Source organism: Flavobacterium sp. DSP2-3-1 (genome assembly GCF_049896865.1).
Lineage (GTDB): Bacteria > Bacteroidota > Bacteroidia > Flavobacteriales > Flavobacteriaceae > Flavobacterium.
This window is the reverse complement of sequence record NZ_JAFCVD010000007.1, coordinates 1-115,343: the sequence shown is the minus strand read 5'-3', so window position 1 is coordinate 115,343 and position 115,343 is coordinate 1. Positions and strand designations below refer to the sequence as shown.

Annotated in this window: 91 protein-coding genes, 4 tRNA genes and 2 pseudogenes; 65 read left to right on the top strand and 32 right to left on the bottom strand. The window is 35.0% G+C overall.

Annotated features, from left to right (window positions below):
- The first annotated feature begins 79 nt into the window (after positions 1 to 79).
- Positions 80 to 1,036, top strand: a complete 957-nt coding sequence (locus tag ACP7AT_RS09645) for a GSCFA domain-containing protein (RefSeq protein WP_426064119.1) — start codon at positions 80 to 82, stop codon at positions 1,034 to 1,036.
- A gap of 2 nt (positions 1,037 to 1,038) precedes the next feature.
- On the top strand, positions 1,039 to 1,659 hold the full coding sequence (locus ACP7AT_RS09640; RefSeq protein ID WP_426064118.1) for a DUF4230 domain-containing protein: 621 nt from the start codon (positions 1,039 to 1,041) through the stop codon (positions 1,657 to 1,659).
- 104 nt (positions 1,660 to 1,763) lie between these two features.
- On the opposite strand, the gene ACP7AT_RS09635 is transcribed toward ACP7AT_RS09640, so the two are convergent.
- The 10 genes from ACP7AT_RS09635 to ACP7AT_RS09590 all read right to left on the bottom strand — a co-directional run bounded on the left by ACP7AT_RS09635 (position 1,764) and on the right by ACP7AT_RS09590 (position 22,809).
- A complete protein-coding gene (locus ACP7AT_RS09635) occupies positions 1,764 to 3,521 on the bottom strand; it encodes an aromatic amino acid hydroxylase (protein WP_426064117.1) in 1,758 nt (585 codons plus the stop codon).
- Between the two features lie 807 nt (positions 3,522 to 4,328).
- Positions 4,329 to 5,279, bottom strand: coding sequence for a hypothetical protein (locus tag ACP7AT_RS09630; RefSeq protein ID WP_426064116.1), 951 nt, complete (start codon positions 5,277 to 5,279; stop codon positions 4,329 to 4,331).
- Positions 5,280 to 5,467: 188 nt separating this feature from the next.
- Positions 5,468 to 6,601 carry an esterase-like activity of phytase family protein gene (locus ACP7AT_RS09625; protein WP_426064115.1) on the bottom strand — a complete coding sequence of 378 codons (1,134 nt, stop codon included), beginning with the start codon at positions 6,599 to 6,601 and terminating at the stop codon, positions 5,468 to 5,470.
- Positions 6,602 to 6,662: 61 nt separating this feature from the next.
- Complete coding sequence (locus ACP7AT_RS09620) at positions 6,663 to 7,064, bottom strand: group III truncated hemoglobin (protein WP_426064114.1); 402 nt, start codon at positions 7,062 to 7,064, stop codon at positions 6,663 to 6,665.
- 60 nt (positions 7,065 to 7,124) lie between these two features.
- Entirely contained in the window at positions 7,125 to 7,661 is a 537-nt protein-coding gene (locus tag ACP7AT_RS09615) for a DUF4136 domain-containing protein (protein WP_426064113.1), read from the bottom strand.
- Between the two features lie 49 nt (positions 7,662 to 7,710).
- The gene (locus ACP7AT_RS09610) at positions 7,711 to 9,693 is read right to left on the bottom strand and encodes a urocanate hydratase (protein WP_426064112.1); all 1,983 of its coding nucleotides are present in this window, start codon (positions 9,691 to 9,693) and stop codon (positions 7,711 to 7,713) included.
- Positions 9,694 to 9,769: 76 nt separating this feature from the next.
- The gene (locus ACP7AT_RS09605) at positions 9,770 to 9,946 is read right to left on the bottom strand and encodes a DUF5522 domain-containing protein (RefSeq protein ID WP_426064111.1); all 177 of its coding nucleotides are present in this window, start codon (positions 9,944 to 9,946) and stop codon (positions 9,770 to 9,772) included.
- Positions 9,947 to 10,198: 252 nt separating this feature from the next.
- Entirely contained in the window at positions 10,199 to 16,768 is a 6,570-nt protein-coding gene (locus ACP7AT_RS09600) for a choice-of-anchor D domain-containing protein (protein WP_426064110.1), read from the bottom strand.
- A gap of 454 nt (positions 16,769 to 17,222) precedes the next feature.
- Complete coding sequence (locus ACP7AT_RS09595; protein ID WP_426064109.1) at positions 17,223 to 17,441, bottom strand: hypothetical protein; 219 nt, start codon at positions 17,439 to 17,441, stop codon at positions 17,223 to 17,225.
- Positions 17,442 to 17,493: 52 nt separating this feature from the next.
- Complete coding sequence (locus ACP7AT_RS09590; RefSeq protein ID WP_426064108.1) at positions 17,494 to 22,809, bottom strand: reprolysin-like metallopeptidase; 5,316 nt, start codon at positions 22,807 to 22,809, stop codon at positions 17,494 to 17,496.
- A gap of 330 nt (positions 22,810 to 23,139) precedes the next feature.
- Between ACP7AT_RS09590 and ACP7AT_RS09585 the strand changes: the two genes are divergently transcribed.
- The 5 genes from ACP7AT_RS09585 to hemL all read left to right on the top strand — a co-directional run bounded on the left by ACP7AT_RS09585 (position 23,140) and on the right by hemL (position 29,032).
- Positions 23,140 to 23,478: a hypothetical protein gene (locus tag ACP7AT_RS09585; protein ID WP_426064107.1), complete on the top strand. Its 339-nt coding sequence runs from the start codon at positions 23,140 to 23,142 to the stop codon at positions 23,476 to 23,478.
- Positions 23,479 to 23,951: 473 nt separating this feature from the next.
- Entirely contained in the window at positions 23,952 to 25,784 is a 1,833-nt protein-coding gene (locus ACP7AT_RS09580) for a T9SS type A sorting domain-containing protein (RefSeq protein WP_426064106.1), read from the top strand.
- A 90-nt stretch (positions 25,785 to 25,874) separates the two neighbouring features.
- Positions 25,875 to 26,771 carry a 1-aminocyclopropane-1-carboxylate deaminase/D-cysteine desulfhydrase gene (locus ACP7AT_RS09575; RefSeq protein ID WP_426064105.1) on the top strand — a complete coding sequence of 299 codons (897 nt, stop codon included), beginning with the start codon at positions 25,875 to 25,877 and terminating at the stop codon, positions 26,769 to 26,771.
- Complete coding sequence (locus ACP7AT_RS09570; protein ID WP_426064104.1) at positions 26,764 to 27,702, top strand: glucosaminidase domain-containing protein; 939 nt, start codon at positions 26,764 to 26,766, stop codon at positions 27,700 to 27,702. Before ACP7AT_RS09575 ends, ACP7AT_RS09570 begins: the two co-directional genes overlap by 8 nt.
- Before the next feature lie 43 nt (positions 27,703 to 27,745).
- Positions 27,746 to 29,032 (top strand): glutamate-1-semialdehyde 2,1-aminomutase, encoded by a 1,287-nt coding sequence (gene hemL / locus ACP7AT_RS09565; protein WP_426064103.1) that lies wholly within the window; start codon positions 27,746 to 27,748, stop codon positions 29,030 to 29,032.
- Positions 29,033 to 29,097: 65 nt separating this feature from the next.
- On the opposite strand, the gene ACP7AT_RS09560 is transcribed toward hemL, so the two are convergent.
- Positions 29,098 to 29,562, bottom strand: coding sequence for a hypothetical protein (locus ACP7AT_RS09560; RefSeq protein ID WP_426064102.1), 465 nt, complete (start codon positions 29,560 to 29,562; stop codon positions 29,098 to 29,100).
- Positions 29,563 to 29,757: 195 nt separating this feature from the next.
- On the opposite strand from ACP7AT_RS09560, the gene ACP7AT_RS09555 reads away from it, so the two are divergent.
- From ACP7AT_RS09555 to ACP7AT_RS09520, 8 genes are all read left to right on the top strand, one after another.
- Positions 29,758 to 30,246, top strand: a complete 489-nt coding sequence (locus tag ACP7AT_RS09555) for a c-type cytochrome (RefSeq protein WP_426064101.1) — start codon at positions 29,758 to 29,760, stop codon at positions 30,244 to 30,246.
- A gap of 16 nt (positions 30,247 to 30,262) precedes the next feature.
- Positions 30,263 to 32,236 carry a Sec-dependent nitrous-oxide reductase gene (nosZ, locus tag ACP7AT_RS09550; protein WP_426064100.1) on the top strand — a complete coding sequence of 658 codons (1,974 nt, stop codon included), beginning with the start codon at positions 30,263 to 30,265 and terminating at the stop codon, positions 32,234 to 32,236.
- 64 nt (positions 32,237 to 32,300) lie between these two features.
- Positions 32,301 to 33,317 carry a nitrous oxide reductase accessory protein NosL gene (locus tag ACP7AT_RS09545; protein WP_426064099.1) on the top strand — a complete coding sequence of 339 codons (1,017 nt, stop codon included), beginning with the start codon at positions 32,301 to 32,303 and terminating at the stop codon, positions 33,315 to 33,317.
- Between the two features lie 81 nt (positions 33,318 to 33,398).
- Positions 33,399 to 34,628 (top strand): nitrous oxide reductase family maturation protein NosD, encoded by a 1,230-nt coding sequence (locus ACP7AT_RS09540; RefSeq protein WP_426064098.1) that lies wholly within the window; start codon positions 33,399 to 33,401, stop codon positions 34,626 to 34,628.
- On the top strand, positions 34,625 to 35,347 hold the full coding sequence (locus tag ACP7AT_RS09535) for an ABC transporter ATP-binding protein (protein WP_426064097.1): 723 nt from the start codon (positions 34,625 to 34,627) through the stop codon (positions 35,345 to 35,347). Before ACP7AT_RS09540 ends, ACP7AT_RS09535 begins: the two co-directional genes overlap by 4 nt.
- Positions 35,331 to 36,098, top strand: a complete 768-nt coding sequence (locus ACP7AT_RS09530) for an ABC transporter permease subunit (RefSeq protein WP_426064096.1) — start codon at positions 35,331 to 35,333, stop codon at positions 36,096 to 36,098. Before ACP7AT_RS09535 ends, ACP7AT_RS09530 begins: the two co-directional genes overlap by 17 nt.
- Entirely contained in the window at positions 36,098 to 36,391 is a 294-nt protein-coding gene (locus ACP7AT_RS09525) for a hypothetical protein (RefSeq protein WP_426064095.1), read from the top strand. The genes ACP7AT_RS09530 and ACP7AT_RS09525 overlap by 1 nt, the downstream gene beginning before the upstream one ends.
- 11 nt (positions 36,392 to 36,402) lie before the next feature.
- The gene (locus ACP7AT_RS09520; protein WP_426064094.1) at positions 36,403 to 36,774 is read left to right on the top strand and encodes a group III truncated hemoglobin; all 372 of its coding nucleotides are present in this window, start codon (positions 36,403 to 36,405) and stop codon (positions 36,772 to 36,774) included.
- 69 nt (positions 36,775 to 36,843) lie between these two features.
- On the opposite strand, the gene ACP7AT_RS09515 is transcribed toward ACP7AT_RS09520, so the two are convergent.
- From ACP7AT_RS09515 to ACP7AT_RS09505, 3 genes are all read right to left on the bottom strand, one after another.
- A complete protein-coding gene (locus tag ACP7AT_RS09515) occupies positions 36,844 to 37,398 on the bottom strand; it encodes a fasciclin domain-containing protein (RefSeq protein WP_426064093.1) in 555 nt (184 codons plus the stop codon).
- A gap of 67 nt (positions 37,399 to 37,465) precedes the next feature.
- Positions 37,466 to 38,698, bottom strand: coding sequence for a hypothetical protein (locus ACP7AT_RS09510; RefSeq protein ID WP_426064092.1), 1,233 nt, complete (start codon positions 38,696 to 38,698; stop codon positions 37,466 to 37,468).
- A gap of 6 nt (positions 38,699 to 38,704) precedes the next feature.
- Entirely contained in the window at positions 38,705 to 39,298 is a 594-nt protein-coding gene (locus ACP7AT_RS09505; RefSeq protein ID WP_426064091.1) for a Crp/Fnr family transcriptional regulator, read from the bottom strand.
- A gap of 255 nt (positions 39,299 to 39,553) precedes the next feature.
- Between ACP7AT_RS09505 and ACP7AT_RS09500 the strand changes: the two genes are divergently transcribed.
- Entirely contained in the window at positions 39,554 to 41,368 is a 1,815-nt protein-coding gene (locus tag ACP7AT_RS09500; RefSeq protein ID WP_426064090.1) for a hypothetical protein, read from the top strand.
- Between the two features lie 140 nt (positions 41,369 to 41,508).
- On the opposite strand, the gene nadB is transcribed toward ACP7AT_RS09500, so the two are convergent.
- The 10 genes from nadB to ric all read right to left on the bottom strand — a co-directional run bounded on the left by nadB (position 41,509) and on the right by ric (position 51,542).
- Complete coding sequence (gene nadB / locus ACP7AT_RS09495) at positions 41,509 to 43,038, bottom strand: L-aspartate oxidase (protein ID WP_426064089.1); 1,530 nt, start codon at positions 43,036 to 43,038, stop codon at positions 41,509 to 41,511.
- Positions 43,038 to 43,967, bottom strand: a complete 930-nt coding sequence (nadA, locus tag ACP7AT_RS09490) for a quinolinate synthase NadA (RefSeq protein ID WP_426064088.1) — start codon at positions 43,965 to 43,967, stop codon at positions 43,038 to 43,040. Before nadA ends, nadB begins: the two co-directional genes overlap by 1 nt.
- A gap of 76 nt (positions 43,968 to 44,043) precedes the next feature.
- The gene (locus tag ACP7AT_RS09485) at positions 44,044 to 45,303 is read right to left on the bottom strand and encodes a pyridoxal phosphate-dependent decarboxylase family protein (protein WP_426064087.1); all 1,260 of its coding nucleotides are present in this window, start codon (positions 45,301 to 45,303) and stop codon (positions 44,044 to 44,046) included.
- Between the two features lie 738 nt (positions 45,304 to 46,041).
- Positions 46,042 to 46,476, bottom strand: coding sequence for an RrF2 family transcriptional regulator (locus ACP7AT_RS09480; protein WP_426064086.1), 435 nt, complete (start codon positions 46,474 to 46,476; stop codon positions 46,042 to 46,044).
- 77 nt (positions 46,477 to 46,553) lie between these two features.
- Positions 46,554 to 47,018, bottom strand: coding sequence for a hemerythrin domain-containing protein (locus tag ACP7AT_RS09475; protein WP_426064085.1), 465 nt, complete (start codon positions 47,016 to 47,018; stop codon positions 46,554 to 46,556).
- A gap of 11 nt (positions 47,019 to 47,029) precedes the next feature.
- Positions 47,030 to 47,479 (bottom strand): CopD family protein, encoded by a 450-nt coding sequence (locus ACP7AT_RS09470; protein ID WP_426064084.1) that lies wholly within the window; start codon positions 47,477 to 47,479, stop codon positions 47,030 to 47,032.
- A 55-nt stretch (positions 47,480 to 47,534) separates the two neighbouring features.
- On the bottom strand, positions 47,535 to 48,224 hold the full coding sequence (locus ACP7AT_RS09465; protein WP_426064083.1) for an anaerobic ribonucleoside-triphosphate reductase activating protein: 690 nt from the start codon (positions 48,222 to 48,224) through the stop codon (positions 47,535 to 47,537).
- Entirely contained in the window at positions 48,208 to 48,372 is a 165-nt protein-coding gene (gene nrdD, locus ACP7AT_RS09460; RefSeq protein WP_131477748.1) for an anaerobic ribonucleoside-triphosphate reductase, read from the bottom strand. Before nrdD ends, ACP7AT_RS09465 begins: the two co-directional genes overlap by 17 nt.
- A 278-nt stretch (positions 48,373 to 48,650) precedes the next feature.
- A complete protein-coding gene (locus ACP7AT_RS09455; RefSeq protein WP_426064082.1) occupies positions 48,651 to 50,771 on the bottom strand; it encodes a ribonucleoside triphosphate reductase in 2,121 nt (706 codons plus the stop codon).
- Positions 50,772 to 50,810: 39 nt separating this feature from the next.
- Entirely contained in the window at positions 50,811 to 51,542 is a 732-nt protein-coding gene (gene ric, locus ACP7AT_RS09450) for an iron-sulfur cluster repair di-iron protein (protein WP_426064081.1), read from the bottom strand.
- Positions 51,543 to 51,848: 306 nt separating this feature from the next.
- Here ric and ACP7AT_RS09445 point away from each other — a divergent pair, with 306 nt between their 5' ends.
- From ACP7AT_RS09445 to ACP7AT_RS09375, 15 genes and pseudogenes are all read left to right on the top strand, one after another.
- Complete coding sequence (locus tag ACP7AT_RS09445) at positions 51,849 to 52,283, top strand: c-type cytochrome (RefSeq protein WP_426064080.1); 435 nt, start codon at positions 51,849 to 51,851, stop codon at positions 52,281 to 52,283.
- 11 nt (positions 52,284 to 52,294) lie between these two features.
- Positions 52,295 to 53,722, top strand: a complete 1,428-nt coding sequence (locus ACP7AT_RS09440) for a cbb3-type cytochrome c oxidase subunit I (RefSeq protein ID WP_426064079.1) — start codon at positions 52,295 to 52,297, stop codon at positions 53,720 to 53,722.
- A gap of 132 nt (positions 53,723 to 53,854) precedes the next feature.
- Positions 53,855 to 54,634, top strand: coding sequence for a CbbQ/NirQ/NorQ/GpvN family protein (locus ACP7AT_RS09435; protein ID WP_426064078.1), 780 nt, complete (start codon positions 53,855 to 53,857; stop codon positions 54,632 to 54,634).
- Between the two features lie 204 nt (positions 54,635 to 54,838).
- Complete coding sequence (locus tag ACP7AT_RS09430; protein WP_426064077.1) at positions 54,839 to 56,614, top strand: nitric oxide reductase activation protein NorD; 1,776 nt, start codon at positions 54,839 to 54,841, stop codon at positions 56,612 to 56,614.
- Positions 56,615 to 56,622: 8 nt separating this feature from the next.
- Complete coding sequence (locus ACP7AT_RS09425; protein WP_426064076.1) at positions 56,623 to 57,588, top strand: DUF438 domain-containing protein; 966 nt, start codon at positions 56,623 to 56,625, stop codon at positions 57,586 to 57,588.
- A gap of 23 nt (positions 57,589 to 57,611) precedes the next feature.
- Positions 57,612 to 58,193, top strand: coding sequence for a cytochrome c oxidase subunit 3 (locus tag ACP7AT_RS09420; protein WP_426064075.1), 582 nt, complete (start codon positions 57,612 to 57,614; stop codon positions 58,191 to 58,193).
- A gap of 3 nt (positions 58,194 to 58,196) precedes the next feature.
- Complete coding sequence (locus tag ACP7AT_RS09415; RefSeq protein WP_426064074.1) at positions 58,197 to 58,433, top strand: cytochrome C oxidase subunit IV family protein; 237 nt, start codon at positions 58,197 to 58,199, stop codon at positions 58,431 to 58,433.
- 110 nt (positions 58,434 to 58,543) lie between these two features.
- Positions 58,544 to 60,034 carry a copper-containing nitrite reductase gene (gene nirK / locus ACP7AT_RS09410; RefSeq protein WP_426064073.1) on the top strand — a complete coding sequence of 497 codons (1,491 nt, stop codon included), beginning with the start codon at positions 58,544 to 58,546 and terminating at the stop codon, positions 60,032 to 60,034.
- A gap of 124 nt (positions 60,035 to 60,158) precedes the next feature.
- Positions 60,159 to 60,464, top strand: a pseudogene (locus ACP7AT_RS09405) (c-type cytochrome); the annotation flags it as partial.
- Positions 60,465 to 60,565: 101 nt separating this feature from the next.
- Positions 60,566 to 61,264, top strand: coding sequence for a formylglycine-generating enzyme family protein (locus tag ACP7AT_RS09400; RefSeq protein ID WP_426064229.1), 699 nt, complete (start codon positions 60,566 to 60,568; stop codon positions 61,262 to 61,264).
- 84 nt (positions 61,265 to 61,348) lie between these two features.
- Positions 61,349 to 61,963, top strand: coding sequence for an SCO family protein (locus tag ACP7AT_RS09395; protein ID WP_426064072.1), 615 nt, complete (start codon positions 61,349 to 61,351; stop codon positions 61,961 to 61,963).
- A 2-nt stretch (positions 61,964 to 61,965) separates the two neighbouring features.
- Positions 61,966 to 63,228: an alginate export family protein gene (locus ACP7AT_RS09390; RefSeq protein WP_426064071.1), complete on the top strand. Its 1,263-nt coding sequence runs from the start codon at positions 61,966 to 61,968 to the stop codon at positions 63,226 to 63,228.
- Positions 63,229 to 63,482: 254 nt separating this feature from the next.
- Entirely contained in the window at positions 63,483 to 63,827 is a 345-nt protein-coding gene (locus ACP7AT_RS09385) for a hypothetical protein (protein ID WP_426064070.1), read from the top strand.
- A 136-nt stretch (positions 63,828 to 63,963) separates the two neighbouring features.
- Positions 63,964 to 64,812 carry a hypothetical protein gene (locus ACP7AT_RS09380; RefSeq protein ID WP_426064069.1) on the top strand — a complete coding sequence of 283 codons (849 nt, stop codon included), beginning with the start codon at positions 63,964 to 63,966 and terminating at the stop codon, positions 64,810 to 64,812.
- 84 nt (positions 64,813 to 64,896) lie between these two features.
- Positions 64,897 to 66,894: a TonB-dependent receptor gene (locus ACP7AT_RS09375; RefSeq protein ID WP_426064068.1), complete on the top strand. Its 1,998-nt coding sequence runs from the start codon at positions 64,897 to 64,899 to the stop codon at positions 66,892 to 66,894.
- Between the two features lie 160 nt (positions 66,895 to 67,054).
- Here ACP7AT_RS09375 and ACP7AT_RS09370 read toward each other — a convergent pair whose 3' ends face one another.
- From ACP7AT_RS09370 to lysS, 3 genes are all read right to left on the bottom strand, one after another.
- Positions 67,055 to 67,417: a DUF5615 family PIN-like protein gene (locus ACP7AT_RS09370; RefSeq protein ID WP_426064067.1), complete on the bottom strand. Its 363-nt coding sequence runs from the start codon at positions 67,415 to 67,417 to the stop codon at positions 67,055 to 67,057.
- A complete protein-coding gene (locus ACP7AT_RS09365) occupies positions 67,417 to 67,647 on the bottom strand; it encodes a DUF433 domain-containing protein (RefSeq protein WP_091202359.1) in 231 nt (76 codons plus the stop codon). Before ACP7AT_RS09365 ends, ACP7AT_RS09370 begins: the two co-directional genes overlap by 1 nt.
- 95 nt (positions 67,648 to 67,742) lie before the next feature.
- A complete protein-coding gene (gene lysS, locus ACP7AT_RS09360; protein ID WP_426064066.1) occupies positions 67,743 to 69,452 on the bottom strand; it encodes a lysine--tRNA ligase in 1,710 nt (569 codons plus the stop codon).
- Positions 69,453 to 69,718: 266 nt separating this feature from the next.
- Here lysS and ACP7AT_RS09355 point away from each other — a divergent pair, with 266 nt between their 5' ends.
- The 3 genes from ACP7AT_RS09355 (at position 69,719) to lipB (ending at position 72,783) form a co-directional block, all read left to right on the top strand.
- Positions 69,719 to 70,444, top strand: coding sequence for a hypothetical protein (locus ACP7AT_RS09355; protein ID WP_426064065.1), 726 nt, complete (start codon positions 69,719 to 69,721; stop codon positions 70,442 to 70,444).
- Between the two features lie 225 nt (positions 70,445 to 70,669).
- Positions 70,670 to 71,827, top strand: coding sequence for a glutathione-independent formaldehyde dehydrogenase (locus tag ACP7AT_RS09350; protein WP_426064064.1), 1,158 nt, complete (start codon positions 70,670 to 70,672; stop codon positions 71,825 to 71,827).
- Between the two features lie 224 nt (positions 71,828 to 72,051).
- A complete protein-coding gene (lipB, locus tag ACP7AT_RS09345; RefSeq protein ID WP_426064063.1) occupies positions 72,052 to 72,783 on the top strand; it encodes a lipoyl(octanoyl) transferase LipB in 732 nt (243 codons plus the stop codon).
- On the opposite strand, the gene ACP7AT_RS09340 is transcribed toward lipB, so the two are convergent.
- Positions 72,780 to 73,439 (bottom strand): ribonuclease HII, encoded by a 660-nt coding sequence (locus tag ACP7AT_RS09340; RefSeq protein WP_426064062.1) that lies wholly within the window; start codon positions 73,437 to 73,439, stop codon positions 72,780 to 72,782. The two genes, lipB and ACP7AT_RS09340, sit on opposite strands and share 4 nt — an antisense overlap.
- Positions 73,440 to 73,637: 198 nt before the next feature.
- On the opposite strand from ACP7AT_RS09340, the gene ACP7AT_RS09335 reads away from it, so the two are divergent.
- From ACP7AT_RS09335 to ACP7AT_RS09325, 3 genes and pseudogenes are all read left to right on the top strand, one after another.
- Entirely contained in the window at positions 73,638 to 76,724 is a 3,087-nt protein-coding gene (locus tag ACP7AT_RS09335; RefSeq protein WP_426064061.1) for a SusC/RagA family TonB-linked outer membrane protein, read from the top strand.
- Between the two features lie 16 nt (positions 76,725 to 76,740).
- Positions 76,741 to 78,369, top strand: coding sequence for a RagB/SusD family nutrient uptake outer membrane protein (locus ACP7AT_RS09330; protein ID WP_426064060.1), 1,629 nt, complete (start codon positions 76,741 to 76,743; stop codon positions 78,367 to 78,369).
- A gap of 260 nt (positions 78,370 to 78,629) precedes the next feature.
- Positions 78,630 to 78,905, top strand: a pseudogene (locus ACP7AT_RS09325) (lipoyl protein ligase domain-containing protein); the annotation flags it as partial.
- Positions 78,906 to 78,937: 32 nt separating this feature from the next.
- Here ACP7AT_RS09325 and ACP7AT_RS09320 read toward each other — a convergent pair.
- Positions 78,938 to 79,597: a ribonuclease HII gene (locus ACP7AT_RS09320; protein ID WP_426064059.1), complete on the bottom strand. Its 660-nt coding sequence runs from the start codon at positions 79,595 to 79,597 to the stop codon at positions 78,938 to 78,940.
- A 198-nt stretch (positions 79,598 to 79,795) separates the two neighbouring features.
- Here ACP7AT_RS09320 and ACP7AT_RS09315 point away from each other — a divergent pair, with 198 nt between their 5' ends.
- The 8 genes from ACP7AT_RS09315 (at position 79,796) to ACP7AT_RS09280 (ending at position 92,362) form a co-directional block, all read left to right on the top strand.
- The gene (locus ACP7AT_RS09315) at positions 79,796 to 82,825 is read left to right on the top strand and encodes a SusC/RagA family TonB-linked outer membrane protein (protein WP_426064058.1); all 3,030 of its coding nucleotides are present in this window, start codon (positions 79,796 to 79,798) and stop codon (positions 82,823 to 82,825) included.
- A gap of 11 nt (positions 82,826 to 82,836) precedes the next feature.
- On the top strand, positions 82,837 to 84,270 hold the full coding sequence (locus ACP7AT_RS09310; RefSeq protein ID WP_426064057.1) for a RagB/SusD family nutrient uptake outer membrane protein: 1,434 nt from the start codon (positions 82,837 to 82,839) through the stop codon (positions 84,268 to 84,270).
- Between the two features lie 114 nt (positions 84,271 to 84,384).
- Positions 84,385 to 86,250 carry a S8 family serine peptidase gene (locus ACP7AT_RS09305; RefSeq protein WP_426064056.1) on the top strand — a complete coding sequence of 622 codons (1,866 nt, stop codon included), beginning with the start codon at positions 84,385 to 84,387 and terminating at the stop codon, positions 86,248 to 86,250.
- 120 nt (positions 86,251 to 86,370) lie between these two features.
- Complete coding sequence (locus ACP7AT_RS09300; protein WP_426064055.1) at positions 86,371 to 88,329, top strand: putative porin; 1,959 nt, start codon at positions 86,371 to 86,373, stop codon at positions 88,327 to 88,329.
- A 206-nt stretch (positions 88,330 to 88,535) separates the two neighbouring features.
- Positions 88,536 to 89,897: a pyridoxal-phosphate dependent enzyme gene (locus ACP7AT_RS09295; RefSeq protein WP_426064054.1), complete on the top strand. Its 1,362-nt coding sequence runs from the start codon at positions 88,536 to 88,538 to the stop codon at positions 89,895 to 89,897.
- A 289-nt stretch (positions 89,898 to 90,186) separates the two neighbouring features.
- Positions 90,187 to 90,669, top strand: a complete 483-nt coding sequence (locus ACP7AT_RS09290; protein ID WP_426064053.1) for a 3'-5' exonuclease — start codon at positions 90,187 to 90,189, stop codon at positions 90,667 to 90,669.
- A gap of 129 nt (positions 90,670 to 90,798) precedes the next feature.
- Positions 90,799 to 92,079, top strand: coding sequence for a DUF2851 family protein (locus ACP7AT_RS09285; protein ID WP_426064052.1), 1,281 nt, complete (start codon positions 90,799 to 90,801; stop codon positions 92,077 to 92,079).
- Between the two features lie 55 nt (positions 92,080 to 92,134).
- The gene (locus ACP7AT_RS09280; protein WP_091202338.1) at positions 92,135 to 92,362 is read left to right on the top strand and encodes a PspC family transcriptional regulator; all 228 of its coding nucleotides are present in this window, start codon (positions 92,135 to 92,137) and stop codon (positions 92,360 to 92,362) included.
- Positions 92,363 to 92,437: 75 nt separating this feature from the next.
- Here ACP7AT_RS09280 and ACP7AT_RS09275 read toward each other — a convergent pair whose 3' ends face one another.
- Positions 92,438 to 93,889 carry an amino acid permease gene (locus tag ACP7AT_RS09275; RefSeq protein ID WP_426064051.1) on the bottom strand — a complete coding sequence of 484 codons (1,452 nt, stop codon included), beginning with the start codon at positions 93,887 to 93,889 and terminating at the stop codon, positions 92,438 to 92,440.
- Between the two features lie 255 nt (positions 93,890 to 94,144).
- Here ACP7AT_RS09275 and ACP7AT_RS09270 point away from each other — a divergent pair, with 255 nt between their 5' ends.
- The 20 genes from ACP7AT_RS09270 (at position 94,145) to ACP7AT_RS09175 (ending at position 112,832) form a co-directional block, all read left to right on the top strand.
- Entirely contained in the window at positions 94,145 to 95,041 is an 897-nt protein-coding gene (locus ACP7AT_RS09270; protein ID WP_426064050.1) for a helix-hairpin-helix domain-containing protein, read from the top strand.
- 167 nt (positions 95,042 to 95,208) lie between these two features.
- Entirely contained in the window at positions 95,209 to 96,378 is a 1,170-nt protein-coding gene (locus ACP7AT_RS09265) for an acyl-CoA dehydrogenase family protein (protein ID WP_426064049.1), read from the top strand.
- A gap of 324 nt (positions 96,379 to 96,702) precedes the next feature.
- The gene (rpsU, locus tag ACP7AT_RS09260) at positions 96,703 to 96,897 is read left to right on the top strand and encodes a 30S ribosomal protein S21 (protein WP_035670421.1); all 195 of its coding nucleotides are present in this window, start codon (positions 96,703 to 96,705) and stop codon (positions 96,895 to 96,897) included.
- Positions 96,898 to 96,964: 67 nt separating this feature from the next.
- The gene (locus tag ACP7AT_RS09255) at positions 96,965 to 97,861 is read left to right on the top strand and encodes a tyrosine-type recombinase/integrase (RefSeq protein ID WP_426064048.1); all 897 of its coding nucleotides are present in this window, start codon (positions 96,965 to 96,967) and stop codon (positions 97,859 to 97,861) included.
- A gap of 30 nt (positions 97,862 to 97,891) precedes the next feature.
- A complete protein-coding gene (gene hpf, locus ACP7AT_RS09250) occupies positions 97,892 to 98,194 on the top strand; it encodes a ribosome hibernation-promoting factor, HPF/YfiA family (protein WP_426064047.1) in 303 nt (100 codons plus the stop codon).
- Positions 98,195 to 98,284: 90 nt separating this feature from the next.
- Positions 98,285 to 98,358: transfer RNA gene (locus ACP7AT_RS09245), tRNA-Thr, on the top strand.
- A 33-nt stretch (positions 98,359 to 98,391) separates the two neighbouring features.
- A tRNA-Tyr gene (locus tag ACP7AT_RS09240) sits at positions 98,392 to 98,472 on the top strand.
- Positions 98,473 to 98,550: 78 nt separating this feature from the next.
- Positions 98,551 to 98,622, top strand: a tRNA-Thr gene (locus ACP7AT_RS09235).
- 54 nt (positions 98,623 to 98,676) lie between these two features.
- Positions 98,677 to 99,864, top strand: a complete 1,188-nt coding sequence (gene tuf / locus ACP7AT_RS09230) for an elongation factor Tu (protein ID WP_091202331.1) — start codon at positions 98,677 to 98,679, stop codon at positions 99,862 to 99,864.
- A 63-nt stretch (positions 99,865 to 99,927) separates the two neighbouring features.
- Positions 99,928 to 99,998 (top strand) — tRNA-Trp (locus tag ACP7AT_RS09225).
- Positions 99,999 to 100,015: 17 nt separating this feature from the next.
- Complete coding sequence (gene secE / locus ACP7AT_RS09220) at positions 100,016 to 100,213, top strand: preprotein translocase subunit SecE (RefSeq protein WP_091202330.1); 198 nt, start codon at positions 100,016 to 100,018, stop codon at positions 100,211 to 100,213.
- A 10-nt stretch (positions 100,214 to 100,223) separates the two neighbouring features.
- The gene (nusG, locus tag ACP7AT_RS09215) at positions 100,224 to 100,775 is read left to right on the top strand and encodes a transcription termination/antitermination protein NusG (protein WP_426064046.1); all 552 of its coding nucleotides are present in this window, start codon (positions 100,224 to 100,226) and stop codon (positions 100,773 to 100,775) included.
- Positions 100,776 to 100,843: 68 nt separating this feature from the next.
- Complete coding sequence (rplK, locus tag ACP7AT_RS09210; RefSeq protein ID WP_035639405.1) at positions 100,844 to 101,281, top strand: 50S ribosomal protein L11; 438 nt, start codon at positions 100,844 to 100,846, stop codon at positions 101,279 to 101,281.
- A 13-nt stretch (positions 101,282 to 101,294) separates the two neighbouring features.
- Positions 101,295 to 101,984 (top strand): 50S ribosomal protein L1, encoded by a 690-nt coding sequence (rplA, locus tag ACP7AT_RS09205; protein WP_091202328.1) that lies wholly within the window; start codon positions 101,295 to 101,297, stop codon positions 101,982 to 101,984.
- A 22-nt stretch (positions 101,985 to 102,006) separates the two neighbouring features.
- Positions 102,007 to 102,519, top strand: coding sequence for a 50S ribosomal protein L10 (gene rplJ / locus ACP7AT_RS09200; RefSeq protein ID WP_426064045.1), 513 nt, complete (start codon positions 102,007 to 102,009; stop codon positions 102,517 to 102,519).
- 90 nt (positions 102,520 to 102,609) lie between these two features.
- Positions 102,610 to 102,978 (top strand): 50S ribosomal protein L7/L12, encoded by a 369-nt coding sequence (gene rplL, locus ACP7AT_RS09195; protein WP_091202326.1) that lies wholly within the window; start codon positions 102,610 to 102,612, stop codon positions 102,976 to 102,978.
- Positions 102,979 to 103,254: 276 nt separating this feature from the next.
- Positions 103,255 to 107,067 carry a DNA-directed RNA polymerase subunit beta gene (gene rpoB / locus ACP7AT_RS09190; RefSeq protein WP_091202325.1) on the top strand — a complete coding sequence of 1,271 codons (3,813 nt, stop codon included), beginning with the start codon at positions 103,255 to 103,257 and terminating at the stop codon, positions 107,065 to 107,067.
- A gap of 325 nt (positions 107,068 to 107,392) precedes the next feature.
- Positions 107,393 to 111,706, top strand: coding sequence for a DNA-directed RNA polymerase subunit beta' (gene rpoC / locus ACP7AT_RS09185; RefSeq protein ID WP_426064044.1), 4,314 nt, complete (start codon positions 107,393 to 107,395; stop codon positions 111,704 to 111,706).
- A 1-nt stretch (position 111,707) separates the two neighbouring features.
- The gene (locus ACP7AT_RS09180; protein WP_073354716.1) at positions 111,708 to 112,019 is read left to right on the top strand and encodes a DUF3467 domain-containing protein; all 312 of its coding nucleotides are present in this window, start codon (positions 111,708 to 111,710) and stop codon (positions 112,017 to 112,019) included.
- Positions 112,020 to 112,469: 450 nt separating this feature from the next.
- Positions 112,470 to 112,832: a hypothetical protein gene (locus ACP7AT_RS09175; RefSeq protein ID WP_426064043.1), complete on the top strand. Its 363-nt coding sequence runs from the start codon at positions 112,470 to 112,472 to the stop codon at positions 112,830 to 112,832.
- Positions 112,833 to 112,960: 128 nt separating this feature from the next.
- Here the strand turns inward: ACP7AT_RS09175 and ACP7AT_RS09170 are convergent, their stop codons facing one another.
- A complete protein-coding gene (locus tag ACP7AT_RS09170; RefSeq protein ID WP_426064228.1) occupies positions 112,961 to 114,550 on the bottom strand; it encodes a peptide chain release factor 3 in 1,590 nt (529 codons plus the stop codon).
- 327 nt (positions 114,551 to 114,877) lie between these two features.
- Positions 114,878 to 115,036, bottom strand: a complete 159-nt coding sequence (locus tag ACP7AT_RS09165) for a hypothetical protein (protein WP_426064042.1) — start codon at positions 115,034 to 115,036, stop codon at positions 114,878 to 114,880.
- Between the last annotated feature and the right edge of the window lie 307 nt (positions 115,037 to 115,343).

The following is a 115,343-nucleotide window of genomic DNA, read 5'->3' as shown; positions in this document are numbered from 1 at the left end:
GTTTTTTATGCCAATGAAAAAAGAACTAAATATCATTTAATTCGCTAAAATTACTGAAATTTGTAGCAAATAGAAAGTAATGCAATTCAGAACTCCAATTCCCATTCCTAAAAGTAATTGTCCTATAGATTATAATTCTAAAATTATGTCTTTGGGATCTTGTTTCGCGGTAAATATGGCAGCGAAACTGGACTACTTTAAGTTTCAAAATAGCTCTAATCCATTTGGTATTTTATTTCATCCATTGGCAATTGAAAAACTGATCGATTTTGCTGTTTCTGGAAAACAATTTACAGAAAACGATGTTTTTTTTTACAATGATCGTTGGCATTGTTTTGACGTGCACTCGGATTTAAGTAATTCAAGTAAAGAGGATTTATTATCATCCTTAAATGCACTAATCAAATCAACAAATCAACACATAACCGAATCGACACATATTATCATCACGTATGGAACATCGTGGATTTATCGAAATATAGAAAGTGATTTTATTGTTGCGAATTGTCATAAAGTGCCGCAAAAACAGTTCAAGAAAGAATTACTTTCTGTTGAAGAAATAGAGGAAAGTATTGCAAATACAGTAAAGTTAATTCATGTTGTAAATCCAGATTGCACCCTTATTTTCACGGTTTCGCCGGTACGTCACATCAAAGATGGATTTGTAGAAAATCAGTGGAGCAAAGCTAACTTGGTTTCCGCTATTCACAGTGTTTTAATTACTGAACACTACAAAATTAATACTGATTACTTTCCTTCTTACGAAATCATGATGGATGAACTTCGGGACTACCGTTTTTATGCCGAAGATATGTTGCATCCCAATCAAGTGGCGATCGATTATATTTGGAAACGCTTTAAGGAAACTACGATTTCTGAAACTGCTTATAATGTGATGGATGAAGTGGAAGGTATTCAAAAAAGTCTTTCGCACAGGCCTTTTAATCCGAATTCTGAAAGTCATTTGAAATTTGAGTCTAAAGTCAGAGAAAAAATCACTAAATTGGAGTCAGAATATTTATTTATGAAATTTTAATTATGTTAAGAAGAATACTTATTGCAATAGCAGTTATCGGTGGAATATTTTTATTATTCAAATACTGCGATTTTAAGAAAAAAGATGATGAAGACATCAGTTACAATACTAATCTCATTCAACAACAAATTCTAAACGTTGGTAAATTGGTAGTTACCGAGGGTCATTTCTCGGAAGTGATTACCTATAAGAATCAACAGAAATATTTGTTGGATATGCTTTCTTTCGAGAAAAAAGCATTAGTGATTGTTAATGCTGATGTAACCGTTGCGTATGATTTACACAAAATGAAATACGATATTGATGAAAAAAATAAAACAATCACTATTATTAGCATTCCAAAAGAAGAAATAAAAATCAGCCCTGATATTCAGTTTTACAACGTCGAACAAAGTAAATTAAATCCATTTACGGGCGATGATTACAATAAAATCAATAAATCGGTTAAAGCGAATCTGGCTAAGAAAATCGAAAAATCGACCTTGAAGTCAAATGCTCAAAATCGATTGATAAGTGAATTGTCGAAAATATTAATTCTGACCAATACAATGGGCTGGAAATTACAATACGAAGGAAAAGTTATCGAAAGCGAGAAAGATTTTGGACAAAAAATAAAATTGTAATAGTTTTTTTGTCAGGTTGAGCGCAGTCGAAACCATTTTTATAGCTGTTTAAGCCTATTAAAAAATCTCGACTGCGCTCGATTTGACAAACCTAAATTGGAAAACTAAGCTTTCTCTTTATCAAAAATCAAATCCAGACCACCAGCAATCAAGTGGGCTACTTCGGACCTCTTTACTTTCAATTGATCGAGATAAACTAATCCTTCCTGTCGTAATTGCGGTTCATTTCTATCTTTTAATAGTTCCATGATTTCAATAGTTAATAACCAATCGTTTGGATGATTATCTCGTAATTTTTCAAAAACTGGTGCCAAAGAGGTTTCCTTATCCTTGGTTTCTCTAATATTTCGAATTGTTTGGTATAAAACCTCCAAATCATCACGCTCTGCGGTATGTTTTGCTTTAATGGTTTTACTGCTTGGAACATGCGAAATCATATCAAAACTTATTACATCAGCAGGACCTGAAAAAGCAGAAATCACTTTTTTACCAACAGCCATATCGTAAATTCCCCATTCCGGCTGAAACAAAGTAGTTTCTCCGTGGGTCACGGTACAATTTTTTAAACTGATTAAAATTATTTCTCCATGCAGGTTTCTTGATCCGGTGATAATTTCTCCTTTTACGGTAATATCTCCCTCAAATTCAAGTGTTACGGTTTCACTTTCAGTGATAGAATAAGCGCTTAAATCTCTTGGACTCATGTCTTCAATCGCAAGATTTATTCCTTTGAGTTTTCCAATTGGACTTCCAAAACCCTTGGCGTGTTTAGCTGTTCCATGACCCACTAACTCTTTTTCACGGTATGACAACGCTGTTTTTCCTGTAGTTTGTATATAAACAGGTTTTCCTTCTTCTTCAATAACATTGGTAAAAACGCCCGAAATCTGAATTCCAGTACTCAGTTCAATCGTTCCTAAAGCATTGGAATGGATTAGCTTATTGATTCCCGATAATCCTCCGGTACGCAATGCCATTTTATTGGCAAACTCTTCCAAAACCAAGCTTAAATAAGCAAAATCTGGAGTGACGTAAAGTTGTGGTTGCAGTTTTGTTATGTCAAAACTCTGGTTCGCTGCAGACAGGTCGTAAGGGATTTTCTTCACATTATCCGTCATGCACCAAGCACTTTCTCCAATGGAAGAAAGTAGTCCAGCCCCATAAATTTTTGGATTGTTGATAGTTCCAATCAAACCATATTCCACGGTCCACCAATGCAGATTTCTTATTTGCGCCATTTCCGATAATTCACCCATGTTATTCTGCAAATCTTCCACCGCTTTTTCGGCAGAATCAATATCGGCTTGCGGGGTGTCTTCGGCTTCTTTCAAGATAGAAAGCAGTCGGATGGCTTCATACATTTGGTAATCTTTGTGAGAAGAAATCGCTTTGCAGCCTATTTCTCCAAAACGACGCAGGTATTCAGCATATTCCGGATTGGCAATAATGGGCGCATGACCAGCGCCTTCGTGAATAATATCCGGAGCAGGCGTGTATTCTATATGTTCTAGTTGACGAATGTCAGAAGCAATTACAAGCACATTATACGCCTGAAATTCCATAAAAGCATTTGGTGGAATAAATCCGTCCACCGCAACCGCTGCCCAACCTATTTCAGTCAAAATACGGTTCATGCCATACATACTCGGAATGTTGTCAATCTCGATTCCCGTTTTTTTCAATCCTTCCAGGTAGGAGCTATGCGCCACTTTTGATAAATAAGCTACATTTTTGCGCATCACATAACGCCAAACCGCTTGATTTATAGGCGTATAATCGCTGTAATCCTGAGGTTTAATGAATTGTTTTAAGTGCTTTGGCAATCTGTCTAATAACGGATTGCTTTCTATGGTTGAGTTCATATCGAAAACATTGTAGTTCTACTGCAAAAGTACAAATTTCAGGAGCTATTTCCCGCTTTTCATTGCAAGTTTTTGCAAACCCGTTTGTTTTTCTAGTGTTCCCGCAGGAGCTTCCTTTGGTCGCTCTGCAGCAACAAGAAAAACCAAAACGGCTTTCGCAAAAAGCTTTCCATTTCACTCGGGGCTAGGAGAGTTGGGGATTGATTTGAGATTTAGTTTTATTCAAGATGACTAAACTGTGATCAGTCATTGCGAGGAACGAAGCAATCTCACTAAAAAATGCAAATAAATATAAAATCTTTATTGCAAACGTTACGATTGCACTAAAATAAAAATTGTGATTTTTAAACAAGATTCGAAAATATTACAACTATCAGGGAATTAATGTAATTTTAAATTTTAGTGTTTTTTTTGTAATGAAAAATGACTTTCGTTATTATAATCAAAATGTAAATAAATAAAATTGTAGTAATAATACAAATGCAGTAAAACATAATTATTTTAAAATCAAAATTTGGTAAAATTCTATTAGTAATAAAACTAATTATATAAAGTGATATAGATGAGGTTGTTATTATTATCAAGTGTGTATTTATTTTTTTATATCTCTTTATTTGTGAAATTGTAAAATATCTTTTTTGATCTATTAAAGGAGAAGTAATTCCATTATTAATGCTTTCTAGTACTTTGTTTAATTCATCTTTTTTATTAATTATAAACGAATAAATCACAGTAAATAGAGTAATAGCGATACCAAATATCACTAGGAATAGATTTAAAAAATCATTTAAAATATTTATAAAAGACTCATTCATCTCCGTTCTTTAAGTAGTGTTCTAGAACTGTTTTTAATTTTAAAGTTACAAAATCATTTTCATATAATTTTTCTAATTCGTCTTCATAGATTATTGTAGACATGTTAAATATTTGTTCAACGAGGTCATTGAAACCATGTTGTGCATCTGCTTTATGTTCTTGAGTTATTTTATATTCCTTTTTAGATACGATTAGTTTTATTATTCGTTGCTTGAATTCATTAAAAGGACTTCGGATTAATTCTTCAATTTCTTTAAAAGGCATGTTTAAAAAATCATATTCTTCTTTTCTTGTCAATTTAGAATTGGTCCTATATTTTTCGAATTTTGGATTAACAGTACTTTCGTCAAAACTTATTGCATTTAATTGCATTTTGATTTGAGGAAGAATTTTGTTTTCTTTAATTTCCTTCAATACTGCTGGCAATTTTACAGATTTTATTGGTTGATTTAGAATTTTAGTAAGGACTAACTTTGCGGTACTAATAATGTCGTAACTATCTTTCTTCGGGTCATCATAAACTAGTATTACCCAAAATATTGACTGTTTTTCAGTCCCAATTATTTTTGGATACAGCATAACAAAATTATTTTCACTACCAATTTTGTCATTATTTTCAAGTTGATGGATTTCACTGGGAGTAATTAAACAGCCTTCTAAATTCGTGTTATATGCAGAAATTTTGAGTAATAGGTAAGGGGTAGTGTCAAATGAATTTTCGATAATTTGAATATTACCAATTTCTCTTTTAATAATTTTATTCCTTTTATCAGAAGTTACAGAACTTTCATTTTTGTTATGTTTTTCAATCTTTGATTTAGCATTGTTTATGAATTCTTGGTAAGTAATACCGCTAAAGATATGATCTGTTCGTTCAATTCTATCAGAAGTAAACACTGGAATTTTTATAACATACTCCTTTTGCTGTAATTTTTTTGACATATAAAAATTGATTGATTTTTTTTAATTCTTGCTAAGTTATCCATTTTAAGAAAAAGATTACGAGTAAGTTATTAACAAAGTCGAAATTAGGAGTGTAGAGAGAATTAATGTCAAATACATAATGTTTACAAACAAAAAAATCCGCAACAAAACTGGTACGGATTTAGTTTTGTTAAAAATATATTGTTTTACTCCACCAACTCAAACACCAAAAACTGCGTTTTTTGTTTATCTGAAAAATTATTATCCGAAACGAAAATAATGGATGGAGTACCATTTGACAATTTTGGACCAAAAGTAAGTCCTTCGATATTATCAATAAAGATCCCCAAATCATCCATGTTTAGAACTAACTTTTTAGAAGCCAATTCAATTTTTTGATTTTGCAAAGAGCTGTAGTTTTTTACATCAGTTGCTTTTTTTAAATCGCACAAAAATACTTTCACCGTGCAGGCTTGTGTACCGGTAGAATAAGAACGTTCCACAACCAATAACTGATTTTTGCCGTAATACTGAATTGCCGAAACGCCATTCACGGCAAAAGCTCCTTTCGGATTAGGTTCACGAGCAATAGGTTCTAGTTGGTAACCATATTGCGCGGTATTCTTTTTTGTTTTGGTATTAAATTGATACAATCGAATCAAACCGCCCTTGCTGGTGCTGGCTTGGTTGCCGTCTTCAAATAAAGGTTCTTCAATGTTGGTATAGATATTTTTATACTTTTTGTCAAAAGTTATCCCTTCTAAAGTGCCATTATTTCTCGGGCCTTTTTCTAATTTTTGCATTTTTAAATTTTCTGGTAAGGTTATATTTCCAATATAATCACCTTTTAAATCCATAAAATTTAGGGACGGATTTTGTAAAACTTCTTTATCTGCAGTTATAACTCGTGCGCCTTCGCTACTCCAAACCAAAGTGTTCGTTTTTGGATTGAATCGGATGTCTTCCGGATCTGCTGAAGTATTTGGCGTGGTGTTCCAATTGCCAAAAACTTTAGCGGTCTCATTTTTTAAAGTGCTGACACTTTGGAAATCGATACCTTCTACCTTATTTTCGAGCAAACGAATTTTTGCAGTATAAAATCTTGAATCGCTGAACACCGATCGATCATCACTGATCAGATAATACAAATCATTTTTCGCATCATAATCGATTCCGGATAAACCGCCCACTTTTGTATTCTGAAACGTTTCATGAAAAGGAATTTCAACGGAGCTTATTAATTTTAAACGCGGAGTTGGTTTGTTTTCAGCCGTTTGCTTTAAATTGGAACAAGAAAAAAGAAGAATAGGTAAAACGACAAGTAATAATAAATTGCGCATAAAAGAATGTGTTGCTGTTTGCAAAAAGAAAGATATTTTGGCTTAAAAAGCCACGGTATAACTATGAATTATTCGTTTGATTTTTCTCAAGATTGCGGAAGTAGTCAATTTTGTAATTAAACATTTCAGCCATATTTTTTGCGCGAAGTTTAGCTTCTTCAGCTAATGGACCCGAAAATAAGCTGTCAGTGGTTTCCATGAAAATTTCCATCCAACGGTCAAAATGTTCTTTAGCAACTGGTAATTGTTTGTGTGGCGGAAATGGGCTTCCGGAATAAGAATGAACTTCGAGTAAAATAGTTTGCCAAAAACGATACATTTTTTCTAAATGTTCTGGCCAGCGGTTACCTATTTTTTCGTTGAATATAGGTCCAATAAATTCGTCTTTTTGAACTTTGGAATAAAAAGTGTCAACCAGTAATTTAATATCTTCGAGCGAAGTAATGTCGGTTTGTAATGTCATGATCGGGTATAAAAAAAGCCTACGCAAAGGTAAGCTTTTATGTTTGAATCTGATGGGAAACTATTTCGCTTTCGGCGGGAATTGCTCTAAAATTTTAGCAACAAATTCGTTGATTTGTTTTTCTTTTTCGTTGCGGTTTTCAGTCAAATAGCCAATCCCTTCGCCTTGCCAAACCAATTCTTTTTTCTTTGCATCAATTAAATCAATGTACAATGTTCCTTCCGTTGATGAGGTAACATAAGTGCTGCGACCTCCCCATAAATAAGGATTCCATCCCCAACCCCAACCATAGCCCCAACCGGCGTTGTATTGGTTTACGTCAATTCTTTCTCTCTCTTTTGTAAGTATATTAATCAGCAAATCTGGATTTTCACTTTTGGTCATTCCTTTTCTGCTTAATTCGGTGTCTATGGCATTGAGTATTCTTTTCTTGTCCAGTTCTGAAATTTCAACTCGATCGATGCCTTTTTTATGAAAAGCATACGTTTTGTATTGAGTAAAATCCACATTATTATCATAATCGGAGTATACTTTTACGGAAGTGCATGATACAATTACGAAAAGTAGAAGTACGGGAAGGAGTTTAATTGCTTTCATGGTTTAAATATTTGATTACTAAATGTTTATTAAAGATACGTTCAAATTCTTAAAAATCCAACAAATTGTCGGCTACTCTATTAGGGATGGTCACTTTCAACAAAGGTTGTGTCTCCATCGCTCTTTTAATTGCAAATAATGCACCTTCATTTCGCGCCCAGCTTCTTCGGGAAATTCCGTTGTTAACATCCCAGAAAAGCATTGATGCTAAACGTCTTGACGCTTCTTTTGAGCCATCAAGAACCATACCAAATCCGCCGTTAATTACCTCTCCCCAGCCCACGCCTCCGCCATTGTGAATGGAGACCCAAGTGGCGCCACGGAAGCTGTCGCCAATGACATTCTGTATCGCCATATCGGCGGTAAAACGAGAGCCGTCATAGATATTTGAAGTTTCTCTGTATGGAGAATCGGTGCCAGAAACATCATGGTGATCGCGACCTAAAATTATGGTTCCTATTTCGCCTTTAGCAATAGCCTGATTAAATGCTTCCGCAATATTTACACGTCCTTCAGCATCAGCATAAAGGATTCGGGCTTGTGAACCTACAACTAATTTGTTTTCCTGTGCGCCTTTTATCCAATGAATATTATCCTGCATTTGTTGCTGAATTTCTTCGGGAGCTGTTGTGGCCATTTCTTCCAAAACCCGGCAAGCAATGACATCTGTTTTGGCTAAATCTTCTGGTTTTCCCGAAGCGCAAACCCATCGGAAAGGACCAAAACCGTAATCAAAACACATGGGTCCCATAATATCCTGTACATAACTTGGATATCTGAAATCGATATGATTCTCCGCCATGACATCAGCACCGGCACGGGAAGCTTCCAGTAAGAAAGCATTTCCATAATCAAAGAAATACGTTCCTTTGGCAGTGTGTTTATTGATAGCAGCACTGTGTCTTCGTAATGTTTCCTGTACTTTTATTTTGAATAAATCAGGATCGGTAGCCATCATTTCATTAGCTTCATCAAAGGAAATGTTAGCTGGATAATAGCCGCCGGCCCAAGGATTATGAAGCGAAGTTTGATCTGATCCTAAATCGATATGAATATTTTCCTGGTCAAATCTTTCCCAAGCGTCTACTACATTTCCAAGATATCCGATGGAGACAATTTCTTTATTGGCTTTCGCTACAGTGACTCTTTTTACCAATGCATCAATATTTTCAATGACTTCATTAATCCATCCTTGACTATGGCGAATGTGCGTTATTTTGGGATTTACTTCGGCACAAACGGTGATGCAACCGGCAATATTTCCAGCTTTAGGTTGTGCGCCAGACATTCCGCCCAAACCGGAAGTGACAAATAAGCCGCCCTTTGGACTGCGTTTTATTTTACGAAAACCATTCAAAACCGTAATAGTTGTTCCGTGTACAATTCCTTGCGGGCCAATATACATGTAACTTCCGGCAGTCATTTGCCCATATTGAGAAACGCCTAAAGCATTCATTTTTTCCCAGTCGTCCGATTTAGAATAATTAGGGATTACCATTCCGTTTGTCACAACAACTCGCGGAGCTTCTTTATGCGAAGGAAATAATCCCATTGGATGCCCGGAATACATCGTCAATGTTTGCTCATCGCTCATTTCTGATAAGTATTGCATCGTCAATAAATACTGTGCCCAGTTTTGAAAAACCGCTCCATTGCCGCCATAGGTTATCAATTCATGCGGATGTTGTGCAACTGCGTAATCTAAATTATTTTGAATCATCAACATAATCGCTTTGGCCTGTTCGCTTTTTCCAGGATATTCATCAATTGGGCGCGCACGCATTTCATAATCAGGACGAAAGCGATACATGTATATACGGCCGTATGTTTCCAGTTCTTGTCGAAATTCTTTTATTAGTTCAGGATGATGTTCAGGTTCGAAATAGCGCAAAGCATTTCGCAAGGCCAGTTTTTTTTCTTCTGTCGAAAGGATTTCTTTACGCTTTGGTGCGTGATTGATTTCTGTTTCGTATGTCCTTGGTTTAGGTAAATCCGATGGAATTCCTTGTTGTATTTGTTCTTGAAAAGTCATTTTATGGATGTATTTTGTGTTGCTGTAAATGTGTTTTATTCACTCAATGAAACTCACCACTTCGACTGAACACCGCTTACTTTTTATTGGTTCCTGTATTTTTATCAAAACCATACGGACAATGGCGACAGCTGCTTTTACAGCAATACCCTCTTTTTAAATGGTGTTTTTCTGTAAAGCATTTGTAGCCTTCGGGTGTAAAATAGAAATCTTCACCTTCAATTAATTTATTTGCATTCTTCTCGTCAATCATGTTATGGGATATTCTTTTGTGAAAATTATTTTCAATATTTCATTTTATACGATTCACTCAAACTATTGAGCTGTTCCTTAAAACAGAATTATCTTAGCGAAACAAATTTAGAAATTTTATAAGGGAAGTTAGAATGAATCCCTTTCTATTTTTTTGAACGAATAAAATCAATGAATTGCCAGGAATTTTTTTAACTTTTTTTTCAAAAAAAAACCACTCGGTTAGGAGTGGTTTTTACAGAATTCTTGTTAATTAGTATATTATTTTTTTGGAAACTACAGTGTCATTATCTAAAGTGATTTTCACAATTAAGCCGGCTGTTGTTTTGTTTAAATGGCTTAATGTATATTTTTTAGCATTTACTTTTTTATAACCATCTATTTTTCTTCCCAACAAATCGTATACGACAATATTTTTTATCAGCTGGTTTGAAGACTGAACGGTAACGTTTTGATTTACTACCACAATTACGCCATCAGACTTAGATAAATTAAAGCTATCCGATCCCAACGTTTTATCAGTGAAACGAAGGTAGAAACGATCGTTGAAAGTTCCTTTTGGAAGTTCCACTTCGTACAAGGTATCTTTTATGTTATGATAGGTTTCATCTGATTTATCATAAATGAAAACCTTTTGATTGTCATCAAAATTTTCTAAGTCATCTAAAACAAAAGAAATTTTTCCTATCGAGTCCGATCGTACACCAATAGGGTATGAACTAGTTTCATCAAAATACCCTTCGCCTTCTATCATCAACTTTTTTTCTGAATTAATCAGATACATGTCGTTATCAACATCGTCTATATTCTCGGCGTCATATCCTTCATTTATCTCTCCATTTGCTTTGTCATCCATAAAGGCAACAACTACCTGTCTGTGAAAAATTTCATTGTAATTGTTAAATCCTAAACGAACTCTTTTATACGTATCTTTCGCTACTGGGTCGTCACTATTATCTGTCCAATGGTCTAATTTTTTAGGTTGGGTTGGAATACGGTATATTATTTGGGATGCTGCATTATCTTCTTTTACAAACGCTCGTTGGCTGTTTTTGAAAGTGACCGTTCCTCCCGTTGCATTTCCAATAACAAAGAAACCTTGCCCAACAGGGATGTATCGATTTGGTAATGCTCGATTTGAGACACCAGAAGTATTAATAAAATCGACTCCTACAGAACTTGGTGCAACGCCAGCGGCTGCATTTCTAACACCATAGCCACCTTGATATCCACCTAGATTATGTGTGTTATTTCCGGGGTAATGTTCCCAAAAATACAAAGCACCGTCAGTAGCAGTTGGTATTGTGATGTCTATTGAACCACTATTATCTGTTATGAAAGCAGTAGCATCTAGTGCTGAAGGGTATGGGTTGCCTACAAGTAACAGTTGATTTGCGGACACGGTATTGGCAATTGTACCATTATTTGGTTTGCCTACAAAGTTAAGGTTTTGTAATCCTGAAGTTCCAGCTCCTTTAAGTGTGAATCCTTTACCGGCTTCTAATAGGCCTGTTTCTCCTATCTGAGTCCAGTTGGCATAGGCATTTGCTTTGTTATCAAATTTGTAAATCCAATAACGTGCTAAACTAAAAGGAGATAGTGATCCATCATATCCTGAAACCCAAGTTATACTTTGTGGAGTTGCAGTTGTTCCGTCTCTTAAAACGCCAGCTACAGTAAAGTTATTATTATTTGTAGTGGTATTAATGGTACCCACAGGAGAACTCCAATAGTTGTAATTGTATTTATTAGCTTGTCCTTGTTGATCTCTTTCAATAGAACCAGCACTAGTTGGATCTAAAAAGCTACCTTCGGATTGTACCAATTGTGATTTTCCGATTAAATCTATTGTTCCGTCTAATTTTAAGTAATGGGAAACTTCAATTTTTGAATCGTTTGATGCCTTTAGTGTGCTTGTAGTTCCGACATCTACATATAAACCCAATACTTTTTTGTCTCCATCGGAGATAATATTATGGGTTGTTTTTACGATGTTCCAGTCAATAGTTTGCGAATCATCGACGATAGATAAACTATATGGCAGGTCTTGTACCACACTATTATTCCAAGTTGAAGTAGTTTGCCATGCTCCATCAGCTTTTGAGGTGTAAGGTAAAGGGGCGGTTTGTAAATTTACTGTTGTTAGGTTACGTAATGCTGCTGTAAAATTGTTGTTAGAAATATCTTTTGCATTTGTAAAGGTATAAGTAGACATTGGGTAATAGGCTTTTAAATTTGCCCATGGAATGCTGCTGATGTCATTGTTCGGAATAGTGTTTAGAACAACACTTCCATTTGTGTTTAGGCCATTGCTAATAATTTCCTGGTTCATTATGTAACGCAACTGTTTTTCCGAAAGAGCAACGTCCCAAACACGTACTTCGTCTATAGAACCATCAAAAAACGATGTTGGAGTCACACCATCAGCAGCTGCGATCAAGAAGGATTGTGATGGATTTAGTGGAATATTAATCAGTATTTTACTTGCATCTTCAATGCCATCAATATATAATTTAGCGGTCAACGTCGCATTGTCATAAACCACACATACATTATGCCATCTTTCGCTCGGCATTACTATGGAAGATATAATGGATTGTTTGATTCCATTGTACCAACTCATCTCCACCTTTCCGGAAGCATTGATGCTTAAATCATATCCTGCTGTAAAAGGATTGTTTCTTTTAGAAAGGATTGTTTGGTTGACAGCACTGCTTTTTATCCATGCTGAAACCGTAAATGAACTATTTATGTCTAGTACTTTTCCGGAATCTAAATAGTCGTTTACACCATCAAAATCTATAGCTCTTTCAAAAGTGCGTTCTGGAGCATACCCAAAAGTGATGTATTTTGTTCCGTCAAAGTCATAGTCTGTTTCTAATTTTGAACCGTTAACGCGCATGATTCTGTACTCTGAGGTTGGATTAAATTGAGGAGTACTAGATATAAACATCAAGAAATTTCCTGGAGGAGTTATTGTTGAGGTTAACAACGTAGAAGGCAGTGAAACTTTGCAGGAAGGAACATTGCCACCTGTTTCTATTACTCTCCAAGTTCTTCCTACTGAAATAAATTCTACATTGGAGGTCAAACCAGCGATTCCAGAACTAATATTTACTACAACAGCCGGTTTTTTTAGTAATGTACCATTGTTATTTCCCCAAACTAAATAATTTTTATCTCCAACAAAAGTATTTGGATTATCTGAGTTTTTATCGTAGATACTTCCTAATCCTATTGTGATATCATCCGCTGTGTTTTCTGTTTTGGATTGTTTTTGATACAATTGCGATACATCATCGCGGCCAATTCCTGCGATGTTAAAATTGTAAAACGCTCCTGTAATTCCTGCGGGATAGATTGCTGTTGCAGTATTTGTTGAGCCAGAATTATAATAGTCAACACTTGTTCCGTTTATGCCTAATGTGATGCCGTATTTAATAGCTAGGTAAGATTCTATTCTTCCTTTGTCTGTTGCTGTATTTGCAGCACTGTAATTGATTACTTCAAGAAAATCACCATTATAACTGGGACCAAAAGCCTCACTGGCGCCCAACCAATATCTTGAATTTAAAATATTTTTATAGGTACTTGTGTTGACTTCAGTTGTTGTCAATAGATTTGCATTATTAAGGATACTCATTCTTGTGCCATTAAACCTCGGATTAAATATATTTACTCCTTTATAAGATTTTGTGTTACTAATTTCTCCCGTACCGTAACTTGTATTGGCGGCTTGGTTGTAGGCTAGCACTTCTTGACCGACACCATATCGAGAGGATGTATTTCCCATTTCGAAACCAGTTACATCTTGACTTCCTTTATTAACGGTGATATCATCTCCACAATATGTATCCATAGGACTTGAGAGATAGTTTACAGTATTTTTTGGCTTAATGACCATAAACATATCGAGATTATTAAATCCTTGCCCACCGGCCATAGCATTCGCTCCATTGAAATAAATAACGGGATTAAAATTGACATTGTTAGTGGTGTTGTGCAAAAATTTAGGTTCTTTTCCCAGCTTAGCGATTGCATTTTTAGTACTTCCAGTAGTGTTTTCTTGCCAAGTTGACATGGCGACATTATCAGCAACACTCCCAATATTACTATCCGCTTTTATCCAATATTTAAGATTAGTTGTAACTCCTCCTGGAGCAACTGTCAAAGCAACTGAGTTCTTAATTTCTGCCGACACGGCAAAATCATAAGAGGTTTCGCTAGGGACCCCTGCGTTATCTGTGTTTGTTACGGTGATTATTGCTGTTTTTATTCCTACTGCAGCAGTGGGATTAAATGTAATAACGAAACTAGTTACTCCGGTAATACCAGCAGGCAAGGAACTTACAGGTATGGCACTTGCGGCAAAGAAAGTTGCATTTGAACCCGTTATACTTACAGCAGTTGTTAAGCCTAATGCTGCATCACCATAATTATAGATTTGGAATGGAATTGCTATTTTTGTAGTTGGATCCGTGATTCCAAAATTAGTTTGGTCTAAAGAACTTGGGGTCGTATCTCCATCAACAATGGTTACATCATTCCCTTGAATATCTATTTCTCTACCTGCAACAGTAGCGCCTGCTGTTATAACAAAATCATAAATACTTTCATCATTGTCATTGTTTGCTATACTGACTATTGCCAGAAAATTTCCTGTGATTGCAGAGTTAAATTTAACTTGAAATGTTAGACTAGAACCCGCGGCAATAGTACCTGAAGTTGGTTGAGCCGTAACGGTAAATACAGCATCTCCACTTAACATAACGATCGGAGTTCCGCTAAGTGTTAATACTCCAGTTCCTGTATTTTGAATAGTAAATGTTTTTAAAACATCAGTGTTTATTAATGGAGCACCAAAATCAGTTCCATAAATAACAGTGCCGTCTACTGATTTTCCTGATGATGCTCCGTCCGGTATATCATTAGTTGCTCTTAAATTAATTTCGGGGGTTAAACCCGGGGTAGCGGTACCTGATATACTAAAATTAAAAGGGTTTTCATCTGCGTCATCAGTATCAAAAGTTAGTGTTGCATTTCGTGCTCCTGTAATTGTGGGTTTGAAGGTAATGGTAAAAGTGGCGCTAGATTGAGCTGCAATAGAGGTAGGTGGGTTAGTTACCACAAATTCTGAGGCATTTGTTCCGCCAATAATGATGCTCGTTAAATTTAATGGAGCAGCGCCTAAATTATTTATGGTGTAAGTTCTTGTTAATTCAACTAGAAGATTTGTAGTTCCTACATTAGTAAAATCAGCTGTGCTTGGAGTTATATCATCATCAGAAATAGAAGTACCGTTCCCGGAAACTGCAATTTCAGGGTTGTTTATAATTGCATCAACTTCAAATCTAGGGCTTGAATTACAGGAACTTTTTGACACCTCAACGTAATAAGTTGTTGTCGTTGTGAGGGTTGGCGTGTTGTAACTAGCCGCTGTAGACAAAGCTGTTCCTCCTGTCATTGTGGCATACCAAGAAAAATTTGCACCACCAGTAGCCGATGCTGCAACGAGAGTAACACTTCCATTCCCCGTTCTTGAAACATCGGGTGCCGAACTTATTGAAGGCGTTGCTGCAATAATCGTATTCGCTGTATTGTTGAGGATTATGGCATTGTTACAAGTAAGCTTTGCAAGGTTTGTAATGGTTATGGTAGTTGATCCTACATTTGTTAAAGAATTAGTAGAAAAAGAGCCAGTTCCGGCGGTGCTTACAACTATAGTTGCTTTGCTTCCAGTCCCTGTGTTAGCTCCGCTTAGGTTATAAGTTACAGTATAGCTCCCAACAGGTAATCCTACTGCAGTACCATTAACATTGACGGTAGCTGGAAAAGTGGAACATGAAGGACTCGCTATAGTCGTAGAAGTTAAGCTAAAAATAGGGCATGGCCATGATATGATTACCCGGCCATTTGCTCCGCTGCCTCCGGTTTGGTCTGTTGTTGTAAGTGCATTTGCTCCTGCTCCCCCGCCTCCTGGGATTAGTCCATTTGCGCCATTTCCACTTACATCTGATCCATCGGCTCCTTTGCCTCCGCCGATAACGGCAGCTCCTCCAGTTTGGTTAATTCCTCCGTTTCCATTAGAATCTTTGCCCGCACTCGAGCCACCACCACCACCACCAGCAAAACCATTAAGTGTTACTCCATCTCCACCTTTTCCTCCGTAATAACTAAAAGCAGCGGAAAATCCGGTGTTTCCGCTAGTACCTGCAGTTGCACCAATCGTGTAAGTGTTATTGTTAGCAGCGTGGGCAGCACCGTTACCTCCAACAGCTAATAAGTGAGTCGTAGCTCCACTAGATAATAATGATGCTGCGCCAGGCACAATAGAATATCTGGTGCCTACACCTCCTGCTCCCACGGTTACATTATACGTTGCACCTGGAACTACAATAAAAGAAGTTTTTTTTGCATAACCACCACCAGCACCACCACCTCCGGAAGAATTAGTTCCTGCAGCGCCACCACCGGCACCACCGGCACCCCAAGCTTCGATATCGATGCTTGTCACTCCGGCTGGAACTGTAAACACGTTAGCGGCAAGACCATTATTTGCAGGATTGTTAAAAGTTTGTGTTGATTGTGCAAAGCCTAAAAAGCTGACAAAAAGAAAAGCAAGCGTAAGTAACCTGGTTTTTGTATAAAAAATAGATTTTACCTTACTACCTTTTGAAAAAAGAATTCCGGATAATTCCAAAAATAAACTTATTGGGCAGCTATTAGATTGCTGATTTCTTGAAATAATGGAGTCATTATTGACATTATGATTCGTTGAAAATTTGAGGCAAGTTGTAATTTTGGTAAAGTAATGTTTATCCATTTTTTTTGTGGTATTTGTGCGGCAAAATTAATTAATTTTTCTTACGAAATCACATGTTTAGCTATAAATGTTTACATTATTTTATGCAGTTTATCTGATTTTTTATGCATTTTATCGATGATATTGAAATTATTAGGTAATTTCATTAAAATAGTGATAAAAATTTGTCTTTTAGGGACGTTGTTTTAGCTAAAATAATTAATGCTTAGGAACTTGCTAATTAGCTCATGAAAAAGAGTTTCAGATACTGTTTTTGTTCTCTGTTAATGTAAGATTTTATGTATCATTTAAACGATGATTTTAAAAATGGAACTCAAAAAATATAAATCTTGCGAAAACTTGAATTATTTTTACCCTTATGTTAAAAGGCTCTAATCAAAACGGTAAATGTGATTTTGATTAAAGCCTTTATTTTTAATTTTTAAAATACACCTGGTAAAATTTGACTTGTTAATTAGACTGTTTGATGTTTTCTGTATTTTCTAAAAGTGTAAAAGGCATAAACAGTCCCGGCAATTGCCAGAAGGATTAATTTTCCATTTATTGGTGCAGCCGGCGCGTCATTACCTTCTAAATTTCCACTATCTGAATCATCACCGGGCGCAGCAAACATAATGAAGTTAGTTAGTAAACAAAAACTGGTAATGTAAAATTTTAGTAAGGTATTTTTCATTGATTATATTTTATTGACTAATGATGTGGTTTGTTGAAACAAGTTAAACTACCTAATAAACTATTTTTTTTGTTACTATTTTGTTTTGATTCGATGTTATCTGTACTAGCACTGTTTGGTGCGCTCCTCCAAAATCTTTAATAGAAGTTGATTTGGCATTCACTTCATTTTGTTCAACAAGTAATCTTCCACGAAGATCAAATAGTCTTATTGTTTTCATTTCAGTTGTTCCGGAATTAATATGTAAAACTCCTTTTTGATTATAAATTAGTATTGAGTTAGCATCAAATACCGGAATTTCAATACCTAATGATTCACTGGTTTTGTAAGTCAACCTAAAACGATCGTTAAATGTGCCTTCGTTTGATGAAAAAGAGTAACTGCTTTTTTTCAAATCGGTAACGATACCTGTTAATTGATCATTTAAAAAGATATTTTGATTGTTTGCAAATAATCCATCAACTTGGTCTAAAGCGATGGAGTAACTTCCGCTTGTGTTAGTTTTAAAGGAAAGCGGAACGATATCGGTATCTGAAAAAGGTAAGCCTTTTCCCTGGATAACAAATTCCTCGTTTTCAATTAAGGAATTTAAAGCAATTGGATTGTCGTTAATGTATCTGCCATCGATTGCGGCATCAATCCCTGAGGTGGCATCAGTCATGTATGCAAGCATCATCTGGTTTACAGGAATAGTTTCTTTGGAAAGGTTTAACCAAATTCTATTTCTTTCTGCCGATTTGGTTTTAAAAAACTGATTGTTGGTATTGGCCAACCGCATTGCATTAGTAAACGAAATAGAGGAAGAGGTAGCTTTTGCAATAAAACCTTGGCCTATCTGAATGATTCCATTGGGAACAATACTACTTGATCCTCCCGCATTAGCCGTTCCTCCCGCGGTTGTGTAGGTGGCGTAAGAAGAAGTCAAGGTGTTGTTTGTTTTTCTCCAAAAATATAAGGCTTCCGTAATTCCATTTGCTGTTATAAAGGTATTAGCATTTAGAGTTGAAGGATATGGGTTTCCTATTGCATTGTACTTGTTAATAGATACAGGGAGATTATAATTCCCATTATTTGGAACTCCTTGAAATTGCCCTTCCCATATAGTTGCAGTGGTAGGATGCGTATTTGGTAGACGAATTAAATAACCCTTTCCTAATTCAAAGTTAGTTGTAGCAGGATTAGCTACACTTACATAGAGGTCAGTTAATGGATTATAGGTATAAAAACGAGTTGACAAAGTCAATGGAGAGAAAGATTGTAATTGCTGTGTAGCTACTGGAGAAGCCCACATTATGTAATCCTGTCTCATTAAAGGAGAACTCTGCCTATTGATTTTGATACTTCCTGAGTTAGTATTTGTGTTTTTAATTTGAATTAAGTTGGTGTTATTTTCAAAGGTTAGAGAAGCACCTGGACTTACCGTTACATCTCCATAAATATCTAAATTAAAGCCACTTTTTACAAGTACTACAGCGTTATTATTTACAGTCAAACTACAAGCAGAAAAATTAGTAATGGCGGTATAATCAGCTGATATGATTACGCCTGAAGAGGCGGTCGGTAAACCATCACTCCATAAAGTGCCGTTCCAAGTAGTAGAACTAATAATGACATTTTGATTGGCAGTCACAGATTGCCCGTTTCCATCGCTAAACTTCCAAGTTATTACCGTTGTTCCAGATGTAGTGATAGGAAAAGTTGTTATGGTGGTTCCTGTAATTGTCCCTCTACACGCATCAGTTGTTGTAGGGCTTACTGGAGTTACCGCACATTGACCAGTTATATTTGCTAGGACGGGAACTGTGGGTGCGTTAGTATCATCTAGAACTACCGTTTGTTCTTGAGTTGTTATATTTCCGTTTCCATCATTATATGTCCAAGTAATGATAGTTGTGCCTTGCGCAGTAATAGGGAAAACGGTAGGTGTAGTTCCAGAAATTGATCCGTAACAATTGCTTGTGGCTGTGGGCACAGACGCAGTAGCCGAGCATTGTGCTATTACATTTGTTAGGGTAGTGATGTTAGGTATGGGAGCGCCACAAACATTAATGTTGTAAGTTTGTCCACCCAAAAGAGCTAGATTTACCCCGTTGACACTAAATTTAAAACTATCTGGATTTGAATTTATTCCATTGTTAGTGTAGCTCAACAAGTTATTGTTGATGTCTGCTTGGGTAAAAATACCTCCAACAGCCATAGCTATGTTATTTAATTTTAAAGTACCATTTACTGGCAATTGGGTAATAGTATATATTAATTGTGCCGTTGTAGCAGTAGGCTGTGTTGCTGCTAATTTTGCAAGAGAAAGTGTAGCAGTTGCCCCTTGTGAAAGGGTTAGGGCATTATTGGCAACGGTAATGTTATTTATTATTTGCAGTTTTCCGCAAATGATAACATTAAATAAACTAAAAGTTCCTCCAGATGTTGCTGCAACCCTATCGGTTGCTAATAAAGTCCAAGTTCCAAGTGAACTTGAACCATTAAATTTTGATAAAGATTGGCTGGCTTGTTTTACACCTGAAAGGGTAACAGAACATGGTACAGGAAGCGCAATTCCACTGTCATCAAATGTTACGTCAAAGTTTGCAGCGTTACAATCTCTATTATAAATTTCGGCAAAAATTCCAGTTGGTCCACTAAATTGCATTTTAAGATCACTTAGTGCGGCGTGTGTGCCCTTCATATAAAAACTCACTTTGCTAATAATTATATTATCTGGAACAGTGATTTTTGCGTTAACCGCATTAGTAGTACCAATTTCCCAAACTGCATTTGGTTCAAAAGTTACATTAGTGTAGGTTTTACATAAATCATTTGCGATTTGAAATACATATACCTCAGAAAAGGAACCACTTGTACAAGAATTTGTTGGTTTTACTCGCCAGTAATTTATCGTTCCTTGTGCTAATAATGTCGTTTGATATGATGTTCCTGTAACGGTTGCCGATTCTGTAATGGTTGAAAAAGTTGGACTGGTAGAAATTTGAACTAAATAGGAGGAAGCACTTGTTAAAGAATTCCATTGTAATAAAGAAGATGTTTGTTGATTTGTTGCCCCATTTGAAGGACTTGCAAGCGTTACGTTTCCAATTGTATTGTCAAAAACATTTAATAAAACAGGGAAGTCAACATTTGCAGTTGTCGAAATTCCTTTTATGGTTATTGGATAATTTCCTGCCGCTACTCCACTTGTATTTGAAACAGTCATCGTAAAAGTACCTGAAATACTTCTGGTTGTCGGTGAGAAGGTTATTGTAGATCCTGCTGGAGCACCACCAGCACTAAATGTTGTAGTTTCTGAAAATGCAGGAGCAGGAGTGTAATTAATTGTGTAAACGGCATTTGCAGGTTTACATACAGATTGGGTGCTTGCCGCTGAAACCATTTCAAACTTGCCGGATTTAATTTCAAAATTAGCATTGGATATATCGAAGAAAATATTGGCAGCAGCCTCCACTTTAATTCTATTTAATTTTCCAATATTGTTTGGAACTATTATATTCGCGGTTCCATTATTTGCCACTGCTGAAGCTAAAGTGATAGGATATGTGTAACCGCCATCAGTAGACAGTTTAATATTCACAGTTGTTGAATAAGTTGCTGTATTTGTACTTGCTACATTCCAGGTTACTGCCTTTGTTTCACCAACATACCAAATTTCGCTTCCAGTGTTTGGAGTTGCTACTAAAAATGGACCTGCAGTTCCAACGGTTATTGCTACGGCTTTGAAATCAGTTCTTCCGCCCAGCGGACTATTATCTCTGACAGTTAATCTAAAATTTAAAGTTCTGGCAACATTCGGTAATACTTCCCAAGTTGGAGTTGTGTTGCTTATAACTGCTGCCAAATTTGGAAAAGTTCGTGAAGGGTCACTAGTAGGCATTAGCGATCTAAAAACTGGTCCTAAAGTATTTGTTGATGTAGGAGGCTGTATCCCACCATCGTCCTTGTCGTATTGTTCCCAAGTATAAGTCAAGGCATCAACTGTATTTGTATCATTTGCACTTCCTGTTAAAATAAATGGAGTTGATTTTGGAATGGTGTGAGCTGTTGGTACAGCCACTATAGGAGCAGCATTTCCTGAAGAAGTTCCAGTTACGCATGTGTGTCCGGCAATTGCCGTTGTCATTTGTTCAATACTTCTGGCATGAAAGTAAGCATCGCTATTCCCTTGTACATTTGGAGCGCAAATTCCAGCATAACCCATTATAGTAGAGGCACTTCCCGGTTCATAATCTTCATCAGTTGCAGGAACCTTCGTGGCAGCAAAACAAGCATTGTAATATGTATGTCCAGCGCCAAACTGGTGTCCTATTTCATGGCATACATAATCAATATCGAAAGGGTCGAATTGAGGGGTTACAATACCTGTTACACCACGTCCTTTTGATGCTGCTGTACATGGACCAGTTCCCGCAATTCCGCCACCACCTGTACTAAAAACGTGCCCAATATCGTATGTCCCAACGGTGATTAATCCAGTAATATTTGTTGTGTTTGAGCCAAGCATTTGAGAGCCATCGTAGTTATCATAAGGATCGGGATCTGGAGATGCGTCTTTATTGAAACCATTGATATAGATCAATCTGTCATTACTGGCCACAATTTGAAAAACAACCGATAAATCTCTTCTAAAAATACTATTTACACGAGTAATTGTGGTGTTCATTGCGGCCAAAACCTGTGCGATAGTATTGCCGTAATATAAAGAGTATGCTGATGTACAGGCTAATGCAAGTCTGTAGGTTCTTAGATTTCCATCTGTAGCGGAAGATATTTTAGCATTAGAAGATAATTTTGTATTATTTATTGTTTCATCTATTATAGCATTACAAACAAAGGAATCATCTGGACCTCTTTCATAATCGGTTCTGTCATAAACAATGTAATCGTTTACATCGTTTTTTGAATAAGGATCGATGTAAATAGTTTTTTCACCAGTAATAACTCCTGTAAAACCCTCAGGAGATATGCTGATATGAATTTTATTTAATGGATTTTTTTTGCTTACACCATAAAAGGATTGAATTTCTGGGTATTTAGCTTCTAGGTCTGGATGTAAAACACTAGTTTTTTCTATTAGGAAACTTTCAGTTGTTCCATTTTCAAGCGGAAAATCTAAAAGTAAAGTTGTCGCTAATTTATTATTTTGGCCTCTTTTGGATGCAGATTTAAAGTTTGTTTTCAAAGATTTAAAATCTAAGGAAAATACTTTGTATTTGTTTGGAATAATTTTTCGGTCAGGTTTGGAAACTGTTTTTGATAATTCAGAACTATTTTTAACCTTCCAATTATTGATAGATTGTGCGGCAGAGAATTGGTAACATAACGAGATAAAAAAAAAAGTTATAAGAGTAATTTTTTTCATAGAATTTTAATTTTGGAAGCAAAAATATATTAAAATTTTAACATTTCAAATAAAATTATCGCCAAAAAGGACTATTTATCCGGTAAAAGTGTTTTTTTTAGTTAATTTTTTTATGAAATTCATTTTTGTTAAGAATAAAATTTAAAATAAATTTTATTAAATTTTGTATTTTTTAGAAATTTCATTGGTCTTATTATCCTTAAATAATTGTTCTATATATGAATATTAATTTTTTTAGGATAATTAAATTGCCTGATAATATTTCAACTTTTCAATTTAATTTTAGTAATTTGCTAAATAATACGTTTACATTTATAATCTGAGCACACAATGTTTCTAATTGTTACTAAACATTTAATTCCCAAGGGCTATCATGGATTGGCCGTATTTCCTTTTGTATTTATAAAAAATAGTGCGGATAAAGAAAATATGGTTTTTTTAAATCATGAAAAAATCCATCTTCGACAACAAATGGAACTTATAATAATTCCTTTTTTTGTTTTCTATTTGACAGAATATCTTGTTCGTTTAGCTCAATATAAAAATGCTGACTTAGCGTACAGAAACATTAGTTTTGAAAGGGAAGCTTATGTAAATGAATCTAATTTAGAATATTTAAAAAAGAGACCTTTTTTTAGTTTTTGTAACTATTTGTTTTTGGAAAAATAGTGTTTATTTAAAAACAAATTATACTGCATTAAGATTTTTACAGTTTGCTTTTAGTTGTCATTCTGATTTCTTTTCGCTAGGACTTTTTACGCCTTAAAAAGTATCAATCTCCATCAATTAACTCTTTTTTTGTTGAAATTTTTTTTACTGTGCTTTGTCATTATTTCACCTTTCTTGTAAATTTAATTATGTAAGAAATTATACAATATATATTTAAAAAGATGTATTTAAACGATTTTTTATACTTTTTGTCGGTAATATTGCTCTTTCCTATTGTCTTTTTTTTGTAATTTTATATGAAAATATTAATCATTACATCCTTTTATAAATATAAATAAATAAAAAGACTACAAATAATTAATTTTTAAGCTTAATAGTTTCATTTTAAGTCGTGAAACTCTTTGATTTAATTTAATGCCATACCGTGTTAAAATAATAAATAATATTTATAAATTAACTTAATTCATATGTTTATGCACTCAAAAATACTTAAAAAATCACTGCTTATTGTGACTGGAATTTTAATTCAGAACAATGTCAGTGCCCAGATGTATATAAGCCCTAATAGTTATATTTTTGCCAGTAACGAAGTTGTTTTTATCAACCAACAGTTAGAACTAAATGCAGCTACCAGCAATTTTTATTTGAGGGAAAATGGACAGCTTTTGCAAGGATTAACTTCCATCGGTACAAATAAAGGATTGGGTAGTTTATCTGTTTTTCAGGAAGGAACAACTAATAATTTTCAATATAATTACTGGTGTTCTCCAGTGGGAGCAACGAATATTACTCAGGGAAATTCTCCTTTTGGAGTGACCCAACTTAAAGATGTTGCCAGTTTGATTACCTTTAATGAGCCATCAATATTACCAATGAATAATTACAATGGTGCAGCGAGTCCTTTGTCGATAGCCCCATATTGGATAAATAAATTAACCATTTCATCAAATTACTCCAGTTGGATTCAGGTAGGATCTAGTTCCAGTTTGAATGCTGGAGAAGGATTTACAATGAAAGGAACTTCGGGAACTAATGCTACAACAGTAAATGGGGTTCACAACAATCCGGGAAGTAAACAGCGCTACGATTTTAGAGGAAAACCGAATGATGGCGTTATTGCAATATCCGTTGCAATTGAGCAATTTACTTTGACAGGAAATCCATATCCATCAGCAATTGACTTATCCGCCTTTTTAATTGGCGAAACAAATTGTACCGGGATTGCTTATTTTTGGGAGCAAGATCCCACAGTTAATTCTCACTTTATAGCGGATTATAAAGGTGGTTATGGTGCTTTTGCTCCAGGTACTTTGGGAAGCGCAGGAGTTTATGTTCCTGCAACTTTTTATTCGTATGATGGTTCTGGAAATGAGGGAGCAGCAGGAGCGTCAGGAAAAAATTATGAAAGACGTTTTTCGCCAATAGGTCAAGGTTTCTTAATCGATGGTGTCGCAAACGGTTTTGTTCAAATGAAAAACAGTTATCGAGTATTTGTCAAAGAAGAATTAAACAGTTCATTAGCCAAGTTGGCGGGGAATATTACTACACCAAAAAACAATACTGGTTACATGGCTAAAACACAATCTGTATCAGGATTTGACTATACAACAGTAAGTTTAGCACCCACTCCACAAATAAAATTCAATACGTTGATGAACAATCAAGGAGTGCGGCAATTGGCTTTGACCTTAATTCCTGAAGCGACTGATGGAATTGATCGTGGTATGGATGCCATGTCTTCGAGTGATAGCACGCCAGCAGATGTTTACTTTGTTTTAGAAGGCGCAGATTTTGTTATTAATGCCATGAATTTTGACATTGATAAAAAAATATCCATTGGTTTTAGAAACGATAGAGCCGCTAATTATAAAATTACAGTAAAAGAAATAGTTAACTTTAAGGAAGTAAATACGGTTTATTTGCACGACAAAGTAAAAGATTTATTTTATGATATTAAAAATGACTTTCATGAATTAGATTTGCCGGCGGGAGAGAACAATACTCAGTTCGAAATTACCTTCAAAAATAACAGTACTCTGGGCGTTGAAGATGCAGCCACCGAGAATTTTATGATTTTTCAAAATAATTTAACGAAAAATTTAACAATAGATAATCCTTTATTGATGGATCTTGAGACCTGCGGTTTATACGATGTAGCGGGTAAATTAATTTTTGTTAAAAAAGATTTAGGGGTGGATACTTCATACAAATTTTCAACTTCAGGTTTAGGGGATGGAATTTACATTGTAAAATTGACCACGAAAGACAAATTAGCGGTTGGTAAAAAAGTGATTATTAAAAACTAAAATTCAGAAATGAGAAACACAGAAATGCAATCCATGGAGGTTGCACTTTTTATAATAGATTAATTTTATCTTTGTAAAAAATAAAACAGTTTGAATCAAAAGTTAATTACGGTGTTTCCGAACTTTATTTCAGTGCAAATCAAAAGGGAAGATTTGATCCATCCATTTGTTTCGGGTAATAAGTTTAGAAAATTGAAGTATAATTTGCTTCAGGCGAAAGTAGAAAATCAAGAAACGCTGTTGACTTTTGGAGGAGCTTTTTCGAATCACATTGCCGCGGTAGCTTTTGCCGGAAATGAAAAAGGATTTAAAACTATCGGGATTATTCGCGGAGATGAATTATCGGGTAAAGTTTCTGAAAATCCCACTTTATTATTTGCGCAAAATTGTGGCATGCAATTGGAATTTATTTCAAGAGAAGATTACCGCTTAAAAAGTGAAGGTTCTTTTTTGGAAAACTTAAAACAAAAATTTGGACGTTTTTATTGCATTCCAGAAGGCGGAACTAATGATTTAGCCATCAAAGGATGTGAGGAAATTCTAACTCCGGAAGATGCTGATTTTGATTACATCTGTTGTTCAATAGGGACTGGCGGAACTATTTCGGGAATTATTAACAGTGTTTTACCGCACCAAAAAGTTTTAGGATTTCCTGCTTTAAAAGGTGATTTTTTAAAAGGGGAAATTCGTAATTTTGTCCAAAATGACAATTGGGAGTTAGTAACGGACTATCATTTTGGTGGATACGCGAAAGTTAATGAAGAATTAATTGTGTTTATCAATCACTTTTATCTAGAAAATCAAATTCCTTTAGATCCAATTTATACTGGAAAGATGGTTTTTGGCGTTATAGATTTGATAAAAAAGAATTATTTTCCTGCAAAATCAAAAATTTTACTTATTCACACTGGTGGAATTCAGGGAATTCAAGGAATGAATATGAAATTAAAAAACAAACAATTACCAACACTAGATATCTATGTTTAAAAAAATCCTACTAATTTTTACAACGATAACGATGGTAGGCTGTAATGCCACAAAACCAGTTATTACAACAACAAAAAAAGCGCCGTTAAAACCAAAAACGGAAATAGTTCGTAAAGTTAAAAAGACAATCGGTACAAAAGCATCAGTTTTAAAGGTGCCTGTAAAACAGCCGATTACAACAAATCCACCCAAACAAGTATACACAAATCAGGTAACGGAAGTAATTGTATCCACTTCACAAACAGTGGTTAGCAGCGATGTTGTGGCTAATTATATTACTAAATTTAAAGATATTGCAATGGATAACATGAAAGTTTATGGTATTCCTGCAAGTATTGTTTTAGCTCAGGGAATATTGGAATCTGGTGCGGGAAGGGGAGATTTAGCAGTAACCGCTAATAATCACTTTGGTATAAAATGCCATGAAGGCTGGACCGGCGAAAGTGTAAAACACGATGACGATGCTGCTCAGGAATGCTTTAGGAAGTACGATAATGTATCCGAGTCTTACAAAGATCACGCACTGTTTTTAACTGGCAGAAGTCGGTATTCTAAATTATTTGATTGCTCAAAAGGCGACTATAAAGCTTGGGCGAGAGGACTTAAAGCAGCCGGTTATGCAACGGACCCAAAATACCCGGATAAGCTAATATCATATATCCAACGATACAAATTGCATCAATATGATGATCAGGTTTTAGAGGTGGATTATGTTTTGAAATCCAATCAAATGATTGAAGACTTGAAAATTGAACCAAAAAATTCAAAAATAAATAGAGATAAGAATCTGATTTCATACGTGGTGCAAAAAGGAGACACGCTATATTCTATTTCAAAAAGATTTAATTTAGAGATAAAAGAGTTAAAAGAAAAAAACAATCTGGTAGAGAATGCGCTTTCAATTGGACAACAGTTGGAAATTTACCAATAGTTTTATTCTTTGAAATGTATCAAATATAAAATCCAAATTTTAAATGTTATATCACAGAAGTAGTCAGCTTTTTGCTGAGGCAGAAAAAGTAATTCCAGGAGGCGTGAACTCGCCGGTAAGAGCATTTAAAGCAGTAGGCGGAACGCCAATTTTTGTAAAAAGTGCCAAAGGCGCATATTTGTACGATGAAGACGGAAACCGTTTGATTGACTATATCAATTCATGGGGACCAATGATTTTAGGACATGCTTACGAACCAGTTGTACAAGCTGTGATTGAGAAAGCGAAGTTAGGAACCTCGTTTGGAATGCCTACAGAATTGGAAACACAAATTGCAGCTTTGGCTGTGTCGATGGTCCCAAATATCGATAAAATCAGATTTGTAAACTCTGGTACCGAAGCCTGTATGAGTGCTGTAAGATTGGCTCGCGGTTTTACCAAAAGAGATAAAATAATAAAATTTGCAGGCTGTTATCACGGTCATTCGGATTCGTTCTTAATACAGGCGGGAAGCGGAGCAATTACTTTTGGTTCACCAAATAGTCCGGGAGTAACTGCAGGAACGGCCAAGGATACTTTGCTGGCACAATACAATGATTTAGAAAACGTAGCTACTTTAATCGAAGCAAATAAAAATGAAATTGCTGCCATAATCGTAGAACCTGTTGCGGGCAATATGGGTTGTATACCGCCTAACAAAGGCTTTTTGGAAGGCCTACGCCAATTGTGTACCGATAACGGAATTCTATTGATTTTTGATGAGGTAATGACCGGTTTCAGACTCGCCGCTGGTGGGGTTCAGGAATTGTTTAATATAGCGGCTGATATCGTTTGCTTCGGCAAAGTAATCGGTGGAGGATTGCCTGTTGGTGCTTTTGCCGCTCGTGCGGAAATCATGAATTATTTGTCTCCGATCGGTCCCGTTTACCAAGCAGGAACATTGTCTGGAAATCCGTTGGCAATGGCTGCAGGATTAGCGATGTTACAAGCATTAGATAGTGATCGTGCTATTTTTCAAAGATTAGAAGAGAAAACAGCGTATTTGGCTGCAGGGATTGATAAAGTGTTGAAAGCAAATAACGTTACATTTACAATCAACAGCATTGGCTCAATGATTTCGGTTCATTTTGATGCTGCTCCGGTGGTTGATTTTCATACAGCAGCAAAAGGAGATAACGAAACGTTCAAGAAATTCTTCCACGGATTGTTGCAGGAAGGAATTTATATCGCGCCTTCCGCTTATGAAACGTGGTTTATTACTGATGCGTTAACGTATGAGGATTTAGATTTTACCATCCGAGCGATAGATAAAGTTTCGAAAACATTTTAAACGCAAAAAAGCCCCAATTTTGGGGCTTTTTTATAAAATAAGATGAAATATTGCAAGTGGACAGATTATTTTTTATCAATCATTCTTGCTGGTTTTCCGTCTTTATGGTGCACCATTCTTTTTTTCATTGCGTGATGTCTTTTCCCTTTAATGTCCTCCCATTTTTTGTATTGGTCAGCTGAAAGAATTTTTTTCATTCTTTCTTTCATCACAATTTGCTCGTCTAACATTTGATTTTTCTTAACAAAAAGCTCGGCAGCAGTAAGTTGTTTTTTAGCCGAATCTTTGCTCGCTTTTCTCTCCGCCATTCTAGCATCTCTTTTGGTACTTTGTTCAGCAATAACTGTACTCATTTCTTTTTGCTGAGAAGCATTCAAATCTAATTCCAAAGTCATCTTTTTTAATTGCAATTGGTTTCTTTGCTCCAATGACATTTGCTCCTTTGGAGGTCTTTCTGTAACTACTTTTCTTTCTTGTGCAAAGCTTGTCATTCCGACAGCTAATAATGCAGCGATAAATAATTTTTTCAATTTGTGTTGTTTTAAGTTTTATGGATATAAGACAAGGATAGGTTTAAAAAGTTTAATCGTTAACAAAAGTTTATCGTTTGGTTTACCAAGTTCAGTTAAAAAAACGGAAAGAAATACCGAATTAAGTATGATTCCAGTCATAATTAATGCGCTAATCTAATCGCAAATTTGTTAAACAATTCTAAAAACAAATTTATGTACAAATTAACTTTTTTTGTAGTTGCATTCGTAATGTTGACTTCATGTGGTGATAAAACCAAAACCAACGATGATTTTTCAAAAGATACTGCTGCACCTTCTGAAGAATCTGCAACAAATCCAACCGATGCGGTTGCGTATGATCCAAACAGAGGTATCGGAAAACACACCTCAGTAGATCTAGGCGATAAATTGGATGAGGCAATGGCTGCCGAAGGCGAAAAAATACAATCCGTTAAATGTTCTTCTTGCCATAAGTTGACCGATGAGAAATTAGTTGGTCCAGGATGGAAAGGCGTTACTCAGCGACAAAAACCAGAATGGATTATGAACTTTATCACTAATCCAGATCCAATGATTGATAAAGATCCAGCACTTCAAGCGCAACTGGAACTTTGTTTGGTTCGTATGCCAAATCAAGCTTTGACGGATACCGATGCCAGAAACTTGTTGGAATATATGCGTAAAAATGACGGAGTAAAATAATTTAACTCAAAATAACATGAACAATATTTTTATAAAAACAAGTCTTTCCATAGTCTTGGTCAGTGCATTTTTTGGTTCTTGCAGACCTAAAGATACTGCAGATGCCGTAGGAGGTGACGCAGCTCAAAAAGTCTATGTCGCTCCGGGAAAATATGACGAATTCTATAATTTCGTTTCTGGAGGTTTTAGCGGACAAATGAGCGTATATGGTTTGCCAAGTGCACGATTATTGAGAGTAGTTCCAATATTTTCTCAAGATCCGCAAAGTGGGTATGGATACAGTGAAGAAACAAAACCAATGTTGAATACCTCTCACGGTTATGTGCCTTGGGACGATCAGCATCATTTGGAATTGTCTCAAACTAACGGTGAGGTCGATGGTCGTTGGATTTTTGCAAATGCCAATAATACGCCCAGAATTGCCCGTGTGGATTTGAAAACGTTCAAAACAGTTGAAATAATTGAATTACCGAACAGTGCTGGAAATCACTCTTCTCCATTTATTACCGAAAATACGGAATATGTGGTAGCTGGAACCCGATTTAGCGTACCTACTGATAATGCTAACGGTGATGTGCCTATTAATACTTACAAAAAAAATTTCAAAGCCTATTTGAGTTTTGTAAAAGTAGGGAAAGCAGGTGAGATGGATATTGCTTTCCAAATTGAAGCGCCGGGAGTAAATTTCGATTTAAGTCATGCCGGTAAAGGCAAATCTCACGGTTGGTTCTTCTTTTCTTGTTATAATACAGAGCAAGCCAATACTTTGCTGGAAGTGAATGCTTCACAAAATGACAAAGATTATATTATGGCTGTGAACTGGAAAAAAGCGGAAGAGTACATTAAAGCCGGAAAAGGAAAAAAGGTAAAAGCTAAATACGTACACAATACGTGGGATGAAAAAACGCATACGGCAAAGTCTGAAATGAGAACGGAAGTATTAGTATTGGATTCTAAAATATTAAAAGATATTTGCTACATGATTCCCTGTCCAAAATCACCACATGGATGTGATATTGATCCTACGGGAGAATACATTGTGGGTAGTGGAAAATTGGCGGCTTTGATTCCTGTTTTTAGTTTTGACAAAATGAAAAATGCGATTGCTAAAAAACAATTTGATGGCGAATATGAAGGTATTCCGGTCATCAAATATGAAGCAGCGTTGTACGGGGAAGTTAAAAAACCGGGATTAGGACCGTTGCATACTGAGTTTGATGGAAAAGGAAATGCGTATACGACTTTCTTTGTTTCTTCAGAAGTGGTGAAATGGGACATTAAATCATTAAAAATTTTAGACAGAGTGCCTGTTTATTATTCTCCTGGACATCTTTCTATTCCTGGTGGAGACAGTAAAAAACCATTCGGTAAATACATGGTAGTTTACAACAAAATCACCAAAGACAGATACTTGCCAACAGGACCGGAATTAGCACAAGCTGCCCAGTTATTTGACATTAGTGGTGATAAAATGAAGCTTTTGTTGGATTATCCAACTATTGGGGAACCACATTACGCTCAATCTGCTCCCGCTGATTTAATCAGAAACAATGGTCAGTTAAAATTTTATAAAATCGAAGAAAACAATCACCCTTATGTTGCCAAAGGAGAAAAAGAAGCCAAAGTTATCAGACAAGGAAACCAAGTTCATGTTTACATGACTTCCATACGTTCTCACTTCGCTTCTGATAATATCGAAGGAGTAAAAGTAGGGGATGAGGTGTATTTCCATGTCACTAATTTAGAACAAGATTGGGATGTACCCCATGGATTTGCTATAAAAGGCGCTGACAATGCCGAGTTGTTAATCATGCCAGGTGAAACAGCCACTTTAAAATGGATACCGAAAAAAGTAGGGATATTTCCTTTCTATTGTACTGATTTTTGTAGTGCGCTGCATCAGGAAATGTCAGGATATCTAAGAGTTTCTCCAGCGGGAAGTAGTGTTCCCCTAACGTTTAGCTTAGGAACAAATATGCCGGCTAAATAAGAATCACTTCAAATTCAAGAGGGAACAAATTATTTAGTTTGTTCCCTTTTTTAATAAAAAAATCATGAATAATCCAAAAATTTCAACGCTTTCAAAGGTGATGCTTTTGTTGGTGATGGTGCTATTAGTGTCATCTGTTTTTGTTCCAATGTGGAGAATTGAATTGTCAGCTCCTCAATATCCCGAAGGTTTAGTATTGCAGTTGCATGCTAATAAAATTGGTGGAGATGTCGAGATTATTAATGGATTGAACCATTATATTGGCATGAAAACCCTGCATAAAGAAGATTTTATAGAGTTTACTGTATTGCCTTACATCATTGGTTTTTTTGCATTTTGTGCTTTGGCAGTTGCGATAATTGCAAAGAAAAAAGGACTCTATGTCTTGTTCATTTCATTTATTCTTTTTGGAATATTAGCAGGAGTCGATTTTTACCGATGGAATTATGAATACGGGCATAATCTGGATCCGAATGCGGCAATTAGAGTACCGGGGATGTCGTATCAGCCGCCATTAATAGGATACAAACAACTCCTGAATTTTGGAGCGTATTCTATTCCGGATATTGGTGGATGGATGTTACTCGCTTCAGGATTTTTATTGTTTTTATTAGTTATCAAAGAAACTAATCTATTGAATAAATTTAAAAAATCAAATACAACGGCAGCTTTGTTTGTCTTTTTATCTTTTTCTTTTTTTTCCTGCGCCAAAACGGAAGTGGTTCCCATTAAATTGAACGTTGATTCGTGCGATTTTTGTAAAATGACTATCGCCGATGGTAAATATGCGGCCGAAGTGATTACTGAAAAAGGAAGAGTTTTCAAATTTGACGATATCATGTGTATGATGCATTATGGGAAAGAAAATGCCAACACAAAAATGACCGCTCATTATGTGAATGATTATACCCAAGATAATGTTTTAATTCCTGCCGAAACTGCTTTCTTCCTTTCCGGAGGAACGATTCAAAGCCCGATGAGAGGCGGCGTTATTGCTTTTTCTTCTGAAAATGAAGCAAAGGGATTTGGAATAAAATTAAAAGCAAAACCAGTTACTTGGGAAGCTGTAATTACAAAATAAAACAGTCGTTTTTTAAATCAGTAAGGAATTAAGAATAATGTGTTCTCTTAATTAAATTCTGATGGTTTAATTTTAAAAAAAATGAAAAAAATTCTCTACCTATTTCTGTTTTTTTCTTCATTCCTTCATGCTCATGTGATTGAAGTTGGGGCTAACAAACCGATAAGATCAATAAAAAAAGCCATTAATCTGGCTAAAATAGGTGACACCGTTTTAGTGCATAAAGGTGTGTATCGCGAAGGCAATATTGTTATTGACAAAAGAATCGTTTTTCTGGGTAAAGAGTATCCGGTTTTAGATGGACAAAAAAAGTATGAAGTACTTTCCATTAAAGCAGATAGTGTGGTTGTGCAAGGTTTCAAAGTGATAAAATCAGGGTATGCCTCACTCGAAGATCCCTGCGCAATTAAAGTGTACAATAAAAATCATGTTGTTATACAGAACAATATTTTAGATGATAATTTTTTTGGAATTTACATCCAAAATGGTAAAAACTGCCTGATAAAAAATAATACAATTGTAGCTTATGGCAAAGAAGAACAGCAAATAGGTAACGGAATTCATTGTTGGAAAAGTGAGAATCTCCAAATTATCGCTAACACCATTTCTGGTCATCGGGATGGGATTTATTTTGAATTTGTTACCAATTCCGTTATCTGGAGGAATATTTCAACTAACAATATTCGTTATGGCTTGCATTTTATGTTCTCTAATGACGACGCGTATATTACCAACATTTTCAAGAATAACGGCGCCGGCGTTGCGGTAATGTTTACCAAAAATGTCAAGATGTTCAATAACTATTTCGAAGAAAATTGGGGCGATGGCGCTTATGGCTTATTCCTTAAAGAGATCACGGACAGCCACATCATTGGAAATAAATTTTCTAAAAACACTTCTGGAATTCACATGGAAGGAACCAATCGGATTCGGGTTGAAAAAAACGTATTTGAAGCCAACGGTTGGGCGATGAAAATTCAGGCCAGTTGTGTAGACAATGAAATCGTACATAATAATTTTATTGGGAATACTTTTGATATGGGAACTAACGGAAGTTTAGTTTTAAACAAGTTTGATACCAATTATTGGGATAAGTACGAAGGATATGATTTAGACAAAAATGGTGTCGGCGATGTGCCGTATCATCCGTTGAGTTTATTTGCGGTTTTAGTCGAAAATAATCCCTCGGCGATGTTGTTGTTTCGGAGTTTCATGATCACACTTTTGGATAAATCCGAAAAAGTTTTGCCCAGCATAACTCCAGATAATTTTATAGACAATTCACCTCTAATGCATTCATTACCATTATGATTGAAATAAAAAATATATATAAAAAATTCGGAAAATTAGAGGTTTTAAACAACATTAATCTTTCCTTTACTAAAGGAGAATGCATTGCTTTAATTGGTCCGAATGGTTGTGGAAAAACGACTTTGATAAAAAGTATTTTGGGAATGGTTATTCCTTCTAAAGGCGATATTTTATTCAATGAAAAATCAATTTTAAAGGAATTTAAATATCGGGAACAAATAGGATACATGCCGCAAATAGGTCGTTATCCGGATTATATGACAGTAGGGCAAATCATCGAAATGATAAAGAAAATTCGAAATTCGGATCAGGTTTTAGATGAGGATTTAGTCCATGCATTTGAACTCGAAAAAATAGTTAACAAACAAATGCGGACGCTTTCAGGTGGAACAACGCAAAAAGTAAGTGCTACATTGGCTTTTTTGTTTAATCCTGAGGTGTTGATTTTAGATGAACCTACAGCAGGATTAGATCCATTGGCTTCCGAAATATTGAAAGAAAAAATTATAAAAGAAAAAGAAAAGGGAAAACTAATCTTGATTACTTCCCATCTTTTGAGCGAATTGGATGATTTGATTACGCAAATTATTTACATGCAAGACGGAACAGTACATTTTCATCAAACTATCGCGGAATTATTGGAATCAACAAACGAACAAAGAATATCGAAAGCAATTGCTAAAATCTTAAAAAACAAAAGCAATGAACAGAATCATTAAAATTATTTTTCTAGACATTCTGAAGAACAATATTATACTTGCGTATACCCTTATTTTAGCTATTCTTTCATGGAGTTCATTTGGGCTTGAAGATAATTCTGCTAAAGGATTGCTTACGATTTTGAATATAATTTTATTCACGGTTCCGTTGGTTTCCATTCTTTTTGCCACAATTTATTTGTACAACAGTACGGAGTTTATTGAGCTTTTATTAAGCCAGCCCATTAAACGCAAGAAAATTTGGTTGAGTCTGTTTCTCGGACTTTCGTTAGCAATGGTTTTAGCCTTTTTTATTGGTGCCGGAATTCCGCTATTAATCAATGCGCCGGATAGCGTAGGTATTATGATGCTCGTTATAGGTTGTATGATTACGTTGGTCTTCGTGGCTTTGGCATTTTTAAGTTCGATACTGACCAGAGACAAAGCAAAAGGAATAGGGATTGCCATCATGGGCTGGTTGTATTTTGCACTGCTTTTTGATGGTATAATTTTGTATTTGTTGTTTCAATTTTCGGATTATCCAATTGAAAAAGCAATGATTGTTGTTACTGCGTTCAGTCCAATAGATTTAGCGAGAATTCAAATCTTGTTGCATCTGGATGTTTCGGCGATGATGGGATATACCGGAGCAATTTTCAAAGATTTTTTCGGGACATCTTTGGGATTGCTGCTTTCTTTCTCGTTGCTGTGTTTGTGGATTATAATCCCATTTTTCATTTCATTAATTAAATTTAAAAACAAAGATTTATAATGTTTAAAGAGATACTTCAAAAACTAGAAAATGCTGCTAATCCAGTGGCGCAAGTGGTTCAAAATACTTCTTGCAGTAAAGTAATGGTAATTGCTTTCAAAAAAGGAATGATTCTTAAGGAGCATAAAACGGATGTTCCTGCTAAATTATTAGTGATAAAAGGAAATGTGATTTATAAAGAGGAGAATCAACAAAACGAACTCTTTCTTTATGACGAACAAGAAATTCAGGTAGCAGTTTTGCATTCCGTAGAAGCTTTGGAAGACAGTTTGTGTTTATTGTTTAAAGGCTAAAAAATCTAGAAATGAAAACAGATATTAAGAACAAAAACGACATTGAGAAACTGATAAACACTTTTTATGGTAAAATAAAAACAGATACTAAAATCGGTTATTTTTTTACGGACATTGCCAAGGTGAATTGGGAAGATCACTTGCCTAAAATGTATGATTTCTGGGAAAATATTATGTTTTCAAAAGGAAATTATACAGGAAATCCGATGACTAAGCACAAAGAGTTGCATCAAAAAAGCGAAATGAAAGAAGCTCATTTCCACCATTGGAATGCCTTGTTCAATGAAACTGTTGATGAGTTATTCACAGGAGAAAAAGCAGAAGAAATCAAACAAAGAGCCATGAATATTTCGGCAGTATTGATGTACAAAACCATAGGATGAAAAGCATAAAAAAAGCGTAAACTACTTAAGTTTACGCTTTTTTCAATCTGGCAAAATGAATTAATAATATTATTTCGGAAGTAAAACATCATTTATTACATGTATAATTCCGTTTGATGTTGGGATAGAAGCGATTATTTCTGAGCCGTTTACAAATACTTTATCACCTACTTTGGTGATTTTTATTTTTCCGGCATTCACTTGTTCATATTCCTGACCGTCTTGCATGTACTCTGTTTTTAGATTTCCTACGTAAGTATGATACTCTAATATGTTTTTCAAATCATCTTTTTTCTCGGGTTTCAATAATCCTTCAACGGTTCCCTTTGGGAGTTTATCAAAGGCAGCATTTGTTGGTGCAAAAACGGTAAACGGTCCGGCATTGCTCAATACATCCACTAATCCTGCTGCTTTTACGGCTGTTACAAGTGTGGAGTGATCTTTGCTTCCGGAAGCTGTCTGAACGATATTTGGATTAGAAGCTTCGTCAACCACGGCAGACTGTCCAAGACCTTGGGTTGCTGTGTTTTCTGTTGTTGTTTCAGATGGAGCTTCGCTATATTGTTTACAACCAAAAATGGTAAAGAAACAAACTACAGCTACTAATTGAATTGATTTTTTCATAATAAAGGTTACTTTGGTTTTATACAGCAAAGTACTTCATTATCAATTGTTTATTATATGCGTTCAATCATAAAGGCGGATTGTTTTTAACTTTTTTGATGGAAAAATAAGTAGTAAATCCTATTCCTAAAAGCAAAAGTAAGGCGACAACGAAAAGAACTTCATTCACATACGGAATAATAGTATAAGTGAACGATGCAAGACCTTGAATGGCGAGAACCAACTCGTTTAATAGAACACCAATGGAAAATAGAACCAAGCCAATTTTTATCTTTTTACTAATGAAAATCAAATGGCTGGCATAGATATAAAACAACAGGAACAATGTGATTACCGCCAATAAAACCAAGTGTAAATAGGCGATTACAATTGGCCTGAAACCAAAAGCAAGCTGGCTCAATGATGGTATTGTTGAACCCAATTGCAGAATGAATTTTATGCTTAATGCCAAACAGGAAAAAAGTAAAATATAGCGTAACAAAGGAGCGAAATTTTTTAAATACTCTTTTTTTGTTTGCATTAAAATGACAAGAAGTTTAAACCATGTAAAAACCTGAATTATTGCTGCAAAGACAGAGATTGCGTAAAGCCAAACGGGTAAATCCAACCAAAGTGTGGACAAAAAATAGGCAGGAATACAAGAAACAGCAAACAGCTTATAGGAAGTTTCATAAAAGGAATGTTCTGATTTTTTTAGATTTAAAAAGCCAAAAAATAAACCCATACAACCAAAGAAAAACCAACCGTTATATTGAAAATGGAGAAAATAATAGATAGATGATAAGTACAAATCCTGAATGACATTTTTACTGGCCATCATATACGCCAAGTAAAAAGTCCCGAAAGAGGAAATAATATTAAAAAATAAGGCGGCCTTAAACCAGTTTATCGCAGCAAAATCAGCATCGATTTTTCTCAAGTCTTTGATGTAATAATAGCCAAAAATATAGGAAACCAAAATCGATGCCGTTGAGAAAAATATGGAAATCATTCCATATCCCTGAAAAATAAAGAAAATTAGCATCCCGTAAGAACAAATTAGATTGGCTATGAGTATTTTTCGGTATTTGTTTACATAAAAGTCTGCGTTTTTGTTTTGAAGATAATACACCATCAATGTCATCAAAGTGTGGGTGATCCATCCTGAAAATGCAAAATGGGAATGGGAATGTAATATGTTTTTTTGATTGAAATATGGAAATTCAAAACCAATTTTATAACGCATTAAAACGCCAAGAGCGGCAACTATACAAAGATTTATCAAGGAAAATTTAAGCCAAAATTGGATGTTTAATTTCATTTTTTTTTAATAAAATATTTTGTGATTGATAATGTCAACTTTGTTGCACTCATTCATTTTTGAAAAAACCCGAATCACCGTTTCGACTCTCAAACCGGTAAAATTTGCAATTTCCTGTCGCGTGTATGGAATTAATACTCTACTTCCCTTACATTCTGATTTTCTTTTGTGTGTGTTCAAAAAGGCAAGAATTCGAAACTCCGGTTTCTGGTTGATAATCTCTTTTGAAGTATTGGATTTTGAGTGAATTTTATTGGCAAGTAAAATCAGAAATGATTTTTGAATCAAAGGATATTCATCAAGAATTTTTAAAAATTTATCTTTTGATAACTTCATGATAGTACAATCCTGAATGCAAACTGCTTTTGACGGATACGGTTGGTCAATAAATAATGGAGGTTCACCAAAACTCTCTCCTTTACAAAAAAGTCCTTGTGTAAACTCTTTTCCTTCGTCATTTGAGTTAAACATTCTCACGCTTCCATCAATAATCTGATAATAAAAATGAGCCACTTCATCTTCATTGAAAACGACTTCGTTTTTTTTGTATTTTTTAGCAACAGCACCCCAGGAAAAAAGTAAGTCTATGTCAATTTGCATAATTAAAGAGAAATTAGGAATGTTCTATTTTACAGATAATGTGTTGATTATTTTCGTTTTGTGTCAGTAAAGCTTTTATAAAATTAACAAAAAAAATAATAGGAAACTGTAAAATTTATTGAATTTAAAATAATTTTGAATAGTATCCAGAATGGCTAAGGTATTGCAAGAATGTATTGTATCGCATGATATTTATCAGTTTTTATGCGGTTTGTTTTCTCGACTTTTGTGGTTTATTTATTTAAATCATTTAGCATGACAACATTTAAACCACTCCATACATTTCATATCCCGGTGATGGGACTTGCGTATACGATTGATAGTCCGGTACGAGTTGCGAAGTATGGAATTTCGTCTGTGATTTCAATTATGGACGATGAACTTATCGAAAAAATGAATGCTTTTTACAGCAAAAAATTTGATTTGCCTTACCAGGAAATTACCCAAAAAATACATGATTATCGCGCAGAACGCATTACTTCTTATCTGAATCTGGTAGACAAAATCGTAAAGGAAAAATTCGATAATTTCAAAACGGAATTAGCGGAAAGTAAAATAGCTTTGGAAAATTACATCGCTATGCTGCCCAACAAATCAGAGATTAAAGTAGGCTTGCAAAACTTGTTGGAGGACGGTTTTGCTTTCAAAGAAAATATCAAAAATTATCTGGAGAAGAATCTTTATCCGGGCGAAATTGATGTCAATATTATGACCAAATTGGATAAGGAAAATTTTATCAAAGATGAACAGTTGCCAATTATTTTTAATGATGCACATGCTGCGCTTCGTGGGTTTGTCAACAGTACATTAGAATCTTCGGTAGTTTTATCGGCAGGGATGAATCCAAGATTATACAGTTATTTCGAAAGTTTTTCGGCTTTCTTCCCTGATTCGAATAACTCTCTGAAGAAGAAAATTACGCTGAAAGTGAGTGACTTTCGTTCGGCGATGATTCAAGGAAATTTTTTAGCTAAAAAAGGACTTTGGGTTTCTGAATATCGAATCGAATCCGGACTGAATTGTGGCGGACACGCTTTTGCAACCGATGGCTTTTTATTAGGACCGATTCTAGAAGAATTCAAACAGAAAAAAGAGCAATTGATTCAATCTGCACATGAGTTGATGGTGAAAGCGTTGGGACAAAAAGAAATGCATGTTCCAGAAAAGCCTTTGGATTTAAAAATCACGGTTCAAGGCGGCGTAGGCACTGCTGAGGAACACGATTTTCTATTGGACCATTATGATGTGGATTCTGTTGGTTGGGGTTCACCGTTTTTATTGGTACCTGAAGCCACATCGGTAGATAAACACACGAGATCATTATTGGCGGGAGCCAAAGAAAATGATTTGTATTTAAGCCATATTTCGCCTTTGGGAGTTCCTTTCAACACATTGCGTGGAACGACAAATGAAAAATTGAAATTGAAACGAATAGAGGAAAGCAAAGCAGGAAGTTCGTGTCCAAAACGATTTTTGGCGTTAAGTAAGGAATATGATGCGAAAGGAATTTGTACGTCTTCGAAGAAATACCAAGACTTGAAACTGGATGAATTGCTGCTTGAAAAAGATATTTTAACTGCTGAAGTTTTCGAAAAAAAGAAAACTAGTATTACGGAGAAAGCCTGTCTTTGTGTGGGTTTAGCCAATGCTTCGTATCTTGAAAATGACATTGAAATAAAAGGTCAGGCGCAGGGTGTAATCATTTGCCCTGGACCCAATATGGCTTATTTTGATAAAGAAGTTTCACTCTCGAAAATGGTGCAGCATATTTATGGAAACGCATCGGTGTTGACGGTTACCAATCGACCAAATCTATTTGTGAAAGAGTTAAAAATGTATTTGGATTATCTGAAAAATGAAATCTCAGCGGTTACGGAAGAAATCACTGTGGGACAAATTAAGAAATGGAATTCGTTCAAAAATAATTTGCTACTAGGAATCGGATATTATGAAGATTTATTTTCAACAACTCCTTTTTTCGAAAGCACTAAAAATGAGATTTTCAATCAATTCGATATTTATATAAACGAACTGATTGCTTTTGAGATTCCAGAATTAAAATTGGCATAATAAAAAATCGGCTTGACTAATTTTCAAGCCGATTTTTTTATTTTTATTAGCCTATTTAAAATTTAAAAAGGCTCTTAGTTTGGAATAATTTTTTAGAATGTTTCTGCTTTTTAGAGTTGAAAAAATGATTTCTATATTTCTTATAAAGCATTGATTTTCATAAAACCACCACGGTTATCCTTCCGTTCAATGGAGTGCTGCACAATTAAATCCCCAATTGTAATCATGTTTAGTAATTCGTACAGCGCGACACTAATTTGATGGGTTTTACTAATTTCTTCCATTTCATTTTTCCAATGTAAAAGCTGTTCTTTCGCTTTCGGTAAATCCAATTCATTTCGCACAATTCCTGCATTCTGACGCATCAAAAGCTGTAATTGGGCCTTCCTTTTAGCCAAATAATCCGAATTAATTTCAGGTTTTTCAGCGGATTTCCAATTTGAAATGATCCCATTAAATGGACTATTTTCAATAGAAACATGGGACAAATAAGCATAAATTTTGTCGGAATATACGAGCGCTTCCAATAAGGAATTGGAGGCTAATCTATTGGCACCATGCAAGCCGGTTCGGGAACATTCGCCACAGGCAAATAAATTTTCTATTGATGTTTTCCCGTTTTTATCGACTGTAATTCCGCCACACAAATAATGCTGTGCGGGAACAACGGGAATCCAGTCTTTTGCTATATCAATCCCAATGCTTTTGCAACGCTCATAAATCATGGGAAAGTGCTTGATAAAAGCGTCTAAGTCCAGATAGCTACAATCTAAATAAACGCAATCATCTCCTGATTTTTTTAGTTCCAAATCAATGCTTTGCGAAACGATATCTCTGGACGCTAATTCTCCTCTTTCATCATAATTCAGCATAAACCGAAGTCCTTTTTGAGTACGCAAATACGCTCCAAAACCGCGAACTGCTTCCGAAATTAAAAATTTAGACCCTGCTGAAGCATCATATAAAGCGGTAGGATGAAATTGAATAAACTCCATGTCTTTGATGGCAGCATTTGCACGAAAAGCCATGGCGATACCATCTCCGGTAGCTATAACCGGATTGGTCGTATGACCGTAAAGATGGCCTATTCCACCTGTGGCCAGCACTGTAAAATCAGATTGGAATGTGATAACTTCTTTTGTTTTTTCATGCAATGCATAAGCGCCAAAACAACAATTATTTTGGGTTATCAAATCAAGTGCAAAATAATGGTTCAGAACGGTTATGTTTTCTTTTTGATGCACTTGCTCTAAAATGGCACGCTCAATTTCATAACCCGTTTGGTCTTTATGATGTACCACTCTGTTGCGTGAATGGCCGCCTTCTTTGCCTAAATCAAAACTTCCTTTTGCCGTTTTATCAAATTTGGCACCCCACGTTATGAGTTCTTTCAATCGTTTCGGGCCTTCGGTGACGACCATTTTGACGACATCAAGATCACACAAACCGTCTCCGCAAATGAGGGTGTCGTCAATGTGTTTTTGATAGGAATCCTCGGTTTCGTCAGTAACAATGGCAATCCCGCCTTGCGCATATTTTGTATTGGATTCATCTTCGTTCGACTTGGTAATTATCGTGATTTTTCTATCAGGAAATCGTTCTGCAATTTTTATAGCAAAAGTTAATCCTGCCACGCCAGAACCAATGATTAAGTAATTTGTAGCAATCATTATTTTGATAATTCAAGCATTCGTTCAATAGGAACTAAGGCTTTTTTTCTAATATTTTCAGGGACATCAATTTCAGGGCTTTCATAAAGCAAGCAATCATATACTTTTTGTAATGTATTCATTTTCATATAACCGCATTCACTACAAGCGCAGGTATTATCTTCTTTTGAAGGAGCCGGAATCAATATTTTATGCGGGACTTCCTGTTGCATTTTGTGTAAAATTCCCGCTTCGGTAGCCACAATAAATTGATTGTTCGGATTTGTTTTTACATAGTTAATCATCCCGGCTGTTGAACCAATATAGCTTGCTGTTTGCAGAATATGTGTTTCCGATTCTGGATGTGCAATTATCGTCGCAGCAGGATATTGTTTATGGACTTCGATTAATTTATCTAGCGAAAAAGCTTCATGTACCACACAGGAACCGTCCCATAGCAGCATGTCTCTTCCTGTTTTGCTGATGATGTATTTTCCTAAATTCTTATCCGGGGCAAAAATAATGGGCGTTTCTTTGGGAATGGATTCCACTATTTTTAAAGCATTTGATGAGGTACATACAATATCACTCAACGCTTTAATTTCGGCAGAACAATTCACGTAAGTGATGACAATATGATCGGGATGTTCATCAATGAATTTTTTAAATAAATCCGGTGGACACGATTCTGCCAATGAGCAACCTGCTTTCAAATCGGGCAGAATTACTTTCTTTGTCGGGTTTAATATTTTGGCAGTTTCGGCCATAAAATGTACGCCGGCAAAAAGGATAATATCGGCATCCACTTTCATGGCTTCTTGTGATAATCCCAAGCTGTCACCCACATAATCCGCAATATCCTGAATATCGGCTTCTTGATAGTAATGGGCTAAAATAACCGCATTTTTCTCTTTTTTCAATTCCAATATGCGCTCTTTAAGATTTTTCATTAGTTAAGTTTTAAAAAAAAAACATCATTTGTCATGAATTTCCACTTCAAATTTAGGAAGTAGATTTTATAGTTCATTACACTAGAACAATTTCGTTTTGCTGTTGAAGTGCAGTTTTTAAGTCTGTTGTAAAAGCCATCAAATGGTCTATTTCGACATGATCCATAATAACAATTTTGTACCATTGATTATTTCCGTCGTGTTTTTGGGGAACCAAATCGAATTTTTTCACCAATTCTGGTGTAATATATTCGGCTTGAATGGTTGCAATATTCATAAAAGGTTCTCTGAAATAGTTCACGTGTAATGCATCCAACTGTTCACACAACCACTCTGTTCTCATTTGTAAAATCCGAATTTTTTCACACCATCCAAAAGGGCCATACGTAAATAAAATCATCCAGACCGCTACGGCATTTGCACCGGACCGGCTACCGCAGAGCGTCAAATCCATTCCTTCGACATATTCAGCTTCTTTTGTCAAAACATTTTCGATTAATCCTTTTCGGCAAATAAAAACTCCTGTTCCATAAGGAGCCTGAAGCATTTTGTGCGCATCGATGGTTATGGAACTGATTTTTGGGTTTTCAAAGTTGATTTCGGATGCTTTATTGCTAAACGGATATACAAAACCACCATAAGCGGCATCAATATGTAATTTGTATTTTAAGTCGTGTTTTTCGAGGATTTCAATATAATCATTCGGGTTGTCAATCGCACCAAACATCGTCGTTCCCATATTAGCAACTACGATAAAATATTTTTTCCCTCGTTTTTTAGCGTTGATAATGCTATTTTCTAGCGCGAATATGTCAATAGTGCGATTTTCAAAATCAACAGGAATTTTTAACCAATCCAGCATCAATACATTGGCCGCTTTCGGAATGGAATAGTGGGTATCTTCTGAAGCTATTATAGCAATTTCGGACAGACTGGAATTCAGTTTGTTCATGAAATAGTTGCGATACATCCAAATGGCCTGGATATTCGCTTCGGTGCCACCAGGAGCAATATAACCGTCAAAGGAATTGGGTTCAGCTTTAAAAACATCAACGGCAAGCACATTCAAAACCTCCCGTTCTATTTCCTGTGTTCCTCTAAAAGCTTTTTCAGAAGTGCCAAAAGTATGGCAGCCAATATGATTGGGATTGGCAACATAGGTTTGTAAAATGGGCGCATCTTTTAGAAATTGAGCTTCTTCATTGAATACTTTTCCATCTAACTTGGATGCAGGATACCCCAAAGAGGCATCATGAGAGAAATTCACATTCTCGCCTAATGCTTTTTGAATGCGAATTTGCCTTTCTGTTGGGGTGATTTTTTTCCAGAATTGCATGATTACTTTTTTTACCAAAGCTACATGCTAAAAAAATCAGAAAATATGATAAATGTTAGGTTTTGATTTTAAAAAACGGAAAGTTTATAAGCGTAATTTTGATAGTGTGGGTTCATTAAATTGCGCAAAGTCAGAGAAATTTGCAGCCTTAACGAGAAAACTATTTAGAGGGGAACTTTTACGGAGCTGGTTTTTGATTTGCCAGTAAAGAGCTTTTTTATTTTAAAAGTATAAAAATAATAACTTTAATTATTTGTTGTTGTGGCTGATGTTTGCGGACACGGATCGCAAATCCGCGCTTTCAAATCCGTGACATCGGGATTTATGATTCGTGCCTATAAAAAGTCTTTTTATTATTTATACTGTTAATTGATAAAATGAAAGTAAAAATACATTAGAACAAATGGAATTATTATGTAGAATATTTGCCAAGTAATTGCTATTTTTTTTGATGCATTTGATATAATGATTTGTAAAATTCCAATCAAGCAAAAAAGAACATAAATGTAAGTTGGCCATGCATTTCCGACAAACATTAAAACATTAAAAATCACTCCAACTATCAATATGAAAACACCAAAATAGTGAAGGAATAAATTTCTGTTTTTCATCTTTCAATTCTTTAAGTTTCGAGAACTAATGGTAGATACTATTTCTGTTTTACAAGTAATTTGAGATTTAAATTAAGCCTAAAACTTCCAAGCTTACTAAACATTTTTATAAAAAAAATACTTTTGGTTAATACCGCAAAAAAGTATCCCCTGATTTTATTCCCATTGCTAATTCTTCCAGGTTGGTGTTTTCGAGCATGAAAGCCAATTCATTTTTGATAGACTTGAATTTATCGTGAACCGGACAAGGGTGATCTTCGGAGCAGTGACTTAATCCTAAACCGCAACCGGTAAAAACGCGATCTCCATCTAATGACGTTACAATTTGGGATAGTTTTATTTGGCTCATGGTTTCTTTTGGGATTTCAAATCCGCCACCAACACCTTTTATAGAACGGATGATATTAGCCTTGGATAATATCTGTAAAATTTTGGCAGTAAAAGCCTCGGGAGAATCTATTTTTTTTGCAATATCTCTAAGCCCAACTCTATTATTTTGATAGGATTCGGATGCTATAAAAATGGTGGCCCGAATTCCGTATTCACAGGTTTTAGAAAACATAGTTGTTTTTTTACAAATTTAGAGAAATACTTGCTATTCCTTTTGAATATCCTTTATTTTTTGGGTTGGCTATTTTTTTAAATCCAAAAAGGATCATCGTTATTCTCTGTAAAAGATTCTTCAGTATGAATTTCTTTAATTTTAGCCAATTGGTCTTGGGTGGCTATTTTTTGAATTTCAACAAATAAAATGCGTTCCTCAAAACGAATGTGTGCTTCCAATTCTTCCTCAATGAGTACTAAAGACTTTTCTACATTGGTAGTTTGCTTGAATAAGCGTTTCAAACGACGATGTTCCGTCAACGATCGTTTTACAAGGTCATTTTCTGCATTTAAAATAGGAAAGACGTACTTTTCTTCCAATTCGAAATGCGGTTTTAAATGTGTTTTGTAAAACCAATGTGAATATTTTTTGATGCGATCGGGTTCAATTTGCTTTGAAAAACCCGTTCGTATTTTCCAACACAATTGCAAGCCATGGTGATGATCGTGACTTAAAGGTTGTAATTCCGGAGCTCTTTTTAATGGTTTATTTGACATCATAAGGTATAAATTTAAAACCCGCCAAAACGGATGTAAGAGCCAAAAATGAGCATCAATACACCAATTGTCGTAACGGATAGTATGTGAAAAGCCATTTCAGGCAACTTGTCTGGATTATTTTTAAGTTTGGGAATTACCCTAAACTGTGCGCTCAAGGCGAAGGCTACAGTCAAAAACAATAAAAGTAATTTTGTTGAAATTACTTTCTCAACAGGAGTGGCAAATTGGAACCAATAATCGATACTAACGCCATATTTGTACGCCATTAAAATTCCGGTAACGACCAGTAAAACCAATGCTGTCATTCCTGCAGGCTCATACTTTTTTTCGTAATTTAAAATAATGCTCGGGTCTTTCTCTTTAAGGGCTTGTGGCAAATGACCAAAGACCAGCAACAAATGGCCGCCCACCCAAACTGTAGCACTTAAAAGATGGATAATTAACAAAAAATGATGGTTCATGTAAAATTTTATTTATTTTTAAAGATACGCTTTTGTCAGCAACTTTACTTTAGAATCAACCTCTAAAATGTACTTTAATGCGTCCGGTAGAAAGATGTTCCTTTTCCAATTCCCTAACAGAATAGCCCAGTTTTTCTAACGTATTCGCTCCATTTACAAAATGCTGTATGTAATAATTTCCCTGATAGTTTTGCTGCTCTAAATACTGTATCATCGCTTGCATGTGATTCGTATCTGTCAAATCTGAATGTACCGTGGTGCGAACTTCAAACGGAAGCCCACTTTCTACTAATAAACGCAACGATTTTTCAAAAGGCAGAAAAAGATTGGACTGCGTTATTTTTTCAAAATGAGCGGGCATGGCTTTAAAATCCAGCGCCACATAATCGATCAATTGATTTTCAAGTAATTGTTGCAAAATTTCAGGTCGTGATCCATTGGTGTCAATTTTTACTAAAAAGCCCATTTTTTTAATTTCGGTTATAAGTTGAATGCTGTTTTTATGCAATAAACATTCTCCTCCGCTAAAAACCACCGCGTCCAGCAAATTTTTTCTGAAATGAAGAAAAGTGAGTGCTTTTTCGAATGAAATTGTTCCTTTTCCAAGCACAATTTCAGGATTGTAGCAATACAAACAACGCATATTACAGCCTGCAAACCAAAGAATGCAAGCTGATTTATGCGCATAATCTAATAAAGTGAAAGGCGTTATGCTGAAAATGGGGTTACTAACATTTTCCTTCACTAAAATGAGTTCGCTGTTTGTGTTCTCCTTTTTTTCCAATATTGAAACTTTCTACGGGTCTGTGATAACCCATTACTCTTGTGTACACTAAACATTTGGTTCTCAAATGTTGGTTTTGTTCTAAAATCGGGTTGGTTTCTGTTTTCATATTTTTAAAGGTTTAAAGTTAAAATTGTATAAAGTCAAAAAAGTCATATGCTATAAATTTCAAGTTGGTTTCTCAACAGGTCAAACGCATTAAATATCTGAACCACATAGAAACATAGAATTTAATTTTTGATTTAAATCGGTTCCGAACAGTCGAAATTTAGGTGACATAGAAAAAAGCAAATGCTTTTTTTCCTATAGTAAACTCTTATCACCGTCAAAATTTATTTTTACAGGAATAAACACTATGTTTCTATGTGGTTTAAACATCAATTTATTTTAAAACGCTTGCCCTGAGTTACTCAACTTTAAACTTTTTTCTTCAAGTAAAGCGTCATCGCATTTTGGGCAATATTCGTGCTCGCCATTCAAATACCCATGAACCGGACACACACTAAACACTGGCGTAACGGTGATGTAAGGCAATTTAAAATTAGATATTACTTTCTTTACAAATTGTTTGCAGGCTTCTGGCGAACTGATTTTTTCACTCATATACAAATGTAAAACCGTTCCACCGGTATATTTACATTGCAATTCATCTTGCAAAAACAACGCTTCAAAAGGGTCTTCGGTGTGATCTACCGGAATCTGGGAACTGTTGGTGTAATAAATATTGTCGCCCTGTCCTGCTTGTATAATGTTTGGAAAACGTTTTTTGTCTTCCTTGGCAAATCGGTAGGTGGTACCTTCAGCCGGAGTGGCTTCCAAATTGTATAAATTCCCGGTTTCTTCTTGGAATTCTTTCATTCGATTCCGAATATGTTCCAAGATTTCTGATGCAAATTCGATTCCTGACGATGAAGTAATAGCATCTTGATTTCCGGTAAAATTTGCAATCATTTCGTTCATTCCGTTTACACCAATAGTCGAAAAATGATTTCTGAAATGTTGTAAATACCGTTTGGTGTACGGATACAAACCACGATCGTACATTTCTTGGATAAACACTCTTTTTTTCTCCAAAGTAGATTTAGAAATATATAATAACCGATCTAATTGTTTGAATAATTCTTGTTTGTTTCCTTTGAATAAATAACCCAAACGCGCCATATTAATGGTCACGACACCAATGCTTCCAGTCATTTCCGCACTTCCAAAAAGTCCGTTTCCACGTTTTAACAGTTCTCTTAAATCGAGTTGTAAACGACAGCACATGCTGCGAACGGCATTGGGTTTATACGCGTTTTCGTTTTCTGTTTTATTGCCATTTTCATCCAAAATATATTGACTTCCAATGAAGTTCTGGAAATAGGATGAACCGATTTTGGCTGTGTTTTCAAAAAGCAAATCTGTATTTTCGCCATCCCAATCAAATTCTTCGGTAATGTTTACTGTTGGAATAGGGAAGGTGAACGGCTGTCCGTTAGCGTCGCCTTCGGTCATTACGGTGTAATACGCTTTGTTGATGAGGTTCATTTCCTTTTGAAAATGCTCGTAACGCAATTCGGTTACTTTTGTAACACCTCTTTCCCTGGCTCGCAATAAGAGATCATAATCAAAATTATTTTCGAAAAAATGAAAATCATTTTTCGTTGGAATTTGGGTTTTCAAATCATCGGGAACAACCCAGTCCAAAGTAATATTTGTGAAAGGCGATTGTCCCCAACGCGCCGGAACATTCAAATTGTAAACAAAACTGCGAACGGCTTTCAAGACATCCTCAAAAGACAAATCATCTTTGAAAACATAAGGCGCCAAATAGGTATCAAACGAACTGAAGGCTTGCGCTCCGGCCCATTCGCTTTGTAAAATCCCAAGGAAATTTGCCATTTGTCCCAAAGCTTCTCTGAAATGCGAAGGCGCTTTGCTTTCCACGCGTCCGCGAACGCCATTAAAACCATCGTTGAGCAGCACCCGCAGGCTCCAACCGGCGCAATATCCGGTCAAACAATCTAAATCGTGAATATGAATATCGCCATTGCGATGCGCATAACCCTCTTCTTTTGTGTATACCTTGTCGAGCCAATAATTGGCAATTATTTTTCCGGCAACATTGTTGACCAATCCCGCATTAGAGTACGAGGTATTGGCATTAGCATTAATGCGCCAATCCGTTTGTTCAATGTATTCTTCGATGGTTTGCTTGCTGTCAACATAAGTGGTGTCCTCGTTTAACCCATTCACATGTTCGCGTTGCAATTTGCGAGTATGTCTAAACAACAGAAAGGAACGCATGACTTCGAAATATTGTTTTTCAAAAAGGTTTTTTTCGATTAAATCCTGAATTTCCTCAACGGCCCAGGTTTCTTTGGATTGTAAATCCTGAATAATTTTTTCGAAAAGAATTTCATCAAATGCTATGGAAACACTCTGAAAGCTTTTTTCAATTGCGTCTTTTATTTTGAAAGGCTCAAAAGGTTTGTATTCGCCGTTTCTTTTGATAACATATTTTTCCATAGCACGTGATGATTTTAAATTATAGAATTGGAGTGTATTTTATTCTTGTTCGGAGAATTTTTTTTCTAAAAGCATCGCGCTTGGAAACAAAATGTTGTTTTCCAAATGAATGTGTTTGTGTAAATCCTGCTCAAAATCAGCTAGCATGGCATAAGTCACACGAAACGTACTGCAACCATCGGCCGGTGGCGTATAATTATTGGTTAATGCTGCTATTTTAACAAAACGATCGCCTTCGGTTTCATGCTCTTGCATCATCATGGCAATTGGGTTTTTAACAGTTCCAAATTGTGGTTTCACAATTTGTTCCTCGTTAAGCGCTGCTTTTGCCATTTTTTTGATAAAAGGAAACAGCATCAGTTCTTCTTTTTTCATGTGTTGCGCTAATTCGCCCGCACAACCAATAAAGAGTTCATTGATTTCGAATAATTCAGGATGATTTGCACCATGTACTTTGCACAGTTTGTCTAAAAAAGGAAGTAAAATTTGCGTTTTTTCTTCTACATAACGGTGATGCGTTTTCTCAATGTAATCGGCCAACAAGTCCAAAGGCCATGTTTTAAAATCAATGGCACTGTCATTTTTGGTTGCCAAAACCGTATTTATCTGGTCCATTAATTGATCCGTATCAACGCCTTTTTTTTCGCAAGCTTCCTCGATCGTTCTATTGCCTTTGCAACAGAAATCTATTCCGTATTTTGAAAATATTGCTGCTGTTCTAAAATCTTTTGCAACGTATTCTCCAATTGTTATTTTCTCTAAAGTTTCCATAAGATCTGTTTTCGATTAAAATTTATTTATACAAAAATAATCATTATTTTTAATAAAAGACAAATTTATCCTTAATTAATTTTTTAAATTAATTTTGTTTATAAAGCACTAATTATAAGGAGTATGTATTTTTTTTAAATCATTTTTAATGAATATTAATGTTATAATTTAAAAAATAATAAAAAGATGATTTATATCATGTTTTAGCTTTTTTTAAAGTCATTAATTTGCAACAAACAAATAAAAGACACTTTTGTCTTTTATTAGAATTAGAGTAAATTTATTAACAAACAAAAACAAATACTTATGCTTTCAAAATCACAGGCAAGAGCATTTTTTTTAGGAGGAACATTAGTCACCTTTTTAATCTTTATAGGACTGACTATTTATTCGTTCATGCCAAGGAATGATCAAACAAACTACAGTAAGATTACAAAAGAAGTAGTGAGAGGAAAAGAAATTTGGGAGACCAACAATTGTATGGGCTGTCATACTATTATGGGCGAAGGAGGCTATTATGCTCCCGAGTTAACAAAAGTAATGGAGCGACGCGGCGAAGGGTACATCAAAGCGGTTTTGATGTCGCCAATTCCTTGGGCACCAAACGGGCGAAAAATGGTGGCTTATAAAATGAATGAAGCGGATGCCAATGCCATGGTTGCCTATTTCGAATGGATTGGAAAATTAGATTTAAATGGTTTCGACCGCATCGTTTCCCCTTTAGCTAAAGAAAATAATTAAAATTTTTAAAAATGAAATATAAATCACAGAAAGTAGCCTACTGGTTTTTTGCATTGTGCATGCTTTTATTCTCGCTGCAAATTGTCTATGGCTTTATCATGGGCTTTGACCGAATAGGAATTCAAGGATTGCATGAAATTATTCCTTTTAACGTGGCACGAGCGGTGCATACTAATTTGTTGGTGGTATGGTTGTTAACCGGTTTTATGGGTGCGGCATATTACATTATTCCCGAAGAAGCGCAACGTGAATTAATAAGCGTGAAATGGGCTTATGTACAACTGATTTCCTTAGCTATTGTTGGCGTTGTTACTATAATTGGTTTTCATTTCAACCATTGGGAAGGAAGAAAATTTCTTGAAATTCCAAGAGAATTAGACTATTTGGTAGTCATAAATGTACTGTTGTTCTTATTCATAATTTTGGGTACACTTTATAAAGGAAAACGACAAACTACCACGGCTTTGGTACTAACAATGGGATTGTTTTTTGCAGCCCTGCTTTACATACCCGGAATGATTTGGTTTGACAGCCAGGTAATGGACTCTTTTTTCCGTTGGTGGGTGGTTCACTTGTGGGTTGAAGGTGTTTGGGAATTAATTATGGGAGGTATTTTATCTTTCTTATTGATTAAGTTGACTGGAGTGGACAGAGAAGTTATCGAAAAATGGTTGTATGTAATTGTTGGTCTTACGTTTCTTTCTGGAGTTTTGGGAACTGGGCATCACTACTACTACATTGGAGTAAATAAAATTTGGTTGATCGTTGGTGGTATTTTCTCTGCCTTAGAACCTTTAGCTTTCTTAGCGATGGCATTATTTGCTGTGAATATGTACAGAAAAGGGGAAAAAAGCCATCCAAATAAAATCGCGTTATTCTGGACAATCGGTTCAGCTATCGTTTCTTTTGTAGGTGCTGGATTACTTGGTTTTGCACATACATTGCCACAAACAAACTTGTATACGCATGGAACTTTAGTAACTGCAATGCACGCTCATTATGCATTCTGGGGTGCTTACGCTATGATTGTTCTAGCGATGATTAGTTATGCTTTACCCAATTTAACGGGGCGTAAACGTTACGAAAGCGCACAAGGTATGATGGCTTTTTGGTTATCGAATATTGGAATCTTGGGGATGACGGTAGCCTTTGGTGTTGCAGGAGTTGCTCAAGTGTATATGGAACGAAAAATGAAAATGGATTTCATGGTTGTTCAAAGCGAAATCAGTATTCATTTTGTAGTGCTTCTTATTTGTGCTACCATGTTTACAATAGGAATTGGTCTATTTATTTTTGATTTTATTAAATACGGAAGACCTACAGATGAAGCTCTTGAAGCAGACAATCAAGGGCATAAAGTAGATGGATATAAAATCGATGGTCATATAATTGAAAATCTAACAGGAACAAGTGAGAAAAAAGGAAAAACAGTGATTTAGAACTGAAACCTTTTTTGTGTAACGGAATACTTAAAATAAAATTTCCAGAATGCTTTAACCACCGTTTTTTAGAATTGCATTTCCGAAAAAACAATAGTTATCGTGTTCTGGTTTTTTTCTAAAACAATAAAAATGTTAGTAAATATCCCATATTATCACGCGGTAGGCAAAGAAAAAGAGGTCTTTGAACACGCCTATAAAAACAAAATTCCTTTCCTGTTGAAAGGACCAACTGGAACAGGAAAATCCCGTTTTGTGGAATACATGGCACATCATTTGGATAAAAAAATCATCACGATTAGTTGTCACGAAGAAACGTCATCAACGGATTTAATTGGACGATTTATCATTAAAGGTGCCGAAACAGTTTGGCTGGATGGACCATTGACCACTGCCGTAAAAGAAGGAGCGATTATTTATTTGGATGAAATCGCCGAAGCGCGACCAGATGTTATTGTAGCCATTCACTCCCTGACGGATCACAGAAGGGAATTATTCATAGACAAATTAGGCGAAACCGTAAAAGCACATGACGATTTTATGTTGGTTGCTTCTTTTAATCCCGGTTATCAAAGAGGTTTTAAAGAACTAAAACCATCAACTCGTCAGCGATTTATTGCCGTTTCTTTTGAATATCCGGAAACGAAAATTGAAACTGAAATTTTGGTAAAAGAAACGAATGTTGATCCTGATGTTGCCAAAAAACTGGTAGCCATTGGAAACAAAATCAGAAACCTAACTGAATTGGGTCTGACAGAAACCGTTTCGACCCGACTCTTAGTGGATGCCGCCAAAATTATTCATTCGGGTCTTCCAAAACGATTGTCGGTTCATGTGGCGATTGTAGAACCGTTAACCGATGATTTACAAACGGTGGAAGCATTGAAGGATTTGTGTGATTTGATGATATAGAAAAAAGTGGTCAGTGTTCAGTTTTTTAATGTTCAGTCGCATGGATGATTAAATAAGTGTTTCATTGATGAGAAAGCTGCTTTTACTTTAATCAAAATATAAATAAAGACTAAAAATGAATACTATTACTGAGCACTGACGATTAAATTATGGTTCACTAATATAACTGATCACTAAAAACTGATCACTGAACACTAAGAAAAGATGGGTTTCGAAATAGACGAATATATAGTTGGGAAGTTATTCAAACACTTAAAAAAAAGTAAAAAGATACATCCCGAAATTATTGCAAGAACTGTAAAACTTAATGACATAAAACCTCGATTGACTATTTTGGCTCGTGCTTTGACTGGTAAACCAATCGAAATTTTCCCTGCCGAAAGAGAAGGAGGATATAAAAATAATAATTTTTTTCTTCCTATTTCTTTTTCCAAATTGTCAACAAAAAAAGATAACCTTACTTTTTATCTTTTTAGAATTTTATACTTGAGCGTACAACAGCGATTGAATTTGAATTGGACTTTGGAAGAAAAAGACCAGCCATTAGCACTTTCACAACAAAAAGCATTTGAAACATCAGAAGCTATTTTAGCCATTTTGTTTGAAGAATATTCTATCGATAAAAAATTTCATACCGAAACAAAACTGCATTTTATTCAAAAGGAAAATGGAAAAAATGCTCCTGATTTTTCTTGGCTGTATGGCAAATGGATGCAAAATGAAATAGAAAAAAACAGCAATTCCACTCTCGAAAATTTCTCTGATAAAACTAAAAAAGCAAATGAAAATCAGGCTTTAACTACTTTAAAAACAAAAGCGGTAGAAGAAGTGATTACTGTTGAGATCGATAAAAAACAACAGGAAGATTATGTCCTGCTTCACAATTTCGAAAAAGTGGAAACTGCCGAAGAATTCAATGGAACGTGGCGCGATTTTGATGGTTCGGACGAATTAGAAGAGCATCAGGAAGCATTGGAAGAGTTGAATATGAAATACACTGTTCGGGTAGATGATACGGCACATTCCGTTTATCAATCTGATTTTATTGAGAATACTTCCATCTCCGAAAGTGCCGAAATTGATGCTAAAGGATTCCATCTTACGTATAACGAATGGGATTTTAGCAAGCGTATTTATAAGGAGAATTTCTGTAAAGTGTATCCGAAATCACAACAGAAAACAGATCCTAATTACTATAAAAAGACCATTGCAAAAAATGCTTCAACCTTATTGGGTTTGCGTAAAATGCTGACCAATGTCAATAATAGAATGCAACAGCAAAAACGACAGACACAAGGAGATGAATTTGATATTGATGCCATTACGGATTTGTATTTTGATGTTCATTCGAAACGGACACCTTCGGAAAATATATACATTTCAAATCGGAAAAAAGAGAAGGATTTATCGATTTTAATCCTTTTGGATATCAGTCTTTCCAGTGATGGATATGCCGCAGGAAATCGAGTGATTGATGTGGAGAAAGAAGTTTCTATTCTTTTTGGAGAAATCTTAAACGAGTTCAATATCGATTTTTCCATTGACAGTTTTTACTCCAAAACCCGCAATTTTTCGACCTATTTAACGGTAAAGGATTTTGATGAAAACTGGAACATCGCTAAACATAAAATTGGAGCGATGGAACCAAATGGTTATACAAGAATTGGAGCCGCTTTACGTCACGCCGGTGCAAGACTTGATAAAAGAAACACAAAAAATAAATGGGTCATCCTGATTTCTGACGGAAAACCCAATGATTATGATAAATACGAAGGAAAGTACGGTGTCAATGATGTTAAACAAGCACTTCGGGAACTCAACAACAGGAATATTAATTCCTATGCATTGGCTATTGAAGCTCAGGCAAAATATTATCTGCCGCAAATGTTCGGGCAAAATCACTATCAAATTCTAACAACACCAGTCGAATTATTGCGATCCTTGGTGCAATTGTATGAAAAAATTAAACATCAAAAATAAACACTATAATGAACGATATTTCAAATACCACAATACTTCCCGAAGGACATCCGGTTCAGATTTACTTTCAGGAAAACGACATTATTCAGGCACTTTTAGAAGAATTATCCGCTGTAAATCCTGAGGATGATTTGCAGAAATATACTAATATATTCAATCAGCTTCATACCATTGAGAAACGATTTGCCCGTAAAGAAAATCAGCTTTTTCCGTTTTTAGAAAAAAAAGGATGGAACGGTCCTTCTCAGGGAATGTGGTCCTTTCATGATAATTTAAGAGAGCAATTCCGTTTAATTCAGTACTATCTTAAAATGAATAATCCAGAAAAAATTAGTATCAATACTCCCTTTTTGGTGAATGGAATCGACCGATTGATGCAGATGGAAGAAGCGGTTTTGTTTCCAAATGCCTTAGAACTGCTTACTGAAGCCGACTGGATTGAAATGCGCAAAGGCGAAGAAGAAATTGGCTGGATGCTGCCAGAAGCTCCTGCTCCTTATCCAAAACAAGAATACATTCACCCAAGTGAAGATTTTACCAAAAGAGAAATGTCTTTTTCGCTCGAAAATACGGCTCATTATGATGAAGGATATATGACGGTGGAGCAGGTGAATTTACTTTTTAAAACGATGCCGTTAGATTTGACTTATGTTGATGAAAACGACAAAGTGATTTTCTATAATCGGGGAGAAGAACGCGTATTTCCAAGAAGTGCCGGTATTATTGGTCGTGAAGTCAAGTTTTGCCATCCACCAAAAAGTGTAGGAACCGTTCTTAAAATTCTGGATGAATTTAGAAAAGGAACAAAAAACGAATCCTCATTTTGGATTAATTATAAAGAACGTCTTATTTACATTCGCTATTTCGCGGTAAGGGATGATGATAAAAACTATAAAGGCGTTATCGAAATGTCACAGGATATTACTGATATCAAGAAAATAGAAGGCGAAAAACGATTGTTGGACTGGGATTAAATTATATTTAAATACAGATTAAAATGAACACACACAAAATTGATTACAAAAACATCTACTACCCTCCAGGAGGTATTTTGATGTGGATTATTATTTTTCTGGAACTTCTTACCTTCGGGATGGCACTTGTGGTATTTGTTTATTATGGAAAAGAGCAACCTGAATTGTTTCATCAGTCACGGCTGCAACTCAACAGTACTTTGGGAGCAATCAATACTATTTTTTTGTTGACAAGTGGTTTTTTTATGGCCAATGCTGTTCATGAGTTTAAAGAGAATAACTTAAAAAAGTCCTCTTTATATTTTAAATTAACCATGCTTGGTGGACTGTTATTTTTAATACTAAAAAGCGTTGAGTATTACCATAAAATTGAAACTGGTATTACACCGGAAACCAATGTTTTTTTTACTTTTTATTGGTTGCTAACCGCTTTTCATCTTATTCATGTAATTATGGGTTTGGTTATTTTAATCTGGACCAACTACGGAATGATGAAAAAAAAATCGGATACAGGAGTTGAAGACATCGAGGCTTGCGCCGCTTTCTGGCACATGTGCGATTTAATCTGGCTTCTTTTGTTTCCTGTTCTCTACTTAATTTTTTAAAAAATGAAAAAAACACTTTTTATCACGTATGGGTTACTGATCCTATTGACGGCTTCGACCGCTTTGATTTCGAATTCAATGTCTGTTTCTCGCCTTACTATTATTTTAATTATAGGCTTATCAGCAGTGAAATTTCTCTTGATTTCTTTCAAATTCATGGAACTTAAAAAGGCAAATGCTTTTTGGAAAGTGAGTTTAATTTCAGTTTTAGGATTAATTGTTTTAGGTATTATTTTGTAGAAACAATTCTTAAATAAAAGTTAAATACATGACAAATGTCATAATAAAGGATAAAGTTATCTTTTATTTTTACACTATAAAATCACGCTTAATTTAACACCTAAATTATTATGGAAATTACATTTAATTTCAACAAACAGAATAGGGTATTGGCCATTGCTTTTTTTGTAGCCCTTGGTCTGTATTCTTGTTCTAAAAATGAGGAAAAAGACTCAAAATATTATGAAAGTATTACGATAGATGGTCAAAAGACAGCAGAGCTGACGGCACCTCCTTTTGTTCCTAAACCAGTGGGCGATCGTGCCGCTACGAAATTGGTTGTGAACATGGAAATTAAAGAACAAGAGGGCGAAATGGTAGATGGTGTTAAATATACCTATTGGACGTTTGGAGGATCAGTTCCTGGAAGTTTTATAAGAACTCGGGTTGGTGATGAGGTAGAATTTCATTTGAAAAATCACCCCGATAATAAAATGCCACATAATATAGATTTACATGCGGTAACTGGACCAGGCGGAGGAGCAACATCTTCATTAGTGGCACCGGGACATGAAAAAGTATTCAATTTCAAAACGTTGAATCCTGGCTTGTATGTCTACCATTGCGCCACAGCTCCCGTGGGAATGCACATTGCAAACGGCATGTATGGTTTGATTTTAGTGGAACCTGAAGGTGGTTTGCCTCCAGTTGACAAAGAATACTACATCATGCAAGGCGATTTTTATACCAAAGGAAATTATGGAGAACAAGGCTCTCAACCATTTGACATGAATAAAGCGATTAAAGAACAACCTGATTACGTTGTATTTAATGGAAAAGTAGGGGCGTTAACAGGAGATAAAGCATTAACAGCCAAAAAAGGGGAAACAGTACGTATTTATATGGGTAACGGTGGACCTAACTTAGTCTCTTCTTTTCATGCAATTGGTGAAATATTTGACAAAGTTCATGTAGAAGGTGGGGATTTGATTAACAAAAATGTCCAAACAACTTTGATACCAGCCGGTGGCGCTGCAATAGTTGAATTTAAAGTGGAAGTTCCCGGTACATTTATTCTGGTAGATCACTCTATTTTTAGAGCTTTCAACAAAGGGGCGTTAGGAATGTTAAAAGTAGAAGGAGATGATACTAAAAACGTCTATTCCGGAACTACTCAAGAAGGAATTTATTTACCGGAGGGTGGTACGATACAAAATATGCCAAAAGTAAAAGGGGCAACTAAAAGTGTTGCGGTAAAAACTGTAGCCGAACATATAAAAGCAGGGAAACAACTTTACGGAAGAACCTGTCTCGCCTGTCACCAATCAGAAGGGCAAGGAATTCCTAACGCATTTCCTCCATTAGCCAAATCAGATTTCTTAAACGCTAATTCTGATAGAGCAATAAATGCGGTTTTACACGGACTGAGCGGAGAAGTTACTGTAAATGGTAAAAAATTCAATAATGTTATGACCAGTCAAAATTTGACCGACGATGAAGTAGCCAGTGTGCTGACTTATGTCTACGATAGTTGGGGAAATAATAAAACGGTTGTAACGCCGGCAATGGTTAAAACATTGAGAGGAAAAGTGGCGCCAAAAGTAAAAGATATTCATGAATAAAAATGGGATTTAATCCAAATTGAAATAAGTATTTAACTTTAATTATAATAAAATGAAAAAGTATATTTTATGCATCGGAATGATGGGACTGGCTTTACAAGGATACAGTCAAAGCGCTGATAAAGGAAAAGGAATTTATGCGAAAACGTGTATCGCTTGTCACCAAGCTGCCGGGCAAGGAATTCCGGGTGCTTTCCCTCCTTTAGCGAAATCAGATTATTTAAATAAAGATGTGAATCGCGCCATAAAAGGAGTCGTAAAAGGATTAAAGGGACCGATTACTGTAAATGGTAAAAAATTTAATAGCGCCATGCCCGCACAAGCATTAAGCGATCAACAGATAGCAGATGCCATGACGTATGTTTACGCCAGTTGGGGAAATAATAAAACCAAGGTTACACCAGAAATGGTAAAAGCCCAAAGAAAATAATTCGTACAACTTAAAAGAAATTAGCCATGTTAAATTTGAAAAAATTTTTGCCACTATTTTTGTTTCTTATTACAGCATCGCTATCGTCTCAAGTTGTTAAAATGGCTTCTATTGAAAGAGGGACTTTTGTCCCTCTTTATGGAGCTACAAGTAAAAAACCAGTGCAAGTTGAAGCTTTTAAACTTGACATTTATCCGGTGACCAATGCCCAGTTTTTGGAATTTTTAAAGAAATATCCAGAAAACAGTCGCTCCAGAATGAAAGGTGTTTTTGCCGATAAAAGCTATTTGTCTCATTGGGAAAGTGATTTTAATTATGGCTCTGCCAATTTAAATACTGCTCCGGTAACGAATATTTCTTGGTTTACAGCCAAAAAATATTGTGAGTGTCAAGGAAAACGATTACCGACTATGGACGAATGGGAATATGTTGCCATGGCCGATGAGAAACGAATTGACGCACGTACCAAAGAAAACTTTAATAATTACATTTTGTCTTGGTATGAAAAGCCAAAAACCTATGCAAATCCGGTAGGTCGTACTTTCAAAAATTATTGGGGCGTTTATGATATGCATGGATTAGTTTGGGAGTGGACAGCCGATTTCAACAGTGTTTTTCTTTCTGGGGAATCCAGAAAAGATAAGGATACGGACCGGAATCTATTTTGCGGAAGCGGTTCTGTCAACGCAACAGATTTAATGAATTATGCCGCTTTTATGCGTTATGCTTTCCGAGGAAGTCTTAAAGCACGATTTACTACTAAAAACCTCGGTTTTCGATGTGCGAAAGATAAAAAATAGCATTCAAAATCAACTCAAATGACAACAGAAATGAAATCAAAAAGTCATAACCCCAGCTTATCAGAACAGGTAAATCTTTCAAAAATGAAAATTAAAAAAAATACTTGTAAAACGCTTTTTTTAGGATTGGTTTTAATTCTTTTATCACTTCAATCCTGTGTAAATAAATCAAAAGTAGAAACAATAGACAAACCGATTTCGGATTTATCCATTTATAATCTTCCTTCAAAATGGACCAATGAAGAAGGTGAAAATCTAGAAATGAAAGATTTGAAAGGAAAAGTGCTGGTTATGGTAATGATTTACACTTCTTGTAAGTCTGCTTGCCCAAGATTACTGGCTGACATGCGTAACATTGAACAAAGATTGCCGAATAATCTAAGGGATAACGTGACATTGGTTTTAGTGAGTATTGATCCAGCTGTAGATACGCCCAAACGTTTGAAAGCATTTGCCATTGAAAATAAAATGGACGGCCCACAATGGGTTTTCTTACGCTCATCAGAAGAAAACACAAGAGAATTTGCAGCAGTTTTAGCTGTGAATTATAAAAAAATAGCGCCGTTGGAATTCTCCCATTCCAATATCATAACTGTATTTAATGCTGACGGCGAATTAGCATATCAGCAAGAAGGTTTAGGTGTCAATTCAGACCAAACCATTCAAAAGATTACTGAGGAAGCGCAAAAAATAAATTAAACATGAAACTATTTAAAATAATTGGTTTGTCATTTTTAGGAATGGTAAGCATAGAAACTTATGCCCAAGAGTTGGATGTAAATCTGCAACTGAGACCGCGTTATGAATTCCGAAACGGTTTTAAAAGCATTATACAAAACGGTGAAAATGCAACCTCATTTGTATCGCAACGTTCCCGATTAAATTTTGATTACAAGCAAGAAAAATTAAAAACCAAATTGACTTTTCAGAACATTCGTACCTGGGGAGATGTGGCGACAACAACATCGGTTGATAAAAACGGAATTGCTTTATTTGAAGCTTGGGCGCAATATGATTTTGATACCAAATGGAATGCACGTATAGGCCGCCAAGTGATTTCGTATGACAATCAGCGTATTTTTGGAGAAATCGATTGGGCGCAACAAGGACAAAGTCATGATGCTGCAGTAATTACATTTCATCCTAAGAATCATCAATTGGATTTAGGTTTTGCTTTGAATGCCAATGCAGAAAATTTATTGGAGCCGAAAATCGCTTACACGACGAACTACAAAAACTTGCAATATGCATGGTATCATACCCAGTTTAGCAAATTAAATTTGAGTTTGCTGCTGTTAAATACCGGATATCAATTTGGAAAATCCCTTGGCAATTTAGAAATAGATTACAAACAAACTTTTGGCACTTACTTTTCTTTCAAGGAAAAAAAATGGGATACTAATTTTGGGGCTTACGGACAAACTGGAAAAAGCGCCGGTAAAAAGGTTAACTCCTGGTATGCAGGAGCGTTCCTTGGGCATGCGGTCACCAATACATTCAAAGCGGGATTAGGATATGAATATCTTTCGGGTAAAAACCAAAACGATAACAGTTCCGACATAAAATCGTTTAACCCGATTTTTGGAACCAATCATGGTTTTAATGGTTTCATGGATTATTTTTATGTAGGAAATCATCAAAACAGTGTGGGATTGCAAGATGCCTATTTAAAGTTAAACTACACGTCTAATAACTGGCAGTTTACGTTGATGCCACATGTTTTTAATGCGCCGAATACTGTTTTGGATGCTACCAATAATGAGATGGATAGCTATTTAGGAACAGAACTCGATTTTACTGCCAGTTACACGATTCAGAAGGATATTGTTGCTTCAATGGGATATTCTCAAATGTTTGGTTCTGAAACTTTAGAAAGAATAAAAAATGTTGCTGATGCCGCCAATACCAATAATTGGGCTTGGGTAATGGTTTCTTTTAATCCTATATTATTTAGTTTAAAATAATGCTGATATCGCGATTAAAACGAGAATTAGTTTTCTCGTTTCGTGTTCTTAGGTATAAGTTTTTATGACTTTTGTTGAATAAGCAACTAAGGATTATAATGTGTATTTCCTCTGGGTAAGCATATAAATAATCAGAGATTTTTAAAAATAAATTCTAAAAATATTCTTTTGTAACTGATGTGTTTAATCGCTGTAGAATTTAAAAAACATATTACTTTTGCACTGTGAAAAAAATCATATTCATAATTGTACTTATGATGCTTGTAAAGCCGATTCTTCCGGTTTTAGAGTATGTTGTCAATTATGAATATATTTCAAAAGTACTTTGTATCAATAGGGATAAACCTAAAATGCAATGTAACGGAAAATGTCATTTGATGAAAGAATTGGCTAAGGCTTCTGATGGTGAAAAACCGCTTTCTTCAGATAAAAAAGGAACTACTCCAATACTTGATGTACTCATTTTTGAGGAAATCAAATCTTTCGAAATTGTACCCGTTTGTTTTGGTACCAAAGAAAAAACAAACCAGTACTATTCTAATTTATACTTTTACTTGAATATTGCTTCTGTATTTCACCCACCCACTTTCATTTCTTAAATTTTTTAGGCATGTAATGTGCTTTTATTAATCCGTTTTCCGCAACGGATGAGATTCTGCTTGCTTTTTTTGGAAATAAATAATCCAAAAATGGCCTGCAAATCAATACCTAATATTTAAAATAAAATCTAAAGAAATGAAATTTCAATTAAAAAATATACTGGCTGTAATGGCTGTAATACTTGCTTTTCCCTCCTGTTCTTCAGACAGCGAAACTCCGGCCGTAAATGAATTGGCAGAACTGACCAAATTCAAAGAAATAACAAACACGACCCATACTATCGAATTGTACGCTCATTCGGGAGCTTTAGAACAAGGTTATAACGAAATCAGTTTAAGAATTAAAGACAAAACAAGTGGCAATTATGAAAAAAATGCGACTGTTAGTTGGATTCCACTGATGCACATGACTATGATGACGCATTCCTGTCCTAAATCGGGAGTTGAGAAAGTAACGGCTGATGGAACTTTATACAAAGGAAATATTGTTTTTCAAATGCCTCAAAACGCCACGGAATATTGGGATTTAAAAATTGATTATACGATTAATGGAGCCGCGTATACGGCAACTTCAGTGATTGATGTTCCGGCTTCGGCCAAACAAAGAGTGACTACTTTTACAGGTTCTGATAATGTAAAATATATTGTGGCTTACATTGAACCACATCATCCAAAAGTGGCACTTAACGATATTACCATCGGTGTTTATAAAATGGAATCGATGATGAGTTTTCCAGTAGTTGATAATTTTAAAGTTAAAATTGATCCAAGAATGCCAAGTATGGGAAATCATGGTTCGCCAAACAATGTTGATTTAACGCAGTCTACTTTGGACAAATTATATCATGGAAAATTATCATTGACCATGACCGGTTTATGGAAAATCAACTTGCAGCTTTTGAACGCATCTAACGTTGTTTTGAAAGGCGAAAGCATTACGGATTTAGTTCCGGCAAGCAGTATTTACTTGGAGATAGAATTCTAATTCTGGTACATTTTCCTAACTAAAAAAGGTCAAAAATATCAAATGTATTGACAGCGCTTTTGGCCTTTTTTTAATTTTTCTATGATGAGAAAGAAATTATATGGTTTTGTACTCTTATGTTTCACTTCGATAACTCTTTATGCACAAGACCAAGTTGCAGATACGGTCGTTCCAAAAAAACTAAATGAAGTGATTGTCATTGGAAAAAAAACCCAATTATATCAAAAACAAACCAAACCTCTGGCTACGGTGGAGGAGTATTTGCAACAGTCTGGAAAAGTTGGAATGATTAAAAGAGGCGGTTATGCATGGGAGCCAATTATTAATAGTATGGCTACCGAAAGAACGTTGATTACTATAGACGGAATGCGCGTTTTTGGTGCTTGTACGGACAAAATGGACCCGATAACTTCTTATGTTGAGGTTTCCAATTTATCGGAAGCCACAATCACATCGGGACAGCTGGGCGGTTGTCATGGAGCAACCATTGGCGGAGCTATTGATTTAAAAAGAAATCGCAGCGGATTTATGAATTCCGGTTGGGATGTTTCATTGCATTCCGGTTTTGAAAGTAACGGCAATCAAAAAATTATTGGATCGGGAGTCAATTACGCAAACAATCATTTTTATAATGATACTGATTTTATGTACCGCGATGCCGAAAATTATTCAGCAGGAAACAATCAAGAAGTTTTGTTTTCACAGTTTAGAAAATTCAATATTTCTGCCACTTCTGGTTTTTCTTTTGATGAAAATAAAATGTTGGAAGCTTCATTAATCTATGACAAAGCAACGGATGTTGGATACCCCGCACTTCCGATGGATGTTTCTTTGGCGGAAGCTTTAATCACTTCATTGAAATTTGAATATGTACTAAAGTCATCAAAAATTGAAAATTGGGAAACCAAAATTTATTACAACACGATTACACACATAATGGATGACACCAAACGACCTTTTGTACCAATTCGCATGGATATGCCGGGTTGGAGCGATACGTACGGATTCTATTCAAAAGTTAAAGGAGTTTTTAAAAGCCATCATTTTCTGGTCGATTTAAATTCGTTTTACAACCGTTCCATTGCTGAAATGACGATGTATCCGAGCGATCCAAAAGAAAGTTTGATGTTTATGTTTACCTGGCCGGATGTGCGAACACTTTATAATGCGGTGTTTCTGGAAGATAATATCATTTTGAACAGTCAATCCAGTTTGAGGTTTTCAGCTAGCGTTGCGAATCATTTTAATAAAGTTGCTGATGCTTTGGGACTGGAAAGTTTGCAGATTTTTTATCCAAATATGAAAGACAGCAAAAATAGAATTTTAAAAAGTATTTCGTCAAATTATATGTATGATAAAAATGGGTTTCAGTATGGATTTGGACTTGCTTATGGTGAGCGTGCTCCATCGGTTTCTGAGGGATATGGATTTTACTTGTTCAATAGTTTTGACCGATTCGATTATATTGGAAACCCGGAATTAAGAAATGAAAAATCATCAGAAGCTAATGCTTTTATTGGTTACAAAACCAAAAAAATAAGCACTAAAATCTCGTCTTCTTATTTTCATATCTCAAATTATATAGTTGGTAAACCAGCTGAGAACTTGATTCCGATGACTATTGGCGCAAGCGGAATAAAAATCTATACCGCACTTGATTATGCTACTATTTTTAATACTGATTTGAATATTGAATACCAATTTGACACGAACTTTAAATGGTCAGGGCAATTGGTTTACAGCTACGGACAGGATTATAAAAAAGAGAATTTGCCTTTTATAAGTCCGTTGCGGTATTCATCTTCGTTACATTATAGACTAAATAAATTCTACTCTGAAATCGCGGTTCAGGGAAATGCAGTTCAAACGCAGTACAGTCCTTTTTACGGTGAAGACAGAACGCCGGATTATGCGATTTTAAACATCGCATCGAGTTATTCATTTCAGATTGATAAAAACAAATGGAATGTAAAAGCAGGTGTAGAGAATGTTTTAGATACGTATTATTCCACTTTTTCAGATTGGAACAATATCCCTAGAAAAGGAAGAAATTTCTTTTTGAATATTAGTTTTGGATTTTAATACTATCAGAGTTATAGTTTGGAACAAAAAAGGAGCTTCAATTTGAAGCTCCTTCTTTTATGGTTTTTTTTAAGAATGAATCACCAAACTATCAAACCAAATTTCAAAAAAACTACAAAAAGTTCAAATTAGACAATTTTTTAAGTTTTGCATCAATTTATTAAATAGTGGTCACCTTAATAAAATGGCTGTCAATTTCAATCAAATATTGATTATGGGTTTTGTTAATCGTTTCTATTTCACTGATAAAGTTATCAAAGATCTTAATTAATTGAGCATTTGAGATATTGCCTAAATTTATCTTTATTAATTTTTTTGGACTTTTTTGTACTAGGAACGAGTTTTTAAAATCAAAATCTTTCGTGATTAATATAAAATCGTTTAGGTCGGAAAATTTAGCAATAGTACTATCTGTTGTAAACCATTTATCTAAAATAGTATTGATATGAGTGCATTCAAATCCTTGATTGTTGATGTGTTTTGTAAGTTTAATTGAAATATGTACATCACATAGAAATTTCATTAACTTACTTCTTTTAGAATATCTCCTGAAATTGATAATTTCGCATAATATAACGATGCTAAAATATCTTCTCTCTCTAATTCAGGATGATCGTCTAAGATTTCACTGGTTTCCATACCAGAACCTAACATATCTAATATTACTTCCACAGGCCATCTCATATTTCTTACGGTTGGCTTTCCGTGGCAAACATCAGGGTTTATTGTAATTCGTGAAATTAGATTTTCCATCTCGATTAATTTTACTCAAATATAAAGATAATATTCTATAAAAAAAAGGAGCTCCAGTTGAAGCTCCTTTTTACAAATATATTTTTCGAATAAACTTATTCTTTCAATCTACAAGCTTTCACATCACCATTTACGACAACTTCGGTCAATCCTAAAGAAGATAAATTTTTCATGGCTTTGTCCCATTTTTTACCACTCAATTCCGATTTGATTTTTAAAAGACCAAACTCCATTTGGTTTTCATTTCCTTGTAATAACGAGACAATTAATTTCTCATCTTCTTCCAATTCAATTTTCACCTGTTTTTTCTCTGGTCGCATTTGAGGGAACAACAATACTTCTTGAATAGAAGCATTATTGGTCAGGAACATCATCAAACGGTCCATTCCAATTCCTAATCCGGAAGTTGGTGGCATTCCATATTCTAACGCTCTCAAGAAATCTTCATCGATAATTCCAGTAGCTTCATCATCTCCTTTTTCAGCTAATCTCATCTGCTCTTCAAAACGTTCTCTTTGGTCAATCGGATCATTCAACTCAGAATAAGCGTTCGCTACTTCTTTACCACAAACCATTAACTCAAAACGTTCCGTCAATTCTGGATTATCACGGTGTTGTTTGCACAGCGGAGACATTTCTTTTGGATAATCAGTAATAAAAGTTGGTTGAATATAATTTCCTTCGCATTTAGCGCCGAAGATTTCATCAATCAATTTCCCTTTTCCCATGGTTGCATCCACAATAATACCCATTCCTGTTGCTGCATCAAATAATTCAACTTCACTTTTTCCTGATATATCAAAACCAGTAAATTGTTTGATAGAATCTGTCATCGTAACTCTAGCATAAGGCGCTTTGAAGTTCACAGTGTGTTCCCCAAAAGTCGCTTCTGAAGTTCCGTTTACACTTATGGCGCAATGTTCCAACAAGTTTTCAGTGAATTTCATCATCCAGTTGTAGTCTTTGTAGGCTACATATATTTCCATGGCGGTAAACTCTGGATTATGGGTTCGGTCCATTCCTTCGTTACGGAAGTTTTTCGAAAACTCATACACTCCATCAAAACCACCAACAATCAATCTTTTTAAGTATAATTCATTGGCAATACGCATGTACAAAGGCATGTCAAGCGCGTTGTGGTGCGTGATAAATGGACGCGCCGCAGCACCACCAGGAATTGGTTGTAAAACAGGCGTTTCTACCTCAAGATATCCTTTGTCATTAAAGAAAGAACGCATTGCATTGAACAATTTAGTTCTTTTGATAAACGTTTCCTTCACGTAATCGTTTACGGTTAAATCCACGTAACGACGACGGTATCTTTGTTCCGGATCAGCAAAAGCATCGTACGTTTTCCCATCAGCATCCGTTTTTACCACAGGAAGTGGTTTTAAGGCTTTTGCCAAAACCGTCAATCCATAAACATGAACTGAGATTTCACCAACTTGTGTTTTGAAAACCGTTCCGCGAATCCCAATAAAATCACCAATATCCAAAAGTTTTTTGAAAACTATATTGTACATTGTTTTCTCTTCATCAGTCGAAATGTCATCTCTTGAAACATAGATTTGAATACGTCCTTCAGCATCTTTCAATTCCGCAAATGACGCCTTTCCCATGATACGCTTACCCATCAAACGTCCTGCTAAAACAACTTCCTTACCTTCGTACTTCCCGAAATCGGCTAAGATTTCGCTGGAATAGGCGGTTGTAATGAATTCAGCTGCCGGATAAGGCTCAATGCCTAAATTGCGTAATTCGGTAAGTGCTTCTCTACGTAATATTTCTTGTTCGGATAATGCCATTTTATTCTGATTTTAAGAGCGCAAAGATACTATATAAGTTTTTAAATTTAAAGTTTAAAATGTACCGTTTTTTGAAGCACAATATTTCGTTTTTTCATGACGATTTGTCCCGCTATTCGCTCTATCTTTTTTTCTTGTTTGAAAAAAACAAGAAAAAAAGGATGCCGCTGTTATCGGGGCTATGCAACGACTTTTATTTTTCAAAAAAACATGAAAAATAGTACAAATCATGTATATTTGAAATCAAATCATTTCGCAAAAATCCAATGAAAAAATACATCACATTATTATTATCAGTATTCTTAACAAGTTGCCAAGTCACAGAAACCATGAATTTAAACCAGGACGGAACCGGGAATATAGAAATTAGCAAACTGCGTGAGGAACAAAGTTACATGCAATTGGTGGGAGAGGAATATTCCAAAGAAGATGTTTTTAAGGATACTACTTATGTTTTTAAGGATTTGATAACAAAACATTCCGAAACGTTTTCCAGATTGCCAGCTTTTGAAAAAGCCATTTTTGAAAAATTTAATACTGTAAAAGTGCATGTCAAGAAAAGTTCTTTTGAGAAAGAATTTCGCACAACAATCACTCAGAATTTTACTAAAATAGAGGAAGTTGCCGATTTACACAAAACCGAAGAATACGCAGATGATATAGAAAATAATTATGCATTGGTTGCCGAGGAGCATTATTACAGTGTGAACTACACTTTTAACGGAAGTGTTTTTAATAGGATAGTCAAAATTACAGATGGAATTGAATTAAAAAAACAGCAAGGCAAGATTGAAAGTTATAAATCGCAAGTTTCTAAATTCAAAATTACGCAAGACTATGTTTTAAAATATTATTTTCCAAAAAAAATAAAATCGGTTTCAAATTCAAAAGCAAATATTAGTGAAGACCGCAAATCCTTGGAACTACAATTTTCTTTAACTGATTGTTTACAAAATCCTGAAATCACTTCGTTAGAGGTGCTTTTAGAGTAATATTAGTACTGTACTTTCTTATAAAAAAGGAACCATTAAAAGATCCCATTTATTTTCACTCATATTTTCGCTTCCTAAAACTATAACACTATATTAACTAATTGATTTACAATAACTTAAAAAAATAACTATATCTTTAAATTTTTATTAAATTCCAAAAATGTATTGAAATAAAAAGGAATAAATACCTTAATCAATAAGTATAACGATTTAAATATAGATAGTATGAAAGCAATTGTTTATTACGGCCCGCTCGATGTAAGGGTCACAGAAATGCCGGATGCCGTAATTGAGCAACCGACGGATGTATTGGTAAAAATAACCGCAACTAATATTTGTGGGTCGGATTTGCACATGTACCAAGGCCGCACCGATATGGAATCCGGAAGGATATTTGGACATGAAAATATGGGTAGAGTTGTGGAAGTGGGCAAAGCCGTAACTCAAATTAAAATTGGGGATATGGTTTGTCTTCCATTTAATATTGGATGCGGTCATTGCCGCAATTGCGAAAGTGGTTTAACAGGTTATTGCCTTACAATGAACCCAGGATTTGCAGGTGCTGCTTATGGTTTTGCCGGAATGGGGCCTTTTAGTGGCGGGCAGGCTGAATATTTGCGCGTTCCTTATGGCGATTTTAATTGTCTCAAATTACCGGAAGACGCTGTTGAAAAGGAAAATGACTATGTAATGTTATCGGATATTTTCCCTACTGGATATCACGCCACGGAATTGGCATGTGTACAACCTGGTGATTCAGTAGTTATCTATGGCGCAGGTCCAGTAGGACTTATGGCGGCACATTCAGCAAGTATAAAAGGCGCTAGCCAAATAATGGTGGTTGATAATCATCCTGACCGGTTGAAACTTGCTGAAGAACTGGGTGCTATTGCAATTGATTTTTCGAAAGGTTCTGCTGTGGAACAAGTGCTGGAACTAACCAAAGGAATGGGTGCGGATAAAGGTTGCGAATGTGTCGGTTATCAATGTTGTGACAAACATGGTACGGAGCATTCTAATATAACGATGAACGAACTCGTCCAAGCCGTAAAAGCAACAGGTTGTATCGGAGTCGTAGGGGTTTTTGTGCCAAAAGACCCGAAATCTAAAGAAGAGTTACAAAAAGAAGGACACATGGATTTTGACTTTGGTCAGTTTTGGATGAAAGGGCAAAAAATTGCCACGGGACAGGCGAATGTAAAATCGTATAACCGCCAACTTTCTACATTGATTTCTGTGGGTAAAGCAAAACCATCATTAATTGTTTCGCATGAACTTTCATTAGACGAGGCTCCTGATGCATACAAACATTTTGATGCCCGTGACAATGGATGGACAAAAGTGATCCTTAAACCAGAGATGGTTATGGGTAAAAAATTATAAATTATTTAATTGTTTATTGCAGTAAGTACAAACTGGAAAGGAAGTCCTAACACCTTTTTGCTCGATTCCATGGAGTAATAAATGGATATTAATAGTTCTATGCAAATAGGTTATTAATATCCATTTATTGTTCTTGTCATATAAATTGTGATCTACTTTTCAAAATTCATATTTCAAACCTTTGTACCTTTGTTTCTCAAAACCTTTGGCATCTCAAAAAAAAAATGAACAAAATCATCCAACTTAAAGATTTAAGAAGTAAAGATTATAAAGAAACTTGGGAATACCAAGAAGAATTGTTTAAAGGAATCGTTGACTTAAAAATTAAAAATAGGAGAGAAGAAACTAATTTGGAAACGCCCAATTACTTTCTTTTTGTGGAGCACCCTCATGTTTATACTTTGGGGAAAAGTGGAGATTTAAGCAATTTGCTCTTATCTGAAAAACAACTCGAAGCCAAAGGAGCGACTTTCTATAAAATCAATCGTGGCGGTGATATTACCTACCACGGGCCAGGACAGATTGTGGGCTATCCAATTATAGACCTAGAAAATTTCTTTACAGATATTCATAAATACCTGCGTTTTCTCGAAGAATCTATTATTCTTACACTTCAGGAATATGGAATAGTTTGTGGCAGAAGCGAAGGCGAAACTGGAGTTTGGTTGGGTGCAGGAACTCCATTTGCCAGAAAAATTTGTGCGATGGGCGTTCGCGCGTCCCGTTGGGTAACGATGCATGGATTTGCGCTAAACGTGAATGCTGATTTGGGTTATTTTGACAATATTATTCCGTGCGGGATTCGTGGCAAAGCCGTAACCTCTTTAAACGTAGAACTTGGCGTTGAAAGAGTAAATGAAACAGAAGTGAAAGAAAAAATCCTGAAACATTTCTCCATTCTTTTTGAAGCGACTTTTGAGAAATCTGAAATCGTTAAACAGCAATCAAAAATCTAAATTTCTAATTTTAATTGTTCCGGTAACAATCGAAATGTCATTCGGTGGTATTTAGTGGTCCCAAATTTCCGAATTGCTTCACGGTGTTCTTTGGTGGGATATCCTTTGTTTTGTTTCCAATTATACATCGGGAATTCTATATGTATCCGGTTCATATACTCATCTCTATACGTCTTAGCTAATACGGAAGCGGCAGCAATACTCATAAATTTTGAATCTCCCTTTATGATACTGGTATTTGGAATTGAATTTAAGATTTCAATTTCCGCGTCAGTGAAAATTTTCCCTCCACGGTTTTTAATTCCTCCTTTTGGTATGAATGGACTGTTTCCGTCTACTATAATAGATTCTGGTCTAGGATCTAATTTTAAGATGCTTTCTTGCATCGCTTTTATAGATGCGTTTAAAATATTGATTTCATCAATAATGAAAGGCTCTAAATGTGTTATCGCAAATGAAATGCACTGCTGTTCTATAATAGGTCTTAATTTTTCTCTAACTTTTTCAGATAACTGCTTGCTGTCATTTAAAAACTCATAATGGAAATCAGATGGTAATATTACGGCGGCTGCAGTAACAGGCCCAGCAAGGCAACCTCGACCAGCTTCGTCAGTTCCTGTTTCTAAATGTGGTGTTAAAAAGAAGGGGCTTAACATTAAATTAATTTTGACAAAAATATAGCTTTATATCTAATTGAATACATATAATTAATTTTATACATTAAAATTTGGTAAATTATGTTTTTTTTGATAAAAAATAGTGACAAAAATAAAATGTGTTAATTCTTGTAAATAGTTGGTTCTTTAAGAAATTATTATGATTTTTGCCAAATAACTAATTCAAAACAAATTAATATGAGATCAAAATTCAAATGGATTTTTTCGTTGCTGTTGGCGTTGTCAATGCAATTTGTGTTTGCACAAGAGAAAACGGTTACAGGTGCAGTTTCAGACTCTACCGGACCTATTCCAGGAGCAAACATTGTTGTTAAAGGTACAAATAGAAGTGCGCAAACAGATTTTGATGGTAAATATTCTATAAAAGCAAGTTCAGGTGAAGTTTTAGTATTTTCTTTTGTAGGTATGAAAGAAACAACAGCAAATGTTGGTGCTTCTTCGACCGTTAGTATTAGAATGGAGCAAGAAGGAAATACATTAGAGGAAGTTGTCGTTGTAGGTTATGGTACTCAAAAGAAAAAGAATCTTACCGGTTCAATATCACAAATAAAAGGAGAATCTATAGCAAGCTTGGCTACTCCTAGTTTCGAATCACAATTGGCTGGTAGAGCTGCGGGTGTTCAAATTACTTCTAATTCAGGTGTGCTAGGTCAGGCTCCTAGAATTAGGATTAGAGGAATTGGTTCAATTTCATCTGGAAGCTATCCTTTAGTTGTAGTGGATGGTGTGCCTATTTTCACAGGAGATGTTGGTGGATATGCAAATACTAATGGTTTAGGAGACATCAATCCAGCGGATATTGAGTCTACAGAAATTTTAAAAGATGGATCTGCAACCGCTATTTATGGTTCTAGAGCTTCTAATGGTGTAATATTAATTACAACAAAAAAAGGAAAAGGTGGCAAGTTTAGAGTAAATTATAATACTTACACTGGAGTTGCTTCGCCAATTGATTTCTTAGATTTGTTAGGAACAAATGATTTCATCACAATTCAAAACGAAAAAAGATCAAACAGAGCAGCTTCACCGTGGGCAGCTGGAACTGCATTTAATACAGATTGGCAAAAAGCGGTACTACGTTCTAATGCTTTTCAAACAGATCATAATTTATCACTTTCTGGTTCAACAGAAAAGACAAATTATTATTTTTCAACGGGTTACAATGATCAAGAGGGTATTGCTAAAGCAAATAGTCAAACGAGATATAATGTAAGAGCTAATGTTGACCAAAAAGTTAAAAGTTGGTTGAATGTTGGTGTCAATATGGCTTTGTCAAGAACACAAAATGATGGTTTGAATACAGGTGCTAACTCATTATCAGGGTTAATGTTTAATGCAATGCGTCAATTACCTAACACTCCAATATATGACGCTACTCACCCGACCGGTTATAATATTGCTGGTGGAAGTGTAGGTCAAGGAGCAAACTTATCAGTTATTGGCAATAATTTACCAAACATTGTTTATGTTTTGGATAACAATATTTTCAGATCAAAAGTGGATAGATCTTTAGTGAGTCTGTTTGCTGATTTTAAAATTTTACCTAGTTTAAATTTTAAAACTCAAGGAAGTGTGGATGCCATTGGAACTGAAGGTTTTCAATACTTAAATCCAATTAATGGAGACGGTGCAGGTGTGGCTGGATCAGTTAGAAATAATTTTTCAAACTTCACCCGTTGGAATGTGCAAAATATTTTGTCATACAACAAGACGTTTGGTGAAGCACACAATTTAGGTGCTACAGCAATCTATGAAGTACAAAAAGAAAGAGTGAATACTTTCTTTGGAGGAGGTAATGGTTTATCTGATACTTTCTTTAATCAAGGATTAATTACTGGTTCTTATGCTACGCAAGTTTCTGGAGGAGGAATATCTGAAAACGGAATCATTTCTTACGCAGGTAGATTAACGTATAACTATAAAGAAAAATATTTCCTTCAGGGTTCTATTCGTACAGACGGACTTTCTTCATTGCCAACGGCTAACAAATGGGGAACTTTCCCAGGTGCTTCTGCAGGTTGGAGTATAAACAAAGAGTCTTTCATGGCGCCATTAGAAAATGTTATTTCTGAATTTAAATTAAGAGCTTCTTATGCGGAAGTTGGGAATGTAAGTATTGGAAATTATCCATATTTAGGTTTGTATAATAACTCTAAATATGCAGAATACAATGGAATTGGTTATTCTCAAGCAGGGAATAATGAATTAAAATGGGAGACTTCAGAGAAATTTGATTATGGTTTGGATTTAGCTTTTTTTGATAATCGTTTGAAATTTACTTATGATTATTTCATTAATAACCAAAACGGGTTAATCTTAGCTGTGCCTCAGCCTTTGTCTTTGGGTGTTCCAAATAATTCAATTTCAAAGAATATAGGTTCTTTAAAAAATTCAGGTCATGAAATATCAGTTGAAGCTTCAGCTATGAAATCGGAAAACTTTGATTGGACATTAACTGCTAATTTATCGTTAGTAAAAAGTACAGTGAATACTTTAGTGAACGGCCAAGACATTAATTATGTTGATGCAGATAACTTTAATACAGGTAACAATATATTGAGAGAAGGTGAATCGCCTTATGCTTTGTATGGTTTTAAATATTGGGGAGTAAATCCTGCTAACGGTAACCCAGTTTATTATAAAGCGGATGGTTCATTAGTTCAAGGAAATATAGATACTCAAGCGTATAGAGTTTTTAATCCAAGCAATCCTGGGGATATATCTGTAGCTTCTTCTTTGAGTACATCTGATAAAAGTGTTTTAGGAAATGTACTTCCTACTTATTTTGGAGCGTTTAATTCTAACATGAGATATAAAGATTTTGATTTAGGTTTTATGTTCCGTTTCAGTGGAGGTAATAAAATTCACAATTCAACAAGACGTGATGCATTGACTATGAATTTCAATAATAATAGTACTGAAATATTAGGAAGATGGCAAAGTGCCGCTATTCCTGGTGATGGATGGACTCCAAGAATGAGAGACGACAGAGAAACTTTTATCAATTTGAATCAAGCATCTACTCGTTTTGTAGAGGATGGTGATTATATCAAACTGGATAACGTAACTTTAGGTTATAATTTACCAAGAACAGTTTTGGAAAAAATTGGAGTAGATAAATTTAGACTTTTTGTGCAGGGTCAAAACTTATTAATTATTACAGACTATAAAGGTTTAGATCCAGAGATGGAAATTACAGGTATTGATTTAAATGGTACTCCAAGGTCTAGAATATTTACTCTTGGTCTTAATGTAGGTTTTTAATTTTAAAACGAAAAAAATGAAAAATAAAAATAAATTTTTATCCTCATGGAGCTCTAAAATAGCAGTTCCATTAATGATGGTCTCACTTTTATTTACTTCATGTAGTGAGGAAAGTACCATAGAGTTAAGTCCTTTTAACAGTATTTCAGAAGATGTTGCTTTTAAAACTCCTGCATTAATTGATCTTTCCGTAACAGGTATGTATAATGGTGCTCAATTGGGTAACTACAATGGTGCTGGAGCGAGAGGGTATGTTTTTGGAGCTGCTTATGTTCAACAAGGTGATAATAGAGGTGAAGATGTGGTTAATTTAGCTGCATTTTATCAATTAACTTACACAGGAACATATGATCCAACTACGGCTAACAATGTATACTATTGGGCAGATGCTTACCGTTTGATTAATAGAACAAATATTGTTATTGAAGGTGTAGAAAAAGCTGCGGCAAGTGGCGTTATTACTCAAGAAGTCGCTAATGACTACCTTGGGCAAGCAAAGTTTTTCAGAGCGATTGCGCACAATGAATTATTGATTTATTTCGCAAGACCTTTTCAAGATAACAATGGAGCTAGTTTGGGTGTTCCTTACAGAGAGATGCCTTACAATACTCCAGCAAATATTGAGCTTGGTTTAGCTCAAGGTAGAAATACTGTTGCGGAATGTTATACTAAAATTCTTAAAGATTTGAATGACGCTGAGACCTTACTTTTTTCAAAAAATGCTAGAGCTGGCGCTGCAAAAATTGAAAGAATTACTAAAGAAGCTGCTATAGCTTACAAAACAAGAGTTCATTTGCACATGCGTAATTGGAATGGTGTAATCGTAGAGGGTACAAAATTGAATGGTCTTTATTCTGTTACTGCAAATCCTGATACTCCTTTTGCTAGTAATAGTTCTAATACGGAATCTATTTTCTCTATTGCAAATGGGGCTACAAATAATCCTGGTGCCAATGGTGCTTTGGCAAACATGTACCATCCGCCAATTCCAGCGGCCTCTAATGGTCGTGGTTTAGTAGCTATTAGTCCAATTATTTGGAGAGATCCAAGTTGGTTATCAGATGATAAAAGAAGAGCTGAGGGAACTATGGTTATAACGGGTGTTGGAAGCTACTATCCTAATTCTAAATTCACCAAAAAATACAAAGATGGTGTGAACAAAACAGATGCGGCACCAATTATTAGATATGCTGAAGTAGCTTTGAATATGGCTGAAGCTTATGCAAGAAATAATGATGTGGTTAATGGTTTAGCAAGATTGAACTCTGTTAGAAATAGATCTTTAGCAAATCCTGCAATACAAGCGTATACAGCGGTTAGTTTTTCTTCAAATGTTCAATTACTGGGAGCTATTTTAAAAGAAAGAAGAATAGAGTTTCTTATGGAAGGACGTCGCTGGGCTGACATCCATAGATTGCAAAATGATCCGTTTTTCCCTATTTCAGGAGTTCCTGCAAAAGCTGCAAACGGAGGTTTTTCTAGTGGTCCAACTGCTTTAACTGCATACTCATTAGGAACTCCTTATTCAGGTGCTTTAGGGGTTAATGCTATTCCTTATGACAACTTTAAGTTTTTATGGCCTATACCGCAATTAGAATTGGATTCAAATCCAACGTTAAGAGCACAACAAAATCCTGGTTACTAAATTTAAAATTTAGAAATCGATTTGCTTTAAATAGCTGTAAGAAATTATTCTTGCAGCTATTTTTTTTATATAAAAATTTCATGATTACAAAAGCAAGGGCTAACTTTTTAATTATAGATTTTAATTGTTCTTTCACTTTTTTAAATAATGATTTAAAAGTCGTTCAGAATTGTTTTTAAGAAGTAACATGGCAGTTCGTTGGTTTTTATAAGCTTAGTGAGAAATCTACGATCTACCTGATGAATTTTTATTTCTGCGGGACAGGCGAAACCGGAGTCTGGTTGGGTGCAGGAACTCCATTTGCCAGAAAAATTTGCGCTATGGGCGTTCGCGCGTCCCGTTTGGTAACGATGCATCGATTTGCGCTAAACGTGAATGCTGATTTGGGTTATTTTGACAATATTATTCCGTGCGGGATTCGTGGCAAAGCCGTAACCTCATTAAACGTAGAACTTGGCGTTGAAAGAGTAAATGAAACAGAAGTGAAAGAAAAAATCCTGAAACATTTCTCCATTCTTTTTGAAGCGACTTTTTAGAAATCTGAAATCGTTAAACAGCAATCAAAAATTTAAATTTCTAATTTTAATTGTTCCGGTAACAATCGAAATGTCATTCGGTGGTATTTAGTGGTCCCAAATTTCCGAATTGCTTCACGGTGTTCTTTGGTAGGGTAACCTTTATTTTGTTTCCAATTATACATCGGGAATTCTTCATGTATCCGGTTCATATACTCATCTCTGTAAGTCTTAGCTAATACTGAAGCGGCGGCAATACTCATAAATTTTGAATCTCCCTTTATGATGCTGGTATTTGGAATTGAATTTAGGATTTCAATTTCCGCATCAGTGAAAATTTTTCCTCCACGGTTTTTAATTCCGCCTTTGGGTATGAATGGACTGTTTCCGTTTACTATAATGTGAACGGGTTTTGGATCTAATTTTAAAATGCTTTCCTGCATCGCTTTTATAGATGCGTTTAAAATATTGATTTCATCAATAATTAAAGGCTCTAAATGTTTTACCGCAAATGAAATACACTGCTGTTCTATAATAGGTCTTAATTTTTCTCTAACTTTTTCAGATAACTGCTTGCTGTCATTTAAAAACTCATTATGGAAATCAGATGGTAATATTACGGCGGCTGCAGTAACAGGCCCAGCAAGGCAACCACGACCTATTTCGTCAGTTCCTGTTTCTAAATGTGGTGTTAAAAAGAAGGGGCTTAACATTAAATTAATTTTGACAAAAATATAGCTTTGAGAAGTCTTATAAGCACATAATATGTAGTAAATGTCAAAAAATAATGAGGTAATCTATTATTTTGAGTAGAAACTTTAACAAATGTTCGTTTCGTTATTTGTAAAATAAATTTGTTTCTTTAAGAAATTATTATGATTTTTGTCGAATAACTAATTTAATAAATTAATATGAGATCAAAGTACAAATGGATTATCACGCTATTTTTAGCGTTATCGATGCAGTTATCGTTTGCTCAGGAGAAAACGGTATCTGGAGTAGTTTCTGATGCAACGGGCCCTTTACCTGGTGTGAATGTTTCGGTAAAAGGTTCCAAGGCAGGAGTTCAAACAGATTTAGATGGAAAATATTCTATCAGAGCAAAAACTGGAGACGTATTAGTTTTTTCTTTTGTTGGAATGACTGAAACTTCAAAAACAGTTGGTTCGTCAAACAATTTAAATGTTGCTATGCAAGATGGAGTAAGTTTGAATGAGGTAATTGTTCAAACAAATTTAGGATATTATTCTAGAGATTCAAGAAAATTATCATCTTCTATTTCAACGGTTTCAGCAGACGAAATTGCTAAGCAGTCTCCTGCCTTAACTATTCAAAATGCCTTGCAAGGTCAAGCAGCTGGAGTACAAGTAACTGCCGCTAATGGAAAACCGGGTGCTGCTGCCTTTGTAACTGTGCGTGGAGCTGTCAGTATTACAGGTGGTACAGCTGAGGCTATTTATGTAGTGGATGGTGCTTTTGTGAGTGGGGCTGAAGCTTCCGCTTTAAGTTCAAATGACGTTGAATCTGTTTCGATTCTGAAAGATGGTGCTTCTGCTGCTATCTATGGAGTTCGTGGTGGAAATGGAGTTGTTGTAATTACTACTAAGAAAGGTAAAAATGCAAAAGCTAAATTCCAATTTAATAATTCTCTTGGTTTTACTCAAAAAATCGCGGATCCATTTGACATGATGAATGCAGATGAAAAAATCCGATATGAAGGATTAATTGGTCAAGGAGGGTCTATTGGTAAAACACCTGCTCAAGTGGCATTACTAAGGTCATACGATCACAATTGGCAAGATGATTTGCTAAGAAAAGGATTTATTCAAAATAGTAATCTTTCTTACTCAGGTGGTAATGAACAGTTTACTAATTTTATGTCTGTTGGTTACACTGAAGATTCAGGAATTATTGATAAACTGAAGGGTTTTAATAGAATTACCGCTAGGTATAATAGTGAATATACTGCAAATCCTAATGTTAAAATTGGTTTTAATATTGGTGGTTCTTATGAGAAATTTAATGATTCAAGAGACCGTAATAATGCACAAAGCCCTATTAGAGCAATGTATGATTACAATCCTTACGAGCCTTTTTTTGCCAGAGATGTTAATGGAAATGTAGTTAATGATATTTTAGGAAACCCGGTTTACAATACAAGTTTACTTGCTGGTTTTCCTATTCAAGAAGCAATAGTTAATAATACTGAGCAACGTCGTTTCTTTAGGTTGTATGGTCGTCCGTATGTTGAATTAGGAATTATAAAAGATTTAAAATTCAAGACTCAGATGAATATGAATTATGAAAGATACCAACGTGAATCTTTTATTAAGCCTTCGTCATTCTTAGATTTAATTGTGGGTGATCCTACAGCTAGAGGTCAAAAAACTGATAACGGTTGGGATTCATTAGAATATCAGTTGACAAATAGTTTGAGTTACAAATACAGTATCAATAATAAGCATAACTTTGAGTCTACTGTAATGTATGAGTATTTTAAGTCAAATTTTAGATCATACTCATTAACTAGAAAAGGATATGTAAACGGAGATTTGCCTACAGCAGGTACTGCAGTAGTTGGCGTTCCTTTCACTGGAAGAACTGAAAATGCTACAGTAAGTATGTTTGCAAATGTTGATTATGATTTTGATGGTAAGTATTTAGTTTCGTTGTATGGTAGACGAGATGGTTCATCTGTACTGGGAAGTAACAATAAATATGAATTTGCAAAAGGAGCTTCTGTAGGATGGAATGTTACTAGAGAATCATTCATGAGTAATGTTACTTGGCTAAACAATTTAAAATTGAGAGCCTCTTACGGAGAGCTAAATTCAACTAATGGTATAGGAAGTTATACAGCTCAAAGTTTATTTAGTACCAGTCAATATGGAGGTAATATAGGAACTGTTTTAACAGGAAGTACAGTTGGAAATAATAATTTAAAGTTTGAAAAAGCAGAGAAATATGAAGTTGGTATTGAAGCTGCTGCTTTTAATAATTGGTTGACATTCTCAAGCTCAATATTTCAAGATAAAAGAAATGATTTCATCTACAGTGATAATACGACTGTAGGGACAGCTTTTTCAACACTTATTAATGCAGGGGACTGGACTTCAAAAGGAGCCGAAGTTGAATTGAAAGCATTTGCTATAAAAAACGAAAATACAACTTTGTCTTTTTATGTTAATGCAGCTGTTTTTGATAGACAAATTAATGAATTAAACCGTCCTGGGGATCCTAATAATCAACTTTCAAGAGGTTTAACATGGAATAAAGTGGGTCGTTCACCAGATGATTTCTTTCTTGTACCTTATGCAGGTGTCAATCCTACAAATGGTCGTGCAACGTATACAAAGTTAGATGGTACTGTAACGGACGTTTATAGTGCTGGTGACAGAGCTTTTACTGGTAAAACCCCTTATGCAAAATATGAAGGTGGTTTTGGAATGCAATTTGCTTACAAAGGTTTTGACATCTCAACTGACTTTGTATTTAAACAAGGTAACTACACGTACAATTACATGTGGCAAAATATGGTTGCTGATGGTGCTGCACCAAATAGAAATCAGGCTGTTGCTGCTTTTGATTATTGGACTGCAACTAATACTACAGCTTCTTTACCTGCACCAAGACAATTGTCAGGTATAAATTCTAATCTTGAATCAGATCGTTTTCTAGAGGATGCAAGTTATATTAGATTTAGAAATCTAAATATTGGCTATAAATTTACAAAGAAAGCGTTCCCTAATTTACCATTAGATGAGTTTAGAATTTACACTCAGATGCAAAATTTATTCACTTGGTCTAAGTTCAATGGAGATCCTGAAGTAGGAATAGGTAGTGCAGAGAGTCAAACAGGTTTATTAGTTCCTGGACAATTTGCATTGTATTCTTATCCTAATGTTCAAACATTCCTTTTTGGAGTATCAATTAATTTATAATTAAAATAATTATGAAAAAAATAATTTACCTTGTTGCTTTGTCTTTCGCATTAAATTCATGCGACGATGAAGATATCACATTCGCACCTTACAATGCCATCAGTGAGTCCATTGTTTTACGTAACGCTGCTGATTTTGAGAATATGTTAACCGGAGCTTACAGCTACATGATAAAAAATGGAGGTGACGGAGGTTACGGCTCTGAGTTTGTTATCGATTCTGAAGTGATGACTGATAATCTAATCCTTAAAGTAGAAGGACGTCAGTCTAATGCAGATGGTTTCAGATTGCTTTCAGTGCCAAATAGTTCTCATTTTAATTATTATATTAGTGCCTACAGAGCTGCCGAAACTGCAACTAGAGTGATTGATAATATTAATATCATTCCTCAAAATGCTGTTAGAGATAATATAGAAGGACAGGCTCGTTTTATTAGAGCATTAAATAATTTTGATTTGGTTAGGATTTATTCTAAAATTCCTACTCAGGCACCTGATGCTAACGCTTCTTTAGGGATGTATTACTTAGATGTTGTTGAACCTTTTTCTAAACCATCAAGGCCAACTGTAGAAGCTACTTATAAAAAAGTAGTAGATGATTTACTTATAGCTGCTGATAAAATTGGTACAACTAATGCGATTGCTTCTGGAAAAGCATCAAAGTCGGCTGTCTATGCTTTGTTATCTCGAGTTTATCTTTATTTAGGTGATTTTCCTAAGGTTATTCAATATGGAAATCTTGCTATAGCGGGAAATACAGTTTGTCCAAGAGCTAATTTTGTAAATTTGTGGAAAGATGTAAACTCTTCCGGTGTTTTGTTTAAACTTAGAATTGATCAAGTAGATGGCGTAACTCCTGGTGTTGTATATAACCAGACAGTTGCAAGTGGTGTTCGTTCTGAGTTTGTTGTGCCTAAGAGTTTTTCTGATTTGTTCCAAACAACCGATATTAGAAAGGCTGCATACATCTCTACAAGTCCTTTTAATGGGATACCTTATAATCACGTTATCAAATATCTTAGTCGTTTAACTGGTAATCCAGCTATTGTTGATATAAAAGTGTTGCGTGTAGAGGAAGTGTATTTAAATATGGCTGAAGCTCAGTACCGAATCAATGGTGGAGGTTTAGCATTCCTTGATGCAGTAAGAGCGCAAAGATATTCGGCTTTCGTTTCTGGAAATGAATCTGGAGCTGCGTTATTAAATTCTATTTTGTTGGAACGCAGATTAGAGCTAGCTTTTGAAATGGATCGTTTCTTTACATTGAAAAGATTAGGTTCAGCAATGGTGAGAAATGCTGTGGAGGGTGATTATGCTAGTGGTCTCGGAACTAAAGTTGAAGCTACTGCTCTAACAATTCCGGCAGGTAGTTTCAAATGGCAACTTCCTATTCCCCAATTTCAAAGAGATTTGAATAGTAATTTACAGCAAAATCCTGGATACTAATTTATAAATCTAGTATTTTCAAACAACCTCCCTTTTTTAACCATTTGGGAGGTTTTTTGTTTCAAGTTTTTTAATAAATAATAGTATACTAAAGTCAATACTTAATTTTTATAAATGAAAAAAATATTATTTTGCATACTGATTTTTCAAATTTCTATTGCACAGACCATAGAAGAACGAAAGAAAATTACACAGTCCTATGACAATGAAAAAATCAATAGTTTTATTGTTAAATTATCAGAAGCACAAAAGGAGCAAAAAAGGAAAGTTCACAATTATAAGCTTCAGTATAGGTTGCTAGGTTCGGAAACAAGTTCGCTCCAGCGTATTTATGATGGTGTACCTATTTTTTACACAATTGAAAATGACGCTTCTGCTGCTACCATTCGAGCAAATTCATTGCAACCTAACGGTGTTTTAGGTCTTAATTTAACTGGTAATGGCATTACTGCTGGAGTTTGGGATGGCGGGAAAGTTAGGGGAACACATCAGGAGTTGTCTGGGTCAAAGGTTTCTTTTGGTGACGGAGCAGTATCTCCTAGCGCTCATTCTACGCATGTGACTGGTACCATAATTGGATCAGGTGTTGTTGCTAGAGCTAGAGGTCTAGCATATCAAGCAAAAGCAAAAACTTTTTTTTGGGATAGTGATGTTGAAGAAATGACAAGTTTTGGTGGTGAGGGGTATTTAGTCTCAAATCACTCATATGGTTATAGTATTTCAAATTCTTTCGCAAGTGCCAGATTTGGTTATTATGATCAAACCTCGTCTGATTTTGATAAAATTTCAGAGGTTTTTCCGTACTATCAAATTGTTGTTGCAGCAGGTAATTCGCGAAATAGTGACCACCCACAAATAAATGCTAAAGGTGGTTTCGATATGCTTACAGGAGCCACCATATCTAAAAATACAATTGTCGTTGCGGCTGTTAATTCAGTTTTAAATTATACAGGTCCAGGGAGCGTGACAATGAGTTCGTTTAGTAATTACGGCCCTACTGATGATGGCAGGATTAAGCCAGACATCAGTGCTAAAGGAGTAGGAGTATATTCGTGCAACGGACCAAATGATAATACCTATGAAACGTTAAGTGGTACTTCAATGGCCGCTCCCGCAATCACAGGCTTAATTGTGTTACTGCAGCAGCATTATAATAATTTGAATGCCACATTTATGAAAGCTGCAACCGCTCGTGGTTTGTTGTGTCATACCGCAGATGAAGCAGGGTTTTCAATGGGACCTGATTATTCATACGGATGGGGTCTGGCCAATGGAGAAGAAGCTGCTAAATTGATTAGTTCAAACGGAAAGACTTCATTAATTTTAGAAACGAGTTTAACAGACAAAGTTGTTTTCACTAAACAGATCACAATTTCTTCTCCAAGGGCTTTAAATGTTTCTATAGCTTGGACTGATCCTGTTGCTTTGGGTGCTGTTGTTACACCAATCACAGAAGATAACAGAACAACTAACTTAGTCAATAATTTAGATCTTAAAATTATAAATGAATCTGGTACTATTTATTTTCCTTGGAAATTGGATCCTACTTCTTTAAACAGTGCTGCTACTCAAAGTTCTGATAATAATGTTGATAACATAGAGAAAGTCTTTATTGAAAATGCACCAGCAGGAACATATACAATCCAAGTAACAAACAAAGGTGCTTTATTATCAGGAACTCAAGATTTTACTCTTATTGCCGGTGGTTTTGATAATACTTCTTTATCTTCTTTAGATTTTGACAAGAACGATCTTATTAAATTTTATCCTAATCCTGTTCAAGAAAATCTTTCTTTTGATTTACCATCGTCTTTCGATCTTTCTGACATTGCAATTTATGATTTAACGGGAAGATTACTTCGTATTTTTAAATATGATCAAAAAAACAGTATCAAAGTTTCTGATTTGACTTCTGGGATGTATTTTGTCAAATTTATTAGTGCGGACAAAACCATCAATATCAAGTTCATTAAAAAATAGATAGCGTAACTTTTTTTTATAACAAAAACATCCGCTTCCTTGGATGTTTTTTTATTTATAGGCATTTATGCTATACCTTTGTTTCGTTATTTTTAAATTTACTAACAAGATTCCTTCCAAATGAGAATATTATTTTTGTTTTATTTTTTAGCATTACCAATCCTATTATTTTCTCAAAAAAAGGAGATTGATAGCTTACGTAAAAATAATAAATACACTAGTTCTGATTCGATAAAAAAAGCGGTTAATAAACTAGCCACTATTGATCTTTACAAGGTAATCAGTATAGATAACGATACAACTTACATCGATACTTCTCTTACAATTCAAAAGGAATACAGTCATAACTATTTGCGAAAAGATATTTTTGGACTTTTACCTTTTGCAAATGATGGACAAACCTACAACACGTTGCAATATAGCTTAACCGATTTTTCACCATATCCGGAATTTGGTTTTAAAGCAAAACATTTTAATTTTTTAGAGGCTAATCAAATACGCTATTATTCAGTTGCAACTCCAGTGACCGAATTATATTTTAAAACCACCATAAAAAAAGGACAGTCTGTTGATGCTTTTATTACGTTAAACACTTCTGAAAATCTTAATTTTTCTATTGCTTATAAAGGTTTGCGTTCAGAAGGAGAATATCTCAACCAATTATCCAGTACGGGCAATTTTAGATTTTCCACCAATTACAATACCAAGAACAAACGCTATTTTGCAAAAGCCCATTATACTTTCCAAGACATTTTAAATGAGGAAAACGGAGGAATCACGACCATTGAAAATTTTGAAAGTGAAGATCCAAACTATAACAATCGACAACGATTTGAAGTCTATTTTAATGACGCTAAATCGTTTCTAAAAGGCAAAAGAGTTTTTTTGGATCATAATTTAAGAATTAATTCTAACAAAGGAGATAATAATCTATACCTGAGACACCAATTTAATTACGAAAATAAGTTTTTCGAATACAATCAGGAAACAGTTCCATCAACCGTTGGTTCTGAGACGGTATATCGCTTTGGAAATTCATTTTTAGATAGTGGGATTAATGACCAAACCCGTTATAATAAAATGTACAACAGAGTGGGACTTATCTATGAAAACACCACTTTAGGGACTTTTCAGTTTTTTGTTGATGATTTCAGATCAAATTATTTTTACAACAAGATTCTTATCTTTGATAATCAAAATACGGTACCAAGTTCGTTTAGTCAGGAAATCAACAGTGCAGGTGGACAATATGAATACCGACGTAATAAGTGGAATGCTAAAGTTTTATACTCAAGGTCCGTAACTGATCAGTCGCTTTCTAATTTGGATACAAAAGTGCGATATGACCTGAATGATGAAATCCAGCTTGCATTTCAGTATCAAAATATAAATAAACTGCCAAATAATAATTACAATTTGCACCAAAGCAGTTTTGTACAATACAACTGGTCGAATGATTTTAAAAATGAAAAAATTAATTCAATCAAAGCAAATGCTATTTCCCCTTGGGTTGATGCCGAGCTGCAGTTTTCGGTTTTGAAAGATCATTTATATTTTACTGATGCATCGACTGCCCAGCAAAAGCTGGATAAATCCCAAATTGTTGCGCCAGCGCAATATAACGGAACCATAAATTATTTGTCGCTTAAAATCGGCAGAGAGCTGAAATTTGGAAACTTTGCTTTGGACAATACAATTTTATATCAAAAAACCCAGCAACAAGATGCAATTCTGAATGTTCCTGAAATTGTCACGCGTAATACCATTTACTATTCAAATTATTTGTTCAAAAAAGCATTATTTCTGCAAACTGGTATCTCGTTGAATTACTTTTCCAGCTACTATGCCAATGAATACAATCCGGTCATAGGAGAGTTTTTTGTACAAAATGAAAAGCAAATCGGAAATCATCCTAATCTTGATTTCTTCATTAACGCAAAAATTCAAAGAACAAGAATTTATTTCAAAGCGGAACATTTTAATTCTGCTCTTATGGGTAACAATTTTTATGCGTCACCCAATAATCCATCGCGTGATTTCACGATTCGATTTGGTTTGATTTGGAACTTCTTCAATTAATTTATTAATAATTACAATTTTTCATATCGTTTTTTTTTGGCGTTTTATCGTGCTTTCCGCTATATCTTTCCTTGCTTAAAGAAAGCAAGTAAAGGATGTCGCTGTTATCACGAACGCAAAATCCCATAAAGAAGAATATTTTATAACAAAATACTATCTTTGCACCAGTATTTACAACAAAATCACAATCTTAAATTCATATTACAATGCGCTACGCAGAAAATATATTAGGCACAATCGGCAATACACCTTTAGTTAAACTCAATAAAGTAACTGCTGAAGTAGAGGCTTTGGTACTTGCAAAAGTCGAAACGTTCAATCCTGGAAATTCAGTAAAAGACAGGATGGCCGTAAAAATGATTGCAGATGCTGAAGCCGATGGACGCTTGAAACCAGGCGGCACAATCATCGAAGGGACTTCAGGCAATACTGGAATGGGATTGGCATTAGTAGCTATTATAAAAGGGTATAAACTGATTTGTGTAATTTCAGACAAACAGTCCAAAGAGAAAATGGATATTCTTCGTGCAGTTGGAGCAAAAGTTGTGGTATGTCCTACGGATGTAGAACCTACTGATCCAAGATCCTATTATTCTGTTTCTAGAAGATTAGCAGAAGAAACTCCTAATTCCTGGTATGTAAATCAGTACGATAATCCTTCAAATGCAATAGCGCATTATGAGCAAACGGGTCCCGAAATTTGGGAGCAAACAGGTGGTAAAATCACTCATTTTGTTGTTGGTGTAGGAACTGGAGGAACAATTTCCGGAGTGGCAAAATACTTGAAAGAGAAAAATCCAAGTATTAAAATTTGGGGAATTGATACGTATGGTTCTGTGTTTAAAAAATACCACGAAACAGGAATTTTTGACGAAAATGAAATCTATTCGTATATCACCGAAGGAATTGGAGAAGACATTCTTCCAAAAAATGTTGACTTTTCATTAATTGATGGCTTTACAAAAGTAACCGATAAAGATGCTGCAGTGTACACCAGAAAAATTGCGCTTGAAGAAGGAATATTTGTTGGGAATTCTGCTGGAGCAGCAATAAAAGGATTGTTACAGCTTAAAGAACATTTCAAACCCGAAGATGTTGTTGTGGTACTTTTTCATGATTCAGGAAGTCGTTATGTGGGCAAAATGTTTAATGATGACTGGATGCGGGAACGTGGTTTTCTGGAAGAAGAAATCACAAAGGCCGAAGATGTTATTAAGGATCATATCGATAAACCATTAATTGTGGTGCGTACTGAAGAGTTGGTTTCTCATGCTATTGAAAGAATGCGTAAATACAAGATTTCTCAAATTCCGGTAATTGATATCACTGGATTTGTAGGTTCTGTTGATGAAAGTGATTTGTTTCAAAGTTACGTGGCTGACAAAGATGTAGCCGATAAACCTATTAAGGAAATTATGGGGAAACCTTTCCCAATAGTGAAACACGGAACTCCTATCGAAGAAGTTTCTAAATTATTCTCGAAAGAAAATGAAGCTGTTTTAGTGGAATTAGAAAATGGAAGTCACCATATTATTACCAAATATGATATTATTGGTTCAATAAAATAAGCTTAAAACACGGATTTATTGCTATATATACTCCTGCAAGGTTTTTCGAACCTTGCAGGTTTTTTTTTAATGCAGTTTAATAATATTATTTTTTAGGAAATTGTAATTTGTAAACGTTGTTGCTGAAGTAGAAGTTTTAAAACCTAAAAGTTTACAAGAGGAAATGAAAAGAAAGCTGCCGAATGCGTTGAACTTGTATAATTGATAGTATTTTTGTAGATCTAATATAAAAATTGCTGCACGAGCCAAGAGGGCGAACTGGCGAATCAATCCCAAATCTGAAATAAAATTGACCTTTACTGCTATAGATTTTGAAACGGCAATAGAATATCATCCCTGTTCCGTAGGTATTGTTACCGTTGAAAACGGAATAATTACAGATGAGTTTGTCAGCTTGATTAAACCTCCAAACAATTTATATTCGCCCTTTACCATTCAAGTGCATGGTATATATCCTCGCGATACCGTGAATGCAAAATCATTTGCCCAAGTGTATCCCGAAATTCAAAAAAGACTTCGAAATAAAGTAGTAGTAGCCCACAATGAAAACTTTGATAGGAATGTTTTGGCGAAATCAATGGCGCTTTATAATTTAGATTACGCTGATTTGAATATCGCATCTCGATGGGAATGCACCTTGAAAATTTACAGAGCCAAAGGATTAAAACCAACCAAATTGAGTGATTGCTGTCGGGAAATGAATATCGCATTAAATCACCATGAAGCTTTATCGGATGCTCGGGCTTGCGCCAAATTATATTTGATGAAATAAAATCACGATTATTTTACTAATTATCATAATGTAATTTGTTTTCTACATGAAATCGATGTTTCATTTTTAATTTAAATAATTTGCTATTTCTTTTTTTACTACATTAGTATTCAATCTAATATGGTTAATATGAAAGAAGTTTTCCTTCATTATCTGTGGAAATTCAAGAAGTTTGATACCTTGAATTTGAAAACCTTCAATGGGGAGGAAATCACAATTATCAATGTTGGACAATATTTAGAACTTGCCGGACCTGACTTTTTTAATGCCCAAATAACTATTGGTAATCAAAAATGGGCAGGAAATGTAGAAATTCATCTTAAATCTTCAGACTGGTATGTGCATCATCACGAAAGAGATGAAGCCTATAAAAATGTGATTCTTCATGTGGTGTGGGAACACGATACGGAAATTTTTAGAAAAAACAATATTGAAATTCCCGTTTTGGAATTGAAGAAATACGTTGATAAAAGTACCGTGGAGAACTACCAATCTTTAATGGCTCCAAAATCGTGGATTTTTTGTGAAAAGCAAATTCAGGAAATTGAGGAATTTGTGTTTAAAAATTGGCAGGAACGTCTATTTTTTGAACGCTTAGAAAGAAAATCCAAGCTGATATTTGATTTACTGGAACAAACGAATCACGATTGGGAAGCGTTGTTGTTTTGTCTTTTGGCCAAAAATTTCGGATTAAATACTAACGGTGAAATCTTTTTTAAAATTGCCCAAACTATTCCTTTTCCTGTCATAAGAAAAGAAAGTTTTGAGGTTGAAAATTTAGAAGCTTTGATTTTTGGAACTGCTGGATTATTGGATTCTGAAAAGGAAGATAATTATTTTAAGGATTTAAAATTCAGGTATTTTTATTTGCTGCATAAATATCAATTCGATAAGCCATATGTGGAACCTGTTCAATTTTTTAAGCATCGTCCGGATAATTTCCCAACGATCAGGCTCTCGCAATTGGCTAATTTATACAATAGCCAACAGAATTTATTTTCGAGAATCAACACGTTAAATTCTTTGAAAAGCTGTTATAATTTGTTTCAGGTATCAGCTTCTGAATATTGGCTCAATCATTATCAATTTGATAAAGAAAGTCCGAAAAAAAAGAAATCGCTTTCTAAATCTTTCATCGATTTGATTGTTATAAATACCATAATTCCGCTACAATTCGCTTTTGCAAAAAGTCAGGGAAAAGAAATTTCTGATGATTTAATTCGTCTCTTAAATGAAGTTGCACCTGAAAAAAATGCTATTATTGATAAGTTTAATTCTTTCGGAATTGTTTCAAAAAGTGCTTTTGACACACAGTCATTACTACAACTCAAGAATGAATATTGTAGCAAAAGTAAATGTTTAGAGTGTGGTGTTGGGGTAGAATTGTTGAAAAAACAATTAGTGGTTTAGCAAAGGCGTCAATTATATAATTTTGTAATTTTGCACATAACGAATAATTAATAAAATGTCAGCGATTATAAAACTCAAGTTTTTTTTTGAAAAACACGGTTTTCATGTTTCCTCCCGTTTAGCGGATACTTTAGGAATGCGTGCCAGTAGTGTGCGACTTTTTTTTATTTATTTATCATTTGCCACCGCTGGATTGTGGTTTGCCGTTTATTTAACGCTGGCTTTCTGGATACGATTAAAGGATTTGATTCGGGCAAAACGGACTTCGGTTTTTGATTTATAAATGCATTCAAATTAAAAAAGGGATTATAAAGTATTTCATTTACTTTATAATCCCTTTTTTACTTATGATATCAATCTACTTCTCAGGATTGTTCAACTTACTTTTTTTCTTTCCGTAAATAAAATAGATAATAACACCTAATGCCATCCATAATACTAATCGGATCCAACTTTCATAAGGAAGCGAATACATCAAGTACAGACAAACCAAAACACCGGCTACAGGTACATAAGGCACAAAGGGCGTTTTGAAAGCTCTAGGGGCATCTGGCATTTTTTTTCTCATTACCAAAATACCAATACACACTAATACAAAAGCTAATAAGGTTCCGATACTTACCATGTGTCCTAAATCACTTACGGGAACTAAACCGGCAAATAAACTGACAAAAACCATAAAGAAAAGATTTGTTTTCCATGGAGTTCTGAATTTCTTGTGAATTTCACTAAAGAAAGGGGGTAATAAACCATCATTACTCATGGTGTAAAAAACACGACTTTGTCCCATCAACATCACCAACATTACGGAAGTATATCCGGCTAAAATAGCAACAATTAGTCCAGTTTGAAGAAAATCATAACCTGTTACAGCAAAAGCAGTCGCAGCTGGTTTTGCATCGTTAGCAAATTTATAATAAGGCACAAGTCCAGTCATAACGTGAGCAAACAGCACGTACAAGATTGTACATATAACGAGTGATCCTAAGATTCCAATCGGCATTCCTTTTTGAGGATTTTTTGCTTCTTGTGCTGCTGTTGAAACAGCATCAAAACCAATAAAAGCAAAGAATACGGTTCCCGCTCCTGCTGCAATTCCAGACCATCCAAACTCCCCTTTAACTCCTGTGTTTTGCGGAATGTATGGAGCGTAATTTGCCGGGTCAATAAATTGCCATCCAACAATTATAAAAATAATAACAACTATAACTTTCAGAATTACTAAAACATTATTGATAGATGCTGATTCTTTAGTTCCTCTAATTAATAACAAGGAAAGTAGCGAAACAATTAACACTGCGGGAAGGTTAAAATACCCACCGTTAATCACCGTACCGTCACCTAATGTTAAAGTTTCCCACGGAGAACAAATAAAATTAGGATTAAGATGAACGCCATATTTGCTTAATAACTCAAGGAGGTAACGTGACCAACTAACACCCACAGTTGCTGCTCCCAAGGCATATTCTAAGACTAGATCCCAACCTATAATCCACGCCATGAATTCTCCCATAGTGGCGTAAGAGTAAGTGTATGCACTACCTGCAACAGGTATCATAGAGGCAAATTCTGCATAGCATAATCCAGCAAAGGCACACCCTATAGCAGCCAATATAAAAGATAGCGTTACCGCCGGTCCTGCATGCTCTGCCGCTGCAATTCCTGTTAACGAAAATAATCCTGCTCCAATAATTGCTCCAACTCCAAGTGCGACAAGAGAGCCTGACGATAATGTTCTTTTTAATCCTTTTTCAGATTCTGATGCTTCATTTAGCAATACCGAAAGGGGTTTAGTTTTCCAAATTGACATGGGTTATATGGTTTTGTTTGTTATTAAGCTCCAAATGTATTGTTTTTTATAAAAAATAAAAACAATAATTGAATTTTAAGTTGCAAAAAGTGATGCATTGCCTTTTTTTTTTTTGATTTCGTATATTTTTTTTTGATTTGACTTATCTAAAGTATTTATTATCAATTGGAATCTTTTAATTTGTAGAGTGATTTATCTCAATTTTATTTATAATTTTAGGTATATTATTTTAACGATCAAATAAATCAGCAGAATATGAGTTTCAAAATGATTCAAACTTATTTTAAGTTCACAAAGGAACAGCGCACAAGTATTTTCTTGTTGTTTCTAATTATCGTCGTTTTGCAACTGATTTATTTCTTTATTGATTTTAGCACCGTGAGTAAAGAATATCCTGAAAAACAAAAATGGCTTTCACTACAAACTGAGATGGATTCCATTAAAATTGACTCTAAAAACAGCAAACCAAAATTAAACCTTTTCAACCCGAATTTTATAACGGATTATAAAGGGTATAAATTAGGAATGTCAATTCAAGAGATAGATCGTTTGCTGGCTTTCAGAAGAGAAAATAAATATGTCAACTCACCCGAAGAATTTCAAAATGTGACTAAAATCTCCGATTCCTTATTGAATTTGATTTCGCCTTATTTTAAATTTCCGGATTGGATAAATAATAAAAAACAGAATCGTACAATTAAAGAATACGAAGCGTATCAAAATGAGGCTTTCGTTAAAAAAGAAAGAATTATCATTATTGATATCAATCAGGCGACAAAAGAAGATTTAGTCAAAATTTACGGAATTGGCGAAGCTATTTCTGTTCGTATTTTGAAACAAAAAGAAACTTTAGGAGGATTTGTTTCGATGGAACAAATGCAGGATATTTGGGGATTATCACCTGAAGTAATTGAAAATTTAATAACGCATTTTAAAGTTTTGGCAGTACCACGATTTAAAAAAATAGAGGTCAATAACGCTTCGTTGAGGGAGCTTTCACAGTTTCATTATTTTAGACACGCGTTGGCTAAGGAAATCGTAACGTACAGGAGTATGAACGGAAATATTAAGAATATTGAGGATTTAACAAAAATTAAGGGATTTCCTGTTGATAAAGCAAATATAATTGGCTTATATTTGGACTTTAATTAGAAGTATCAAATTTAAAGCTATGGAAAGTAGTATTGTTTTTCATTTTTAAATAGATGCATTACTTTTTTATTCACTAATTATTTTAACCGTTAAAAAAAACAAAAACTGAAACATCACCGCATCATTATGTTTCAATTAATACCATTTGTTAAAAAAATATACAATATATGAATTCAATTTATTTCACTGAAGAACACCAAGCATTTAGAGAAAGTTTAAAAGACTTTTTGCAGAAAGAAGTTGTTCCGCATATAGAAAAATGGGAAAAAACAGGTACGATAGACCGTTTTATTTGGGAGAAATTTGGCGAGATGGGGTATTTTGGTCTTGCATATCCAGAGGCTTATGGCGGTCTGGATCTAGATTTATTTTACACTGTTATTTTTCTCGAAGAATTACAAAAAATTAAGTCGTCAGGTTTTGCTGCTGCAATGTGGGCTCATGCATATTTAGCAATGACCCATTTGAATGCAGAAGGTGACGAAAGAATAAAACAAGACTACTTAATACCAAGTATCGCGGGAAAAAAAATAGGTGCTTTATGTATTTCAGAGCCTTTTGGAGGTAGTGATGTTGCGGGGATGCGCACTAATGCCGTCAAAAAAGGAAATAAATATATTATTAATGGTTCCAAAACATTTATTACAAACGGTGTTTATGCAGACTATTATATTGTTGCTGCAAAAACTAGTCCTGAACTTGGGAATAAAGGGATCAGCATATTTTTAATGGATACCAGTTTGAAAGGTATATCGGCTGTCAAGTTAGATAAATTAGGTTGGAGAGCATCCGATACAGCTGAAATCGCATTTGATAACGTAGAGATTCCAGCAGAAAACTTAATGGGTGAAGAGGGGAAGGGATTTCCTTATATCATGCAGCATTTTGCTTTGGAGCGTTTAATTATGGCGATAAACGCGCATGCTAGAGGAGAATATGCGATAGATTATACAATAGATTACATGTCTCATAGAGAAGCTTTCGGAAAAAAAATCAGTAAGTATCAAGCATTGAGACATACGCTTGTTGAGCATGCAACGGAGGTAGAACATTGTAAGGTTTTTAACTACGCCGCAGTCGCTCGTTTAGACAAAGGAGAATACGTTGTAAAGGAGGCGACTATGGCTAAGCTAAAATCTACTAAAGTTGCAGATGAGGCTATTTATAGCTGTTTACAAATGTTAGGTGGTTATGGTTACATGGAGGAGTATCCATTAGCACGTTTGTTTAGAGACAGTCGTTTAGGACCAATAGGCGGAGGAACTTCAGAAATTCTTAAAGAGATTTTAGGAAAAATGATTATTGATAATCAGAATTACGAGCCTGCAGTAAAGTAGTTTGGCCTTAAAACAATTATATCAAAAGCGAATAAGTTTTTCGTAACATGATGCTTTAGGCTCAATAAAGTGGGTTTTAATAAAGAAAAAAAAGAGTCAATTTATTTTTTGACTCTTTTTTTGTGCCGAAAATAGTAGTGGAAATCCTTTACAGGTGCGTCGCTACGGAAAAGATTGCAGCGAATGCCTGAGAGTAAATGAAAACGTAATCGTGTTACGGAATTGATGTTTTGCAAGCACGTTCAAAATAAATTAGCAATTCATAACTAAAAATTCAAAAATTTATCTACTTTTGCATACTTAAAGAAAGGGGGTGTCTATATTATGTTAATTATACCAATTAAAGACGGAGAAAATATCGATAGAGCGTTAAAACGTTACAAAAGAAAATTTGATAAAACAGGAACTGTACGTCAATTAAGAGCACGTACTGCTTTTATTAAGCCTTCAGTTACTAATAGAATCAAAATTCAAAAAGCGGCTTATATCCAAAATATGAGAGATAACTTAGAAAGTTAGTCGATTCCATTAAATAAAAAACCGTTAGTCATCAAAATTTTATAACTTTGATGCTAACGGTTTTTTTATGTCTACAAATAAAGATGCATTTCGAGATTATCTCTGCTTAGAGAAAAAATATTCCTCACATACAATAACGGCGTATTGTAAAGATATTAATTCTTTTGAATCGTTTAATAAGCTCCATTTTGATCAGGAAAATATTGATCAGGTTCATTACGGTCAAATTAGAAATTGGATAGTTTCATTAGTTGATGATTCAGTATCCAATGTTTCGGTGAATAGAAAGATAGCTTCCTTAAAAGCGTTTTACAAGTTTCTATTAAAAACGAAACAAATACGAGTTAGTCCGCTTTTAAAACATAAAGCGCTCAAAACTCCCAAGGTTATACAAATTCCTTTTTCTGAAAAGGAAGTGCTGGCAGTTCTGGATCAAATACAAAATACAATAGGATTTGAAGAGGTCAGGAATAAGCTTATTATTGATTTATTTTACACGACAGGAATGCGAAGAGCTGAATTGATTAATCTTCAAATAGCAAATATTAATTTATCGAGTGGTACTATAAAAGTGTTGGGGAAGCGAAACAAAGAGCGCATTCTTCCTGTTTTATCAATAATTACAGATCAGTTTTCATTATACTTATATGAAAGAACTTTACTGTCGGATATTGTTGATAATAATTATTTTTTTCTTACCAAAAAAGGGTTAAAATTAAATGATTCTTTTGTGTATCGATTAATAAATTCTAACTTTAGTGTTGTTTCTGAAAAAGTAAAAAAGAGTCCTCATATACTGAGGCATACTTTTGCGACACATTTATTAAATAATGGAGCAGATTTAAATTCAGTTAAAGAATTATTAGGGCATTCCAGTCTCGCGTCTACTCAGGTTTATACTCATAGTAGTTTGTCAGAACTTAAAAATGTGCACAAAGATGCCCATCCCAGAGGGCAGAAGTGATATAATGTGTAACAATTAAAAAAGGTGATTATGAAGGTAAGTGTTCATGCAGTTAACTTTACTGTTGACAAAAAGCTAGTAGATTTTGTTCAAGAAAGAATGGACAAGTTAGAAAAGTACTATGACAAAGTCGTGTCAGCGGATGTTTTTTTGAAAGTTGAAAAGACAAGTGATAAAGAGAATAAAATTGCGGAAGTGAAAATTAATGTCCCCGGAGATGATTTTTTAGTAAAAAAGCAGTGTAAAACTTTTGAAGAGGCTTTGGAACTTTCGGCAGAATCTTTAGAACGAATGTTGTTAAAAAGAAAAGAAAAGATAAGTTCTCATGTTTAATGTAAATTTTTTCAAAAAAATGTTTTGATTGAGAGATAAAATCTCTACATTTGCAGTCCGTTAGAAATAGCGGACTTTTTTTATTGATTCGCCAGCGTAGCTCAGTTGGCTAGAGCAGCTGATTTGTAATCAGCAGGTCGTGGGTTCGAGTCCCTCCGCCGGCTCAAGACTGTAAAGGTTTGATGATAGAAAAAGTAGGGGAGATACTCAAGCGGCCAACGAGGGCAGACTGTAAATCTGCTGTGTGAACTTCGCAGGTTCGAATCCTGCTCTCCCCACTAGTACTCTCTTAATTGTTGAATTATATTTTTAAATTAATTTAAAATTCAACATTTATAGTTTAAACGGAATTCTCTGCCGGTGTAGCTCAGGGGTAGAGTGCTTCCTTGGTAAGGAAGAGGTCTCGGGTTCAATTCCCGACATTGGCTCAAGTAAGTAGGAAATAGAAATTAATATATAACTAAGATTAAAAATTAAGTAAAATGGCAAAGGAAACCTTTAACCGTAACAAGCCCCACTTAAACATTGGTACAATTGGGCACGTGGATCACGGAAAAACTACATTAACAGCAGCAATCACTAAAGTATTATCTGATGCTGGTTACTGTCAAGCAAAATCATTTGATCAAATTGATAATGCACCTGAAGAAAAAGAAAGAGGTATTACAATTAACACATCTCACGTTGAGTACGAAACTGCAAACCGTCATTACGCTCACGTTGACTGTCCTGGTCACGCGGATTACGTAAAAAACATGGTTACTGGTGCTGCTCAAATGGACGGTGCTATTCTTGTTGTAGCTGCTACTGATGGGCCAATGCCACAGACACGTGAACACATTCTTTTAGGTCGCCAAGTAGGTATTCCTAGAATGGTAGTATTCATGAATAAAGTGGATATGGTTGATGACGAAGAATTATTGGAACTTGTTGAAATGGAAATCAGAGACTTATTGTCTTTCTATGAATATGATGGAGATAATTGTCCAGTTATTCAAGGGTCTGCTCTTGGAGGATTGAATAGTGATCCAACTTGGGTACCAAAAATTATTGAATTAATGGCCGCTTGTGATTCATGGATTGAAGAACCAATTCGTGATACAGCAAAACCATTTTTGATGCCGGTTGAAGATGTATTTACAATTACTGGTCGTGGAACTGTTGCTACAGGTCGTATCGAGACTGGAATTGCTAATACAGGTGATGCTGTTGAAATCATTGGTATGGGAGCTGAAAAATTGACTTCTACTATTACTGGAGTTGAGATGTTCCGTAAAATTCTTGATAGAGGTGAAGCAGGAGATAACGTAGGTTTATTGTTACGTGGTGTTGATAAAGAATCTATCAAAAGAGGAATGGTTATCATTAAGCCAGGTTCAGTTAAGCCACACGCTACTTTCAAAGCTGAGGTATATATCTTGAAAAAAGAAGAAGGTGGTCGTCATACGCCATTTCATAATAACTACCGTCCACAGTTTTACGTACGTACAACTGACGTAACAGGAGTTATTACTTTACCAGAAGGTGTAGAGATGGTAATGCCAGGAGATAACTTAACTATCAATGTTGCTTTGTTAAGCCCAATCGCAATGAGCGTTGGTTTACGTTTCGCTATCCGTGAAGGTGGTAGAACTGTAGGTGCTGGACAAGTAACTGAGATTGTAGGATAATATCTCAAAAAATATATAAAGCCAGTTGATTTTCATAACTGAAATATCGCTGGCTTTTAACTAACGGGCGTAGTTCAAGGGTAGAATAGCGGTCTCCAAAACCGTTGATGGGGGTTCGAATCCCTCCGCCCGTGCAAAAAAATAAATCATAATGACAAAAGTTGTTAATTACTTATCGGAAGCATTTGAGGAATTAAAGTCAAATGTAACTTGGCCTGCTTGGCCTGAGGTGCAACGTCTAACGATTGTTGTTGCTGTTTTTTCAGTATTATTCGCCTTGGCAACATGGGGTGTAGATGAAATTTTCGCAAAAGCTTTAGCTGGATTTTTTAACTGGATAAAAGCTTAATCTTTTTATTATGGCAGATAATAATGTTAAAAAGTGGTATGTCGTTAGGGCAGTAAGTGGACAAGAGAATAAAGTGAAAGCATACATCGAAACTGAAATCGCAAGATTAGGGATGGAAGATTACGTTTCGCAGGTTTTAGTTCCTACTGAAAAAGTCGTTACTGTGAAAGAAGGAAAAAAAATCGTAAAAGATAAAGTTTATTTTCCTGGTTATGTTATGATTGAAGCGAATCTTATTGGTGAAATACCGCACATTATCAAGTCTATAACAAGTGTTATTGGTTTTTTAGGTGAAATAAAAGGTGGAGAGCCTGTTCCTTTGAGAATTTCTGAAGTAAACAGAATGTTAGGTAAAGTTGATGAGTTGGCTGTAAATACAGACACTCGTTCAATCCCTTTCAATATCGGTGAGACGATTAAGGTTGTTGATGGGCCCTTTAATGGATTTAACGGTACTGTTGAAAAAATTAATGAAGAAAAGCGTAAGCTAGAAGTAATGGTCAAGATTTTCGGAAGAAAAACACCGTTAGAGTTGAGTTTTATGCAAGTTGAAAAAGTATAATTTTTTGTTACATCTATAATATCCATTACAATCGCTTCCACTGATTGTAGTGTTAAATTTTTTAAAAAATGGCTAAAGAAATTAGTAAGGTAGTTAAACTACAAGTTAAGGGAGGTGCTGCGAATCCGTCGCCACCGGTTGGACCTGCTTTAGGAGCTGCTGGGGTAAACATCATGGAATTCTGTAAGCAATTTAATGCTAGAACTCAAGATAAACCCGGCAAAATATGCCCAGTACAAATAACTGTGTATAAAGACAAATCATTTGATTTTGTTGTAAAAACTCCTCCAGCTGCTGTCCAGTTATTGGAAGCTGCAAAGCTAAAGTCAGGATCAGGTGAACCAAATCGTAAAAAAGTAGCAAGCGTTACTTGGGACGTTATCAAAGCAATTGCTGAAGATAAAATGGTAGATTTAAATGCATTCACAATCGAATCTGCTATGAGCATGATTGCTGGAACCGCTAGGTCTATGGGTATAACTGTATCAGGAGATTCTCCTTTTTAATTAAGAGAAAGACATGGCAAAATTGACAAAAAAGCAAAAAGAGGCTGCTTCAAAAATTGAAAAGAACAAACTATATTCTCTGAAAGATGCTGCGGCATTAATAAAAGTAGTTGCTTCTGCAAAATTTGATGAGTCTGTTGATATCGCAGTACGTTTGGGTGTAGATCCAAGAAAAGCGAATCAAATGGTTAGAGGTGTGGTAACATTACCTCACGGAACTGGTAAAGACGTTAAAGTGTTAGCATTAGTTACTCCAGATAAAGAAGCGGAAGCTTTAGCAGCTGGTGCAGACTATGTAGGTCTTGACGATTATTTGCAAAAAATTAAAGACGGTTGGACAGATGTTGATGTTATCATCACTATGCCTTCTGTTATGGGTAAATTAGGTCCATTAGGTCGTATATTAGGACCTAGAGGTTTAATGCCAAACCCTAAAACAGGTACTGTAACTATGGATGTTGCAAAAGCTGTTCAAGAGGTTAAAGCTGGTAAAATTGACTTTAAAGTTGATAAAACTGGTATTGTGCATGCAGGAATTGGTAAAATTTCTTTTGGAATCGAGCAAATCGTTGACAATGCGCACGAAATTATTCAAACATTAATCAAACTTAAGCCAACTGCTGCTAAAGGAACATACATAAAAAGTATTTACCTAACGAGCACTATGAGTCCTGCAATTGCATTGGATCCTAAAGCAGTATAATTGGTAGTTAAAAATTTTTAGTATGACTAGAGAAGAAAAATCAATCGCGATTGAAGTTTTAACTGCACAGTTAGCTGGTACAAACATTGTTTATGTATCTGATATTTCTGGAATGAATGCAGAATCAACTTCAAACTTGAGAAGAGCTTGCTTTAAAGCAGGTATAAAATTAGAAGTAGTTAAAAATACCTTGCTTTCAAAAGCTATGGAAGCTTCAGCTAATGATTATGGAGATTTACCTTCAGTTTTGACGGGTAATAGCGCTATATTCATTTCTGAGATAGCAAACGCTCCTGGTAAAATTATCAAGGATTTCAGAAAAAAATCAGCTAAACCTGTATTAAAAGGAGCTTATATTAACTCTGAAATTTATATTGGAGATGATCAATTAGATGCATTAGCAACTATCAAATCTAAAGAAGAGCTTATCGGCGAACTTATTGGATTATTGCAGTCACCAGCACAAAGAGTTATTTCTGCTCTACAAAACCAATTCGCAAAAAGCGAAGAGGCTACGGAAGAAGTAGAAGCATAATAGAAATAGAGTTTTACTCTAATTTTATTTAAAAAACGCGCACAATAAATAAATTATATTTTTACAAATCATTTTAAAACGATAGAAAAAATGGCAGATTTGAAACAATTCGCAGAACAATTAGTTAACCTAACAGTAAAAGAAGTTAACGAATTAGCAACAATATTAAAAGATGAGTACGGAATCGAACCAGCTGCTGCAGCTGTAGTAGTTTCAGGTGGTGGTGAAGCTGCTGCTGAAGAAGTTCAAACAGAATTTACAGTTGTATTGAAAGAAGCTGGTTCTTCTAAATTAGCAGTTGTAAAATTAGTGAAAGAACTTACAGGTTTAGGTTTGAAAGAAGCTAAAGATGTAGTTGATAGCGCACCGAGCAATGTTAAAGAAGGTGTTTCTAAAGAAGAAGCTGAAGGGCTTAAAAAATCTTTAGAAGAAGCTGGAGCTGTTGTTGAACTAAAATAGTTAAACTCAGTTTAAAGAATAAGGTTTAGGTCTTGGGTTTAGTCACCCAATGACCTAAACCATTTTTCGTATAACAAAAGTCTACCTTGTATACTTACATAGTAGTCTTTGAAAACAGTTTTATTTTACCCATTACGAGGAAAAAAAATTAACAGATAATAAGAAAGTAGTTATCTTAAATTGGTTTTTAAAGATGTAATGGTAGTAAAAGAAAAGTATAAATAAATCCATATTTGTACAAAAAAATTACTTTTTTAATCAAAATTTTGTCCATAGATGATAACAAATCAGACTGAAAGATTGAATTTTGCCTCAACAAAAAATATTCCTGATTATCCAGATTTTCTTGATGTTCAGGTTAAATCGTTTAAAGATTTTTTTCAATTAGAAACCAAATCTGACGAAAGAGGCGACGAAGGGCTTTACAATACCTTCATGGAAAATTTCCCAATTACCGATACAAGAAATAACTTTGTATTAGAATTCCTTGATTATTTTGTAGATCCACCACGTTATACAATTCAAGAATGTATAGAAAGAGGTTTAACATATAGTGTGCCTTTAAAAGCAAGGCTAAAATTATATTGTACAGATCCAGAACATGAGGATTTTGAAACTATTGTTCAAGATGTTTATCTTGGTACAATTCCTTATATGACACCAAGTGGTACATTTGTTATTAATGGTGCTGAGCGTGTAGTTGTTTCTCAATTACACAGATCTCCAGGTGTTTTCTTTGGTCAATCATTCCATGCAAATGGTACAAAATTGTATTCTGCCAGAGTAATTCCTTTTAAAGGTTCTTGGATAGAATTTTCTACCGATATTAATAGCGTAATGTATGCTTATATCGATAGAAAGAAAAAATTACCGGTTACTACTCTTTTTAGAGCAATTGGTTTTGAAAGAGATAAAGATATTCTAGAAATTTTTGATCTTGCTGAAGAAATTAAAGTCTCTAAGACAGGTCTTAAAAAATATATCGGTAGAAAATTAGCTGCTCGTGTATTGAATACATGGCATGAAGATTTTGTGGATGAAGATACTGGTGAAGTAGTTTCTATCGAACGTAACGAAATAATCCTTGATAGAGATACTATTATCGACAAAGATAATGTGGAAGAAATCATTGATTCTAACGTTAAATCTATTTTGTTGCATAAAGAAGATGCTAATCAAGGTGATTATGCGATCATTCACAATACGCTACAAAAAGATCCAACAAACTCTGAAAAAGAGGCTGTTGAACATATCTACAGACAACTGCGTAACGCTGAACCGCCTGATGAAGAAACAGCTCGTGGGATCATTGATAAATTATTTTTCTCTGATCAACGTTACAACTTAGGTGAAGTAGGTCGTTACAGAATAAATAAAAAATTAGGGTTGGATACTCCAATGGAAAAGCAAGTCTTGACCAAAGAAGATATCATAACCATTGTGAAATATTTGATTGAATTGATCAACTCTAAAGCAGAGATTGATGATATTGATCACTTATCAAACCGTCGTGTTAGAACAGTTGGAGAACAATTGTCTCAGCAGTTTGGTGTTGGTTTAGCGCGTATGGCAAGAACTATTCGCGAGAGAATGAACGTTAGAGATAACGAGGTGTTTACGCCAATAGATTTGATTAATGCAAAAACATTGTCATCTGTTATCAACTCTTTCTTTGGAACAAACCAGTTGTCTCAATTTATGGATCAAACGAATCCACTTGCTGAGATTACGCACAAAAGAAGATTATCTGCACTAGGACCAGGTGGACTTTCGAGAGAAAGAGCAGGATTTGAGGTACGTGACGTTCACTATACGCATTACGGACGCTTATGTCCAATTGAAACTCCAGAGGGACCAAATATTGGTTTGATTTCATCTCTTGGTGTTTATGCTAAAGTAAACGGAATGGGTTTCATTGAAACACCTTATCGTAAAGTAACTAACGGAACTGTAGATTTAGTTTCTACTCCGGTATACTTAAGCGCAGAAGAAGAAGAGGGAATGATGATTGCTCAAGCAAACATCCAAATGGATGCTACTGGAAAAATTACTGCCGAAGACGTAATTGCGCGTCAAGAAGGTGATTTCCCGGTAATTGAACCAACACGTGTAGATTACACTGATGTTGCTCCAAATCAAATTGCTTCTATCTCGGCTTCATTGATTCCTTTCTTGGAGCATGATGATGCGAATAGAGCATTGATGGGATCTAACATGATGCGTCAGGCCGTACCATTAATTCGTCCTGAAGCTCCAATTGTTGGAACTGGTTTAGAGCGTCAAGTAGCATCTGATTCTAGAGTATTGATTAATGCTGAAGGAGATGGAGTTATAGAGTATGTAGACGCAAATATCATCACTATCAAATACGATCGTTCTGAAGAAGAAAGAATGGTGAGTTTTGAGCCAGATGAGAAAACATACAATCTAATTAAATTTAGAAAAACCAATCAAGGTACAAGTATCAACCTTAAACCTATCGTAAGAAAAGGGGATAGAGTAGTTCCTGGTCAAGTATTATCAGAAGGGTATGCGACTCAAAATGGTGAATTGGCTTTAGGTAGAAACCTAAAAGTTGCCTTTATGCCATGGAAAGGATACAACTTCGAGGATGCGATTGTAATTTCTGAAAAAGTAGTTCGTGACGATATTTTTACTTCTATTCACGTGGATGATTATTCATTAGAAGTTAGAGATACTAAGTTAGGTAACGAAGAATTAACGAACGACATACCGAACGTTTCTGAAGAAGCTACCAAAGATCTAGATGAAAATGGTATGATTAGAATTGGAGCCGAGGTAAAACCTGGGGACATTCTGATCGGAAAAATCACTCCAAAAGGGGAATCAGATCCTACTCCGGAAGAGAAATTGCTTCGTGCAATCTTTGGGGATAAAGCAGGTGATGTAAAAGATGCTTCATTAAAAGCTTCTCCTTCTTTACATGGTGTTGTTTTAGACAAAAAATTGTTCGCAAGAGCGGTTAAAGATAAACGTAAACGTACTCAGGATAAGGATGCTTTAGGGGCACTTGAAATGGAGTTTGAAGTTAAATTTGTTGAATTAAAAGACAAATTAGTAGAGAAACTGTTCTTGATCGTAAACGGAAAAACATCTCAAGGTGTAATGAATGATTTGGGTGAGGAAGTTTTACCAAAAGGTAAAAAATACACTCAAAAAATGCTATATGCTGTTGAAGATTTTGCTCATTTAAGTAAAGGTCAATGGGTTGCAGATGACGCAGCTAATAAAATGGTTAATGATTTGATTCATAACTATAAAATTAAATTGAACGATTTACAAGGTGCATTACGTAGAGAGAAATTCACTATTACTGTTGGAGATGAATTGCCAGCAGGAATCTTGAAATTAGCGAAAGTATATATTGCTAAAAAGCGTAAACTGAAAGTTGGGGATAAAATGGCGGGACGTCACGGTAACAAAGGTATCGTTGCTCGTATCGTTCGTCATGAAGACATGCCTTTCCTTGAAGATGGAACGCCAGTTGATATCGTGTTGAACCCGTTAGGTGTACCTTCACGTATGAACATTGGACAAATTTATGAAACGGTACTTGGTTGGGCTGGACAAAACTTGGGTAGAAAATTTGCTACACCAATTTTTGATGGAGCAACTTTAGATCAAATTAATGAATTGACTGATGAAGCTGGAATACCACGTTTTGGACATACATATTTATATGATGGTGGTACAGGAGAGCGTTTCCATCAAGCGGCAACAGTAGGAGTTATCTACATGTTGAAACTTGGTCACATGGTTGACGATAAAATGCACGCACGTTCTATAGGTCCATACTCATTGATTACACAACAACCACTTGGAGGTAAAGCTCAATTTGGAGGTCAGCGTTTTGGTGAGATGGAGGTTTGGGCACTTGAAGCTTATGGAGCATCAAGTACGCTAAGAGAAATCTTGACTGTGAAGTCAGATGATGTTATCGGTAGAGCAAAAACTTACGAAGCAATCGTTAAGGGTGAATCTATGCCGGAACCAGGATTACCGGAATCATTCAATGTATTAATGCATGAATTGAAAGGTCTTGGACTTGACATTCGTTTAGAAGAATAGAAGTTTAGTAGTCAGTGTTCAGTATTTAGTAATCAGTGTTAAACTGAACACTAAATTCTGAATACTGAACACTTTTTTAAAAGAGTTTTTAGGATTTATACCCGTAAACCGTTCCGATTTTTTACCAAGACCTAATAGGTTTTGTAAATAGCACTTCAAAATTTTTATTTGAAGTTTAGAGAAGTAATTCGAGGTCATGTTTAAGTCAAAAGGTTGAAAGTCTAAAGTCTAAAGTCATCCGTGGCTTTAAAAACTTTATGACATTTGACTTTAAGACTGAAATAAAATTAATTTTTTAATTGCAAATAAATCAATAGTAAAAGCTATGATGAATAATAGAAATAATAACAATAAAGATAAAAACCCTATAAAAAGGTTTAATAAAATCTCAATAGGACTTGCTTCTCCTGAATCGATTTTGAAAGAATCAAGAGGTGAAGTATTGAAACCTGAAACTATTAACTACAGAACGCACAAACCGGAGCGTGATGGACTTTTCTGTGAACGTATTTTCGGACCAGTAAAAGATTTTGAATGTGCTTGTGGCAAATACAAAAGAATTCGTTACAAAGGAATCATCTGTGACCGTTGTGGTGTTGAAGTTACTGAGAAAAAAGTACGTAGAGACAGAGTAGGTCACATCAATCTTGTTGTACCAATTGCTCATATTTGGTATTTCCGTTCTCTTCCTAACAAAATTGGTTATATCCTGGGTCTTCCATCTAAGAAATTAGATATGATTATTTACTACGAAAGATACGTAGTAATCCAAGCTGGTATTGCTAAAAATGCAGAAGGGGAGTCATTACAAAGATTAGACTTTTTGACAGAAGAAGAATATTTAAATATTTTAGATACGCTTCCTGCTGACAATCAGTATCTTGATGATTTTGATCCTAATAAATTTGTTGCCAAAATGGGAGCAGAGTGTATTATGGATTTATTGGCAAGAATTGATCTTGATGCATTGTCTTATCAATTGAGACACAATGCTAACAATGAAACGTCTAAACAACGTAAAACTGAAGCGCTGAAAAGATTGCAAGTTGTTGAATCTTTCCGTGAGTCTAACTTGAACCGTGAGAATCGTCCGGAATGGATGATTATGAAAGTGGTACCGGTTATTCCACCAGAATTACGTCCGCTTGTGCCACTTGATGGAGGTCGTTTTGCAACTTCAGATTTAAATGATTTATACCGTCGTGTAATTATACGTAACAACCGTTTGAAAAGATTAATGGAGATCAAAGCTCCAGAAGTTATCTTAAGAAATGAGAAACGTATGTTGCAGGAATCTGTAGATTCACTTTTCGATAATACGCGTAAAGCTTCTGCAGTAAAAACAGAATCTAACAGACCATTAAAATCTTTATCTGATTCCCTTAAAGGTAAACAAGGACGTTTCCGTCAAAATTTACTTGGAAAACGTGTGGATTATTCTGCTCGTTCTGTAATTGTTGTTGGACCTGAATTGAAATTATCTGAATGTGGTATCCCAAAAGATATGGCAGCAGAATTATACAAACCTTTCGTTATCCGTAAATTGATAGAAAGAGGAATCGTAAAAACTGTAAAATCAGCTAAAAAAATAATAGATAAGAAAGAGCCAGTAGTTTGGGATATCCTTGAAAATGTAATCAAAGGGCATCCAATATTACTGAATCGTGCTCCTACTTTGCACAGATTAGGTATTCAAGCTTTCCAACCAAAATTAATTGAAGGAAAAGCAATCCAATTGCACCCTTTAGTTTGTACTGCATTTAATGCGGATTTTGATGGGGATCAGATGGCAGTTCACTTGCCTTTAGGACCAGAAGCTATTTTGGAAGCACAACTATTAATGTTGGGTTCTCACAATATTCTGAATCCTGCAAATGGTGCTCCAATCACGGTACCTTCTCAGGATATGGTTTTGGGTCTATATTATATGACCAAAGAACGTTTGTCAACTCCTGAGCTTAAGATTTTAGGAGAAGGAATCACTTTTTATTCTGCTGAAGAAGTAAATATTGCTTTGAATGAAGGTAGATTAGAATTGAATGCTTCTGTAAAAATTAGAGCAAAACATTTTAATGAAGCTGGTGATTTAGTTTACCAGATTATTAAAACAACTGCAGGTCGTGTATTATTTAATGAAGTAGTACCGGAAGCAGCTGGATATATCAATGATGTATTGACTAAGAAAAACCTTAGAGATATTATCGGACACGTTTTAAGCGCTACCGATGTACCTACAACTGCGGCTTTCTTGGATAATATGAAAGACATGGGTTATAAATTTGCTTTCAAAGGTGGATTGTCATTCTCTCTTGGTGATATTAGAATTCCAGATCAAAAACCTAAATTAATTGCAGACGCCAGAGAACAAGTTCAAGGTATTTCTGCGAATTATAACATGGGTCTTATTACCAATAACGAACGTTACAACCAAGTTATTGATGTATGGACTTCAGCAAATGCTCAATTGACAGAGTTAGCAATGAAAAACATTAGAGAAGACCAACAAGGTTTCAACTCAGTGTATATGATGCTTGATTCTGGAGCAAGGGGTTCCAAAGAACAAATTCGTCAGTTAACCGGTATGCGTGGTTTGATGGCTAAGCCAAAAAAATCTACTGCTGGTGGTGGTGAAATTATTGAAAACCCAATTCTTTCTAACTTTAAAGAAGGTCTTTCTATCCTTGAGTACTTTATTTCTACTCACGGAGCTCGTAAAGGTCTTGCCGATACGGCTTTGAAAACGGCCGATGCAGGATATTTAACAAGAAGATTGCATGATGTATCTCAAGATGTTATCGTTAATATCGATGATTGTGGTACACTTAGAGGTGTTGAAGTATCGGCATTGAAAAAGAATGAGGAAATAGTTGAAACTTTAGGAGAAAGAATTTTAGGACGTGTAGTTCTACAAGATTTAGTTAATCCTTTGAACAGTGAAATTATAATTCGTTCCGGGGAGCAAATCACAGAAGTTATAATGAAAGCAATTGATGCTTCTCCTATCGAAAAAGTAGAAGTTCGTTCTCCGTTAACTTGTGAAGCGTTAAAAGGTATTTGTGCAAAATGTTACGGTAGAAATTTAGCTACTGGTAAAATGACACAAAGAGGTGAAGCAGTTGGTGTAATTGCAGCACAATCTATTGGAGAGCCTGGAACACAGTTGACATTACGTACATTCCACGTTGGTGGGGTTGCGGGTGGTATTTCTGAAGAATCTAGTATTGTTACCAAATTTAATGGTAAACTGGAAATTGAAGATTTAAAAACAGTAAAAGGAGAAGATAGTGAAGGTAATGCAGTTGATATTGTAGTATCTCGTTCTACTGAGTTGAAATTAATCGATGAAAGAACAGGTATCTTATTAAGTACTAATAACATTCCTTACGGTTCTAGTATCTTCGTTAAAGACGGACAATCTGTAGTTAAAGGAGATGTGATTTGTAAATGGGATCCTTATAATGGAGTTATCGTTTCTGAATTTACCGGTAAAATTGCTTACGAAGAATTAGAACAAGGTCAATCATTCATGGTCGAAATTGATGAGCAAACTGGTTTCCAAGAAAAAGTAATTTCTGAATCCAGAGCTAAAAAATTAATTCCAACTTTATTGGTTTACGGTAAAGACAATGAATTGATTCGTTCTTATAACTTACCAGTTGGAGCCCACTTGATGGTTGAAAACGGTGAGAAAATTAAAGCAGGTAAAGTATTGGTAAAAATCCCGCGTCGTTCTTCTAAATCAGGAGATATTACTGGAGGTTTACCAAGAATTACAGAGTTGTTAGAAGCTCGTAATCCTTCAAACCCAGCTGTTGTTTCTGAAATTGATGGTGTCGTTTCTTTTGGAAAAATCAAAAGAGGTAACCGTGAGATTGTTATCGAATCTAAATTTGGTGATGTTAGAAAATACTTGGTTAAATTATCAAGCCAAATTCTAGTTCAGGAAAATGACTTCGTAAGAGCAGGGGTGCCTTTATCTGACGGTGCAATTACTCCGGATGATATTTTAAGAATTCAAGGACCAGCAGCTGTTCAACAGTATTTGGTAAATGAAATTCAAGAAGTATACCGTTTACAAGGGGTAAAAATCAACGACAAACACTTTGAAGTAGTAATACGTCAAATGATGCGTAAAGTAAGAGTACAAGATCCAGGCGATACTTTATTCTTAGAAGATCAATTGATTCATACTAAAGATTTTATTGTTCAAAATGATAAATTATACGGTATGAAAGTGGTTGAAGATGCTGGAGATTCTAGTGCATTAAAAGAAGGACAAATTATTACGCCTCGTGAGTTGCGTGATGAAAATTCTTTATTGAAACGTACAGATAAAAATCTTGTCGTGGCTCGTGATGTTGTTACTGCAACAGCAACACCAGTTTTACAAGGTATTACAAGAGCGTCGCTTCAAACTAAATCGTTTATTTCTGCTGCATCTTTCCAAGAAACCACTAAAGTATTGAATGAAGCTGCTGTTGCAGGTAAAATCGATTACCTAGAAGGATTGAAAGAGAATGTAATTGTAGGACATAGAATCCCTGCCGGAACGGGTATGAGAGAATATGACAATACAATTGTAGGTTCGAAAGAAGATTACAATGACATGATGGCTAACAAAGAAGAATATATTTATTAAGATGAGTAATTCTAATCAACAACAAGAGCAGATTAATATTGAGTTGGATGAAAAAATTGCAGAAGGAATTTATTCCAACTTAGCAATAATTAATCACTCATCATCAGAGTTTGTTTTAGATTTTGTAAGTATCATGCCAGGTATTCCTAAAGCAAAGGTGAAATCAAGAATCGTCTTGACGCCGCAACATGCTAAAAGATTGCTAAAAGCAATTGGAGAAAATATTCATCGTTTTGAAGTCGCTCATGGCGAAATAAAAGACACTGAACAAGCTCCGATTCCGCTTAATTTTGGTCCTGCGGGACAAGCATAATATTTTTAAAAGGCTCCAGAAATGGAGCCTTTTTTATTGATAAGCTACACTTGAATGAGACAAATTGTTGATGCTTTTCAATTTTTTAAAATTTGACACACCCGTTATTCGAAATGATTTTTCAACTTTATACAAATTAAATATAAGTTTGTACATCCTTTTTAATTTAGCACTTACCAATAAGTGTTAAATTAACTATTGTACTATTCATTCAGTTAATACTTAGATATTGCCCGGGTTCTCCCCATATCGTACCGCTCTAAATTTCGGTGTTTATGTAGTGTGACAACATTAATTCACTACTAAATCTTCGGTGTAAACAACAAATTTGTACTTTAAACGATTATAATGGCGCTTCATCGAAAATATTTTTAGATGGCTTATGAATAATATACTTTCGCACTCGAAATAGATAAATAAATTCTATTTACACTATAAAAACGAAACGTAATGAAATATTTTTCTTTAAAAGCAAATAAGAAGGTCGCATTGAATGGCTTCATGTTATTTGTTTTTATCTTAGTATCTAATACTTTTACTTTTGCACAAACTACGAAAAATCTAGCTGATATAAACACAATTGAAGTAACAGATAGTGCTACCAGACAGGATAATGTTTCAGCAGTTTCTACTTCAAATACTATGAACTTTGTATTATGGTTTATGGGTTCTAAACAAGATCCAAACAGTACAATATATTCTGAAGGAACAAATACCAAAAAACAAGTTATTACTTCAGGAACAGCACCAAATCGTTTGTTAATCAAAGCTTTTTTGAAAAAAGCAGTGAACTTGGAGAGTATGGTCGCTTAATGCAAATCCATTTTTTAAAGACATAAAAAAAACGCTAATTTTTAAGTTAGCGTTTTTTTTGTGCAGTTTTTTTACTTTAATTTTAAAAAAACATATTATCATCCAAAAATTATTTTTTTTACTTAAAACTATTCAAATTCCGAAGTAAAATATAATTTCACATTTGGATATTTATTTTGCGTCATTTGAATCGTGAAATCAGAATCAGCTAAAAATACTAATTGTCCGTATTTATCATGCGCCAAGAATTTTTGTTTGATTCTTCTAAATTCTTTAAATTCTTCACTTTTTAGATCGTTTGGTTTTACCCAACATGCTTTATGCACGGGAAAGTTTTCATAGGTACATTTGGCGCCATATTCATGTTCTAAACGATATTGGATAACCTCATATTGAAGTGCACCAACTGTTCCAATGATTTTTCTGTTGTTCATTTCCAAAGTGAATAATTGCGCCACACCTTCATCCATCAACTGATCAATTCCTTTGTCCAGTTGTTTGGCCTTCATTGGATCTGCGTTATTAATATATCGGAAATGTTCCGGTGAGAAACTTGGAATTCCTTTGAAACTCATGATTTCTCCTTCCGTTAACGTATCCCCGATTTTGAAATTTCCAGTGTCATGTAAACCAACAATATCACCAGGATAGGAGATGTCAACGATTTCTTTCTTTTCAGCAAAGAAAGCATTTGGACTGGAGAATTTTAAATTCTTTTTTTGACGTACGTGATAATAAGGTTTATTTCTTTCAAAAGTTCCAGATACAATTTTTATGAAAGCGAGACGGTCTCTGTGTTTTGGATCCATATTAGCATGGATTTTAAAAACAAATCCAGTCATTTTTTCTTCCTTAGGATCTACTAGTCGTGTTTCAGAATCTTTTGGTCTTGGTGAAGGGGCAATTTGAACAAAACAATCCAATAATTCTCTAACTCCAAAATTATTTAAAGCAGAACCAAAAAATACAGGTTGTAGTTTTCCGTCCAAATAATCCTGACGATCAAATTTTGGATATACTTCATCTATCAGTTCTAATTCTTCACGTAATCTGTCAGCAGGTTTTTGACCAATAATTTTCTCTAATTCTGGATTTTCAACATCAGAGAAAGCAATTGTTTCTTCAATATTTTTACGGCTGTCGCCACTAAATAAGTTGATATTTTGTTCCCATAAATTATAAATTCCTTGAAAATCATAACCCATTCCTATCGGGAAACTTAGCGGAGTGACCTTTAAACCCAGTTTTTGTTCCACTTCATCCATCAAGTCAAAAGCGTCTTTTCCTTCTCGGTCTAATTTATTGATGAATACAATAATAGGAATTTTTCGCATCCTACAAACGGCCACCAATTTCTCTGTTTGTTCCTCAACACCTTTGGCAACGTCAATTACAACTATAACACTATCAACAGCAGTCAAAGTTCTAAAAGTATCTTCGGCAAAATCCTTGTGTCCCGGAGTATCGAGAATGTTTATTTTCTTGTCTTTATAATTAAACGCTAAAACCGAAGTAGAAACCGAAATTCCTCTTTGGCGTTCAATTTCCATAAAGTCACTGGTAGCGCCTTTTTTTATTTTGTTGTTTTTTACAGCACCTGCTTCCTGAATTGCACCACCAAAAAGGAGGAGTTTTTCAGTAAGTGTTGTTTTTCCGGCATCAGGATGTGAGATAATCCCGAAAGTTCTTCTGCGTTGTATTTCTTCTAAAAAGCCCATATTTGTATAAATAGTTTGCAAAAGTACTATTTATAAACGCCATTTGAAAAAATTGTACAGTCTAAATGGAGTATGCGAGTTTTGTCAATTGAATTCTGTTAATTTAAGTCAAGCATCGAATGTCCAAATTTAAAACTAGAGAAAAAACGTAAGCCTATCTTTACAGACAGTTTTAATAATGTTATCGGATTACCTATTGATTGACTAAAAAGAATATCCGTTTGGTTTACACTAAATTTTTACCCGTTTTTCTGCTTGATTTGTTTGCAACCAAATTGAATTTACAATGAATTCTTTGATTTTAGCATCGAACCAATTCGTTTGAATCTATCTTTCTTGAAATGATAAGGAATTGTTAATGTAAAACATTAAAACAAGGTTTTCATTATTCCCATTTCTGCGAACAATATTTTTATCGGAATCGCTACACAAAATTGATGTTTTCCCGATAGCTTCATTACTATGAATCCGGATTAGATTGTTCATTTTTGTTTTGTTCAGCCATCCTTCGCAGTGCGATAAAATAGTGTTGGATATCCTTCATATGTCAAGATATAAACTTAAGCTAAATCTTTTTCCCATCATATCATCATGTAAACGCTTAAGATTATTAGCATCAAAGGCATCATTCATTTACTAGATTCAATTAACTAATGCAACTTTTAGGGTGTATGTAAAGACATTTTTTCAAAAGAAAGGACTTTTAAAAAGCCCTCTCTCTCGAATGGAATAAATGTTCTTTATTTGCTCCTGACCAAAGTTGTAAATAATGAGCCACTTAACCAGCGAACAA

What these genes read in the sequence shown, in the direction of transcription:
- ACP7AT_RS09165 (WP_426064042.1), bottom strand. Translation starts at nt 115,036, where the DNA reads ATGAACAATCTAATCCGGATTCATAGTAATGAAGCTATCGGGAAAACA.
- nusG (WP_426064046.1), top strand. Translation starts at nt 100,224, where the DNA reads ATGGCAGATAATAATGTTAAAAAGTGGTATGTCGTTAGGGCAGTAAGT.
- secE (WP_091202330.1), top strand. Translation starts at nt 100,016, where the DNA reads ATGACAAAAGTTGTTAATTACTTATCGGAAGCATTTGAGGAATTAAAG.
- ACP7AT_RS09515 (WP_426064093.1), bottom strand. Translation starts at nt 37,398, where the DNA reads ATGAAAAAATCAATTCAATTAGTAGCTGTAGTTTGTTTCTTTACCATT.
- nosZ (WP_426064100.1), top strand. Translation starts at nt 30,263, where the DNA reads ATGAACAATATTTTTATAAAAACAAGTCTTTCCATAGTCTTGGTCAGT.
- ACP7AT_RS09625 (WP_426064115.1), bottom strand. Translation starts at nt 6,601, where the DNA reads ATGCGCAATTTATTATTACTTGTCGTTTTACCTATTCTTCTTTTTTCT.
- ACP7AT_RS09580 (WP_426064106.1), top strand. Translation starts at nt 23,952, where the DNA reads ATGCACTCAAAAATACTTAAAAAATCACTGCTTATTGTGACTGGAATT.
- ACP7AT_RS09375 (WP_426064068.1), top strand. Translation starts at nt 64,897, where the DNA reads ATGAGAAAGAAATTATATGGTTTTGTACTCTTATGTTTCACTTCGATA.
- ACP7AT_RS09500 (WP_426064090.1), top strand. Translation starts at nt 39,554, where the DNA reads ATGACAACATTTAAACCACTCCATACATTTCATATCCCGGTGATGGGA.
- ACP7AT_RS09385 (WP_426064070.1), top strand. Translation starts at nt 63,483, where the DNA reads ATGATGCTTGTAAAGCCGATTCTTCCGGTTTTAGAGTATGTTGTCAAT.
- ACP7AT_RS09370 (WP_426064067.1), bottom strand. Translation starts at nt 67,417, where the DNA reads ATGAAATTTCTATGTGATGTACATATTTCAATTAAACTTACAAAACAC.
- ACP7AT_RS09510 (WP_426064092.1), bottom strand. Translation starts at nt 38,698, where the DNA reads ATGAAATTAAACATCCAATTTTGGCTTAAATTTTCCTTGATAAATCTT.
- ACP7AT_RS09455 (WP_426064082.1), bottom strand. Translation starts at nt 50,771, where the DNA reads ATGGAAAAATATGTTATCAAAAGAAACGGCGAATACAAACCTTTTGAG.
- ACP7AT_RS09275 (WP_426064051.1), bottom strand. Translation starts at nt 93,889, where the DNA reads ATGTCAATTTGGAAAACTAAACCCCTTTCGGTATTGCTAAATGAAGCA.
- ACP7AT_RS09320 (WP_426064059.1), bottom strand. Translation starts at nt 79,597, where the DNA reads ATGTTAAGCCCCTTCTTTTTAACACCACATTTAGAAACAGGAACTGAC.
- rplA (WP_091202328.1), top strand. Translation starts at nt 101,295, where the DNA reads ATGGCAAAATTGACAAAAAAGCAAAAAGAGGCTGCTTCAAAAATTGAA.
- ACP7AT_RS09595 (WP_426064109.1), bottom strand. Translation starts at nt 17,441, where the DNA reads ATGAAAAATACCTTACTAAAATTTTACATTACCAGTTTTTGTTTACTA.
- ACP7AT_RS09425 (WP_426064076.1), top strand. Translation starts at nt 56,623, where the DNA reads ATGAACGATATTTCAAATACCACAATACTTCCCGAAGGACATCCGGTT.
- hemL (WP_426064103.1), top strand. Translation starts at nt 27,746, where the DNA reads ATGTTATATCACAGAAGTAGTCAGCTTTTTGCTGAGGCAGAAAAAGTA.
- ACP7AT_RS09640 (WP_426064118.1), top strand. Translation starts at nt 1,039, where the DNA reads ATGTTAAGAAGAATACTTATTGCAATAGCAGTTATCGGTGGAATATTT.
- ACP7AT_RS09355 (WP_426064065.1), top strand. Translation starts at nt 69,719, where the DNA reads ATGAAAAAATACATCACATTATTATTATCAGTATTCTTAACAAGTTGC.
- ACP7AT_RS09525 (WP_426064095.1), top strand. Translation starts at nt 36,098, where the DNA reads ATGTTTAAAGAGATACTTCAAAAACTAGAAAATGCTGCTAATCCAGTG.
- ACP7AT_RS09620 (WP_426064114.1), bottom strand. Translation starts at nt 7,064, where the DNA reads ATGACATTACAAACCGACATTACTTCGCTCGAAGATATTAAATTACTG.
- rplL (WP_091202326.1), top strand. Translation starts at nt 102,610, where the DNA reads ATGGCAGATTTGAAACAATTCGCAGAACAATTAGTTAACCTAACAGTA.
- ACP7AT_RS09340 (WP_426064062.1), bottom strand. Translation starts at nt 73,439, where the DNA reads ATGTTAAGCCCCTTCTTTTTAACACCACATTTAGAAACAGGAACTGAC.
- ACP7AT_RS09180 (WP_073354716.1), top strand. Translation starts at nt 111,708, where the DNA reads ATGAGTAATTCTAATCAACAACAAGAGCAGATTAATATTGAGTTGGAT.
- ACP7AT_RS09335 (WP_426064061.1), top strand. Translation starts at nt 73,638, where the DNA reads ATGAGATCAAAATTCAAATGGATTTTTTCGTTGCTGTTGGCGTTGTCA.
- lipB (WP_426064063.1), top strand. Translation starts at nt 72,052, where the DNA reads ATGAACAAAATCATCCAACTTAAAGATTTAAGAAGTAAAGATTATAAA.
- ACP7AT_RS09400 (WP_426064229.1), top strand. Translation starts at nt 60,566, where the DNA reads ATGGCTTCTATTGAAAGAGGGACTTTTGTCCCTCTTTATGGAGCTACA.
- ACP7AT_RS09590 (WP_426064108.1), bottom strand. Translation starts at nt 22,809, where the DNA reads ATGAAAAAAATTACTCTTATAACTTTTTTTTTTATCTCGTTATGTTAC.
- ACP7AT_RS09365 (WP_091202359.1), bottom strand. Translation starts at nt 67,647, where the DNA reads ATGGAAAATCTAATTTCACGAATTACAATAAACCCTGATGTTTGCCAC.
- ACP7AT_RS09475 (WP_426064085.1), bottom strand. Translation starts at nt 47,018, where the DNA reads ATGATGTCAAATAAACCATTAAAAAGAGCTCCGGAATTACAACCTTTA.
- ACP7AT_RS09530 (WP_426064096.1), top strand. Translation starts at nt 35,331, where the DNA reads ATGAACAGAATCATTAAAATTATTTTTCTAGACATTCTGAAGAACAAT.
- ACP7AT_RS09285 (WP_426064052.1), top strand. Translation starts at nt 90,799, where the DNA reads ATGAAAGAAGTTTTCCTTCATTATCTGTGGAAATTCAAGAAGTTTGAT.
- ACP7AT_RS09570 (WP_426064104.1), top strand. Translation starts at nt 26,764, where the DNA reads ATGTTTAAAAAAATCCTACTAATTTTTACAACGATAACGATGGTAGGC.
- nrdD (WP_131477748.1), bottom strand. Translation starts at nt 48,372, where the DNA reads ATGAAAACAGAAACCAACCCGATTTTAGAACAAAACCAACATTTGAGA.
- rplK (WP_035639405.1), top strand. Translation starts at nt 100,844, where the DNA reads ATGGCTAAAGAAATTAGTAAGGTAGTTAAACTACAAGTTAAGGGAGGT.
- ACP7AT_RS09485 (WP_426064087.1), bottom strand. Translation starts at nt 45,303, where the DNA reads ATGCAATTCTGGAAAAAAATCACCCCAACAGAAAGGCAAATTCGCATT.
- ACP7AT_RS09390 (WP_426064071.1), top strand. Translation starts at nt 61,966, where the DNA reads ATGAAACTATTTAAAATAATTGGTTTGTCATTTTTAGGAATGGTAAGC.
- ACP7AT_RS09175 (WP_426064043.1), top strand. Translation starts at nt 112,470, where the DNA reads ATGAAATATTTTTCTTTAAAAGCAAATAAGAAGGTCGCATTGAATGGC.
- ACP7AT_RS09435 (WP_426064078.1), top strand. Translation starts at nt 53,855, where the DNA reads ATGTTAGTAAATATCCCATATTATCACGCGGTAGGCAAAGAAAAAGAG.
- ACP7AT_RS09270 (WP_426064050.1), top strand. Translation starts at nt 94,145, where the DNA reads ATGAGTTTCAAAATGATTCAAACTTATTTTAAGTTCACAAAGGAACAG.
- ACP7AT_RS09315 (WP_426064058.1), top strand. Translation starts at nt 79,796, where the DNA reads ATGAGATCAAAGTACAAATGGATTATCACGCTATTTTTAGCGTTATCG.
- ACP7AT_RS09420 (WP_426064075.1), top strand. Translation starts at nt 57,612, where the DNA reads ATGAACACACACAAAATTGATTACAAAAACATCTACTACCCTCCAGGA.
- ACP7AT_RS09415 (WP_426064074.1), top strand. Translation starts at nt 58,197, where the DNA reads ATGAAAAAAACACTTTTTATCACGTATGGGTTACTGATCCTATTGACG.
- ACP7AT_RS09630 (WP_426064116.1), bottom strand. Translation starts at nt 5,279, where the DNA reads ATGTCAAAAAAATTACAGCAAAAGGAGTATGTTATAAAAATTCCAGTG.
- ACP7AT_RS09470 (WP_426064084.1), bottom strand. Translation starts at nt 47,479, where the DNA reads ATGAACCATCATTTTTTGTTAATTATCCATCTTTTAAGTGCTACAGTT.
- ACP7AT_RS09295 (WP_426064054.1), top strand. Translation starts at nt 88,536, where the DNA reads ATGCGCTACGCAGAAAATATATTAGGCACAATCGGCAATACACCTTTA.
- nirK (WP_426064073.1), top strand. Translation starts at nt 58,544, where the DNA reads ATGGAAATTACATTTAATTTCAACAAACAGAATAGGGTATTGGCCATT.
- ACP7AT_RS09555 (WP_426064101.1), top strand. Translation starts at nt 29,758, where the DNA reads ATGTACAAATTAACTTTTTTTGTAGTTGCATTCGTAATGTTGACTTCA.
- rpoB (WP_091202325.1), top strand. Translation starts at nt 103,255, where the DNA reads ATGATAACAAATCAGACTGAAAGATTGAATTTTGCCTCAACAAAAAAT.
- rpsU (WP_035670421.1), top strand. Translation starts at nt 96,703, where the DNA reads ATGTTAATTATACCAATTAAAGACGGAGAAAATATCGATAGAGCGTTA.
- ACP7AT_RS09535 (WP_426064097.1), top strand. Translation starts at nt 34,625, where the DNA reads ATGATTGAAATAAAAAATATATATAAAAAATTCGGAAAATTAGAGGTT.
- ACP7AT_RS09520 (WP_426064094.1), top strand. Translation starts at nt 36,403, where the DNA reads ATGAAAACAGATATTAAGAACAAAAACGACATTGAGAAACTGATAAAC.
- nadA (WP_426064088.1), bottom strand. Translation starts at nt 43,967, where the DNA reads ATGAAAAATCTTAAAGAGCGCATATTGGAATTGAAAAAAGAGAAAAAT.
- rplJ (WP_426064045.1), top strand. Translation starts at nt 102,007, where the DNA reads ATGACTAGAGAAGAAAAATCAATCGCGATTGAAGTTTTAACTGCACAG.
- ACP7AT_RS09505 (WP_426064091.1), bottom strand. Translation starts at nt 39,298, where the DNA reads ATGCAAATTGACATAGACTTACTTTTTTCCTGGGGTGCTGTTGCTAAA.
- ACP7AT_RS09440 (WP_426064079.1), top strand. Translation starts at nt 52,295, where the DNA reads ATGAAATATAAATCACAGAAAGTAGCCTACTGGTTTTTTGCATTGTGC.
- ACP7AT_RS09480 (WP_426064086.1), bottom strand. Translation starts at nt 46,476, where the DNA reads ATGTTTTCTAAAACCTGTGAATACGGAATTCGGGCCACCATTTTTATA.
- ACP7AT_RS09280 (WP_091202338.1), top strand. Translation starts at nt 92,135, where the DNA reads ATGTCAGCGATTATAAAACTCAAGTTTTTTTTTGAAAAACACGGTTTT.
- ACP7AT_RS09255 (WP_426064048.1), top strand. Translation starts at nt 96,965, where the DNA reads ATGTCTACAAATAAAGATGCATTTCGAGATTATCTCTGCTTAGAGAAA.
- ACP7AT_RS09380 (WP_426064069.1), top strand. Translation starts at nt 63,964, where the DNA reads ATGAAATTTCAATTAAAAAATATACTGGCTGTAATGGCTGTAATACTT.
- ACP7AT_RS09545 (WP_426064099.1), top strand. Translation starts at nt 32,301, where the DNA reads ATGAATAATCCAAAAATTTCAACGCTTTCAAAGGTGATGCTTTTGTTG.
- hpf (WP_426064047.1), top strand. Translation starts at nt 97,892, where the DNA reads ATGAAGGTAAGTGTTCATGCAGTTAACTTTACTGTTGACAAAAAGCTA.
- ACP7AT_RS09305 (WP_426064056.1), top strand. Translation starts at nt 84,385, where the DNA reads ATGAAAAAAATATTATTTTGCATACTGATTTTTCAAATTTCTATTGCA.
- nadB (WP_426064089.1), bottom strand. Translation starts at nt 43,038, where the DNA reads ATGATTGCTACAAATTACTTAATCATTGGTTCTGGCGTGGCAGGATTA.
- ACP7AT_RS09645 (WP_426064119.1), top strand. Translation starts at nt 80, where the DNA reads ATGCAATTCAGAACTCCAATTCCCATTCCTAAAAGTAATTGTCCTATA.
- ric (WP_426064081.1), bottom strand. Translation starts at nt 51,542, where the DNA reads ATGGAAACTTTAGAGAAAATAACAATTGGAGAATACGTTGCAAAAGAT.
- tuf (WP_091202331.1), top strand. Translation starts at nt 98,677, where the DNA reads ATGGCAAAGGAAACCTTTAACCGTAACAAGCCCCACTTAAACATTGGT.
- ACP7AT_RS09615 (WP_426064113.1), bottom strand. Translation starts at nt 7,661, where the DNA reads ATGAAAGCAATTAAACTCCTTCCCGTACTTCTACTTTTCGTAATTGTA.
- ACP7AT_RS09350 (WP_426064064.1), top strand. Translation starts at nt 70,670, where the DNA reads ATGAAAGCAATTGTTTATTACGGCCCGCTCGATGTAAGGGTCACAGAA.
- ACP7AT_RS09585 (WP_426064107.1), top strand. Translation starts at nt 23,140, where the DNA reads ATGTTTCTAATTGTTACTAAACATTTAATTCCCAAGGGCTATCATGGA.
- rpoC (WP_426064044.1), top strand. Translation starts at nt 107,393, where the DNA reads ATGATGAATAATAGAAATAATAACAATAAAGATAAAAACCCTATAAAA.
- lysS (WP_426064066.1), bottom strand. Translation starts at nt 69,452, where the DNA reads ATGGCATTATCCGAACAAGAAATATTACGTAGAGAAGCACTTACCGAA.
- ACP7AT_RS09445 (WP_426064080.1), top strand. Translation starts at nt 51,849, where the DNA reads ATGCTTTCAAAATCACAGGCAAGAGCATTTTTTTTAGGAGGAACATTA.
- ACP7AT_RS09310 (WP_426064057.1), top strand. Translation starts at nt 82,837, where the DNA reads ATGAAAAAAATAATTTACCTTGTTGCTTTGTCTTTCGCATTAAATTCA.
- ACP7AT_RS09430 (WP_426064077.1), top strand. Translation starts at nt 54,839, where the DNA reads ATGGGTTTCGAAATAGACGAATATATAGTTGGGAAGTTATTCAAACAC.
- ACP7AT_RS09540 (WP_426064098.1), top strand. Translation starts at nt 33,399, where the DNA reads ATGAAAAAAATTCTCTACCTATTTCTGTTTTTTTCTTCATTCCTTCAT.
- ACP7AT_RS09635 (WP_426064117.1), bottom strand. Translation starts at nt 3,521, where the DNA reads ATGAACTCAACCATAGAAAGCAATCCGTTATTAGACAGATTGCCAAAG.
- ACP7AT_RS09395 (WP_426064072.1), top strand. Translation starts at nt 61,349, where the DNA reads ATGAAAATTAAAAAAAATACTTGTAAAACGCTTTTTTTAGGATTGGTT.
- ACP7AT_RS09605 (WP_426064111.1), bottom strand. Translation starts at nt 9,946, where the DNA reads ATGATTGACGAGAAGAATGCAAATAAATTAATTGAAGGTGAAGATTTC.
- ACP7AT_RS09330 (WP_426064060.1), top strand. Translation starts at nt 76,741, where the DNA reads ATGAAAAATAAAAATAAATTTTTATCCTCATGGAGCTCTAAAATAGCA.
- ACP7AT_RS09300 (WP_426064055.1), top strand. Translation starts at nt 86,371, where the DNA reads ATGAGAATATTATTTTTGTTTTATTTTTTAGCATTACCAATCCTATTA.
- ACP7AT_RS09265 (WP_426064049.1), top strand. Translation starts at nt 95,209, where the DNA reads ATGAATTCAATTTATTTCACTGAAGAACACCAAGCATTTAGAGAAAGT.
- ACP7AT_RS09610 (WP_426064112.1), bottom strand. Translation starts at nt 9,693, where the DNA reads ATGACTTTTCAAGAACAAATACAACAAGGAATTCCATCGGATTTACCT.
- ACP7AT_RS09170 (WP_426064228.1), bottom strand. Translation starts at nt 114,550, where the DNA reads ATGGGCTTTTTAGAAGAAATACAACGCAGAAGAACTTTCGGGATTATC.
- ACP7AT_RS09600 (WP_426064110.1), bottom strand. Translation starts at nt 16,768, where the DNA reads ATGGATAAACATTACTTTACCAAAATTACAACTTGCCTCAAATTTTCA.